Raw genomic sequence first — 113,807 nt, 5'->3', positions numbered from 1 at the left:
TTTCCACAGCGGAGATGAAAAGCTTTGATCTTGATCTGGATAAGTTAGCCGGCAGACGGCGTGGCGATCAGAAACATCAGATCCCGCTGATTCTCCATTCCCTGTTCTTCGAAGAAATCATACATCGTCCAGTTGTAATAAAAGCGTTCCGCCCCATAGACGGTATAGCCATCCTGATTGTGATCTGTCGTGTCGTAAGGATCGGCGACGATCAGAACATCATCCTGCGTCGTTTCCGTTCCCATGTTGTCATAGCCGATCACCACCTGCCAATGTCCGCCCCAGTCGTTCCAGGCGACCATCACCGGCGTGCCTTCCTTCAGCAGGGCTTCAAACCGTTCTAATGGAAAGGCCGCTTCCAGCTGATCAGCCGGATAATCCAGACTGCTTTCCAGATCGAAGCCGCCAACCTGATTAAAGATCGCGATCATGGATTCCATATCGGTCGCTTCCGGGGTCAGGCCGTTGCTTCGCATTTCTGCCAGTGTGCGCTCGGTCTGTTCGCCCAGCTGATCATAATAGTTGAAAACCAACAGCGCGGAAACCACCCCGCAGGACCACTCCGAAGTCTGCTGCATCGTCTGAAAATGCGGCAGAATCGTCAGCGTTTCCGTACTTTCGGCATTGTAAAAGTCAACCGTGGAAAAATAAGGTGAATCCGGATGATCGCCCTGCCGCTCAACTGCATCCGCGCCGGCTTCCGGATCCAGATCATCGCGGTAAGCCAGCTTCATCTGATCCGTAAAGTTGCCGCCTGAGCGAGTTGGGACGGAGTCCGCAGAAGCCAGAGGCGTCGGCGCGGCAGGCGCGGCGGAACAGCCCGCAATGAAAAGCAGTGCGCAAAGCACAGTCAATAATTTTTTCATAAAATGATACTTCCCCTTTCAAAATAGAAAAACAAAAACAGTTCTTTTCGTTTCTTCAATTTTCTTCCGGTGCGCTCCCTGCGCTTCAGGATAGAAAGACAAGACGATGGCTTTTGGCCGCTTGGTGATTGCGTGTCACAGAACTTTTTCAAAGCATTACGCTTTGGCATCAACAAGGGTAACCCTGTTTCAATTTCGGCATTTGACCCGGCTGTCCGAGGCCTGTTCTTCGTGGAACATCAGGTCATGCGGCCGGTCGTTTTCAACCGGCAATGACGTGGTACTCATCATTCAAAATCAACGGGCGTGATCGTCTGTTTTCCCATCCCTCCTTAACTTCAATCACGAAAAAATTATATCAAAAAAATTCGTCAGCGCAAGTATAAATTTAATAAAGTGATATCATCAGTTTAGCCACACTAAACTTTTGAACAATTTCTCTGGCCGAAGCCTGCATGATTGCGCAGCGGTGTTCTTCCTTAGGAGAAACGATTGGTTCCGGCTGCCTTCTGACCAAATGAAAACTGCCGCAAGATCCGGCAGCTTTCCTACTTCTCTATCAACTTCTCCATAAACCACGTCCGCAAAGCCAACTGGGAAATTCCACAATGGATCGTCCCATTCTTCAGCATCAGGCAGTATGCATCTTCGCTCTTTGCACGTCAATTTCATTCCCGATTATCCTTTTGTTTAATACAGCTCGATCTGGACGATCTTGCCCAGCTTCTTGAGATTTTCAGCCATCCGTTCAATCATCCGGATTTTTGCCCGCAGCGAGATCGTCGAATAGGCTAACTGGCGGTGCGCGGGATTATCGGAACGGCCGACCATGAACACGATTTTCGTGCAGTCCTGCAAAAACATTTTCGTCAGCAAGATCGCGCCGTCTTCCTGCTTCGTCAGCAGAAACTGCTCGTAAAACTGCGGCGACTGAGCGCATTCGTGCAGATATTCATTCGCTTTCTGCAGCGTCAGCACCCCTTCTGTCACTAAATCCAGCCCTTCGATATAGGCCATCGGCGGGACGTCGGAGGTTAAGGATAACAGGTTTTCGATCTGGATTTCCTTGCCGGTAATCCGTGAGACAATGTTGGACGTCGTCCCGCCGCAGCAGATTTTCTTCCCCGTGGCGCTCAATAAACGGCCGACCACCTTGCGGTCGTCCTCCGGATGTTCCGGCGGCCCGACCATCACGCGGGCCTCCGTGGCCGGCACGATCTTGGCCGTGGCCACCGTCGAATCGTCGCCTGGCTGGCCCTGATACAGATCGTTGACGCAGGCCAGTAAAATCCGCGTCACCTCGCGTGCCGGATCAGTCGAGCGGCAATATTCCGTCAGATGTTTTTCCACATCGGCATGATCCCAGCCGAAGTTCAAAAACGTACCGACGCCGGCGTGGATAATCCCGTCGGAAAACACGACGATGAAATCGTTCGGCTCTACCTGAAAGCTGCTTTCCCGGATTCGCCGCTGCCCGATCACGCGCGTTGTCCGCGGCAATTCAATACAGGTTCCCCGGCGCATGATCACGGCGGCCGGATTATCAAATTCGATCAGATGCGCCGTCCCGTCGTAGTAAATCTGAACGATGGTGAATGTGGAATACGCTATTCCGCGCTCCTGACATTGCGGCAGCGTCGCAGTGATCGTATCGACCGCTTCCTGCAGCGTCGCACCTTCTGCCATCATCTCGCAGATGATCGTGCTGGTCAGCGTGGACAGAATGTTCGCTTTGACTCCGCTGCCCAGACCGTCAGCCAGCACCAGGATGCAGAACTGATCGCAATAGCGGATCGCCACCTTATCGCCGCACAGTTCCTCATTCTTTTTGATCAGCGAGGAAAACGACGTTTCCACATGGATTTTTTCTTCAATCATCTTCATCCATCGCTTTCATCAGCCGCGTTAAGGCAACCTTGGACTTCGCCGTCGTTTCGCCCAACAGACTGGCGATTTCCTGAACGACGCGCATCTGATCGTCGATGACGGTCTGCGCAACCTCCGCCGTCTTCATCTGCATCTGGCGGATGACTTTCTCCTTGGTTTCCTCCACCGTCAGATCCATTAAAATCAGGATGACATAGCGGTGGTCCTCAATCGAGATCATCGCGTGGTTTAAGATTTTATGATATTGCGGATATTCGCAGCGGTAATACTGGACGCCGACAAAATCCTGAAGCAGCTCATGCAGCCCCTGATCCGGCAGAATCGACTCGACCGGCATGCCGATCGGATCAATTTCCTGCAGGTTCATCATATTCAGCGCCGCCGGATTGATCTCGCGCACGCAGTTATGCTCATCCAGCACGAGAATTCCATTCGGCGTATTCTCGATGATCAGATTGGAAATCGACTGGGCGTGCTCGAGTGCGTAGGGCAGACAGAGCTTCGGATCCGCTTTGCCCTCCAGCACTGCGATCGCTTTGGCGCGGCAGCTTTCGTAACCGCAGGCGCCGCAGTCCAGTTCCTTTTCCCGCGTCGTCTTGCCCATCAAAAACAACATGTCCTTAATTTCTTCTTCGGTATGCGTCGTCCGCTCGATTGGATCGGCCTGCCACTTCGCGCGCAGATTGGCGGGCAGCTGGGCCTGGCGCACCTGATCCTGGGGATCCATGTTGCGTCGGATCGCGCTGCGCGCTCTCCATTCGCTGTGATCGACGTGGCATAACAGCGGACCGCCCAGACAGGACTGTTCGCAAGCCGACAGTTCGAAGAAATAGCCTTCCATGTGTCCCTGAGCGATCGACTTCAGCGCATCCCGGACGCGGTCCATGCCTTCCGCACTGACCCGCTCGTACACTTCGTCCGAACTGCTTAAGGTGCGGATCACCCCGCCGGGGGTCGGATACATTCGTACGGTGCTGGCTTTCAGACTTTCCCATCGGACTTCCGGTTGTTCCTCATCCTCGTTTACAGGTTCGTCTTTCAGCCAGACAGAAAGATCCGGCATCGTTAACACCGCGTCGATGGCCCCCGCAAAGCGCGGATCGGCAGCTTCCTTCTGCTTCGCGATGCATGGCGTCAAAAACACCGTCTTCACACCCGGATAACGCTCTTTCAAATCATAGCCATGCGCAATCATCGGCGACACAACCGGCGCCAGCTGATCGACAAGTTCCGGAAAATTTTTCTCAACATAGGTGACGACGGCCGGACAGCACGTCGACAGAATGTTTTTCATCTGATGTTCCTCGATCAGCTTCATGTAAGCCTGAGAAACCAGCCGGGCGCCGACCGCCGTTTCCTCGATCACCTGAAACCCGATCGCTTCCAGCTGTCGTTTCAGCCGCGGATAGTCCGGCCAGACCGACGCAAAGGACGGTGCGATGCTTAAGGCCAGCGGCTGACCCTGAGCGATCCACTGACGGACCTGATCGACGTCGCTGTGAACCTTTTTGGCGCTGTGCGGACAGATCGCGTAGCATTTGCCGCACAGAATACACTCGTCTTCAAGAATTGTAGGCTGATGATTCTGATACGTCATCGCCTTGGTGGGACAGACGCGCACACAGCGCAGACAGTTGCGGCAGTTCGCCTCGGACAGCTGGATGTAGCTCATGCCAGGGCCGCCGTAATTTCCCGCTCGAGCACTTCTCTGACATTATGCAGACCGACGCCCAGCAGCTGCTTGCCGTTAACGCGCAGTCCCAGGCCCTGTGTGCAGACCTGCATGCAGAAAGCCCCCTTAACATTGACCTGATCTTCCCAGCCTTTTTCTTTGATTAACTCCTGCAGAATTGTGACGACTTCATTGCTGCCCTTGACGTAACAGGCGCTTCCAATACAAACTTCAACAGTGACCATGTCGCTTCTCCTTTTCGCTTATTTTCGATGCATCGGCACGCCGGTAAAATCAAAGCTTTCCAGCGATTCCTCAATCGTTTTCTGTTGGCCGTTATTTTCTTTCGCCATCCGGCCTTTTGCCACCATCGGCGGCTCGATGACCGCCGGCCCGGCGATGCAGCCGCCCGGACAGGCCATGCCTTCCAGAATGTTGCCGGTAAACTTGCCGAACTTCATTAACGTCAGCTGCTTCTTGCATTCCATGCAGCCGTCGGCGTACACGCTCACCGGCGCGGCCATCGCTTTTTCCTTTGCAGCCTGCGCGACCGCTTTGCCAACACCGCCGCCCTGAGCGAAGTTGCGGCCGAAGATCGACGGATAGTCTTCCTCTTTCGCCTCTACTTCCGAAGGATCAATGTGTTTGGCGATCATCATCGCCGCGATTTCCTCAAAGGTCAGCACGTAATCAACGGCGGTGAAGGATTCCATCGCTTCCTGCTTTTTCGCCAGACATGGGCCGATAAAGATCACGCCGTGATCCGGATGGTCTTTTTTCAGCTTGCGGGCCAGCGCCATCATCGGTGAAACGACGGTCGACATATTGTTTTCGTAAATCTGCGGGAAGTGCATCTTTGCGAGGTTGACAAAAGCCGGACAGCAGGAGGTCGTCATCGGCACGCCGGCTTCCATCTTTTCCGCCAGCTCCGCCTGTTCCTCCCACGCGACGGCATCCGCGCCCAGCGCGACCTCGTAGACTTTTTCAAACCCCAGCAGCTCAATGCTTTTCTTGATCTGCGGCAGGGTGGCGTTGTCAAACTGCCCCTGAATCGCCGGAGCGACGATCGCAAACATCGGCGTTCCCATTTTCAACAGGCTGACGACCGGCACGATCCATGACATATCCTCAATCGCGCCAAACGGGCAGGCGGCCTGACAGGCGCCGCAGTTGATGCATTTGGTTTCGTCGATCTGAGCGATCCCATTTTCATCCCAGCGGATTGCGTCGACCGGGCAGTGCTGGGAACACGGCCGCTCGGTGACGACGATCGCGTTGTATGGACAGCTGCGGGCGCAGGCGCCGCACTCCTTGCATTTTGTATAATCAATCTGGGCGCGGTGCAGCCCCATGCTGATGGCATCGAACTTACACGAAGCCAGACAGGCTTTCGCCATGCACTTGCGGCAGTTGTCGGTGATCTGAATCTTGCGGATCGTGCAGCCGTCGCACGCCGCGTCGATCACCTGAACGATCTGACGCGGATTGTATGCCGCAGCTTCATCCGCCATTTTCCCGCACGCCAGGCGCGTGCGCTGCCGCAGGATTTCTCTTTCCTTATACACGCAGCAGCGGAATTCCGCCTTGCGCCCCGGGATCAGTTTGCGGCTGATCGCGGCCGCGCTGTCGTCCGTCAATTTTCCTTCATAAGCCAGCTGTGAAATTTCCTTGAGCACGTCGAACTTGAACTGACGTGCTTCGTGATTGAACATGGACATTGTTTTCTCCTCCATTGCTAACAAATTCACATTACCATAGATAGCGCTGATTTTCAATTCTGAAAACCTACTTTTATTATCGCATATTCCGCAAGTGCTTTCAAAATAATTGTAAGCTTGTTTAACAATCGTTAAACTTACTATTTCCTGGGAAATTCAAGGCTGAAAAACAACCTTTAAACGGCGCTGTTCCTCAAAACTCTCGTTCCGACTTCCTGCTGCCGCCATTCTGCTGAAACAGAGACCTAAGAAGCAAAACCGGCTTATTTCCCGATGCTCGTTATCAAAGGAATTCAAAGCACGAAAAAAGAACCCGCATTTTTTGCAGGTTCTTCATCTATGTTATTGATTCTATTTATACCGATGAACCGCAGCGGCTGTTTTCCAACATTTCCGCAACTCTCTCTATGACATCAATTCGATTCCACTGCTGAAACCAAACCGTTCTCATTTCTTCCTCGCGTTTACCCTTAATCCTCACAAAATGGCTGTTTATCTGTTCGATGGCTGTTTTGTAAATTTTCAGCAAAATGGGAAGTTGTAAGAAGCATCACACGGATCTGCGATTCATCGCGCAACGCCGGCGTTTAGCGGCGGTATCCTCTCTGTCCAGGTTCCATTTACTTTAACCTCCTTAGAATAAACGTTCCGTTTATTCTGAAAGCTTCGCTCCTCTTACTTTATCAGCCTTAATGGATTCATTGAGAAACTAGGTTCTCTCCTTAACGGACTCAACCGTTCTGATCGGCTGTCTGAGGGATCAGCTTCCTCTGTTTGAAGATCTCATTCCTTATCTTCGACTTTATTATAAACAGAGTTTTCAAAAAAGTAAGCCCTTTCATTCAAATTTTTTTCGTGCTATAATAAAAATGTTGAGGGTTGCCGTTTCAGGACAACCCTTTTTTACTGTATTCCGCGTTCTGATCTTCCTCTTTTTCCCATTGCAGCTCCATGCCGCCCTGCGACCACAGGCTTTCATGAACCTTCACGCCATGATGCAGCAGCGTCACATGCGCCCGGCCGCTGAGACTTTCCTGAATCCGGCCCTGCATCCGCCCGTTGTGCGGCGAAGCCAGCGAACAGGCCGGACCGCATTCCAGACGGATCCGGATCTGCCAGCCGCCCTGATGAAACCGCAGTTTGGCCCACCCGGAACCCTCTTTAAACTGACGGCAGCGCAGCGATTCCAGGCGGCAGCCGGTATAGGTCGCAAAGCGATGCAGCTGATCGCGCAGTTTGACGACAAGCAGACAACCATTAAATGTCAGCGGTCCTAACGGAATACTGGCCAGCGACAGGAAGAAGCACGAATCCGGTACGCCGCACTGGTTGGACTGAAACCACAGATAGCGCTGGGGAAACGAAGTGCCGCGGTCCTTTTCCAGATAACCCACGCCGGTTACGGGAAGCGAACGTCCGTTGGCGATGACAACGCCTTCCATGCGGTGATGCAGGCTGATCACGCCATGCACGCATTCCATATTTTTCAAATACGCGAACGGTCCCATGATCGTCGGGGCGTACCGGGAAAACGGCAGCGGCGTCAAGCCGCTTAAACGAAGCCGGACTTTCAGCTTTGGCAGATCGAGCTTCACGCGCGTCAGCGAAAATTCGTTGCTTCCCAGCGTCAGATGAAACGGCGACTGCCGCACTACCGCGTCCTGCCAGCCAAATTCCGCCCATTGTGATTGATTCGTCAACGTATCCGTCGTCTGAATAAAAAACGGCGCGGCTGAATGCTGCGGGCTGAAACCGACGATCACCGCCAGCGAACAACGCGGGTCGCACAGCCGGAAATACCAGCCTTCAAAATAATCTTTCTTTTCGCCAAGGGAATGCAGTCCCATTTCTTCTCTGCGGATCTGTGCTGCACGCATCCAATCACCTGCTTTCCCTTGCAGTATTTCCCACACGCAGCCACCTTAATCCTCAAAAATTCAGAAAATGAAAGACAACGGGATAATCTTGTACAAAAGAAAAGACGGAAAACATTCCGTCTGGGTTTGATCTAGGGCAGAATCGTGCCGATAAGCGGTTCCAGCTGCCTCGCCATCATCGGCCTGGCAAAATAAAAGCCCTGATACAGCGTGATCGGATAAGCTTTTAACAGCTTCAGGATGCGGGCGTTTTCCACCCCTTCAGCCACCAGTCTGATTTCCAGCTTGCAGCACAGCGACACGACGCTTTCGATAATCGCCAGATCCACCTGATTTTGTTCGCTCAAATCCCGGATAAACGATTGATCGATCTTCACGGAATCGGCCGGCAGGTTGCGGATCAGCAGCAGCGTGGAATACGCGATGCCGAAATCGTCGAGCGACAGATTGAAGCCGAACGCCCGCAAGCGGGCAAATTCCTGCGCCAGTCCTTCAAAGTCCTCGACCTGACAGCTTTCCGTCAGCTCAATCGCAATCTGACGCGGGTTGATTTCCAACCGCCAGGCTTCCGCGATCAGAAAATCGGCAAACCCTGGATCCTTAAACTGCAAATAGGAAACGTTAAACCCGGTGATAAAATCCGGACTTTTGCGCTGCCAGGAGCGCGCCTGGGCGAACACCTGACGGACGATCCAGCGGCCGACCGGAAGAATTTCCCCGGTGTTTTCCAACAGCCGGATCATTTCCCCGACGTCGGGATCGGCATTCCACCTTAACAGCGCTTCGCAGCAGACCACGCGGTGATCCTGATCGACTAACGGTTGATAAACCATTGAAAAGCCCTCGCACGCATGATTGACAGAGCGCGCCAGCATTTGCTTCAAACCACTTATCCGGCGGTATTCGGACGAAACCTCGAGGCTGAAAAAGACCAGCTGAGAACGCCGGTGTGCCTTGCCATGGGCCAGAGAATGTTCCAGCTTGCTGATGAGCGCCTCCTGCGTCGTTCCATCCTGCGGCACGCAGACAGCGCCGCCGGTGATTTCCAGACTGACTTGCCGGCTGCCCAGCTCTTTTGCCGCCTGCCTCAGCGCTTCAAACACGCTGCCCGCCTGATTGCGGCTGCCGTCGGGAATCAAAACGGCGAATTCATCGCCTTCAAACCGGTACAGCGTCGCCGCCATCGGGCAGACCTGACGCAGCTTTACAGCGAAATCCGCAAGAATTTCATCGCCTCCGCGATATCCATAATTGTTGATGACTTCGCGGAAACCATCGAAGCCGACGACCATCGCCACGCCTTTGATATCTGTAAAGTCCAGTTCGGCAAACTCCCGCATCGTCGGCAGACCGGTCAGCGGATCGATTTTATTGCGCGCGTCCAGGCGCGTCATCATTCCGGCGAACAACCACGGTTCACCCTGTTCGTTTTTCATCATCGTGCCGCGGCATTCCAGCCACACATAATCGCCGCTCTGGCTGAGTGCCCGGTATTCACAGCTGTGGTGCGTCTTGACGCCGGAAAAAACGTCTGCGATGTCCTTCAGGTATCGGCCGCGATCTTCCGGATGGATTTTTGCCTTCCACAAAGCAGCGGCATTTTCCATATATTCGCCCGGCAGGCCGAAAAAGGTCACGGCATTTTTCGACCAGTGAGACAAATCCCGTTTGACGTCGCAGACATAGATATAAACCTGTTCAGAAGCTTCGGAAAAAGCGGTGAACAGAGCGTTGTCCAAAATCGTAGGCATCCGTTTTCCCCTTTCGTATCCTTTTCTATTTTAGGGAATTCCTGCCAAATTTCAAATTGATTACCTAAACGGATCGTTTTCCGACTTAAATCAGCGTCAAATACAGCCCAGATGCGCCAATGCCCGGGCGATGCCGTCTTGATCGGACGAAGTTGTGACATAATCCGCGAGCGCCTTCACTTCTTCCACGGCGTTGCCCATCGCCACTGCCGTGCCGGCCAGCTTCAACATTTCCACATCGTTGTAATTATCGCCAAACGCCGCGACTTCTTCAGGCGCAATTTTCAACTGATCGATCAGCTCCCGCAAACCGACCGCCTTGTTCATGCCGCGCCTCACGACGTCGTAGCCGTCGGCGGAATAGCGCAGAAACGCCAACTCTGAATCGGCATGGAAGACTTCATCCACCGCCTCAGGCTCGGCATGCACGCTCGCGCTTTGCGGCAAAGCGCTCAGATGCCGGTCTTGCGTAGGACAGTCGATAAACGGTTCCGGTCCGATATCCGATTCTTTCTGCGGCTGCAGCCAGTCGATCTTCTCCGGATGTTGATAAATATAACAATGGTCAAGAAACTTCCAGGCCAGCCCCGCCTGATGAGAACGGCAGAACGCGTTGACGCGCTCCACCTGTCCCCGCGATAAATCATGATGCGCCAGAATCCGTCCCTGACCGTCGGCGACCACCGCGCCGTTGACCGCCAAAATGTAATCGGGGTTCAAGGCGTTAAGCGCCGCGCCCAATCCGTAATGCGTCCGTCCGGTCGCAATCACAAAAATCAGGCCGTTCTGCTTTGCCTGTGCGATCGCTTCCCGGCATGAGCGCGGTATTTCATGGCGGTTTAAATCATACAACGTCCCATCGACGTCAAAGACCAACAGTTTTATCATCGAATCATCACTCCTGGCCTTATTGTACCAGAATTCACTCATCCCGGGCGCGTTTTTCCCTTTCACAGCTCAGAAAAAAACATTTTCCCGCAGGTTTGCGCCTGCTTTGGGAAAATGTTTTGTCAGTGCCAATCCGCCGGCTTCAAGCTTCATCCTTCGCACAACACAGCGCGGCATAGTCCTCCTCCGGCACCGGCCGGGAGAAATAATAGCCCTGGATGTAGCGCGTGTTAATGGATTTCAGGAAATCGACCTGGGCCTGTGTTTCCACACCTTCGACGATCACCGGAATATTCAGGGAATGGGATAAATTGACGATCGACGCGATCACCGCGCCGCTGCGCTGGGCATTGTTTTCATCGGAGCTGATAAAGCCCATATCCAGCTTGATGATATCCACCGGCGCATCCTTGAACATGTTCAGCGAGGAATAGCCGGCCCCGAAATCGTCCATCAGCACGGTAAAGCCGGCCTGCTGAAGCTGCCGGATCACCGCGTAAATTTGTTCGGTATCCTCAGCGCAGGCAGTCTCCGTAATCTCCAGCTGCAAATCTGCGGGCTTCAATTCATATTTTGCGATCAGATCAAGAAACAGAGCGACCAGATTGGTGCGGTAGAAGTTATACTTCGAGACGTTGACCGATATCGGCAGAACCTGCGCATGGAGATGGCGCTGCCGCTGCAGAAACTGGCATGTCTTTTCCCAGATATAATAGTCCAGCTTCATGATCAGGCCGTTTTCTTCCAGGACGCTGACAAACTGCCCCGGCCCTAACAAACCGCGGGTCGGATGCCGCCAGCGGGCCAACGCTTCGCCGCCGATCACGCGGCGGGCGATGATATCGTATTTCGCCTGGATATAAATGATCATCTCCCCGCGCTCCATCGCCCCCTCGATTTCATCCAGAACCTGCTGCTCGCGGATGATCCGCTGGCGCTGCTGATCCGTGTAGAAGCCGACCTCGCTGAACATCGGATCGATCCGGTTTTTAGCCGCCAGGGCAGCGCGGTCCTGCATCAGCTTCATCGGCAGCGAGCGATCAGTGATCGGATACACGCCGTATTCCAGAGACAGATTCAGATCGCTGGGATAGTCGCTGAGAATCTCCTCACGGCCATTGGCCTGATACGCTTCGCAGGACGTCATCAACATGAAATGATCCGCCGTAATCCGGCACGCCAGCGAGCCGGGATAGCGCCGGCAATAATCCTGCAGCCGGCTGCCGATATGACTTAACAGCTGATCGGCCTGTTCCACTCCGAGCAGTTCGTTGACGATCTTGAAGCGCCGGATGTTGATGTAGATCAGGTAGTAGGGCTGCGGATCCTGCATCAGCAGGGCCCGGGCTTTCTCCGTGAACGTATCCTCGTTGTACAAACCGCTGATCCGGTCCATTTCCGCCTTGTGTCTGAACATTTCCGTGCGCCGCCGCTGGATTTGTTCCTCGGTCTGCTTGCGGCTGCGGTAAAGCAGCAGCGTGACGCCCAGAATCAACGCCAGAGCCAGCGAGGCGACAAGATATCGGTTGGCTTTCAGCCAGTCCGTCCATGAGGGTTTATAGTGCAGGCCGAGGGTGGAATCATAAATGATCTGATTGATTTCTTTCTGCGACAAACAGGCGATCGTCTTGTTCAAGATTGTCATCAGCAGTGGATCGAGATCGACGCTGGCGGCGAAACAGGGCTGCAGCGCCGGGAATTCCAGCGGGTAATTGTCCTGCAGATCGCTGATCCCCGGTTTCCAGCTGTAATAATTCAGCGTATAGGAATCGCAGACCGTCGCGTTGGCGTGATGATCGGCGACCGCAAGCAGACACTCATAGAGCGAATCAGCATAGAGGATCTGACCGGATGGCATCTGATTTAAGAATTCGCTGTTGACCGCGGTATTTTCCGTTACGATCAGACTGAACCCTTCCGCACTTTCCCCGCCGAAATCCTTTGCGTTGACCACAACCATAAGATCCAGCTGCAGCAGCGGATCGCTGAGCTGAACAGCGGCGTTGTGCGTCAGCCGCAGATTTCGCCGGGTAATGCCGCAATAAAGTGCCTGACGGGGATTCTGTTCGAGAAACGCGACGTAATCGGCATGCGGCGGCTGCGGAGTAAGCGCAAACCGCAGCCCTGATTTCTTTTCGATCAGCGCCAGCAGCTGCGGCCAGATGCCACTCAGCCTGCCGTTTTCCATACCGGCAAAGGGAATCTGCGAACCGTCCAGACCGACGGGAATTTCCCCCGCATTGCGGATATAGGCGTCTTCCTCGCGGGTGAACAGCGGCTGTACGGAATACTGGCTGTCGCCATAATACTCGTCGTACAGATGAGCTTCAAAATAAGGATCCGCCAGCTGAATTTCCTTTAGCGCTTCGTCGATCTGCGCCATCAGATCTGGCCGGTTCTGGTTGGTAATGATGTAAAACGGCGCCGGTTCCAGCTTGAGCACGGCTTTCGCTTCATTGTGCAGCGCCAGCCCGCCGCTGATGATCAGGTCGACCTGGTTTGACAGCAGCGCTTCCATCAGCTGATTTTCCGTCTTATATTCCGTCTGCGGACAATCCAGCCCCTTTTCCTGCGCATATCTCTGCCAGCTTTCATTTTGATAGCTGCCCTGAAGCAGCCCGACGCGCAAGCCGTTCATCGCCGCACTGTCGTCATAATACACCGCCGCGTCTTCGCGGGCGTACACAACCGCCAGCTCCTCGCCGATCGGCTGGTGTGAAAATAGAAACCGCCCGGAGCGCTCTTCGGTATACTGCGCGGTCATGACCAGGTCGATCGCGCCTTCATTTAACTGATCGAGAATCTGTTGCCAGTCGCCATAAACATATTCATAGCGCCAGCCCGTAATCCGGCTGATCCGCTCGAGCAGTTCGACGCCGTAGCCGGTGTATTTTCCCGTTCCGGTTTCTTCTATAAAGCCGGCGTAGTCAATGTAGCCGACGCGGATGAGAGGCGCTTCCGCTTTCACGGAAGCCGGCGGCAATCGCGGGACGCTGAAACACAATCCCAGGCAGAATCCAAGCATTAAAATCAGACTGCGCTTTTTCATACGGCTTTCTCTTTCCTTCCTGAGGAGCAATCCGGTTCAGGCCGCTGCCCGTTTCCCGGCGGTCATGGTCTTGTATATTTCTGTATTGTTCTATAACAGGATTATATCATTGATTTGTCAGAAATTGGGGAATATTCCGGTTTCTCTCCGCCGGATCGCCATTCTTACCCTAAATCGTTCACTTTTTACGTTTTTGTTTTGGATTGCTTCATGATGCACCGCGTATGCGCCATCTTTTAAGCTGGAATTGACGGCAGGATGTAAATCAGACAGACAAAGAGATCCTGTTTGGCATTCATACTGCGCCTGAATCCGAACGATTGCCCAACATTTCTCAAACGGATCCCGGGTTAAAGCCGTTGAAAAACCAATAAAAAAGCGGAAGAACCGGAGATGTTTGCCCCGTTTCTTCCACTGCGTACCTCTGAGATTGTAATGAATTTCACCGGTTGCCGTTTACGCTGAGCGCTTCGCCGCCGCAGCCCCGGCTTTGCGTCCGAAGTGACAGGTGCCGATGACCGCGGTGCCGCTGCCGGGATAGTACGGGCCAACCCAGCCTCCGGCATTTAAGCCGGCTGCGTACAGGCCTTCGATCACCTTGCCGTTGACGTCGACCACTTCGCAATCCGTCGTAATCTTCAAGCCGCCTAACGCGCCCAAGTTATACGCGGTATTCTTATAGGCGTAGAATGGGCCGCTGATCGGCTCAAGGCCGTCCTTGCGGCCAAACGGATCCTTTCCAGCCGCAACATCTTCGTTCCAGTCCTTCATCGTACGGACCAGGCCTGCCGCGTCGATGCCCAGCTTTTCCGCCAGATCCTCCAACGTATCCGCCGTGATCACCACGCCGTCGGCGACGTCCTTGGCTACTGTATCCGGCGTCCATGGCGCACCGTCCGATTCCAGACTGCTCGCGCCGAAAATCATGTACGTCGGGCCCTGCAGCTGCATTTCCTGCTGATAGATCGCGCGGTAATGATAAGCGTATGTTGCGTCCTCGCAAACAAACCGGCGTCCGGCCTGATTGACGATGAACGACGGGAATACCGGTTTGCGGTTATCCGTCGCCGCGCCGGTCTTGCCGCAGAAGTCGATCGTGCCGCCGCTGACATAGGCCGCGCCCAGCTCCATTCCCATGCGGATACCGTCGCCCATATCGGTAGCGACACACAGACAGATCTGCGTCGTATCATCCCAATACTGCTGCGGATTCAGTTCCTTCGCCATTTCGGCGTTCTGGTCGACGCCGGCGGCTGCCAGGATGACGCCCTTGTTCGCCTTGATCGTGATCGTCTGACCGTTCTGAACCGCTTCCGCGCCGATCACCTTGCCATTGTCTGTGATCAGCCGGGTTACTTCGGTTTCATATTCCACGACCGCGCCCAAGCCCTCGGCAACCTTTAAAACCGCCTGCACGTAGATTCCGCCGCTGCCGGAAGCACCGCCGCCTTCATAGACGTGAATCCGATCAGCCAGAACGTCGTCCTTTAAATAAGGAACGTGGCAATGACCGTAAACGCTCGTCCATTTTAAGCCGCAGGTGCTGGCCAGCCATTCGATGTCCGCCGGCGCGCCCAGCGCCAGATCCTTGACCAGCGCTTCGTCCAGCTGTCCTTCACCTTCCGCCATCCAGCATGCAAAATGCTTTTCCGGCGTATCGTCCTGATACTGCGTAAATTGTTTCTGATAGGTTGTGCCCGCTGCCTGCATGACGCCGCCGGACAGATTGGTTGTCCCTCCGGCTACGCCCGCCTTCTCCAGAACCAGCACCTTGGCCCCGGCTTCCGCCGCAGCCGCCGCTGCACACACCCCGGTGCCGCCGGCGCCGACGATTAACACGTCGGTTTCCTTTGTCCAGCTGATCGTGGACGCCGAGGCCTTCGGCGCATCCTCGCTGCTGCATCCGCCCAACATCCCGACGGCGGCCAGTCCCAATGTGGAAGCGGCGGCGCCTTTCAGGAAATCCCGGCGGCTGATTGATTTCTTTGCCATGTTTCTTTCCTCCTGCTTTGTGATTTTATTATCCAATTCAAAGAAAGAAGATTCAAGAAACAGGTCGGCATTTTTGTTTCTCTTTGTCCGCAGCTTCACGATCAGTCGTTGAAATATGGCTTAAATTGTTCCGGCAGCGTGTCGAAAGACAACTGGATCATCTCGTCGATATCCCGATCCATGCCCTTTTCCACCCATTCGCACATCAGCTCGAGATTGCCGTAAATGTGTACCCGCAGCATCGCCATCGTATGCCAGTCCTGAATGTCCTCGCCGTTGCGTTCCAGCGTTTCCGCATACAAATTCAGACTGATTTGAAAGATATAGTTGCGCAGCGAATTGGGATCGTGTGAGCGCAGCGCGTTCTGGAAGAAAAACAGATTTTCCTGAAATACCTGATACAGCGCCTTCACCGAATCATGCCAGCCGCAGCCGTCCAGAAAAGTATAGAGCGTCTTATCCAGAATTTTCTGATAGCTCTTGTTGACCAGATCATATTTGTCCTGATAACGCCGGTAAAAGCTGGAACGGCTGACATGCGCCTGTTTCAGCAGATCGTTGACGGTCAGTTTGTCTAACGGCATCCGCCGCATCAGCTCGATCAGCGCGTCGAACAGACATTGTTCCAGTTCTTCTTCATTCTGATTGATCGCAATCGTCATTTTCATCCTCCTTCCCGCTGGCGGCGTTTGTCCGCCGCGTTTAACCTTCTCTATGATAGCGAAAGGATCACGGCTTGACAATCGCTTTTCCCTACTTTCCCACCATGCCTGGCTGAAAGTACAAAAAACGCCGGCGAACCAGCGTTTTCTGCGTTTACAGCTTCAGGATATAATCGGCTTTGCGCGGCTTGGGCTGCGGCGCTTCGCCTTCCGGAATTCCCAGCGCCAGCGCACCGACGCCGCGCAGGTTCCCGCTTAATCCCCAGGCCTTTAACAGCGCCTTGCCTTCCTCGCTGTCAAACATCTGGCGTTCGCGGTGAATCCACACGCTGCCCAATCCCAGCGCATGCGCCGCCTGCATCATCGTGCACAGCACGCAGCTGCCGTCTTCAACCCAGGTGCTGACCGTGCTGTCGGCCAGCACCAGAATGATCACCGGCGCGCCATAGTAAGGATCGGTGCCCGGATTGGCATACTCGGCGTTCATGCGCGTCAGCTGCGCGCGCAGCTGGGGATCTTGAACGGCGATGATCACCGGCGATTGTTTTCCCTGACCACTTGGCGCATAGGTTCCTGTTTTCAAGACGATATCCAGCAGTTCGGCAGATGGGGCTTCGGAGTGAAAACGACGGATTGCCCGGCGTGTTTGAAGATCTTTGATCGTAGCTTCTGACATTTCAATGACCCTCCTTTTTGTCTCCATTATACCGCGTCCGTCAAGCGCCGGCTGGCTGACGATCATGAAAATGCGTCAGGAAATCGGCCAGCTGCGCTTCCGTCAGCGGCCGGGAATAATAAAACCCCTGAATCAGATCGACGCCTTCCGCTCGCACAAACTGATCCTGTCGGGATGTTTCCACCCCTTCCGCCAGTACTTCATACCCCAATTCATGAAAGACCCGGATCAAATATCCGAGCATCGTCGCGCTGCGCTTGTTTTCCACCGCCGACACGACCAGACTGCGGTCCAGCTTCACTGTGCTCAGCGGCATGTGCATGACTGAATCAATGTTGGAATAGCCGGTGCCAAAATCATCCATCTCCATCTTCACGCCATGTTCCATCATCGCCCGGGCAAAGCGGATCGTTTCCTCCGGATTTTCCGCCAGAGCTGTTTCGGTGATTTCAATGATGATCTGTTTGGGATCGGTCCGGCATTCCTTCAACGTTTGCAAGACGGTTTCCGCCAGCTCCGGCTGAACCAGCTGGACGGCCGAGAAATTGACGTGAACCGCCGGCAGCGGAATTCCCTGATCCTGCAGCCGGGCGATCATCGCGCAGATCTGCCGCAGAATCTGCCAGGTCATCGGGATGATCAAACCGGTTTCCTCAGCGATCGGTATAAATTCAGCCGGAGACAGCGCTCCCAACGGGCTTTCGGGAATCCGCATCAGTGATTCGACCGCGCTGATGCGTCCGGTCTTCACCGCCACAATCGGCTGATAAACCATAACCAGCGCCGCTTCCTGCAGCTTTTGTTTTAAGATTTCAATGATCTCCGTGCGCCGCCGCATCCCTTCCAGCATCGCCGGATCGCAATAGCATGTCGGCCAGTGATGCAGCTTCGCCTGATTGACCGCGTATTCCAGTCCGTTGATCAAGCATTCAAGATTTTCCGCACTGTCGGGATAAGCTGCCAGCCCGATCACCGCATGCAGCCGGTACTCATATCCGTCGACGTGAAACGGCTTGTTAAACAGGGCCAGAATGTCCTGCTGGAGTTTTTCCATTTCTTCCGGCGTGCGGTTGTGGATCAGCAGCGCGAATTCATCGCCGGAAAACCGGTATACCGGATACGGCGCCGCCATCGTTTTCAACGTCGCCGCGATCTGCTTGAGGAAGTGATCGCCGGTTCGCTGGCCGAAGTGATCGTTGATCTGCTTGAAGTCGCGCAGCGAAATCACCATGACTGAAAACAGCGAACGGCCGCGCTGCATCGACAGGTTGATCAGCTTCTGAAATTCAAGGCGGTTGCCCAACCCGGTCAACGGATCCAGAGAGATCTGCTTGTTCTGCAGATAGAGATAAATCAACAGGATCGCCGTCGTCGCCGCCGAACCACTTAAGACGACGTGGGGAAACAGCTGCTGGACTACGATGACGCTGCAGGCGATCAGCGGGAAAACAAATAGAATGCGATAAATCTGCGGCTGAAGCCAGCGGCGGTACCGCCGCACCAGCAGCACCGAAATCAGGCAGTAGAAATAAAAAATAAGATACGTTGCAATGATCAGCGGGCCGCGCAGATACATCCCCGCGCGAATTGAAAACAACGCGCCGGTGAAGGGGTTCAGCAGCACCAGCGCGGCATAGAAAATGCCGGGCAAAACGCCGAGTATTAACGCCAGCCGTCCCCCCGCGTGTTCCTCGAAAATCGTCGCTGCCGTGTAGCAATAATACGCCAGCCCCATTAACGGCGTCGCTAAAAAATAGATTTCCGTCACGCCCCAGCACAGCCACGATTCAACCCAATGCGGACTGGCCAGCATAAGCGTTGAAAGGACGTTCGATACCATCGCGGCAAAGGTCGCCCCCAGACAGCACTGAAACATCCGGTTTTTCCACGACGGCAGCAGCGTGCCTTTGTGGGCATACACCAGAATGATCGATAAGAAAACAATGGAGATGCACTCCGCCGCGATATTCCAGGACATACGCTCCCTCTTTTCTTTGAATTAGTTCGTTATTCAATCACTTTCATTATAACCATTTCTGAAAGCAATTACAATTCAAGAGTGATCGCCGCGAATGATGGAAAAGTCGTTCTTCCAGCTCTCTCCTTCTTAGATTTTACTTGTTGCCAACTTAAACGTTTCCTTCAGGAAAGCCTTTACAGAAGGCTTAACAGGCTCTCTGTTTGTCAGCTTCTGCTTCAAAAAATCCAGAAGCTCGGGATCACAATGCTTTTTTTCTAACGGGTATCCTTTATTCTTCTGCGGTTGGACAAAAAGAAATTCCGGATCTTCCAGATAACCGTAACATTCGGCATAGTTCAATCGGCTCCAGCTGTTTTCCGTGCTGACTTCAAATGCATCCTCGCCAAAGGAAAAGCGGATTGTATAACCGGTCTTCGATCTGAAATTTTCTTCGATTATTTCATTGATCGCATGCTGAACCATGGATTTGATGATTTTGGGTGTAGCACACGCCCTGACGAAAAAGAAACTTCCGCCAAAGATAAGAAAACAGGCTAATGCGAAGTCCGTCCCCCGCAAGATAAATAAAACTCCCAGTCCCATCAATAAAAGCGCTTCGCCCCAGCAGATGATCAGATAATTCCATTTTAATAAAGCATAATCAAAGCGCGTGGAAAGTTTGTAGAATACGCTGAGAGAGTAGGGACCGGCGTGAGTTTGAACATGATTCTGATCCATCATCAATTTCTCCTGTTCGATTTTATCGCTTTGCGGATCCATTCCGGCGCGCAAGGCTGACTTTTTCTTTAACTTCATTATACCGGCGGATTCGGTGAAAAACAACGGGCATTCGTCTGACGGATCCACTCTGGCGCGCGAAAGAAAAAACATCCGCGATCAAACGGATGTTTCAGGGTTTATTCTTCGTCCAGCTCTGCCGCAGCCTTGTTCAGCTCGCGCATGTGCTGCCGGCGTTCCAGCGCGGTCAGATATTTCTTGCGGATCCGGATATCGGTCGGCGTCAGCTCGACCAGTTCGTCGTCGTTGATGAATTCCAGCGCTTCTTCCAGCGACATGATCTTCGGCGGAACCAGCTTCATCGCTTCATCGTTGCCGGTGGAACGAACGGCCGTCATCTTCTTGTTTTTCAGCGGATTGACGTCCATGTCCATATTCCGGGCCGCCATCCCGATGATCATGCCTTCGTAGACCTCGGTCTGCGGGGATACAAACAGCTGGCCGCGTTCCTGGATATTCCACAGCGCGTAGGTCATCGCCTTGCCGGTTTCCGTAGAGATCAGCGCGCCGTTGGCCCGCTGCGGGATATCGCCCTTGTAGGCTTCATAGCCGGCCAGACGGCGGACCATCGTGCCTTCCCCGCGCGTATCGTTGATGAATTCCGAACGGTAGCCCAATAAGCCGCGCGTCGGAACCGTGTATAAAATTCGCGTATAGCTGCCTTCATCCTGAATATCGACCATGATTCCCTTGCGCAGATTCAGTTTGGAAATGACCGTGCCTGAATATTCGTTAGGGACGCTGCACACGACTTCCTCAACCGGCTCATACAGCGCGCCGTCGACCTTGTGCATGATAACCTCCGGCTTGGAGACCGCCACTTCATAGCCTTCCCGGCGCATGTTTTCCAACAGGACCGACAGATGCAGCTCGCCGCGGCCGGAAACCTTGAAGCAGTCGGTCGTATCGGTTTCTTCGACCTTCAGGCCGACGTTGACTTCCAGTTCCTTTTCCAGCCGTTCGCGGATGTTGCGGGAGGTGACATATTTTCCGGACTGTCCGGCAAATGGCGAGGTGTTGACCATAAAGTTCATCGACAGGGTCGGTTCTTCGATCCGGATCATCGGCAGCGGCCGGATGCTTTCCGGATCGCACAGCGTATCGCCGATCGAGATATCAGCCACGCCGGAGATCATGACGATCTCACCACACTGGGCTTCCGAAACCGCAATCCGGCTCAAGCCCTTATACACGAACACCTGATTGATTTTACGGCGTTCCTGACGGCCTTCGTCATTGCACAGAATCACTGTGCTGCCCTCTTTCAGCGTTCCTTCATAAACCCGGCCGATGCCCAAACGGCCGATGTAATCGTCGTAAGCCAGAGCGGAAACCTGCATCTGCACCGGCTCTTCCGTAAAATCCGGATACGCTTCGCAATGCTTCAGGATCGTTTCGAACAACGGGATGATATCCTCGTTTTCATCATTTGGCTGATAGCGTACAATTCCCTGACGGGCGATGCCGTAAAGAATCGGGAAATCCAGCTGCTCATCGGTCGCGTTCAGATCGAGGAACAAATCGTAAACCTCGTCGATAACCTGATCAGCCCGTTCATCCTTCTTGTCGATCTTGTTGATCAGAAGGATCGGACGCAGACCGCATTCCAGACTTTTCTGAAGCACGAAGCGGGTCTGCGGCATCGGTCCTTCGCTGGAGTCCACCAGCAGGATGACGGTGTCGACCGTCTTGATAATCCGTTCAACCTCGGAGGAAAAATCCGCGTGGCCCGGAGTATCGACAATATTGATTTTGTAATCCTTGTACGTCACGGAACAGTTCTTGGAATAAATCGTAATTCCCCGTTCCCGTTCCAGATCGTTGCTGTCCATAACGCAGTCGACCGTCTCCTCGTTATCCCGGAAAACGTGACTCTGATTTAAAAACGCATCTACCAGCGTCGACTTACCGGCGTCGACGTGGGCAATGACCGCGATGTTAATAATCTTCTGATATGCCATAAAAGTACCATTCCTTTACACAGTGATTTATTATAGACGCATTATCATTAAATTACAACAAAAACCGCATAACAAAGCGATAAATCGAAGATTGACAAATTTTGAAAAACGCGATGGAACGACTTTCTCACGTCTTGCTGAGCACCCGGTTTTCTCCCGTTTCTTCCCGATTGGGACAATCCCGGACGCCTTGCAGCTTGTGAGAATCCATGAATTTCAAGCAAACGAAAACCGGTCAGTCAGCGACCGGTTCGTTTTCCTCCTGCACCGTTGCAGCGGGCTCGGCTTCTGTTTCCGGCTGGGACACTTCCGCTGAAGACGGCAGCGTCAGGCCGCGGACGTTGAGATTGCGGTTAACCTTGGCGTCATAGGAGCCAGCCCGGACGATTTCCTTCAGGTCGATGCCGGTGGTTTCCTTCATCGACTCAAATAATTTCGCCATGACGGCCGGCACGTTATTGGACACCCCGTCCAATCCGCTGCCTTCGCCGCCGATAATCGTGATCTTGTCAATCTGGCTTAACGGTTCGGCAATCTTGCCGGCAACCTCCGGCAAAATCTGGATCAACATTTCCGCCATTGCGGCGTCGTTGTATTTCTGATAGGCCAGCGCTTTCTTTTCCATCGCTTCCGCCTCGGCAATGCCCTTGGCCCGGGCGGCTTCCGCTTCCGCTTCGCCGACCATCTGGATGCCCTGCGCTTCGCGTTCCTTCGTATACCGCTCCGCGTCGGCCTTGGCTTTCTGCGCCTCCGCTTCCTGCTGGATTTCAAATTTACGCGCTTCCGCTTCTTTCTGGCGGGCGTACAGCTGGGCGTCGGAACGCTGCTGCTGCGCGTATTTCTCCGCTTCCGCCTGCTTGCGGATCTGCGCGTCCAGTGCTTTTTCCTTGACCTCCGCTTCTTTTTCCTTCAACAGAACCTCGCGTTCCTGCTTGGCAATATTGGCGTTGGCCGATGTGATTTCAATCGTTTTGCGCTGGGTTTCCTGTTCGATCTGATATGCGGCGTCGGCTTCCGCCTGTTTGAGATCCGCTTCCTTTTTCAGTTCAGCCTTCTGGATTTCCAGCTCGTTGTTTTTAATCGCGATCTCGCGCTCGGCATTGATCCGCGCATCGCTGGCCTGCCGGTCGGCCTCGGCCTTCGCCACGGCGATTTCCTTGTCGGCTTCCGCTTTGGCGATCGCGGCCTTCTTCTTGATCTGCGAGATATTGTCGATGCCCAGATCGTCGATCACGCCGTTGGAGTCGGAGAAGTTCTGGACGTTGAAGCTGATAATGTCCAATCCCATCGCCGCCAGGTCCGGCATCGCGTTTTCCTTGACCAGCTCCGCGAATTTCTGCCGGTCGCTGACCATTTCCTCTAACTTCATGCGACCGACGATCTCGCGCATGTTGCCTTCCAGCACTTCGCGCGCGACGCGGGCGATGTAATCCGTATCCTGATTCAGGAAGTTTTCCGCGGCGACGGACAACCGGCCGCTGTCGCTGCTGATCTTGATATTGACGGCGGCGTCGACCTGGATATTGATGTAATCCGCGGTCGGCACGGCGGTAGACGTCTTGACGTCGATCGGAATCAGCTTCAGACTCAGCCGGTCCATCCGTTCAAAGAAAGGAATTTTAATACTGGCCTTGCCGATGATAATTTTCTTCCGCAGGCCGGAAATGATATACGCCGTATCGGGCGGCGCTTTGATGTAGCCGGTCGTCAAAATTACGATGACGAGCACAGCAATGACGAGCACGATGATCAAACTCTGATAAGCCATTACTGCTTCCAACACAAACATCCCTCCTTCACTTGTGGTGGCGCCTTGCTTGCTTTCTGTTTGCCGATTCCTCACCTCTTTCCGGCAATTTGCTTCGATAATTTATTTCTCTTATTTATCTTATCAAATTGTTGATCTTAGTTTAGCATAGATTTTCCATTTTGTAAATATATTCACAAAATTCTTATTCAGCAGTTATCTCCCTCCGTTATTTCCATATAAAAAGACAGGAATCGAATCTCCTGTCAGTTCATTATTGAATCACAGATGCGGACGGCGCTTGCGTTTCTTCCTGGCCGATTTGTAGCGGCGCTGTTCCCGCCGGTAATCGCGAATCAAGATCAGACACAGAACCAAACCCAGCACGGTTAACCCGAAAAAGACGGTATGCGCTTTTACCCACAGCTGAAATTGATGGAAGCCGTAGAGCAGCGCGCTGCGTTTGTAACTGCGCGGACTGGTCAGCTCAATCCGAGCCAATTCCTGCGGGGTTTCCGTGTCGGTGCGGGTGATTGTCACCGTGCCCAAGCGCTGGCCTTCCTCAATCGGAGCTTGAAGCTCCCCGTCCAGCTGGGTTTCGATCTGCAGCGCAGACCGATCATCGCCGTTGGGAAGGTTCAGCACAACGTCGGTCCCGGCCTTCAATGTCAGCTTGTCGTTGAACAGGACAAACGGAACCTTGGTTTCCAACAACGTCTGATCCGCCGTTAAAACCGTTTGCTTGCTGTAATGGTCATAGAAATAATCATAGAGGTGAGCGGCGTCAAGAATGTGATACGGCGTATTGGATACCGGGGCATGCGCGGTGATCAACAGATACCGCGTGCCGTTTTTCTCCGCGATCGAAGCCAGACACAGACCGGCCGGATTGGTATACCCGGTTTTGCCGCCAAGAATCGAATCATTGGCAATCTTGGCAGGATCGGTCGATGAGATCTTCGCGAACAGCGTGCTTTCCCACACCAGCCCGCCGGGGTGCAGCGACGGGGTGGCGGTGTAGCGGCGGGTCTGGAAAATCTCGTTAAACGTCGGGTTTTCCAAAGCGTAGCGCATCAGCTTTTCCAAATCACGCAGCGTCGTGTAGTGATCCGGATCATGCAGCCCGGACGTATTGACAAAATGCGTTCCCGACATCCCCAACTCCGCGGCTTTTTCATTCATCAAATCGACAAACGCCGCTTCGCTGCCAGCTTCCTCCAGCGCCAGCGCCTGGGCGGCATCCGCGCCCGAAGGCAGAAACAAACCGTAAAGCAGATCCTTGACCGATACGATTTCCCCCGGCTTGAACCCGGCGACCGAAGCGTGCGCCTCTGCCAGTCCGGCGAACACCTCCGGCCCCAGCGTCATCGTGCTGTCCAGCGCCGGGGCGTTTTCAATCGCCACCAACAACGTCATCATCTTGGTCATGGAAGCGGGATAAATCTGATCCTCGCTGCCCTTGTCAATCATCACCTGGCCGGTGTCCATATCAATCATGTAGATAAAATCGCTTTTGACCGACGGGAAATCCACATCCTCTTCCAAATAAGATATCCCATCCTCAAAACGCGGGGCCTGCCGGCGCACGATTTCCCCGTTTTGAGAATCCACCGTGATCAAATCGCGGGCGGGCGCTTCCGCAAAAACCGGCGTCAGCGACAAACACAGCGCCAGTAAGCATAATTGAATCATTCCTTTTTTCACGTAACAAAACTCCTCGCTGAATTCCTTCTTATTATAACAAACCTTTCGGTGATCTTCCTTGCGATTTTCTTTCATTTTTCTCAAACTTCTTACGTTTTATTCCCGATTGAATACGAAACTCTAATCAGCCGCACACAGGCTGCGGACTTTCCTGAAAAGGATGCGTTCTGTTTCAGTCCCCTTTCAGAATAAAAAAGGAAGCTGGCGAATCCAATCTTCCGCCAGCCTTCATCAGGGGGTAATGCCAAACTTATTCCAAACGGCGGGATTGCGCGCGGTCACGGATCACGCTCAGACTGCTTGAGTAAGTGATCAGGAAGTAACCGCCGTAGATCAGGGCCAGGAACCCGCCGACAAGCAATACCTGGCTGCCGATATCAATTTTGACCAGCGCCACCAGCGACTGAATCACCGCGCTGACGCCGACGATGGAATGAACGATGGCCAATGCCAACGGGAACAGGAAATAGATTGCGATCTGAGTGAACAGCGAGCGGCGGATCATCTTCTCTTCGACGCCGATCTTGCGCAGCAAAGCGTAACGCTCCACGTTATCGGCGGATTCCGATAGCTGCTGCAAAGCCAGTATCGCGGCCGACGCGATCAGGAAAACCAGGCCCAGATAGACCGCGATATAGGACAGAATCAGCTTCATGCCCCCGGAGGCCTCAAACATTTCCCCGCGGGTAACCGCGTTGTAGGCCAGGCCGGTCTGCTTTCCATACGTTTTCGCCATTTCATTCAACAACACGTCGCCTTCCTCGGCTGAAACCTTGTAATTTACATTGAAGGACTGACTGGCCGGAATTTTATTGACGAAAAACGAATCCGGCAGCACGATCGTTAAGAAGTTGCCGTAAGCGCTGAAATTCTGCAGCTGCAAAAACATCGCCGGCTGGCTCACCGTCAGCGTCCTGCCATCGACCGTCAGCTCGCGGTGCTCCTTCACCGCCTTGAAGATATCCGATTCCGCGGCGTTCATCGAATAGGTGATCAAATATTCGTTCTCCGCCAGCGTGACCTGCGGTTTTGACTGCATCGTCAGGGCAGCGTTGAGCTGGGACAACGGCAGGAAATCAATCGCCATTTCCCCGACATCATGGGACGTGCTGTTCTGCATCGTCGCGATGACTTCCGGGCTGCTGAAATCCTTGATTTTCACAGCCAGATCGTACAGATCCAGATCGGCGGCTTCACGGGCCAGGCCATCCAGATCCAGACCCCGCTCGCGATAGTCCTGAGATAAGCTGAACCCCAGCGTCTGCGTATCATAGACATACACGGTCGCGTCATAGGGCGAAGTCTTTTCAACGTCGCCCGCCAGGACCTGACCAAAGGACAATCCGGTGCACAACGCGCCGATCGTCAACAAAAGCATGATGCAGATGACGGTCATTGACACGAACGCCGAATTGATCCGGCTGTTCAGCTGACGCAAGATAAACATGTTCAGATTACGGTAATAGAAACTCTTGCGGCTTTGCACAAACTTTAACAGGAAGCCGGACAGCGAGAAGAAAAACAGGAAGGTCCCGATCGAACCAAGCACGATCGAGGCGGTGAACTCCAGCGTGAACATCACAAAGCCATTGTCCAGGATCAGCGCGTAAGCACAGCCCAGAATGATCAGACTGGCGATGAACAGCACGACGGACAAGCCGATCGAGTGCAGCTTCAGCGTTTCGTTATGCCGATCCCCCTGAAGCAGGTCGATCAGTTTATAACGGCTGACGACGACGCTGTTGAAGATCAGCACGATCAGATACAATCCGCCGAAAAACAGCGCCGACAACAGAATCGCTTTCAAGGAAACGATAAACTCAAACGCTTTGAGCTGAACCATGAACAGATTGGCAGTGACGACCGTCAGCGCCTGCGAGACCAGAATCCCCAAGCCCAGACCGACCGCGAAGGCCAACAAGCCGATCATCACGGTTTCGATCATCAGGATCCGGGCCACCGTGCCTTTGTTCATGCCCATCACCAGATACAGGCCAAGTTCTTTTTTACGCCGCCGGATCAGAAAGTTATTGGCGTAAACGATCAGAAAGCCCAGAACGATACAGACAAACACCGAGAAAATCTGCATCAGATTGTTTAACAATACCAGCATTTTCGCCTGCGACTGGCTCAGCGCCAGCATGACGGATTGGGACTGGATGGAATTGAAGACATAGAACAGGCAGACGCCGAAGGTCAGGGTCAGAAAGTAAACGCCATAATCCCGGATACTGCGGCGGACATTGCCAAGCGCGATTTTAAAGTACATTGTTGGTGTCCCCTCCCAACAAACTGACGACCTCGATGATGCGGTTGAAGAACGTCTTGCGGTCGTCGCCGCCGCGGACTAATTCATTGAAAATCCGGCCGTCCTTGATGAACAAAATGCGGTGGGCGAAGCTGGCGGTAAAGGCGTCGTGGGTAACCATCAGGATTGTGGCTTCCAGCGATTTGTTGAGCACCTCAAAGCTGTTCAGCAGCATTCTTGATGCTTTGGAATCCAATGCTCCGGTCGGCTCGTCAGCCAGAATCAGCGACGGATGGCAGATCATCGCGCGGGCACAGGCAACGCGCTGCTGCTGGCCGCCGGACATCTGATACGGATATTTTTTCAAAACTTCCTCAATTCCCAGCTGAACTGACAGTTTCTTAATACGGCTGTCGATCTTCTTCGGATTGACCCGCTGAATCGTCAACGGCAGCGCGATGTTTTCATACGCCGTCAGCGTATCCAGCAGATTGAAATCCTGGAAGATAAAGCCGAGCTGTTCGCGCCGGAACTTGGACAGCTGGCTGCTTTTCATCTTGGTGATGTCGTCCTTTCCGATCAATATGTGGCCGCTGGTCACGGTGTCGATCGTCGAGATGCAGTTGAGCAGCGTCGTTTTGCCGGAACCAGAGGGTCCCATGATCCCGACGAACTCCCCTTTCTTCACCTCGAAGCTGATATCCTCGATCGCCCGGGTGATGCTTCCTTTGTTGCCGTAAATCTTTTCAATTTGTTTTACCTGTAATATCGTTTCCATAAGTTTTCCCTTCCTTTATTAATGAATATCGCCAAGGCCGTCCTGGCCCAACACAATGACCTGAAATAAAACCTGGCATACAATCAGAATCTTATTGAATGTTTTCATTTTATGATTCCTCCTTGATTACGGCTTTATTATAAGCTTGTCCTGTCTATTGTACCTTAGAAGGGACTTACAGCTCGCTAACAGAATTGTAAGATTCATCATTCAGCGATATCGTTTCCTATTTTTCTTCACACGTCGGGTTATTGCGCCGCGAATAAACAAAGAGGGTGTATAATCAAGGCAGAAGGATTCGGGACTAAAAATCCGGGAATCCGCAGGGCCATGCAAGCCTGCTGAAAGGAAAACTATGAAAATTGAAATCGGAATCGAACGACCAGCCTGTTTCCAGCCTGCCTATCCGGAGGAATTTGATCTGTTTTCCCATCTGGAGCTGGCCGCAGCGATCCCGCAGGTCTTATTTGCCGTGACGACGTGGAAGGAAAATGGCAAGCCGAATGTTTGTTTTCACAGCTGGAGCTGCTTCCATGGCGACAGAACGGCGTTCTTCGCCGTGCTCGGCAATCTGTATCAGCACACGCACACCTATGTCAATATCAAACGGACCCGCGGCTTTGCGGTCAATTTTCTGCCGGTGCACTATTATGACGCGCTGATCGAAACCATCCGTCAAAACGAACTGGACGCCGATGAGTTTTCCGCCGGCGGCTTCACGCTGGAAAACGCCCGCACGATTTCCGCGCCGATCATTCAGGAGAGTTTTCTCACGTTGGAATGTTCGCTGAAATCCGTAGAGGATCTCAGCGGGGCTGGAATCACCGCAATGGTTGTGGGCCAGGTGCGGCATTGTTGGATCGACGCCGATCTGTCCCCGGAAAGCCGATGCGGGAAAGCGGGATATATGTTGTTAATGCCTGGCGCACAGAACCTGAGCACCGGCGAGCCGAATCCCTCAATCATCGCTTCGCTCACGATTGAAAAGCGGGATTAGCACAGCCTGCCATGCGACAGGTGCTTCCTACTCTTGCGGGTATGCTTAATTTTTCCAATACAGAAAACTGGCCGTCCAAAGCTTATCCAAACGCTTTGATCGGCCAGTCTTTTTTACCAAGATCGCAAAAACATGCCATAAATCGCGATCTTCCCTGTTTTCTTTCAAAGAGACACAGAGGCACGCTTCCACAATAACGCAGGCAAGGGGAATCCACTTACCGGCGGTAAACGACCTCGCCGTCCACCATGGTCAGCAGCGCTTTGGCTGCAGTGGAGACGACCGGGTTATGATCAAACAGGACAAGATCGGCATCCTTGCCAACTTCCAGCGAACCGATCCGGTCTTCGCAGCCCAGGATCGTCGCCGCGTTGATCGTGATCATCCGCAGCACGCGCTCCGCCGGACAGCCGAAGCGTACCGCTTCCCCCGCCTGAGCCAAAATCATCCATGGATTGCGGGCCGGACCGTCAGTCATGATCGCGCACAAAACGCCGCGCTCATCGAGATCTTTCAAGCAGCCGGTATCGACCAAATGCAGCTCGTTTTGCCCCTTCTGTGCGCCGATCGGACCGTAGATAATCGCCAGCCGGTCTTTTTCCGCTTCGATTTCATCAAGAAAATCACTGGAACCTAAAGCATGGTCGATCGTGATCCGGATGTCGAATTCCTTCGCCAGTTCGATGCACGTCAGGATATCGTGCTGATAGACATGGATTTTTAACGGGATCGTTTTATCGAGCACCAGCTCGCCGTTTTCCAACCCCTGATCGAACTTCGGCATTTTGGCCGGATCGTCCCCGGCTTCCTGCTTCTTCTTGCGGTAGTCCTGAACCTGATGGAAGTATTCGCGGATTGTTTCGGCGATCGCCATGCGCGTCATCGGACTTTGATTGCGTTTGCCGTAGACGCCCTTCGGATTGCCGCCGACCGCAGCCTTCAGCGCAAACGGCTGCTTCACGCAGCGCTCTGCCAGACTGGCCCCGGCAGATTTGATCACGCAGCCCAGACCGCAGATCACATTGGCGCTGCCCGGCACGATCCCGCTGGCGGTGATGCCGGTTTCCAAAGCGGAGGCAAACTGCGGCGATAACGGATCCACGCCGTCATAGGCGTTCAGCTGCGCCGTAACCGGATTGACACTTTCGTTGAGATCTTGCGCGCCGGTCTTGGTGTCGAAGCCGCCGATGTGGCTGTGCGCGTCGACCAGCCCCGGCAAGACGAGCAGCCCGGAAGCGTCGATGATTTCCGCACCTTCCGCCGTGATGTTTTCCGCAATTTCAGCGATCTTCCCGTTCTCAATCAGAATATCGGCCTGCAGCGTTCCCTGCGGCCCCATCGTCATGACGGTTCCATTTTTAATCAGCTTCATTGTTGATAACCTCCCTGAACATAGACGACCTTGCCCTGCATGAAGACCTTTTCAACCCGGCCTTCATAGGTTTCGATCGGATTGGCGCTCCAAATGACGAAGTCCGCGTCCTTGCCCGCTTCAATCGAACCGATCTGATCCGCACAGCCCAGCAGCTTCGCCGCCTGACTTGTCAGCATGCTTAACACGGCTTCGCTGTCCCCGCAGGCGCGCATCATCCGCGCCGCCGTCCAGATCAGGCCTTCCTTTCCATTAGGGTTGTTGCCGATCGTCGCCATCGCGATTGGCAGTCCCTTCTTATATAGCGCATACAATCCTTCCAAATCCGCTTTCTGCGAATAGGCGTTAAAGCCATACGACAGATTGCCCAGAATCACGCCCTGAATCTTATCTAACAGATCGACGTCTTCCGCATGGATATCATAGCCCAGCGCCAGAATTGGTTTCAGATCGTAATCGGCGCAAACCCGCAGCACGCCCCGCAGCTCGGCAGCGTTGTTGGCGGCGATCACCAGCGGCATTTCCTTCGCCAGCACCTTTTTCAGCGCCTTGGCTTTTTCATCCCGCTTAATTTCCGGTTTGTTCTCGTCATACTCCTGCGCCTGCCGCAGCGCATCCCGCAGCAAGCTGAAAATTCCCATCTTCGTCATCGGCGCTACATTGCGGGAACCATAGGCTTCCTTGACCTGATCGGTCACGGAACCTTTCATCCCCACCTCATCCTTCACCAACATTTTAAATGGATTGATGCCGGCCGTTCTGAAAACCGCCATCTGGCCGCCCAGAATATTGGAATTGCTCGGCGAGGCTGCCAACGCGGTTATTCCATAGGTGTACGGCGCCTGTTCGCTGACGCAGTCCCCATCATAAGCATAGAGCGCCTTTAAATGCGGCGTAAGCGGATCGCTCTTTTCGTCGTTATCGCGCACTTCCCCACGCCGGATCGCCATGCCCAGCTCGCTCATCGCGTCGATCAATCCCGGCAGAATGACTTTGCCGGAAGCGTCGATGTACCCTTCGGCTTTTCCTTTTAAATTCTTCCCCACTTCAACGATCTTTCCGTTGTCGATCAGAATATCGGTGTTTTCCAGCACTTCCCCCTTGCCGGTATGGATTGTGCCGCCCGTGATGCAGAACATAAAATCCCTCCTCAAGAATCATGTCTTTATTGTACGCCAGAGGAACAAGGAAAGGCAAGCCGCAGATGCAGGAACTCCTCATTTAAAAAGATGGATCAATATGCGGATCAAAAACAGACGGCCTACCCCTCCGCCTCGGGCAAGCCGTCAAAGATCCTGCTTTCTAAACGTAAAATATCCTGCATTTCAATCCGCGTCCCGTCCATCAAGACGAGCGTCCGCTGAATCGCGTCGATCTTTTTTAACACTCCCTGAAGCGTGTGGTAAACGCCGCCTGTTTTTTTCTCATCAGCGATAAAGTAAGTCACTTCCAGTTCAGGATGTTCATGGATCCGCAGCATGAGTCCCTGCAGCTTTTTATCCAGCACCCGCTTTTCATCCTCCGCTAACAGAATTTTTTCGCTGGTTAATCGGGCCGCTTCCCGGATTTCATCGTCATACCCGGTCAACGCGGCGAACGGGTTAAACTGCGCCGCCCGGTCCATCCGCGCCATCGGCTGGTGGATTTTCGAGGTGGGATGAGGAAGATCAACGATGTCTTCATAGGGAAAATAATCCGCTTTCTTCGTCTGCATCCTCCGCCTCCTTACGCCTTATGTCCGCCGATCTGCCGGTTGCGCTCGATCGTCGTCGCCCCCTCCAGCAGATTGGTTCCTTTTAAAATGGCATTCTTGCCATATTTCCGCTTGATTTTCAAAATCGCCTGCTGCACCTGCTTCTCTTTTTCCAGATCGGCATTTTCCTGTTCCCGCTGGCGCAGAATCGCTTCGGCGTCGCTGAACAGATCGAACTGTTCGACGCTTTGTCCACCCCCCGCCTCGCTTTCCGGCCGCACATGCAGCGCATTCACGCCGACGCGGTGAACCAGCAGCGAGGGATCCACAATCCGGTCGAACAGCGCCAGCATCGCCTCGACGATCAGCTTGCCGGAAGCACAGGGACGGGTCAGACGCGTTGTTCCATGCGCGGATTGGGGAACCTCACGCCCGCTGCGGTCCTTTTTCACCGGCCCCTGATACCGTCGACGCACTTCTGGATCGCGCAGATTCTCGGCGGCATAACTGACATACAGCCCCAGCTGATCGGTAACCAGTCCCTTTTCCACCAAATCCAGCGCTAACAAATCCGTCATTTCCCGGATGATCAGGCGGGCTTTCTTTGCCGGATATGGACAACGCAGCACCTGACCGCTGCCCAGACTGCGGGATTCAGGTTGATAAGCTTTGATATCCGCGATCGTGCAAGGTTCCCAGCCCCACGCATGATCGATCAACAGCTCGGCATTCACGCCGAACAATTTATACAACAGCGTTTCGCTGCGGAAGTGATCGGGATCGGCCAGCGAACAGCGCGCGATATCGCCCATCGTCATCAAGCCGTGGTCTTCCAGCTTTTTAGCATAGCCCCGGCCGATGCGCCAGAAATCAGTCAGCGGCCGGTGTGTCCAGCATTGCCGGCGATAGCTCATCTCATCCAGTTCAGCGATCCGCGTTCCGTCCTGATCCGCTTCGACATGCTTGGCGACGATATCCATCGCCACTTTGGCTAAATACAAATTTGTTCCAATCCCGACGGTCGCGGTAATGCCTGTCGTTTGCAGCACATCCTGAACGATCCGCTTCGCCAGCTCCCTGCCGGAAATCCCCAACGGATTCAAATAGGCGCTGACGTCCATGAACACCTCGTCAATGGAATACACATGGATATCCTGCGGGGAAACGTAGTTCAGATACAGCTGGTATATCTGGCGGCTGACCTCAATATACCGCGCCATCCGCGGCGGGGCGGCAATATAGGCAGCCGCAAGCTGCAAAGAACGTGCCAGCTCCTCCGCGTTCCAGGATGAACCGATCAACTTCCCATGCGGCGCATGCCGGCGGCGCTGGGCATTGACGATCGCCATTTTCTCAACGACTTCAAATAAACGCGGACGCCCCGCCAATCCCAGCTTTTTTAACGAGGGGGAAACCGCCAGACAGATTGTCTTTTCCGTGCGGCTTTCATCCGCAACCGCCAGATGCGTCGTTAATGGATCCAGTCCCCGATCGACGCACTCCACCGAAGCATAAAACGATTTGAGATCGATCGCCAGAATCACACGTTCCTTCTGCATACCCAAGTCCCCTTTCACCCTTCGTCTGATGAATCCAATGCCCGCTCCTTAATCCAGCCGACTTTGAATTTATTATACCCGTAAATTGAATTATTTTCAAGTTTAATTCCGGTCTTTGCGGCGTTTCTCTCCTCTTCGCTTCGTCTTCTCTGCTTAGTCTGCACCGGGACTCCCACTTCATCCAAAACAAGAAAAACGTCCTTGCGGACGCTTCATTGATGGAAAATTAACGCTGTGGAAAGCAGCTTGACCAGCGCGCAGTAGCGCTGAGAGCTGAACGTTTCGTTGAGCGAGCAGAACTTGTCGGCCAGACAGACGATCATGCTTTCCCGATACCGCGGCGGAATCGGCACCAGCGGAAACATGTGACGGGCGATGATGTTGCGTTCCACGGCGTTTAAATTAAAATCCTGCACCGCATTGCGCAGCGCTGTGAAGGGATGCGTAAACCCATGCAGCCCGTATTCCTTATGCGGCTGATGCCAGTCGTAAAGAAAATAATCGTGAAGCAGCGCTCCCCGCACCAGACTGCTTTTATCACAGTTCAGATTCCATTTTCGATCCAGCATCAGGCTGTAATACGCCACGGCAATCGCATGATCCAGCGTCGTCGTATCCCCATGCTGAAGATAGCCGCGCATCGACTGCACCTTTTCCGTATTCAGCGTCGCCTGCGCATAGACTCTCAGAAGCTCTACCAGCTCCGTTTGTTCTTCGTTGTTTTCGATCATAGTTCACCCATTCTTTTCGCCCTTATTATAATCAGAGGCGACCGAAAAGCAAGCGTTTTTCCCTGAACTTTTTGAAAGTTTTCCGTTTGAGCGTACAGCCTTATTCACTCATTGATTCCGGAAGCAAAAAGCCGGACAGCGGAAAGCTCAGCTTGATCATCGTTCCCATGCCGGGCTGGGATTCAGCCTGAATGCCGATATTCATTTTCTCGCACAGCTGTTTAACCAGATACAGCCCCATCCCCGTCGATCGGGCCACCTGCCGGCCGTTGTCTCCGGTAAAGCCTTTATCGAAAATCCGCGGCAGATCACGGGCGCTGATCCCACACCCATTGTCTTCGATGGTCAGCACCACCTGACTGTCCCGCGCTTCGGCAGCAAACCTCAGCTGAGGTTTCTCCGCCGCCCGATATTTGACGGCGTTGGTCACGATCTGGCCGAGGATGAAATCGATCCATTTCACATCGGTATAGACGATCTGATCCAGATTCTCCCGCTGAATTGAAAACTGTCGGGAGATCAGGATTTTCGCATGATTTTTGATCACCTGACTGACGATGTGATCCAACGAACAGCGGCGGATCACGTAGTCTTTTTCCACCACGGAGGAACGGGTGTAGTAGAGTGCCTGTTCGACATATTGATCGATCCGGTCAATCTCCTCCTCCAGCGAGCGCGTCACCGGATCAGGATGATTCTCAATGATCAGCTTGCTCGAGGCGATCGGCGTTTTGACTTCATGCACCCAGGTTTCAATGTAACGGCTGTAATCTTCGTTGCGGCGGCGGTATTCGGCGATCGTATCGTTCATCGACTTACTGACGATCCGGAACAGCTGCGTCAGCTTCTGCCCTTCGACAAAGCCGGGCGACTCGACGATCTCCGAAAGATAATACTTTTCTTCCAGCTGGTCAAGCAAGTTGAACGTCTGATCGAAAAAGGTTTTCTTGCGGTAAAATTCCACGCCCAGCGTGACGCTGGTCAACGTCAGATAGAGAAACGCCAGAAATCCCAGCGCGAAACCGCTGACGCGCAGTAACCGCAGCAGCACCCCGGCAAAAAGCAGAAAAATCGTCTGGCCCAACAGAAACAGCCAGCGGTCCTGAAGGAATTCTTTGAACGTCATATGCGATACCCCAGCCCGCGTTTGGTCGACAGATAGTCCGGGCTCACGCCGATACTTTCCAATTTTCGCCGCAGCCGGTTGATATTGACAGTCAGCGTGTTGTCGTCGACAAATTCCTCCGACTGCCATAAATCAGTCATGATTTCGTCGCGGCTGACGATCGTGCCCTGCTTGCGCATCAACAGCCACAGGATTCGAATTTCGTTTTTCGTCAGCTCCACGCTTTGATTTTCGTGCATCACGCAGCCCTTGCTTAAATCCAGCGTCACGCCTTTGACCTCTAACAGCCGTCCCTGATCCTGCGGATAGGCGCGCTTTAAAACTGCCTGAATATGCGCCAGAAGGATCTGGACATTGTAAGGCTTAGTGATGAAGTCGTCGGCGCCTAAACTCATGCTCATTAACTCATCCAGATCGCTGCTGCGGCTGGTCACCATCAGGATGGGAATCGAAGATTGCTGGCGGAGCGAACGACAGATCATATAGCCGTCCATTTCCGGCAGATTGATATCCAGTAAGACCAGATGCGGCTGAATCCGCAGGATCTGTTGGTCGACCTCATGAAAATCGGAGAGCGTCAGCGCCTCATAGCCATAGCGGTTTAACAGGTTCTGCAGCTCCACCCGGATTTTTTCCTCATCTTCGACAATCAAGATTTTGAACATTCCCAATCCCTCCTCGTATGGTCTTATTATACACTAACAGAAAATCTTCCTGCCATGGCTTTTCCTCTCTCTAACAAAACTGTTAGATTCCATGGTTTGGAAATCACAAAAAAGTCCTGATTACAGGACTTTCAATCCCGGTTTCCCGGGAAATTTGATTTCAAATGGTGCACCGAACGGGATTATATATCTGCATAAAAGCGTCAAAATTACGGCTTAGTTAAGCTCTTATATAATATTGATCAGAAATTTTGAACGATTTTTTGAACGATTTTGGCAAAATAAAAAATCCCCCACCCTCCGGCATTGGAGAGTGGGGTATTTGCTATTTAAGTGGTAGCTGTTTGACTTTTTCCAGCGCTGTTTTAACGGTGCCGTTGCCACCCAGCGCCTTATAAGGCTTGTTGAGCTCCTCCAGCTCATCAAGATCATCTGTGGTTACATGGCCACGCTGGATAATATAGGTACACTTTTGTATGAGCCGATCATGGAGCACTGCCTGAACACCAAACTTCATATTTTGATTATCGGCCAATACTTTTTTAAAGTTTTTTTGGATCGTTTTGTATAGCATCGCAAGGATGCCGACAATACAAGTCCAGCCAAACTCCATGATGTGCGTAGAGATAAACTCAAACATTGATCTTACTCCTTATCAGGCTTGTCCTGCTTAGCAAAATAAAAGGTGACAATCATCGTCACCAATGGAACAAACTGCTCTGCAGATACCATCTTGGCAAAAAATCCGGCAACCATTGCGGCCACCATGATGATGGAGATGATCGACTTTAAATCGACCAGCTTGGAAATACGCTTTTTGATGTCTTCCATGTTCTATTCCTCCTCTAGTCCTTCAAGACTTCAATTTCATAAGCAATAGCACAATCATGTTCAATCCGGCAACCCCGGGCATCCTGCCAGCCTGGCGCAAAATAGGCGCAGTCTGCGTCCGCAAGCATCCAGAGCGACTTTGCCAGGTACTGCAACGGTTTAGCTCCGGGGCCAAAGTCGTCGAAGTAGGTGTCCAGGACCTCATGATCTCCGATAGATGTCTGGATTTCTTCGATAATTCGGTTTCGTTCCATGAGGATTTCGTTTTCTGTTTTTCCTCTCATCGGCTGACTGATAAATACTTTTTTCATGATAATTAGTTCTCCTTTTCATCCATTTGCGAATAGTCTAAATCAATCTGACTGTACCCGATGATCTTGTCAGATTTTCCCACCGGCGTATAGGACACAAATGCCCATTGATATCCATCTTGCTGCCGGCCGGCCAGCATGTCCAGGATGTCGATCTGCTCGCCCTGTGGCACCGTATACAAGATCTTGTCGCCCATGACCGCATTGCGAATCCGCAGCGGCCCCTTGTCGGTGATCAGCACCATACCATCACCGCCAGTATCCGGCTGATGATTTGGCTTTGTGTCTGGCTCTGGATCCGGCGCCGGCGATGCCTTTTTGCGGCGATAAATAATAATGTCGTTTTTAACTGCGCGGGTGGTATTTGTTTTGATCGACCCGCAGTAAGACAGGTACCGACTACCGCCGCCATCCAGGCAGACCGCTGCGGTTAATCCCAGGTGATCCGCCAGTGCTGGCAACTGGCTACCGGTTAACCCAGACTTGCCGCTTACGCCTGGCACAGATACCATCACATACTGGCCGTTGGCAGCCTGACCGACGATTGTGCGTCCGGACTTGTTGGAATAGATGTAATCCCTCTGAGAGTTAAACTCTGATCCCGCAGTCCATCGTTGACCATTGAGCTTAATGCCGAAGGCTGCGGTTACAGCGCCGCGTAGCTGACCAGCTGCAGCTAAAGCCTTGATCTCCACTTGGGTGCCGATAATCATCTCCCCAGAGTGGTAAAACCCGATGGCCGCGCAGCTGTCAAACCGAGTATCCCAAAGCTGTGTGGCATTGCCCATCAGTACCTCGATACCACTGGCCATCCAGTTACCGTCACTCGGCTCTTTATAAAAAATCCCGCCATTAGTGTGACCACAGGACTGCCATCCGGCCGCCTCCAACTCTGGATCGTCAATGCTCTGCGATCGCTGTACAGCATTGGGGCCAAACGGCTTGCCTACGACTGTACCCTTATACTCATAATCAGGATCCAAACCCATGCGAGCGATCTGGATTGTTAGGCCATTGTAAACCTCTGTCTTGTAGCTGTCTTTAATGCCCATTCCCTCATCCTCCTCGTACATTAAAAAAGGACACCTGAGCCAGTGTGTCCATGTCCCGCGGTACATCGCCGCAGTTTTATCTCTAAATTGTGACTTGACGACGCAGCCGCCGACGGATCCCCAGCGTTTAGCCGTCGCCTCAATAACCTGGCCACCGCCGATGTAGATCCCGATATGACCCCGCTGCCAGACCAGCAGTCCCGGAGATTCCGGGATTGTGCTGATCGGGCCCTTGTCGGTCGCCCGGGCGTATATCTGATCAGCGTTGATATCCGGCGCCGTCTTACCGTAGTAGCTGGTATTGCCCGGGCCGTAATCGTGCCACAAAAAACACTTGATCAGGCCGACGCAATCAAACAACCGGCGGCCGGATGAATCGTAGCGGCCGATCCCGCCGAGCTGGTAAAACGTTTGGCGGTTGAGCTGCTGCTCTGCCCATCGGCAGAGGTCAGCAGCAGATGTGTAGTCGTACATAGGCATCACTCCTTTTTACGTTAGACGATCACTGTACCTTTCGTAATCGTAAAGCTTAATTTTGATCCAGACTTATACTTCCACCATGTTCCAGAAGCAATCTTTATTTTTATAAATTCTTCTGATGTAGTAAGTTTTCGAGTTGTAGTACCACTGGAATTCCCCCAACGATCACTGACCGTAAAGGTATCAATCAAGTCCTCTGTACCGTCTTCTTTTATACCGTACAAGTTAGTCGCGAAATTGTAATTACCAGGATCATTTTCATCCTGTGACCAATATACATAAGATATTGATACCTCGCTAGGAACAAAAGGCACAAACGACGGTGTAGATGTAGCACTCATAGTCCAAACAATGCCTGTAGCTGTGTAAGCCGCTGACGTGATTTGAGTTACATCACGTTTTCTTTTTCCGCCAGATTTCCCCGTATCTACAAGCATACTAAGCACCTACCTTTTCCAGCCAATCAATGACACCACCGCCCTGATAATGAGCATCCGGCGCATATCCTACGCCCTGACCATAAAAATGAAGGCGTACACCAACACATTCTTTTAATTGCGTTCTGTTCTGTTGACCTCCGCCGCTGTATCTTGAGTAACTCTTCGGTCCAGTACAAGCTTCTACTGTACCATCTTCGTAGATAAACGCCATTTCCGTAATTCCGGCCCAGTTATTACAATAGGTATAGCATTCCAATACAACTAACGGTTTTGGAAATTTGATATACCAAGGGTATTCCGCTGGATTAGCGATAGAACTTGCATTATTGAAATTGACATTCTGCCCCATGTTAAAATAAGAATCCGGAAGATTGGTCTCCCAGCCTGGCTGATCTTTATATCTGGCAAAAAAGTCTTTCGCATAGTTTCCTCGAAAACGTTGATATTTTTCAATTCCATCAGATATACTTATGCCCTTATTCACGATGTCAAAAAGCATGGTTTTCACCCCGCTTTTGACTGTTTTTAATTTTCTTGAAAAGTGTGAAAATCGGCTTAACAAAAGGGTTTTTAGAGCATTTAAGCGCCCCCCCCCCGATTTTTTCGAGCCACAATGTACATTTAGCTGATAAGCTAAATCCGCTGCCGCCGCCCGACTGTGAGAAGGAACAACTTCCAATATTTTTCATTTGTTCAAAGCTGGCAAAGGTTAGTGTGCAGATATCCGACTCGGTTGAGCCAGCGCACGATCCCGGATCAATATCCTCTAAGTAGAGAATTGTTTTTGTTATGTTATTTAGACTGAATCTTGCATATCTTGCGGTGTAATAATTGCCACGCCCCGAACAGCTAATGTGAATAATTAGAGGAATATACTTATTTTTATCCCAAGAAAATGTTTGGAAACCTCCGCTAAACAATGTACCGCTTTTTAATTCGTACCCCGGAAAAGGATTCTTACCTTTTCCGCCTCCCAAAATATCAGTAAGCACTTATACGCCCCTCCTATCTATTGAAAGTGTAGCGATCGTGATGCTCTCCTCAGGCAGTGCAATCGCATACAGCCGCAAGATCCCGTTAAGGCTCCGACCTTTTGCAATACACCCCTCCTCGTCGGTTGCCGGCGACAGCACCACATGACAAAAATCTGTTTCGAGCAGCCCCGCCACCGCGATATCCACATGGTACGCATATTGCGGATAATCCGTAGAGTCAACAAACTGTGATGCGGGCACCGTGATATTTTCAAGCGGTGTCAGATCATGATTGTTGATCTTACGCAGCCACGGATTGACCGTAGCGGCATTAAACGGTGTACCCGGTACATAGTCATCCCCCGGGCTAAACTCCAGCGTGACGACCTCTGTAGTGCCGTCTGCGTGGGTTATTTTGTATTGATTGAGTTTTGATCCGGTTGTATCTTTGATTTCACTTAACGCCATCATCCAACCTCCTTCCACACGATATTATCGATAATAATGTCGCTTGCCGGCACAGCGTTGGCGTACAGTCTCAGCTTGCCGGCCAAGGTGTTACCCTGCTCAATGACCCCGAGTGCCTTGGATGCTGCCGACAGGTTAACATTAGCCCAACACGTTGCCGTCATACCACTTACCGTGTAGTCTGCACAGTAGGGGTACTGAGTCTTGTTGTCATCTGTATTTGCCACAAACGATGCGACTGCTATCGTTACATTGCGGACGACATTTTCCGGCCTAAGCTTGTCCACTTTTACAACATAGGTAGCCGGCATTAACCCATTGGCGCTTGCTGTTGCTAAACTATAAGTTGTGTCCGTAAACTTAGCGTTTGCTGGAACAGCTGTCTGTACTGTCAATCCATTTACTTTGGCAGCGTTATCGACTATGCCATCACCATTGGTATCATATACGGATTTAAGCATATCGCCATTACCGGCACTCGCTGCTAAGTCATCGACATACTTTTTGGTTGCAGCCATGAGATCAGCTGTTGGAGCGCCTTTTAGAGTGAGGTTGCCAGTCATCGTACCTCCAGCTAAGGGCAGATAACTATGGCTGTGACTCGCTGCTGCCGCTCCAATGCTGGCTGATGTAACGTTTACCTCTTTGGCATCGGATCCATCATAAGTAGCCGCAGCAGTGCCGTTTAACTTTAAAGTCAATGCAGTAGGATTTTTGAGCGATACCGGGAAGTCTGTAATGTCAGCCTTAACGTGCTTGTGTACTGCGGCCGCTTTACTGCTTACCGTGTCCCACGTATCCAGCATAGCCTGTGTGATCTTATCAATCACCGCTTTGTTGCTGTGAGTGTGCTTTGCGTTAACCGCACCATTCCAACTTTCTCGCTCAGCGGCCTTAATGTGGATCACTTGATCCTCAACATGATTATCAAAAGCAGTCTTGTTGGTGCGGATGATCTCCAGCAGATCAGATTGCATCTGATTCCGGGCTGTGTCCTGATCAACAAATTTTTGGTCCGTCTCACGCGCAAAGTCGTCCACCGCCTGGAAGTTGTCATCAAAGTGCCGTGTGTTGACCGATGACTTGCGATGGTTTAAATAAAGGAGCAGCTTAAGCCGCTCCGTAAAATCATATAAGTTTGCCACTTAATCCCTCCTCTCCGCAGGTAGAAATAATGGCTCGTTAGCAAAATACTGGCCAGCCAGCGGCTGACTGATGATTGCGATCAGATCAGCGAGGTACTGATCCATAAACTCAAACGCCCGCTCAAATTGATTAGCGATTGTGTAATCAAAAAAATCCCCGAAGTCAGGGATGGTGTAGGCGTCACGCATGGTGCGGGCCAGCTGCTCGATGTTGCACCGGATCCGATCCATCTGACCGATCGTCGGCAAGCTGGTCAGATCCCAGTCCGTCCGGATATCCAGCTGCAGGTTAACACCGAGCAGCGCAGCGATCCGATCCCGCAGGAGCTGGCAGTTATGCTCAACACGCATCAGATCGTCGACATTATACCGATCTGTCGCCCGGAAGGTTTTAAGCTCCAATCAAACCACCCCCTTAACGGTTGCGGTCAGACCGCTGCCAAGGTCATACTCTATGCTGCTGATCTGCGCTTTAACAATGGTCCCGTAAGTGGTCTCCACCTCTAAATACTCTGAGGCCTCCGTGGTTGCTACCGCCCACCATTTAAAGCTGATGTCCAGCCTCTTTTGCATCTGCTCCAAATACCATCTGGCGGCCGCCCTGGCCTGCTGAGCACTGCCGATCAGCTCATTACAGCTGTCCAGTACCAGCGTCTGTGCCTGCGGGTCAATCTCGATCTGTGGCAACGTTGCGCTGGCCGTAGCGCTTGATACCTTGCGCACCCTACCATTGACTATCAGCTCGTAAATCATCCCAGGATCGCCATGGAAAAGGCTGACGTCAGCGTAGTGCTTAATTGTGCAGCCCTCCGGCAGATCACAGGTCAGATCATAGACCGGTGCATCCGAGTAAGTAATCTTGGCGTTGCCGTCCTCATCGGTGATCACCTCGCCGCTAAACAGCTCCTGCAGTTCGGCGGCTGGATCCGCAGATCCGTAATTAAAGTAATTGACAGACACCTTGGTGTAGCTGCCAATATCTTTGGAGTCGATATCTCCCAGCCGGGTGTTGCGATCTGCCTTAAGTACATACGGCAGCGCAATGATCGTCTGTGGCAGTGGCACCAGGCCGGCCATCAACATGCCTGCATGTGGCCAGCCGGTATAAACTGTGTCCTCCGCGATGATCTGATTGCTGATCAGCTCCTCAGTGGCCTGGTAAAAATAAATCTTACCGTTGCGGCCCTCTTTAACGATGGCGCCGACCGCGATGGCCACCACCTTTAACGCGTCCTTTTTGTTTTGCGTTGGGATGTAGCCGGTCAGCTTAATCCCGCCGACATTGGGATGGACGTAGTGATCATAACCGATCAAGATATCCGCGACGATATCGGCAACCGCGGCATCCTGCCAAAACGGCGAGTAATAATCCTCGTCGTCCAGCAGCATGTTTAAGATCCCAAACGCCTTACAGGTCAGCTTGGCAGACTTGCTGGATGGCGGATCCAGATAATACTTGCCCATGTTGACCCGCTCGAAGATCCCAGTCTTGCGGTTTTTGACACCGGCCTGCACCCGCACCTCCTGCCCTTTTTTGAAATAGCGCAGCAGATCCGACGGGTTAAGTAGATCATATTTGCGCTCATAGTTCTCGAGGTTAAACGACAGCTCGTTGGGATAGAGCGTATTGCTTAACAGTGATACCTGCTCCTTAACCTTTGCTCCCTGCGTCTGCTCTCCCGTCAGCGCATAAGTCAGCCCAAAATCAATTTCATACAGCTTGACATAGGTCTGCGGGTTTTGTGTCTGGATCATCTCGACCTCAATACGATCGTAGCCATCAACGCTCTGGCCATACTCCTGCTTGGCCGGAGCCTCGCCGTAATTCAACGACCCGACAGTCATCGTGTTAAATTGATCCACGGTAATGTTGGCGCTGTTAAACGACTCAACGGTCCATGCCGGATAAAGCAGCTTGTGCTCTGCAAGCAGCTTCTCCCCGCGATACCAGCGGCAGATTGATTCCACTGGCTTGCTATACTCATCGTAATAGCAAGTGATCCCCGCGGAGCTGTGCCGCTTGTCAAACTTCACCGTGATGATCTGCGGTTGGATAAACTCGCAGTTGTCATCGGACAACTCCGACCACCAGCCAACCTTTTCCCGGGCGTAATTGTCTGGAAGAAGCGTCATGGATCCGTCAAGTAAAAACTGATCGTACTCACAGGTCGCAAAGCGTTTAGGAATATCCCGATCCCCGTCGTACACCTCATTGAGATGCGCAAGACGCTGCTGGCTTGCGGTCACGGCGGCGATATCGCCCTTGGCGGTGTTGTCAAATACATCAATGTCAATCTCGGATTCGGTGTCACGAAATTTGTAAACAGAATTTTCATAAAAGGTCTGCGTTGTTTTTGCCATGCTGCCGCCTACCTTTCAGTGAAGGATGTTGATGTATCCTTCCAGATGGATCCACTGATCGGATCATAATGATACATCCCAGATTTAATATCGCCGCGATAGCACTCAATCGTTGGCGTTGTTCCGTCCGGATCCGGATATTTCAAATAACAATAAGGAGGCAATGATTTCAAAAAACGGATCATTGCCTCATTTGCTTTTCTGTTTTGCTTTTTTGGATTCCAGCTCAGAGTTAATTTTACTTTTGACCCAATTCTTTCTCTCATCATTAAGCCAAAATCATTTCGCCCGGATCCCCGATCTAGGTCAGAGAACTGCCAGTCAAATTTACAAGGGATTGGTAATTCTCGTGGTGTTGGATCATCGTCTGTCCAAATATAGATCATTGCCTATCCCTCCTATCTTTCCAAGGCAAATACCGGATTTCCCCGCCTGCGATCATTGTCCTTGTTGATCCTGTTGATTCGATCGGCCAATGATTCCCCATCAATGATAACGGTGTCGTCCTTTTCATAAATCATGAGCAGGATATCGTATAGACGATTCAAAGCGTTCAGCGTTTCCGCGCTGCCGAAGCCCATTAAGTTCTGCAGCTTAGACAGTGGTGCGATAACCTCTGGATCCGACGATGCCCCTGGATTGTCACCGACAATCGCCGTAGTAGGACCGTAGGCCAAACCACCGTTGGCCAGTTTCGGCATCTCAATCCGCGGTAACGACACACGCTCTATACGAGCGATATTAAAGCCAAAAGTGGTCATTCCGGTTAAGGCCGTAACCCACCCAGGCACATCAATGTGGATCTTATTAATTTGATCAATACACCAGTTAATCGCGTCGATGATAAAATTCACAGCTGTTTCTATGATGTCGATAATCGTGTTCCAGATCGTTGCAAACACAGTTTTACAGCCACCCCAGACGGTTTCCCAGCTTTTTGCAAAGGTACCAGTCAAGAAAGTAACCAGCTTATTAAACATTGTCTGCGCGGTTGTCAGAACGGTTTGGATGATTGTACCCAATAGTTGAATAGCAACAATGAGCACATCCGCAATAAAAGCAGCAATCGGCTGCAGTGTGTCAACCCAAATTGTCTGCAAGATTGCCATCATCTCATTGATCGCTGGCAGCATAGCCACCCAGATATCATACAATCCTTGGAAGCAAACCGATAAAACACCCACAATAAATTCAGCGATGGGCTGCAGTATATTGACCCATAAAGCGGATAATACACCACTCAACTCTAAAACGACAGCACAAACGGCTTGAGCGATGATATTGACCAACGGCATGATCACATTGTCGATCAAATCCAAGATAAAATTCCCGATCGGTACCAACACGCCTTGCCACAACTGATTCAACACTGACATCAGGCCCTCCACAACAGCCATCACATTGTTGCGGAATTCGTCTGAGGTGTTCCAGAGGTAAATCACCGCCGCTACCACAGCTCCGATGACCGCCGCTACAATCAGCCCTGTTGTACTGAATCCCAAGAAGGCAGCTTTTAAAGCTCCGATGATCCCTTCGCTTGACGCCAGGCTCATAAACGCCTTTAACCAGTCAAATGCTTTTTTAAGCGGCATCACAATCTTTCCAATCGCTGCTGCAATTGCAGGCCATTTCAAGGCAATTAAAAAGGCGGCAACGCCACCCATAATCGCAAGAATTTTAGCCTTATTCTCATCAAGGAAGTCCAGCACCCCCTTGATGATGTTTCTGATCTTCTCGGCCGCTTTCTCAATTCCGGATGTATCAGGCTCTTCATCCAGCCCGAGATCTCCGAAATCTATTGCGAATCCATCGCCGCCAAGCCCGGACATATCAGCACCCTCAGCTCCAGATTGCGGTTGATTGATGTTATTGATTTCATCGAAGCCGGCCAAAGTTTTCTGATTCTTTTTAGCCTGAGCATCTGATTTTTTTAGCGAGTTAGTGTACCCGTTTTGGGCGGATTCCGCTTTGCTCGCTGATGCAGCCGCGCCTGCTACTGGATCCGCTTTACCACCGCCAAATAAGCCGCGGAAGACAGACTGCAGCACCTGCGCAAACCACAACAACTTGGAAACGATCATATTGATAAACTGAATAACCGGCGTCAGCACCTGAACCAAACCGTTTCCGATGATCCCCAGCATCTGCTTCCAGCGCTCTTGCAAGATGCGGATCTGGTTTGCCCAGCTGCCGCTGGTCTTGGAAAAGTCACCCTGAGCCAGACTAAGCTGCTCAGTGACGTACATATACCGCAGCGTTGTCTGTTCTGCCTGATCCATGTCGGCAATCGTCTTCTGGATCCCTTTGCTATAAGCAAACTGCTGCAGATTCGTTTGCGTCATGACAACGCCGAATTGCTTCAGGCTTTCTGTCTCACCTGTCCAGATGGATTTCAGCGCTGTGTCCGCTACCGACTGGCTGACATTGTAAAACGAAGCGACATCGCCAGTTAATCCCGCAACACTGATCGCCATCTTCGCCGCTTTGTCCCCGGCGATTCCCATGCCCTTTGACATGGCCATGTAGGTGGACGCTGTCCGCTTCGCCGTCAGCTCCGACATGCCGAACTGATCGATCGCTTTCTTTGAGAAATTCTCAACCATATAAGCCATGTCACCAAACGCCGTATCGACGACGTTTTGCACCTCCTGCAGATCACTGGCCATCTCGATTGCGGCTGATCCTACTTTCTTAAGAGAGGTGACAACGGCGGTAATTCCTACCAAACCCATGACCTTTTTCATCATTCCGCCGAAGGAATTTCCGATCTTCCCGGTTTCTTTTTTTACTGCGGCTGAGGTTGATGTGAGCTGCTGCTTTACTTTAGCAAGCTCGTTGCGCAGATCCTGAGTCTGCGCTTCAATGATGACCTGCAGCTTTTCAAGAGTGATTCCGTTCATGCTTGGTCATCACCTCCATATTTGCGATTATGCCTGAGCACGAAATCATTGAATTTCGCTTGATACAAAGCCATTTCGTCTTTTTGACGCTGAATTTCATACGCCTCACGCTCTTTTTCAAAAAGCTTCGGGTAAAAATCCCAAATTTGCCGACGCTGAGGCTTGCTGTTTTTATCGCTCCAAATTGTGACCATGCCTTCAAAAATCTGTTCTGCTTGGACAGACAGCATCGTGATCTGCAGCTTAAGCTCCTCTGTTTGTTTTTCCTGCCGGGCATCGATCATGTCAATGATCTCTTGGACCGTTGACGCCCAGAAACAATCGGGGGTGATTCCAAATTTCAGCGCCTGAACATAAAGCTCATTCAGATAGTCAGTAACAGTTAGATATTCTCGCGAACCTCCGCCATCTGGCTGTCCATGACTTCCGTCTGAGCTTCCGAGAAAAAACCGGACACCTGATAAACCGGCAGTACAATATCTGACAGAAACGCTACCTGAGAACCGCCCTCATCCAAATACTGATCAAACAAACTCTGAACCTCTTTATAGGTAACGCCATGATTGAATTTTTTCATCGCCCCATGGATGATCGTCAGCATGACTGACAAAGCCGGCATACTGCCGCTGCTTTCCAGCAGGGTCAACAAATTGCATTTAAACTTTGTTTCTAGTTCTGCGATCGTGGCTGTGTCCAGTTTAAGCCTGTAGTCGGTTTCTCCAACAGTCCAGACCGCAAAGGGCTTTCTTTTTGTTTCATTCATTATTTTTCATCTCCTATTCCGTCGGATCCACAACTGTGATCTTACTCTGCAGCGCCATCGACGCTGTAAATTCAATCGCGGCATTCACGCCACCGCCTCCAACTTTGACGTTGACCTGCGCATCAAACTGATACTTAGTTCCGTCCGGCATCGTCTGCTGGAAAGGATAAACCTTCTTACTATCTGCAGCAGTCCGCAGTTTTCGATAAGAGGAATTAGCCGTATTCACATACTTGAACTTATACTCCATATCCCCGGCATCACCGATTCCCATTTCGTACTGCTTTACATCAGCAGCTAAATCGGTGTTATCCACTTTTTCAGGGTCTGATCCAAGTTCTGGCACTTCCTTCAATCCAGTCAAATCAGTAAAATCTGCGGCTTCCGCTGTTTCTTTGTAGCCTAACTTAATTCCATTGGCAAGCATTCACTTCGCCCCTTTCTATTTCTGATAAACAATCAGGGTATCGTGATCCACAACACCCTCAAAACGCATCATTTTGTGCTTTAAATAAGACTGCTCCGGTACATCCACGCTGGATGATCGATTCAGTCCTAATCCGGCAAATACCGCATTGACCTGCAGGGCTGCCGCCGTTGTGCTGACTTTATCCCATATATCCACTTTATAGCGAATATACGACATGCGCTCTGTGTCGTCGGTAATCTCCTGCGGGATATTTTCTTCTTCTAAAAACTGAATGCAGGGAAACTTCTTCCAATCATCCGGATATGTATCCGTTATGTTCTCTGAGATCTTCTTTAATTCCTCGAAGATAATCTTTTTGACATCAATCATTCGCTGCCTCCTTGATCGCTTTTTTGAGATCCTTCGCTATGTTTTTATTGATCTGATCCTCGTTGTCTTTAAGTGCAGGATACATAAAAGGACGGGCTGGCATACCCTTGGTATAATAACCAATGACCTTACCGTCCTTTTTAGCAATCCCCAGACCATAATCCTCTGCGTCTTTTTCAGACATAGCGCTGGCCGGGATCATCCAGCCTGTTTGCGAGTAGTGTGGATTCAGCTCTGGTGAGATTCCCTCGTGATTTTCTTCACCCCGAGGACCCGTACCAAACTCGACATAAGCGCCATATTCAGAACTCACAGACACAACTGACCGGACACCAGTTTCTGTCTTGGTTGTACGACTGTGAATCCTCCTGCGCAGATCCCCCGTTTTAAACGGCACCCGTAAACGGGCATCATCCCGAACAAAACCTGCAGCCTTTTTCATGGATTTTAACAGGACGTCCTGGGCGTTTTCAGACACGGCATCCAACTGATCCAACAGCTTTTTCAAACCAACAAGATCACTCATCGCTTTTTGAGCACAAAAAGCTGATGGCTAGCGTATCGCTGCTGTGATATCACCTGGTAGTCAGGATCCTGATCTGCAGCAACAAAAACACAAATTCCATCCGTTTCTTTGATCTCCTGTTCGCCTTGATACAGCATGTTCAACATATACTGCAGCTCCTGACCATAGACCTGCGCCTGCAGCTGTCCGCCAGCAGGCCAGATTTCAGCATCAATTTCAACAGGACTTCCCCAGGTCGAGTAAGTATTGCCTTCCTCGTTTTGAGCCGTGACGTGCCGTTTAAGGCTATACGTCTTGATTCGGCACTGCCTCAAACGCATGACCGCCCACCCTCGCTAATCTATAGGTTTCAATCGCTGTCTGGATTGCCTTCGGCATTTCCTCAAAACTAACGCTGATGCCGCCCTCGCTGCGGCTGGATTCGCCTTCCGTTCCCAGTCGGTTGATCATCACAACCGCCAGATCCCGACGTGCAGCTTCTAACGGAGGGATCAGCTTCGTGCGGTTGGTCAGGCTCAAGATCGTCTGTTCTGCAGCTTCCAAGACAATCGCAATCAGATCAGCATTTTTACAGCCGGTTAGAGCAGTGATTACTTCTGCAGGGGTTTTCATGCGCCTTGCTTTTCTCTGATCAGCGCGAGGATCTCAGCCTTGGTCAGGGATTCCGGGATTTCCAGCTGCAGCTCAGCTGCCCAGGCTTTCAGCTCTTCAAGATTCATCTGCGAAGGTGACTTCTTCTTTTCCTGCTTGGCAGGTTCTGTACTTTCCAGTGCATTGTTCAGCATCAGCACCTGCGTCAGCTTTTCCTTATCCTCGGAAACTAGGTATTCATCCGGTCTGTTTTTACAATATTTTGCTACATCGGCATTGGTACACTCATGCAGCAGCTTGGTTTTTAAGTTGTAGATAAAAGCCATAGTAACTCTCCTCTCTCTGCTTACGCTTTATTGCAAGTTAAGACGGCGATGCACTTGCTCTGCAGCACCTTCGCGCCATAAGTATGCAGACCCTTAACGGCATCCGAAAAGCGCTTCTCTGGGCGGTAGGCTTCCGTGTTCAAGATCTGTTCCGCATAAGAGCCCGCTTCTGTGGTACCCGCAATAACCTTGTACTTCGTTCCTTCGGTGTGCGGCACGTTGTTCGATACATAAACCGTGAAACCAGCAGCCTTACCAACCTCGCCGCCTTCCAGGATTGCCTGGTTGTAGTCCGTGCCATTGCCGACAAAGCGGTCATCCTTCAGCAGCAGGCCGTGGTAAAAGGCTGGAATGACAACCCAGCGCCCCATTTTGGCGACGTTGGCTTCTGTCAGCTTCGTGTTCAGATCGACCAGGTAATCATAAGCATCGGCTTTGGTCGGTACGATCGGCGCTTCGTTGGTTCCGATCGCGTTGTCAGCATGAACATTGATCGCCAGCAGGTTCGCCGCAAAAGCGTCAACAACATCGTTCATCGCATAGGCTGCACGCTGCATCGCTTTATCCATCAACTTCGGATTGGTTTGTGCATTATCGACATCATCCACCGCAAAGTTAAAATACTTCGCCTGGTCGATCTTCAGCTCCTGCTGTTCACCGGTGATATCTTCCGGCGCATCAATATCTGTACCTTTGGTGTAGTCCTTAATCGACACGTCACCGACCTGGTTAATCTTAACGGTGTCGCCGAAGTTTTTGATTTCACCTTCATAATCGCGATTGAGCAGGTTTAAATAAACATGGCTTTTGTCCAGATGGTTCAGCAAACGAGCGCTCCAAATGGTAGGGATAAAATTCTGAATAGACATAATTGTTCACTCCTCCTATTTTTTCATGGACGCAACAACAGCGTCCCAATTGGCATTGATCTGTTCCGGTGTCATATTCCGTAACTGATCATCAGTATAAGTTGTTGTGTTGGATGGGGCTTTCTTCGGTGGCACTCCACCTTTCAGCTTCTCGTTAACTGCAGCTTCTACCGCAGCGTTGTAGGATTTTTCAAAGGCTTCCAGGTTCTTTTTTGTTTCATCCGCGTCTTTGCCAACGACAAAGCTCGCAAGTGCGGCATCAATTCCTTTTCCTGTCAGTTCTTTTGCGGCTTCAACAATCAGCTTTTCATGTTCAAACTTAGATCGTTCAGCTGCAAACTTTTCCTGATCTTTTTTGAATTGATACCGTTCCCGTTCTTCTTTGGTCATCTTGGCCAGCTTCTCAGCTTCACTCAGATTTTCATTCTGTTCCGCTTCCCAGCGTGCTCTGGCATTCGCCAGGGCGGTACTGGTCGCTGATCCGATCCGGCTGTCCAGAACCGACTTAAATGAAGGATGGTTCAAGACTTCCTCCGGCTTAAACGCCTTCAAAACATCGTCAAGGCTTCCTGTAGTTCCCCCAGCGCCTTGACTTCCTTCTGTGCCAGCTGATCCTTCAGTACCTCCGGCATTACCGCCGTCCCCCTCCGCAAACAGCTGGATGTTGAGTGGTAGTCGCTTCAAAAATAAATTCATATGCATCGTCCTTTCCGTCCCGCCGAGTCTATGCCAAGGCAGTCCTATTTATTGCATTACCCCGCCCAGTTCGTGCCCGGGCAGTGTGCAGCCATAATAAAAAGACAGTTTTATGCCATGTCCAGGGCATGAAAAAAGCAGGCTTGCATTTAACCCGCTTTAATCTTTCATTTGCATTTTTAATTTGTGGTATATAGGCTTGATCTTTTTCAAAAACTCCTCGTCATTCAATATCTCTTCATCATCATAATTTGAATCTTTGTAGGGTGAATAGAACGCACACAATTCAGGCATATCGTCGAGTGTTTTCTGTATTGAATCATCCTTGAGATCAAGCATCAAATTAGGAAAGTCATAAGAAAAAGCCAAGCAAGAGATTCTTCCTGCAAACAATTCTTCAAATAGATTAAGTAGAGCTTTAACTGTTTTCATAACTTTTTCCATCCTTCCTTTACTGTAGATCGAGTGACTATGCTGACAACTTCTTTCTTTCAGTGTTATGTATCGCGCAAATATTCATCACCTAAAATATCCCAAGCGGGAATCTTATATTTAATTGCCAGCTCAATCAGTTCAACATACAGATCATAATCTAAAAAATTAGGATCAAATTGAAAATTTCCATCAGGAAACATACCAAACAAATCACAATGCTCATGTGATATTTTATCAAGATATTTTGTTTTTTTTCCATTCCATTCACCCATTAAGTAATCAATCCCTTCAAAGTTTCAAGCGCTTCCTTTGCAAATTGGGGAAAAATATCTTTTAACATTTGGATAACTTCTTCATCATTCTCATATCCAATTCTTCCGAATTGAGCCCAGGCTTCCATGCTTAAACGATCTTCACTTAATTTCCAGTAATCTTTGCTGTGACCGTAGCCAAATTTTACATTTCCTTTTGTTAAGCCCGACAGAATATCTGATATTCCTCTATATCTTTCACCCATTGTTTTGCTGTTTTCAAACGCATCCGGATACTTAGCATAAAGATATTCTTTCAAACCCATTTTACTCTGATCCGCACACCGTTTCAATACATCAAAGTCTTTTCTAAGTGCTGAATTAAAATTGAATATCTGTGTTACCGCTCTATCACGATCGATAACATGAAATAATTCATGCGCAATCGATCCTGGAACAACATTTTTTGCTAAGTCAACAACGTTGAGTACACTGATATTTCTACTTTTTTCAGTTCCAACACGATAGTCTACTTGTGAATAATAGTTTGTTAAAATTTTTCTCACATAGGGATCTGCCCTTTTCAGCTGAGCTTCAAAAGGTTTACGAATGTTTTCAGGAACTTCAGAATATGAAATGACTTCTTTTCCCGATATGACCTGTGAAATACTACTCTTGACTTTTCTTTTAAACTTTGTAAGAACATCATCATCTTCGCTTAATTGTGAATAGTTCTCTTTCCAATCAGTGTATGTCATATCTGCCGGAACAGTAATTCGTTCTCCAGTGACTGGATCCTTTGCTGCTCGAATCCGATGCTCATAGCCTTCAATTTCTTCTTCCATCCACGACCGACAGTGTGGATGAAGCGGTGGTACGTTCTTTCCAGGTACTGATTTTTCAATCGGCACCCGATCTCCATCATGTTCTTGACAAATCTTAGACGTCTTCAAATCTAAGGTTGCTCTGAAAATTCTGACTTTCGTTCCGCGGTCAATCGCTGCCGCTTTGTCCGATTCTTCGATTAAATAGGCCGTTTCCGTCCTGATCAGACGCTCTGCAGCATACTGACCATAGCTAGTCAGTTCTGTCAGCTCCGCTGCCATGCGTTTGTAGCTTTTGCCTGACATCAAGCCTGCGGTCAGTGTTTGCTGCAGCTTCTCCGCAAGAACATCGGTATTGTCCCAGACGCTTTTTGAGTAATGCTTCCCGCTCCAGTTGTTTTTCAGGATTTCCTCAACGTGTTCCGGTGACATTGACGCAAATTCATAGGCGTATCCTGTCCCCTGCTGGAAGTCGAAGACATTGTGCAAATAATTGTCTTCAACTGTTTTTCTATACAGCTCGGTAGACTTCTGCAGCTCTACATCAGCGACTTGCTTAGTCTTGATGTAGATGTCTTGTTTCAACGCTTCCAGCCGGTCAATTCTCGCACCATAAGCGGAAGCCTCCAGCTTCGCCCGCAGCTGCTTTTTTATGGCTGGATCCTTGATTGAACTGATCTGCAGCTTAATCTTATTCCATTCATTCTCACTGATTCTCTGGTTTAAGATATCTTTCGCCTCCGCGGAGGACAGATCGTTCTTGCCTGCATAGCGGTAAAAGATTTTTTCAATATCGCTGTTAATATCATCAATTGCCTGTTGATAGGCTGCTGTGATCTCTTTGATCGTCTTGTCGCTGTTCTTGTGAGCTCTGTGGATGCGTTTCTCGGCACGTTCTTGCCAGTAGTCAGGATTACTCATTCAGCTCTTTTTCGTACTTCTGTGGCTCTGTCTGATCGTCAGGATCGCCTTCTGCATAGTTTCCAAAAGCCTGCTGTTGCTGTTTCAGCTTTTCCTGACTTTCCTTCTTTACTGCTTCCACTTCTGCGTCCGGATCCTCAACAAAGTCCAGCTGACTGATCAAAGTTTTCTGGCTCACCGCACCAGACAGATTCGCAATCATCTGTGACAGCTCCAGCATATTTTTTGGTAGCCCGCGCTTAAACTCGGGTATGATCGCCGCCGGATTCAGTGCGATATTTTTCAAGCCGAGATAATTACAGATCAAGCGCATCCGCTGCTTTAGCCCTTTGGTGTAATATCGCTCTTTGGTCTTGGTAATCATCTCCAGACCAAGCAGCTTATACTCCATGGCCACGCCAGAACTGTTGCCGACAAAGTTCTCATCAGTCAGGCATGGCACATGAGAAAAAGTGTAAATGTCATCCTTGATCGCCTTTTTTAGCACCTCGACCGAGGATTCATCAAAGGTTCGTGTGATGTATTCCGCGCTGGCGCCTGAGGGCAGCTCCAGTATACCCAGATCTTTGATCTGCTTTGCAGCCTCGCCTGTTTCCTTTTCATCATCGCCCAGCAGCGCTCCGATAAGGACTAGGATTGCTTCTAAAAATTGTTCCTTGTCATTGACGCGATCTGACATCAGCGTGTTGTACGCGTCGATCAGGCTGATCTGCTGCTCATAATCACCGATTCCATCTTTGTTGTTCCGATACTCAACGATCGGTACGTCATTAAACCGATGCGGTTCTGGATTGCCCTGAGCAGTTTGAGCGGCAGCAGAATCATTGATAATGTCGATCGTGTGGATAAAACGCTTTGTAGCCACGACCGCTTTGTAAATTTCCTGCTTTGTCGCTGCGTCCACGATCCAATAGTAGTAAACGCCAAACAGTACATTTTCTTCAATCGTATCGTCATAGACCAAAAATGTGTGCTGCGGCTCAAGATTTTTGATTAAAGGACGCGCCTCATCCTGTGCAGCATAGATGTATTCATACGCTACACCTGTCCGGGACATATCAAGGGCATTGTCGTGATCGGTTTCATCCACGTCCGCCATATCGAAGTAGTCGGTAAGCCGGTCAATATCCATTGCCTTATCACTGGTGCTGTAAGTGATCGGTGCCGCTAAAAAGTAACTGGTGGCCGTATCGGCGATATCCTTTGCGTGGTTGCATACTAATCGATTGTTGCTTGCGGCTTCATTTTTCTTTTTTCGCCGAAGGATGGCGTGACTTCCGTCGTAATAATCCAGATTCCGATGGATCCGCACGCCTTCCGTACTTCGATGCGCATTGATCAGCTGCAGGATTCTGGACTTATCCAAATTCTGCTCATCGAATGCACCGATATATTTCATTTTCCTCATGCTCTCACCTCACACAATGCCATACCGGGATTTCCGGCGGGCTTTCGCTTTGCTCATTGTCATCTGATCCTCCAGGCTGTACCTGGTGGCGTCAATGCTGTGGTTGTTTTTATCGGGATATGATCCCTTGAAGTTGCCGTTTTTGTCTCGCTCCAGCTCATAGCTGCTGAACTCCCGGGCTGTATTGGGGCAATAACGCGGATCGATAATGATCTCGTTGAGATCCTGCAGCCACTTAATCCCGTGGTCAACGGATCCGGGACCTTTTTTAGCGCCGATGATCCGCAGACCGAGCTCCCTAAACTCGTTGATTGTCCGTGGATCCTCACTGTCCGCGACAACTAACTGATTGAGCGGATTGAGCAGCTTGATCTGCTGGACTGCCTTGGCATTGGACAGCCCAACCTGATACAACTCGCCGAAAATAAAAAGACGTCGGCGCGTCTTATCGAAGTGGTTTTTAACGTAAGCCAGCGGATCTGCCGCAAAGCCAAAGTCTAAGCCGTGATGGATCTTGTCAAAGACCGCCAGCTCATCCGCGGCGATCTCCCGGATCGTGACATTGTCAAATACCTGTCCGCCTGTACCGGTAGCCTCGCCGAGGTACTCATGCCGGTAAGCCATCGGCTTGTTGCGCTTAAGCTCCTCGGCCTCAATGTAAAACTGTGGACCCAGCCACTCGCGCGGTACCGATCGGTAGTCACTGTGATGCACGATCGTATCCGCTCGCGGCAGCAGCACGTCTTGGTTGACCCAGTTATTGATGCTCTTTGGCGGGTTCCAGCTGTAGAAGATCCAGTACCGATCGCCGCCGCGCATCAGGGACTGGTTGATCGTGCGTTCCTCCTCGTCACCATCAAACTCATCCCGTTCTTCGTACCAGGTGTACGCGAAGTAGCCATGCTGCAGCTTGACGGACTTAATCTTTTTCGGCTCATCCGCGCCACGAAAAACAATGCGCTGGCCGGTTGGCAGATACGTCAAACCAAGCGGCGAATATTTAGGCCGCCAGAGATGATCGACACCGAGTTTATCAATCGCCCACAGCAGCTGCTCGAAAACGGACTCCTCAAGATATCGGCCGACCTTACGCAGCACCATCGCATTAGCGTCTGGGTTGGACATCATGCCCAGCACGATCATGATGCTGATAAACGACGACTTGGTGGATCCACGGCCGCCGGCCAGCTTGTAGTGAGTGTGCCGGTGATCTGTAATATCCCAGTACAGATCATAAAAAGACGGGGCGATCAGCTCCGTCAGTTTAATCCGGGTCGGTATGCTTTGGGATGTCATTGATGATCTCCACTTTGGATGCCCCCTCAATGCTGATGTCCTGCTTGTTGCGCCAACGATCCGGCCGGCGGTTATTGAGCCAGTAGATCTGCGCGGTGACGTCAGGTGCTACCCGCTTGATCATTGTTTTGGTTTTTACGCCATCGGGGCCATCCTCTTTACTGGTTTCCGTGTACTCGAACCCGATCGCCCTCTTATACAGCGCGCTCTCGACTCGGGCATCCGCGACCTCTTTGTTGACTGTAAGGGTCTGCATCAACTCTTCATGCTCTTTTTTATACCCACTGAACGTGCTCTCGGACACGCCGAGCTTTTTAGCAATGTCTCGCTCAATCGCGCCATCACGCGCCCACTGGGCAATCAGATCCAGCTTAGGTTTAACATGTGTCTCGTATTTTCCGCGCATCCTATCACCTCCAGATTCATGTCAATGCGTTAAATGTAAATTAAAACCCCGCAAGGCGATACGCGGGGCCGTGAGTTTGCAGGCTAAAAGTATAAAGTGTAAAAGGGAGGTCAGAAAGTAGAAAGGAGAAAAGATGGGGTGCCTGCCTCATCCAGCCGGGGAAGGAAGGCTGGAAACCAAAGAAAAAGCACCCATCGCTGAGTGCTTCCGCAGATGGGTTCACTTAGAATTCATCCACCGCTAGTCTTAATTTAATCCTGTGACTTACTCCCATTCGGGAGCCCAGCGTTACTCCGTGCCCGGCGCAAAGGCATCTCATCACAGGCTCTGGCGCTGGCAGCATATAGGATGCGTCCATCCGTGTGCACTGGCCATAATTACCGATCTCGCGCCGATCCCGTATCGTGGGGATGCTACTATCGGCTCAGATACCTTCTGGCATCTTACGCGCGTATAGTACCACAAAAGTCAACCGTACGCGTACGGACTTTTACAAATTTGATCGATACGATACTGTAAACCTGTTTTTGACATATTGACCATAGGCGCAGCTGCCTGATAGCTGTATCCCTCCTCATATACCAACCGGATGATCTGCCGATCCTCAACGCTTAAGCTGTCAAGCCAGTCATCCAAGCCTAAAGCAGATCTTGCGGTTAACGTCTGCTGCAGCTGTGCCTCGATGGCTGCCTTTTGCACGCAGAGTTGCTGGCCTGGTGGATGCTTGTTATCTAAGCCTCTGATGTGCATCTCTCTGGCTGCCTGCTCTGGCCAGTCCTCATGCAGCCAAAGATAGGTGCTAAGATCAAGTAGCCATACTCGTAACTTGCTAATCTCACGGGAGTATGACCCGTACACTCGCAGCTTATCCTTTGTCCGTTTGATCCGCTCATCCGTCACCGCTATCCCTCCTATTGGCTACTCTGTTTGTCGATTGCTCTCATCCGCTGGCTGCATCATAAACGCCAGCAGCTTATCCTCATCACAACAAAGTCCATTCAATTCACAAGATTCGCATTCGCGGTCAAAGTAACAAGAGTTGCTCCTCGCCACCGTGATACAAAGTTCTGCGACATACTTATCCAGATTACGTCGGCTCCCATTGCCAACACCAGCAAACACCAGATTGCGATCATCGATGTATTCGTCGGCAAAAATTTTACGCGGATTATTTTTATAAAGCTCCTGCATGCAAAGGACATTATCGTTGACAGCGTCAAACTCAATACCTTGTGCCAGACACCAATCAACAGCCTCTTGTAACCGATCGCCCTCACGCATCGTGTTGAGGATGATCTGATCACCTGCGGCCTTGCATTGCTTGGCATACTCAACGATCGGATAGATTGGCCGGATAATCTCCGGCCACTTGGTCACCGCCAGGGTGCCATCAAAGTCAAATGATACTATCTTGCTCATCAGCGATCACCCCCGATCCGATCGATCAACAGAACGACCGCCACAAAGGCGGTAGCAAGTATCACGGGGATCATTTTGACCCCCTAAGCGCCGCCATACGTTTAACGGCTTGATGGTATCCTTTTGCTCCCATAGCTTGCAAAGCAGCAAATGGATTAATAATCACATTATCGTCACGGTTGATCCACTCCTCAACAAACTCAGCGGTATATAAAGGGTCAGCAATATCGTTAATAATCTTTTTCTCGATTTCTGTTAATTTAATCATCTTTACCTTCCTTTCCTCTGGCCCTTTTTAGGACTCCGGATGTTCGTCGTTTTGCTGATGAGATTCAGTTTCTTTTTCATCTCGTCCTCCAATACCCAAGACTGGCTGCCATTTCTTCAAATTCGTCAATGTTTATCAATTCCGGATCGATTCCATTGTTCTCTGCAATTCTTTTCATTGCCGTCGATGGCTGGATCGCTTTCTTTTCCCATCCGCAAAAGACTGTTCGATCTTTTGCTGCAATTTTTTCTGATTTCTTAAATTTGATCATTTTTCATTTCCCTCACAAATTCAAGCATACAGGCACATCCGACAACATCTTTTCTTTAGCTGCTCTGTAAAACTCTTTCTTGATCTCAAACCCATAGCAATTCCGATTCAGCTCGGCGCAAGCTCTTAATGTGCTTCCGCTACCGGCCACCGGATCAATCACAACATCGCCTGGATCCGTGTAGATTTCAATCAGTCGTTTTAGCACTGGAACTGGCTTTTGTGTTGGGTGAATCTTCGGGTATTTTCCTGACTTATCCCACTCAAACCAATCCAGAATCATATTCCCACCGTTATTAAATTTAGGCAGTTTGTCACGATACAGGACAAGCGCTGTTTCTGTTGCGCCACAGATACGCATATTTGCTTTTAATACCTGCGACGATGATTTTTTTATGAAGAACAGCGGCTGTGTATGATTAAATCCAAATTGTTTGGCATAGTCTGTGATCTCGTTCAGTTGTTGCCAACTGCAGAAGATGATCATACACGGCGCTTTTCCTCTTTCCTTCGGCTCCGGCCTGAGAAGCCGCGTGCCGAACTGGAAAAAGTTATAAATTTTGAAATCCTTGTCCGTGTCAAAGAATTCCTTTCCCGCCTTATCACTTTCGCCATTTTTGTTGTCGCCGCCAATATACCAATCAGAACGGCTTCCGTAAGCGTTGATCCCGATATTGTACGGTATATCCGCAATGATCAACTGCGCCCGTGGGATCTGGTATCGTTTGGCGTTTTCAAAGTGATCATTGTATAATTCAATTTTCATTATTTGACTACCTCCAAGGTAAATCCCTTCCCTTCACTTTCGTTTCTAAATTGGCAATTAAGCCCGTATGCTTTCATCACATCTATTGTTTTTTTCTTGCCTCCTAACTGTTTCACTCTCATCGGATTCATATACACATTCCCAAATTTCACGATATGGGGAATAACATAATCCGTCAAAAATATTTCATTTTTGCTCAGTTTTGGCGGCAGGCAATCGCATATCTTTTGATCATATTCGATTTTTAAGTTTGTTGCGGCTTTTATCTTTCTCCATGTAAAAATTGTTCCGCTGAACCGTCCAGAAGCAATTTGCGCAAATGTGTTATAGTTAATTCCGCAGATTCTGGCAAATTCCGTATGATTCATATTTCTTTCGCTTTCATACTCGTAAACAAGTTTGATATTTTTTTCATATTGTTCTTGCTTTATCGTATATGCGGATGACGCCATCAGTATTTCATCCTCTCTATTGCACGACGCTGTTCAAGTAACGTACTCTGCGCGACCGTAAGTTGTAAGCTCAATCAACCGGATCAGTTCATCAGGCCAATCTCTCAGCACTTTGAAATAGTTGTAGACCTCTTCGTTAAGGTCGTTGATAGTCTCTACTCGACATGGAACTTTGTTAAAAAACACCGCGCCAGATCCGAAAAATGGCTCCAGATATACCTTGTGATCGGGGATATATGAGCAGATCCAGGGCGCCAGCCTAGTTTTAGCTCCAGGATATTTTAAAACCTGTTTCATTTTTCTTTAAGTGGGCACCACTTTGGTGCCGTTTTGACCGTGATCTCCCTTGATCCCCGCTCAGTTCTGCAGATCATCCTTGCCCCTGCACAAACGAGCTGAGCTGCTATGGGATGTGTGCAGTAATACCGGTTAGGGCTTCCGTTGGACTCCATAAATTTGCAGTGTTTACATTCGCTACATTTCATCTTTTTTCTCCCTTGCCTTTAGCTCATCCAAAGCGGCTTTAACCGCTAGCTCCATCTTGTATCCTGTGTCCATGTCGTTAATGCAGACTGGCCGCATGTTGGCCCCCATCCAGCTGAGCGCCTTGTAGGCGTCGTCTAATGTTTTACTCATGATAACTCCTCCACTTTGATATAAATCCCCGGAACCGTTGCCCAGAACTTCTCGGCGATCTCACTGGCCACCTGGGCATCATCACGCCAGTACCCACAAGCCGTCATGCAGTCCTTGAGCAGCTTCTGCAGATTGTCAGTGTCCGGCCGAGTATCCTTGTACTGGCCATCCAAATGCCTGCTCGCTGGGAAGCACCACTTGACCACAAGCCTCAGAGGCCCGCTGAGCGGCGTATCCGGTCGGTGATAGGCAAGCGCCCCAGTCAGCTTACTACGCGCTGCAGATAGCTTCGGTGGATCGTAAAATCGTGGCTTACCGTTGGCCACTGTAACCTTGTGCTCCTGGGCGGTCACCGTCGGCGGGACCATCGGCAGAAAAAACTCAAGCATTGCCACTCCGCAGCGCACACTCCGTACATGCTGCTTTAAGCTCGGGCTCTTTTGACATGGCTTCTACGTGCCCGGGTGTGATCCAACATTCGCGTCCACAAATTGGGCAGGTCGTCTTTTTCCATCCTTCTCGCCCAGTCGGGATATTTTTAAGCATCGGCAAGCAGAGGATGCCGCCTTGCCCTGGTCGATGTTGTGTAATATTCACTTTCATTCATTCTCCTCTTTTCTGAAATCGACGCCATGCCATTTACCGGTCTGTGGGTCAAACACGATATATCCAGATTGTTTTATCTGATCCCACAAATAATTCAAAATATCTGGTCGACGAATTAGCCACTGTATACATTCGCTTTTTCTTATGTCAAATCGTTCTCCAGGAATTGTGTGATACAAAGGTGGCATATTCATAGTTACCAAAACTTTTTTGTTTTTTACTTTTCTCATTGTTTCGTCTCACTGAAATTCTATTGAGTTATGTGCTGAGGAAAACTTTTTATTGTCAAAGGACAGGGGAAGGAAGGTAAGGGCGGGCAGTGCTTAAGCCCGCCTTACTTTCCCCCTTTGACCGTCAGGGAAACGGAAATTTATATATTTATATATATAGATTTTCCCTTCCCGGGAAAGGAAAGAAAATAACATGTTTTTTTCCTTCCCTAGGGAAAGGAAATTTTCGTTTTTTTCCCTACTTTCCCTTAGGGAAAGGAAGGAAATTGTCATGTTTTTTTCCTTCCCTAAGATTTTCAGGGAAAGGGAAATTGAGGGAAATTTTCCCTATTTTCCCTGTGATTTTCTGCCCACTTTGCCTTCGTCAACCCAAAAATCACCGTGTTCTTTTATTCGATTTCTGACTGTTTTTTCAGTCACTCCCATATATTCAGCCATCGCCTCCACAGTCACATCACCGTCGATTGTGCATGCACTGTATGCTGTTTCAATGGCTTCTTTTCGTTCTTTTCTTTTATCTCCAGGTGGCTTCCTCTTTTCTGCAGCCTTTTTCCACAGCGGAACATCGCCATCCGGTTCTACGTCCGCTAACACACCGATATTGTCGACATGATGCACGGGATAATCAAACCAGAGGTTGACTGGAGCGAACTTGGGGAACTCCCGGAGCGTGCCCTCGATCCGCCACGCCGTGCGCCCTTGCATTGCCGTCCTGGCTGCGAGAATGTCATCACACAACCGTTGATACTCCCGATCGTCAAACGTCTCTCTGCAAGTCTGCGTCATCCGTGACGCGCTGCACTGATCGTCCTGGGATATTTTGTACAGCTGCCCGGCACGCTGCAGGTAGTCTTTGCATACCTGGCAGACCATCTGATCGTCCTGCTGCTTCTGCAGGCTCTCCGGCAGGTCTAGCTCGATCAGATCCAGAAGAGCATCAGGATCCCGGGCAAAGACTCCGGATCCGGACGCACGGTCCATGCTGCGCTTGTTACCTTGGCTGCCCTTGCTATGGTGATGGCAGTAGATTACCGCGACTCCCAGCTCCGTACACACCTTGTCAAACTGATTGCAGAAGTTGGCCATCTGGTCGGCACTATTTTCGTCGCCTGTAATGACTTTGTAAATTGGATCAATCACAATGGCGATATAGTCCTTTTTAGCTGCCCTTCGGATCAACTTAGGAGCCAGCTTGTCCATCGGCACTGAGCGGCCTCGCAGATTCCAGATATCAATGTTCTGGAGGTGCTCCGGCTTAATCCCTAGCGCTTGGTAAACGTCTTTGAAACGGTGTAAGCAGCTGGCTCGATCGAGCTCCAGATTGACATATAAAACACGCCCACGAGTGCATGGCCACCCGAACCAGGAAGAGCCCTCAGCGATCGCGATACACAGCTCAATGAGCGAAAAACTCTTACCGGCTTTTGAAGGTCCGGCAAGCAACATCTTATGCCCCTGACGCAGGACGCCGTCAATCAACGGTGCAGCCAGCGCAGGCAAGTTATCCCAAACTGCTTCCAGCGGTTCCGGATCCGGCAAATCATCGTTGACTGCCTCGATCCATTCCCGCCATTCGTCCCAGCTACCCTTGCCGACATTGGTTTCCATGAGGAACTGCTTGCGCCCGGCGCGGATCACGCCCGGCATCCGGGACAGCCGGGATGGATTTTTATTCTGCTGGTCTATCTCCAGACCATTTTTTTTGCAGACCGCATAAAGATAATCAACACGCTTGCGGTACTCATCGTAGTTAGCAGCGTCCACCCTGACGATGGCATGGACGCTCTTTTTGCCTGAAAACACCAGGCAAGCAACCGGCAGCTCCAACTCATGGATAATCGCGTTTTGCTTTTCGAGGTCCGTGCTATCGGACTCTACAAGCGCAAACCGGTAATCTGTAACATTATCGTTTTTAATACCTTTGCCATCCAGCGGATTGAATCGAATCCAAGCTCCTACCTCTGGGTTGTAATCACCAAGCACGGCTCCAATATCGCCTTTACATTTGAGCAGCGCATCAATGAGCTGTCCTGCACTACGATCCCAGCAGCCTTTGGTTGGTAAATACTTTCCATCTCGCTCAAAACTTCGCGTAACGTATCCGACATTTTCATCGGATTCAAACAATGTTTCCAGATATGTAATGAGTTCCTTGACTGGATCCCAGCTGACAGGCTCTTTAATCTCACGAGCCTCTACCCATCCTTTGTCCACAATAACAACATCGTCCTGTTGGATCACGCTATCCCAATCCAAGCTATAGCCCGGATCAGAGGATAAAGCAGGAGACCAGCCGCGATCCTTTGCCATCTGCACAATCGTCCCGCCAGTTACAGGCGTGCCAGTGCCCTCAAATGTCGCCCATTTTTTAAAGCATTCGCCTGCATGATACCGGCCACCATCTCGGGCAGACCAGGCGTCCCAATCTGCCGCGGTGTAGCCCTCATGCTTAAGTGCCATGCCGACATTGACCCACTCCTGATAATTGCAGTCGGATGGATCAATATATTCCAAAATTGCCTTCAAATCGATCATGACTGCTTACCTCCGGTGTATAATTCTTAGGATCTACTCCTTGCGGGATATGCCATCCGCAAGCGGCGATCCGGTTAATCATATTGCTTGCTGCTTCAAACTGCCAGGTTCCAACATTTTTGAATCCTCTACCTTCCAGAAATCGGATCTGTTTCGGCGTTGTCAATCCTTCCGTTTGCCGCTTATGTAGCCGATCAAGCAGCATTGTTGCTTTGCCGGCATTATCAATCTCATCCGGCATAATTCCGAGTTTTTCAAGTGCTTCTTTTTGCTTATTTGTTGCTGGCGCACACTCCCAACCAAACGCCGGGACATAGCTTGATAAGTCCTCGGCTTGGATGCTCATTTCAAATTGCAGCGGATCCACAAGTTTTCTCTTTCTTGCTCTCATCTGCTTCAACTGTTCCGCTAACGCCTGTTCTCGCTCAGCTACAACATCAGACGATGCTTGTTCTTCTGCTTCTTCCAAGTCAACCGGGCATCCAGCAGCCTTTTCAAGATTCTCCGTCATTTTCTTTGCGACTTCGTCATTCTCACAGATCAGTGATGCCGGGTGGCAAAGTTCGTGCCGTTCCGTGTGCCAAAGAAAGTCCAGCAATAACAAGTCAGCCTTATCTTGTGCGAGGCGCGTGCCTCTGCCCACCATCTGACTGTATAGACTTCTCACCTTGGTCGGACGCAACACGATGATACAATCCACCGTAGGGCAATCCCATCCCTCTGTCAGTAACATACTGTTGCATAAAACGTTATATCGGCCTGCATCATAATCAGCGAGGATCTGCGCGCGATCAGAACTCTCGCCGTTAACTTCAGCGGCCCGAAAACCTTTTTGATTGAGAATCTCGCAGAATTTTTGACTGGTTTTTACAAGCGGTAAAAATGCGACAGTCTTACGATCTTTGCAGTATTTGAGCATCTCATCGGCAATCTGATAAAGATATGGATCCAGCGCAGTGCCAAGATCGGACACTTTAAAGTCCCCGGATTGTATACCGACGCCACTCAGATCCAACTGCAGCGGAATCGTCATCGCCTTGATCGGCACCAAGTAACCGCTTTTGATTGCCTGCGGCAGCGTGTACTCATAAGCCAACGACTCGAAGTATTGACCCAGATTACGCATATCACCACGATCCGGCGTTGCTGTAACCCCAAGCACCTCCGCGTCTGAAAAGTGCTCTAGGACTCGCTGATAGCTATCTGAGAGGCAGTGATGAGCCTCGTCGATAATGATGGTATCAAAATAGTCCGGTTTAAATTTTGCCAGGCGTTGCGGCCGGGTTAAGCTTTGCACAGACCCAACAACGATCCGATACCAGCTGCCAAGGCAGGATTCCTCCGCCTTTTCTACGGCGCTTCCCAGGCCGGTTGCTTGCATGATTTTATCCGCAGCCTGATCCAGCAGCTCGCCGCGGTGAGCCATGATAAGCACCCGCTTGCCCTGTCTGACACACTCTTCCGTGACTTTGGCAAAGACGATCGTCTTACCGCAGCCTGTAGGTAAGACCAGGAGTGTTTTCTTTATCCCCTGGTTCCACTGTTCAAATATGGCTGTTTTGGCAGCTTCCTGATATGGACGTAACTCCATAATCAGTTACCCTTTAAAATGTGTTCGGCGTATATTGAGTGCCGCTTGGCATCTGATTTAAATCAGGTGCTGGATAAAACTGTTTTACTTCGTTGTAATCGTTACCGTCATTCCCTTTTCGGATTCCCACCTTGCACTTACCAACACAGCCTGGGATTAAATCCCAGCGCATCTGCAATGGCTGCCCTTTTTTCTTTAGCCCAATGCAAGTAAAGAAAGCTGAAAGCATACCTTCACATTTACTGTGCAAAGTTAAATAATGCTTAATATAGGATCTTCCATTCGGTGTATCAATGCGCAAAGTGACAATTGCCATATTGCATGGAGGAAGCGATCCTGTTCCTTTCGTTCTACTTCTTTCATAGCTTTCTACGACAAATTCATAATCTCCGGCCGGCAACAGAATAAATTCCGGACCATCAGAGACGATTGTGTCATCCCAACCATATTCGCGATCCTGTGTCTGAGACTGTTGACCATATTGTGACTGTTGATTGTACTGCGGCTGCTGTGCGTAAGAATTATACTGTGTCATCTCTTATCCTCCTCAAAATGGTAAATCTAAATGGCTGATAACATTTAATACCTGATCCCATGCACCTACTAATTTAGCTTCAATGAACATAGGGTCATAGTTGCTAATTGGTGTATCTACTGGATAATAATTCCGTTCAGCTACTGCTCGCTGGATCTGCATCGGCATAATGTTGTCCTTTTTCATCAAGTCTAAAAGCGATTGCGGGATCCCTGTGTAATCAACTTCAAACTGCGGATCAGGCTGCACTAGCTGCCCCTCTTGGATACCCTCTCCTGCGGCGATATCCATCTGTAGTGGCTGTGTTGGCTGAGTGACTGGCTGTGTTACCTGGACGACTGGCGGCTGTACCGGTTGTTGGATCGGTGCCTGGATTGGTTGCTGGATCGGCGGTTGCACTGCGGCTTGATCCGCAAACAAATGAGCAATAGCGCCAAAATCAAACGGTAGCTCATCCGGCAGGCCGTGACGGTTTTTCGCATCCCAACAGCTGTGGTGCGTTGTGTACATGACCCGCTGGCCAGCGCCCTGGGCTTTGTTTTTACCCTTGATTGCGCCCTGTCCATCGACATTGACGACAATCGTTTTATAGTTGGCAAACAGCACCATATCTGCCCACTCCTTGACCATCGCCGCTGTCTTTTTTTGGAGTTTTAATTCCCAACGATCATAAGACCCCAGTTCGTCCGGCTGCTCGAATTTACGCATTTGCGCATGAGCCGTCACAACGACGTTGATCCCCGATCTGACGACATCCTCTAACAAATTAAGCAGCTTACCAAACTCCTCTGCTAAGTAGGTGTAGCCTTTACCCCAGCCGGCGTCCTCAATGCCGCCCCAGTTTTTTTGAGCACAGATCTGTTGGTTACACAGCTGCTCTGCCCAATCCGCGGTGTCAATGACCAATGTTTTGCAAAGCCCTGGCGTTGATTTAACAAACTGGACTTCCTGCATAAGTAAAGTCCAACTGGATGGTGCATCTAAACGATCGACATTCATGTGCTTTGTGGATCCTTCGGTGTCAATAAATAATGGATCCGGAAACCGAGAGGCAAAGGTAGATTTACCAATGCCTTCCGGGCCGTATATGACACATTTCAGTGCAGATGGAATTTTGCCTTTAGTAATCGTAAACATCAGAACTCACCTGCTTTCCAGCGTGGTTGCGGAGCTTGGGCCACTTCCGGCTGCGAAACTACAGTGCCATCCTCGATGATGATCGAGCACTCATCGCCGGTGCTGACTCGTGTCGCAATGGCCTGTAGTCCCTGGAACTCTAACCAGGAGCCGAACTCCTGCATTGTCTGCAGATCCATCTGCTCGAGCTTGTCCAATAACACAAACCCGCACTGCGGATTGAGTTTGCGGACGATGGCCGTGGCTACCTTGAGCTGATCGGATCCGGACATGTTGTCCCACTTATATCCTTGATAAATCAGCTCTCCATCCTGCACTGACAGGCCAGGCAGTGGCAGATCGGCGCCCTTAAGCAGATCCATCTTTGCCTGTCGGATATCGTTGATCTGTACGGTCAAGGCATCATATTGGTTTTTATAGATCCTGGCGTCTTCTTCCGCTTTTTCCTTGTCAAGATTAGCTCTTACCTTTCGATTGAGCTCGTCAATCTCTTGAATGTTCCTTTCCAGCTCCTCCGTAGATTCGTCATGTAGATCTAATGCAGAGGTCTTTGCGATCTGCAGGTCAGCCTGAGCTTGCTGCAGCTCTGCCTGCTTGATCTGCAGCTGTTGCTGCAGCCGGATGACTTCCTCTGTTTTAGTGCTGACCAGATACTCATATTGAGATACTCGTTCACGCTTCCGCTGGTTTTCACCGTTTCTGGCTAAAATATCTTGCTGTTGGCGGATCAGCTCCGATGCAGAGACGGGTTCCTTCGGCACACCCTCAAAACTCTCCATTTCCTTGGCATATTTTTCTTTTTGATCTGCCGTGCGGCCAATGTACAGCCGCTCCTGGTACAGCTTTTGCTCGTCCATCTCAAGCTGTGCGAGCTGATCGCCTACGCCGATGATTTGCAGCAGCGTCTGCGCTTTATCCTTACCCGATGCACTCATAAACTTAGGCAAGTCCAATGCCAGCTGCTCCACAAACTGATTAAGCAGCTGCTGACCGCCTTTGCGGCCGCTTGGGTCGATAACCTTGAGATCACTATTTTTACCTTTGCGCTCCACGATTAGACCATTTGACAGCTCGACGTGCAGCTGTGGAGGCAAGACGGATCCATCTCGTTGTGCCTGTGATGGCTTGTAACGATCACCACCCAGCGCCCAGGCAATGCTGTCGAGCACAGAGGTCTTACCTTGGCTGTTGCGGCCGCCAATGACAGTCAGACCGTTGGCTGTTGGCTCAATCTTGACCGCTTTGACTCGTTTGACGTTTTCGATTTCAAGCTGATTTATTTTTACTGTTTCCATGTTCTCTCCTTTACTCTTGTTTTGTTCTTTCTTGTTATAATGAAATCAAGAAAGGAGGCTATGTTAAGTGGATAAAACTCAAATCATTCATGATCTTTCCGTCGCTTTTGCTCAAGTATGCCTTGCTGATTTTCGCAAGGAGCATCCGGAAAGCATTGGATGTGAAGAAGAAACTGAATTTTTCATAAAGTCATATCTTCGCCGCAAAAACGATATATATGACGTCTATGATGATGTAGAAATCGATTTTTAAAGCTTCTTCCCATCTGAGGTGCTCTTCACATAAAGAAGAGCATCTTTTAATATTGCGTTTGCTTCTCCTACAGTGACCTCATTTTCGATAAAAATATCAATAATTTCAATCGTAAGAGCTTTTAATTCAAGACCTGATCGATCTGATTTTACTAACGATATATTGGCAATTGGAACTTTTCTATCGGTCACCTTTATCTCCCTTCCGCCAGCTGGATCATCAGCTGGACATTTACATATATTTTCTGTGGCTATGTTTAACATTTTCCTGTGATACCTGGGCATAGATCATCGTTGTGTTGATCTCATTGTGGCCAAGCATCTGTTGCACTTCTTCGATCGGCATTCCTTTCGTGAGTGCCATAGTCGCGCAGGTACGTCTGAATTTATGCGGATGACACTTGATCCCGAGTTGATCGCCTAAATGCCGGAAATAGCTTTCGATTCCACCTGCGCCGAGTATCGTTCCGGTATTGTATGAATTTTGATACCCGGTGAACAGATACTCGCTGTCTACTGACATTTCTGATCTCACTTCAAGCCATTGTTTTAACCGGATGATTGATATCTCGTTCAGATAACAGATCCGTTCTTTGGCGCCTTTACCAAACACGAGAATTTCGTTGCTTGTCAGGTTTAAATCCTTAAGCTTAGCTCCAGAAGCTTCGCTTACACGGCAACCGGTGCTGAGCATAAATTCAAAAAGTGCTTGCATTCTTATTGCGACAAACCGATCCCGTGTATTTCTTGCCTTTTCAACCCGGTTCTTCAATTCGTCTCGCATGAGTTCGATTTCTTCCTGGCTGAATGGTTTCTTGATCCGCTTGTCTTCTTTCATCTTCTTAATCGCCCGCATTGGATTCCTTGGAATATATCCATTATCCGCGAGCCAAGTAAAGAAGCTGGACAGATATCGACGCTCGCCGTTCAGTGTGGCTTTTGACAAATTCGGACTGTCGATCATCCGCTTTGCGAAGTGCATCCGCAGATCGTCCGTTGTAATGTCGGTGATCTTTTTTTGAATGTATAGGTGTAGATGTGAATTTAACTCCTGCCTATACACTTTAATGGATCGATCACTCAATCCATCAATCTTTTTGCTTACCAAGAACAGCTGAATCAGCTTTTCGTCTTCGTAGCCATACGGTACGACTTCATTCTTTTTAGGTACCAGATCATAATCTTCGAGGCAAGTGATCAGTGTATTCTTTACAAGCTCAATTTCGCGGCTTTCAATTTTATCATTTAGCTTCAAAATGATTAAATTGATTACATCATTTTTCACGGTGACACACCTCTCAAGCAATACATTGGCGTGACTAAGGTAAAATTGATTTCATTTTGCAGGGTATTGCCTTGCACACATATCGCACTAATACCCGCAAAGCTAAACTGTAGATAAGACATCCACACACATTTGTAGTCGAGATCCTGGGCGACAACGTCAAGCAAACTTTGATAATCGTAACCTAAACGCTGGATCTCCTTGGCTGCTGCCAGAATATTGGCCCCGCCGCCGACACTTGGTTCATTGGCTGTGATTTTTCCCCCGCTATATCCAGTAAGCTCCACCCTGGCCATCAACACACACACATGAAATGGTGTGAAAAATTGACCTGTCCTCGAATTCCCAGCATTTAACATCATGTAGATGCTGCCGAGGTAATCATTGATATCATCCTCAAACAGCTCTACAAGCCTTGCGGTCCATCGGCACATTTCTTTTAACTGCTCAGTGGTGTATTTTTTCGCAAGTGTCAGATACTGATCTTCCAGGCGTTGGTCGTAAAACAACTGGTTTGATATAGAGATCCCAGCCATCTGCACCCAGTCCTGGAAGATGTCTTGAGCGTGATAACTGCCCGCCATCCTATTGATACCGTTGATGATTGTCTCCATAAGCTACTCCGCCAGCTGGATCATCAACTGGACAATTAAATCTGTATCCTCGACCTCCGACCACAGCGAACGCTGCTGTACTACAGTGGTCAACCCGTTGCCGTAGTAGTCAGCCATGATCTCCATCATGCGCCGCAGGCCCTCCGTCGCCGTGCTGTACTGGCAGTACCGGTCACCGCACCGGATGCCGGCCGGATTGTGCTTGGCCAGCCAGGCCGATGAGCTACCCCAGCCAGTCTCAAGGACAAACACCGCCGCGGCGTAGACTGGGCTGATGTTGTACTCCTCAGCCAGCTCCAGCAGTGCTACCGGCACCACGCCGGCGGCCTTGCCGATCGGCTGCCAGTCGTGCCAACTGACGTCCATCTCTGCGGTGTAAGCCGGCGTATCAGGCTGATAGAGATCGATCACGGTCACCGTCTGCCGTACTGGTGTCTCGGCCTCAGCTGCAGGCAGGTTAAGCGTCACGCCGGCGGTAATCGCAGCCGTGAGAGCCACGAGCACTGGGCGTCTAAGCCGGCGCACTACCGATCCTCCTGGCCGATCAATTTGCGCATTTTGGCAAGGATCTCTGCCTCTGTATAAACGTCCATTAGATACATCATTTCATCGACAAGGAGCATGATATCATCTACCTTGATGCCGATGTTCTGTGCGGCGATTGCTGCATAAGCGCGAGCTGCTTCGTTTGTTATTGTCATTTATTTCTCCCTTCCTTCACAAGCTTGATTGCTTGTGATAAAATAGAGATGATCTCAATCCAATAAGATCATCTTGTTGAACTCTCGGTTGCCGCCAAGCTCGCCGAGGGTTCCTTTTTTTGTTCTTCCAGCTGGCACTGCCGAACTAGGAAGTTGTAGTCGATTTTCAGGCACCTCAGCACTTTTTTCAGTGCTACCTTGTTGTCATGCGCTCGAAACTCTCCCAGTTCCTGATTCTCCATTTCACTAACCATCTCGTAGATCTTCTTGGCCTTCTTATGGGACATCTGCAGAAGCTTCTGGATGTCTGTTTGCGTTACATAATACTGAGAGAGTATTTCCAAACGGGTCACTTTCTCACCTCGCTTCCTAGCGGTGTTGGTAAACTTTCCTGATATAATATTTTCAAGAAAGGAGGTGGTTATCTGTGAAATTGAATCATGATATCGTTAGAGAAGTCCTTTTATACTTAGAGGATCGTTTAGAGCTCAATGATGAGCTTGATAGCACTAAGATAACGATCCCAGAAGTTACGGCGGACGAAGTCGCTTATACTTTGTTAAGGCTAAGTGAAGCTGACTTCATTACGATAATCACGGATGAAGATCTTTCTGGGAACCTTGATATTTTCGTGAAATCATTGACTTGGAAAGGCCATGAGTTTCTTGACAATATCCGAAACAACAACACTTGGGATAAAGTAAAGAAAGTTGCCGCGGAAGTTGGCGCAGATTCACTAAGCACTTTGCAAAAGATCGCTATCAATGTCATCAGTGCTTCGATCACAGCTTACTTTAACAAGTGAACTCTTGCAGGCTTCAATAGACTGGATTGAAGCCTTTTTTAATGCTTCAGAATCGCGGAGAATTCGTTCTTTGCTCTCTCTCTGACATGCGCTCAACAAGAGAATTCGTGTGATCAAATTAGGTAACTCCACTTTAAATAAATACCGTTGCTCCTCTGCAGGGCTTTTAAACTCCATCTACTCACCTCACTCCCCGTGCATCATCTACGATTAAATCGTAGTACAACTTCAAAAAAAATTTCACTTCTTAGGACTGCAAAGCATTTCTTTCGGAATCCCATAGAAATCAGCCATTTTATTATGCCGATCCCAGGTTGGCACTGTTTTACCATTTTCGTAGTTAATCAGTGTGAAAACGCTTATTTTCAAGCCTTTCGCAGCTTCTTCTTGCGTTATTCCTTTGTTTACTCTTGCAGCTGCATAACTGATTCTTACATCGCAAGACACGTATGACCACCTCCTTGGCATTATAATACTACGATTTAATCGTTGAGTCAACGCTTAAAATGTAGTTTTTTAAATATGTTCTTGAACTTTTTACAGTTTAACTGTAATATAGAACTATAATCAATAGAGGTGCAAAGAAATGAGTAATAGAGCAAGAGACATATTTGTTGAAAATTTTCACACATGGATGCTGAATAAAAAAATGACGCAAAGTAGGCTCGCATCAATTCTAGGGCTCCCGCTATCTACTATCTCTAGTTGGTACAATGGACAAAGCTATCCGCGGGTTGATAGCATGCAGCGTCTAGCAGATGCTCTAGGTATAAGCATGCGTGATTTAACAGATGAACGAGAAGATGAAAAAGAAACAAACTTTTCTTCTGCGGAAGACGCCGTTAAGTTTATCCTTGAACAGCCTATGGTGGCACAGTTTGGCGGCTATGACCTCGACAAAATGACTGACGAAGAAATTATCGAATTTGCGAACGACGTAGCTGGCATGATCGAATTGTTAGGTAAAAAGTATAAGAAGTAGGAGTGATTGAAGTGAATACGGCTCAGATCCGGGAAGTTGTTGACGGAGTCCCCGATGTTTGTATCTACGAGCTGCTCTATAATGAAAACATAGAAATTATAGAGGATCAGCGCCTATTAAAAAGAAAATGCGACTCAGCCATACTGGCCTCTGAGGGAACTATTGGAATTTTCATCAAACCAGATCTACCGGAGGAATATAGGCAATTTCTTCTGTGGCACGAGTACGGACACTTCAAGCTTCACTACGATGAGAATATGCACTTTAACTTTTACTTATCAAGATTTGCGTGGAAAACCGAACGGGAAGCAAATACGTTTGCAGCGTTAAATCTGCTTAAAGGTGAAGACATTTATGATCAGAACATTATTGCGCTGCTGATCAGCAAGGGTGTACCTGAGCAGATCGCTGTTAAAGTGTACGATAGCTTAATTTAGAAAAGAGGTAATTAACTATGCGAATAGATTCAAATAAATTAAGTGAATATTTAAAAAAGATCACATTAGGTAAATGTCCTTTATGTGATCATGAACAATGGGAAGTTTCTGATTATGTATTCGCCTTAATAGAGTACCCGGAAGAAACAAAATGCACTCCTGTTATTTCAATAACATGCGAAAATTGTGGTTACATTCACTTTGTTAATGTATTAAACGCTAAATTAGCAACTGTAGAAATGTTGGAAAATCCCGATTGGAATAAGGCAGACGATTGACAATGGTGAAAAAAGAAAACTACAAAATTACTAAACCTTCAGTCATTAGTTTGACTTCGCACGATGAAGTTAAGCTAATGAAAATAGAGTATGATTTTATATGTACTAAAATAAATAAAATCAAGTTTAACGCAGGAATTGGCATCAAAAGCGTACTTGGGGGAATTATTATTGACGAAGGGATCAACTACTTAATAGATTGTGATACTAACCGACTTTGGGGAATATTCTTGTGCATTCTGATATGGGCGGGGCTGCCTTTACTGAAAAAAACATGGTTATCAAAGTATATTGCGGAAAGTTATGATGAAGCAAATCAAATTCACTTAGAGGATATTAAAACAAGATTAACAGAAATCAATCAAAGGCAGTAATGTCAATCTTGAGATAAAGTTTTTATTTCTTCTTTCGCATCTTCAAGATAAATTTTCAGCTTAGCAATTTCCTTGTCTTGCTCCTCAAACCTTTTAAGAAAGACAATAAAAATAACGATTATGCAAATAGCAACTGAACTATCAGTGAACATATTTATCACCTCTATTTGTAATATACCACAAATCTTCAAAAGTATGTCATAAAAAATCCCGGAGCTGGTAACTCCGAGAAATGGTGAGCTGGTGCTGGTAACACCGCTCACAGCATAGAAAAAATGTCGTGCGGACAATGCTTTTTCTATGCGCTCATTATATCAAAATAGGAGGACAAAAACAATGAGCGTTCACAAAGATAAAGATCGAGGAACCTGGTTTGCGCAGGTGCAGCTGCGCGATCCGCTCACCGGCAAGCTAGTCACCAAGAAAAAACGTGGCTTTGAGCTAAAAAGAGAAGCACAGGCATGGGAAGCAGAAATCCGTGCAAATAATCAAGAAGTGCAGTCCTCCGCCACCTTTGGCATTATGATGGAGGAATATTTGAAAAGTAGAACATCCGCCAACGAAGAAACCAAGCGAAGCAAGTACCATCTTGCAAAAACATACGCAACTGTTTTTATGGATATGCCATTGAACCAGATTAAACCGAAAGATGTTTTAAAATGGAGAAACGAATTAGCGGAAAAAAAGTTAGCGACTCGCACAAAAAACAATGTAATTTCCTTTGTCCGGTCTGTGTCTGCGTTCGGGTATAAATACTACAACACACCAGATTTCGCCAAAATCATTGAGCCTTTCCGTGCAACGGCTGCAGATAAAAAAGAGATGCAAACCTGGACAATCGAAGAATTCAATCTCTTTGCGTCTTACATCAAGAATTATACAATTCGGGCTTACTTCACCTTTCTATTCTACACCGGCTGCCGTCGATCGGAAGGAAAAGCGGTCTTGAAATCAGATATCAAAGATGGATGGGTAATGATCGACAAAACTATTAAGCATAATAAGCAAGGCGTGAGAGCCCCTAAGACAGCGTCTAGCGTGCGAAAAATAAAATTGGATAAATATACCCTTGAGATATTAAAACCGCTCCTGGCTAAAGATGGGCCCTATTTATTCGGAGATTTTGAACCATTAGGAATTACCACTATTCAAAGAGCTTTTGACAAAGCCATCGCTGCTGCCAACGCTGACGGACATCCACTTAAAAAAATCCGCATCCATGACTTACGACACAGCCATGCAACAATACTGATCAACAACGGCGTTAACATCGTCGCTGTATCCAAAAGGCTTGGCCACAGTGACATCAATATGACGCTAAAAGTATACACGCACTTATTAGAAAAAAATGCGGATGAATTAGTGGATAAATTAGAAGAATTAAAAGAATCCGTGGCATGATCCGTGGCATGATTTTCTAAAATCTATATTTGCGACATGTATCGAAAAGCCTTTAAACAAAGGGTTTTCCAATGATTCAAAACTCAAAAAGTGCGATCAAACGTTTCCGCTCATCTGCTCCATGGTCATCAAAGCTCCGGATTGCGGAGCTTTTTTATTTTTTCCATTTTGCTGATCCCCGCCGCTCAGCTTGCGTTATCCCCTGTGTGCTAAAGGAACGCTTAACTTCGTGCCGGTTCTTTATCATCCCGGCCGTTTCAATCCCTGCCCGCCTTGCATTTTATTCCATGAAAATAATTTTCTTCAATTTTCATAAAATAACAAAATTTTCATTTTAATTTCTGGAAATCGTTTTTAATCGCTTGACTTTTCACGAATAACGGATAGACTTATAACATACAACAAAAACATGTAGAGGTAGCGGTGCAGATGAGTACGAAAGGGGAGCCGGCGGGCGATGATCTTTTCAGAAAGGCAACCACCGCCGAATAACAGGCTTCGGCAGAAGTTGGTTATGGGGCTGCAGGAAATACCCGCAGCACTCCTTCATTCAATGAAGAGGCGCTATTGCATAGAAAACGGTAATTCACCGCGTATGTAATAGTACGCGGTTTTTGTTTATCAGAGTCAATTCTGAGGAGGAAGAAAAGATGAAGAAAGTATTTACCCTTCTATGCTCCATCATGCTGCTGTTCACCGCGGCCTGTTCGTCGCAAAACGCCGCTCAGGGAAACCGGGCTTCAGATGAGGGACTGGTCGTCGCGATCGGAGGTCAGATCACAACCTTAGATCCAGGCTTAACCCAGGAAACAGTCAATGATTACGTACTGCGTCATTTGACCGCCGGTCTGTTTCGAGCTGACGACAGCAATCAGATCATCAACGATCTGTGCCAGGATTATACTCTTTCTGACGATGGGCTGACCTACACGTTCACTCTGCGCGACGGCGTTGTGTGGAGCGACGGTCAGCCGCTGACATCCGCCGATTTCAAATATGGAATCCTGCGGAATCTCACCTACGGCGCCGACAATTCCTGGTCGATTTACTACCCAATGACCTATCTGGCCGGCGCTGAAGAAATCGCCGGCAACATGGACCTGGATCCGACGCAGATTGAAATTGAAGGCGTCAGCACGCCTGATGATCAGACATTGGTTCTCAAACTGATCAAGCCCTGCGCCTGGTTCCCACAAATGCTGACCAACTATGTCTGGCGGCCGCTGCGCGCTGACATCGCCGACGCCCACGAATCGCTATGGGCCTTCAAGCCCGGTTATCCGACTGCCGGTCCGTACACGCTGGAAGAATGCAATGAAAATGAAAAAGCCGTCGTTGTGAAGAACGACAACTACTATGACGCCGATAGCATCACGATGCCGCGGATCACATTCCTGGTCATGGCCGATTCCGACGCGCAGTCCCTGGCGTTTAAAAACAACGAAATTGATATGGCGCTCAACATAACCGCGACGATTGCCGAAGGGTATCCAAATCCGGAAGAAATCTGGAAAATCCCACAAATCTCCAGTTATTTCATCGCTTTAAATTCCGGCTCTACCGGTCCTGACTATTTAAAAAATGTCGACGTCCGCCGGGCCTTAGCCCTTTCTATCGACAAGGAAGCCTTGGTCAGCGCTGTCGGCAGCGAGGAATACTACCGCGTTCTGCATGGTTATGTTCCGGAAGGCTTAGCCGGGGCTGAGGGCGATTTCCGCAAGGAACAGGACGCCAGAGAAAAATATCTGGAATACAACCTGGATGAAGCCAAAGCTTTATTAGCCAGAGCGGGTTATGATGAAAGCCATCCGTTAAAAATTGTTTACAAGTATTCGCAAAGCCAGCTGCACGCTGACGTGGCGCAGATTCTGCAGCAGATGTGGGAAAAAGCCGGGATTCAATGTGAGCTGCAGGTCGTGGAATCCGGCGTCTTCTACAATCAGGTTGACAATGGCGATTTTGAAACCTCCCGTTATGGATACAGCGCCGGGGATGATCCTTCCCAGTTCCTCAATTTGTGGACGACTGGTCAGCAGATCGTAGCCTCCGTGGACGATCCGATTTATGATAAAATGGTTGATGAAGCGGGATATCTGGTCGATCATACGGAATACATGAACGCTTTGCATGACGCTGAACGTTATCTGATCGAAGAGAACGTCTACCTGATTCCCTTATTCAATTACAACACGCCGGGCTTAAAGAGCACTGCAGTCCAGGGTGTTGAGATGTGGGGCCTGACGCCGTTCTATGGGCATTGCACCCTTCAATCCGACGCTGCGTAAAAACAATCGCTGTCCACTAAAGCTGGAAGATGTGCCTGAGCGCATTTCTTCCAGTTTTTTTATGGCTGTTCGCTCTAAAAAACTTTGTTTGCCGCAACCATGCTGAGACCATTGTTCTTTATTTGTCCTCTGTTTGTTCGCAATCAACCCTTTTCCTTTTTTAGTGCTATACTATCATTAATGAAAACAGGAGGCTTCAATGATGAAATTACTGGCGATTGATTTAGATCAGACACTGCTTCACACCGACAAGACCGTATCCGCAATGACCCGGGAAATTTTCCACAGACTGAAAACAGAAACCGATCATCAGGTGATTGTGGCGACCGGCCGAGCCGTCATGCGCGCTAAAGAATACATGGAGGCGATCGAAGCTGACGGGATCATTTCATTAAACGGCGCAAAGACAATTTATCATGATCAGACACTCAGCAAATACGGGGTTGAAGCTGACAAGGCGGAAGCACTGATCCGCGAGCTGCTGACCCTTCCTGACACCCATGTCAACGTCACTTATCCCGATGTGATTCTGACCAATAACCGCAGTCTGGTCACCGGCGATCATGTCCACGAATATACCGATTATACGACGATCGACACCGTTGAGATCGCCAAGATTTCCATTGTTACTCAACTTCCGGAAATGATCAGGCAGCTGGATCTTGAAGCCTATCATTGCAAGTTGGTCGATAACGCCAAGGATCCCAATTATTTTGCGATTCTCAACAGTAAGGTATCCAAGCTCACCGGCTTAATGGATTTATGCGCTCATCTCAACATTGAGCTCTGCGACGTTATCGCCTTTGGCGACGATTACAATGACCTGGACATTCTGAAAGCTGCCGGCCATGCCGTCGTGATGGGCAATGCCGCTGATGAATTAAAATCCTGCGCCGACGATCTTGCGTTATCCAACGATGAAGACGGCGTCGCAGATTGGGTTGAAAGGCATCTTCTGAGTTCAAAATAAAAAGAAGTCGCAGGCAAGCTTCTTCAAGATTTTCCTATCCGCTGAATCCTCGGCCCCTTGTTTTAATAAGGCAAAAATGGATTAACAAAAAAGGAATGACGAATGAACCTTTTTCCCACATTGAGATTTATGGGGAAGAGGTTTTTTATTGAACAAAGAGATTGTTTTTCAGGGGTGGAAGGAAACTTGTTACTCTACTTTGATAAAAGGAATGCGAAAAAACGTACTGAGAGTATTGGATTATTAAAGGATGCGTTGATCATTGTTGACCCATCCTCATTTTGAACGCTGCACAATCCCGATCCCCTAAAAGAAAAGCTGCCGCATTCACGACAGCTTCGCTTCCTTCTTCTGATTTATCTTTTCAGCGTTGTCCTTTACCTCTCAATTTATCCGCTTTTTTGATAAAGTATTCCTGGCAGGACAGAATCTTGCCTTTCCGCTTTATCCCAGCGCTTTTCCGATCAAGACTTAACCAATGTCAGAGTGAAACCATCATATCCTTTAATGCCTACTGTTTGCAACGCCGTGGAATCCAGACGGTCTGACATTCCCAAATCTTCAATATACTGTCTGACACCCTTCACCTTCGGATCTTCGCTTGTCTTTTCGCACAGTTTGCCATCACGGATAACATTATCTCCGAAAATAACGGTTCCCGGATGACTCAGCTGCAGGCAAAGCTGCAAATACAGCGGATTATTCGGTTTGTCCGCATCAATAAAAATGAAGTCAAATGGTTCTGTCCCTTCGTCGATCAAATTCTGCAGCGATTGAGCAGCCGGCCCGCAAAGCAGCTCTACTTTATTCTGAAGCCCGGCGTGCGCAATATTCCGGGAAGCTAATTCAAATTTCTCCCGATCACATTCCAGACTGACCACTTTTCCATCATCAGGAACGGCCTTTGCCATCCAAATGGCGCTGTATCCCGCAAGCGTCCCCAATTCCAAAACCCGTTTCGATTGGCTTATCCTGATGAGCAGGGATAAGAACATACCCTGCGTCTTGGAGACTTCATGTTCCGGGAACTGATTCTCATGGCTTTGTGAAACGGCATAATCTAAATCTACGTCGTCAGGAATCAGATGTTGGAAAAGAAACAGATCGTTTTCAGTCCATTTTGATTGCATGGCAAGACCTCCCGTTTTTTAAGAAGCGGCAGCGAGAACAGATCGGGAAATTTTCTGCCGAACAAAAATACAACTCCTGCCGCGATCCCCGCCGATGGATTTCCTCTACTATTTCAGTCCAGTCCAATGCAGGCTTTCATCCCTGTTCAATATTCCATCATTTCCAATGATCTTATCCTGCGCTCTTCTGCGTCTTCTGATTTAAGAATAAACCGGTTTTCCTGAACCGTCAACACCGGCAGTTGCCTGGGAAGCGAATCAATCACTCGCCGTGAAAAAGAAAAGGACAACAAAAAAGATATCCTTACGCTTCGGTCTTCCCCAATCGTCCGGATATCTCTGTTTTTTTCATGGTGGAGCTGATCGGGCTCGAACCGACTACCTCTACACTGCCAGTGTAGCGCTCTCCCAGGTGAGCTACAACCCCATTGCTTATAAATATTAACAAATTGACAAAAAGATTTCAAGCCCTAATCTTAAAAAGGTTGCATTCAGCGCTTGATTTATTTCTTTTTCCGCCTGCTTTCCAACGATTTTATAAACTCTCGTGCCCCACCTTCATCCCTCAAAATGATGTTCCTTCTTAAACAGCTCCGCCCGCAGAACAGGCGCCTGTTCTGCACGCCTCTCTTGCCGCGCTGAACTCACAGCGCCAGCCAAGAGACAGTACAGATCAGAAACGTCCGATTTTCTTCTGCTCGCCTGCTGTTTTCCGGCAATCTTCGCAATTTCGCGGCTGCGGATTGCCCGGTGCATTTCTCGTTCACCAGCCGCGCGGCCTCAAGAAATGCTTTTCCATATATTCCGCAAACCCGTCCTCATCGTTTGTTTTTTCCGTTATCTCATCCGCAATCGCCTTGGTATCCGCGCCGCCGTTAGCCATACATACGCCCCAGCCGCTGCATTCCAGCATTTCGTTATCATTGCTCATATCTCCAAATGCGATCACTTTGCTTAACGGTAACTGATTCATTTCGCAATAATGTTCCAGCGCTACCGCTTTGGAAACCCGCTGATCAGTAAATTCCAGCATTGTCGTCTGCGTCTTAAACGCCTTGAAGTGCGATGAAGGATGCTTACCGACATAGTCGACGACCTCCGCCATCAGTTCCTCCGGCATTCGAAACATGATCTTCGCATTTTCTTCCGCATAAAACTCGGAAATATCGTCCACAACGATCAGATCCGTACGGTTTTTCTTCGACGATCGCTCCGTCGCTTCATCGACCCGCAGACACATCATTTTATCTTTGACATACATAAATGGGTTTAAATCAAACGGGGCCATCAATTCCAGAATCTCCTTGATCCATTCCCTTTTCAATTTGTAATAATCATGCCGTTTCTGGTGGACTCCATCCCACAATTCAGAGCCATTCATTCCGATCAACACTTCAAAATCGAAATCAAATCCCCAGTCCCGCGCCTGCTTATGCAGCTGCTGATCAATGGATCGTCCCGATGCAATGCCAAAATAAACGCCATGGGCATGCAGCCGATTGATGACGTCCTTTGCATGTTCTGTTAAAATTCGATCAGAAGTAATTAACGTGCTGTCGATATCGCAAATTACCAGACGAAAGTCTTCTATCATTGTAGTACTCCCCCTGCTCCCTGATTTCCTATTTTCTAAAAACAGCTTCTTTAACATTCTAGCAGAATTTCAGAAAAAGTGTGAAGGAAAGACCGGATTCAAAACGAATTCCAATCAACCTTTCTGAAAAACATTATTTTTGTTTCAAAACAGGATGATTTTCAAGCAATCCGCTTATCCAGCCTGCTTTGCTTCACGCGATAGCCCTAATCTTTACTCATTCTGATTCAGTCCGCACAAGCTCATGATTTAACTTATGAACCTTTCGCTGGCTTGCCGGTCATTTTCATGTTGAGTTCCTTGCGAATTAACGCCTCCGCCAGAACCATCACGTCAATCTGCTTTTGCAGCCGGCGAAAAGTTGCGGAAGCTTCTTCGTGCTTCACCTGCGCCGCACGGCATTTATGAAGGATGGAACCGATTGGAGCCAATGCTTTTTCAAGCTCTTCCCAACTCAATACCACAGATGGACAGGTTATGGCAGTTAATTCTGAGGAGATCTGCCTCGGCTGATCCGCTTGTTCCTTCTGTTGTTCCTGTTGAAGCAGCAGCTTGGCAATCCGCAGCGCCGCTATTCGATTTTCCAATAAACTTTAATGCGCGCTGCCCCTGGCAAATTGGGGCTGGATTTTCTCACACCGCCGCAGGATCGAATTGATCTCATTCAGCGCACTTTCCAGTGTTTTTTCTCCCATCTTATTTTAACCTCTTTTCCCCTTCCAGTGCGATCAGATCCGCGGGATCATAACGATGACTGCCGGCTTTGCTTTTCTTCCATTTCCAGCAGCAAATGGCTTCATTCAAGCTGCAGCCCGGATTCTCGGCGAAGAAGGTGCGGATATAGGTATTGTATTCGAACTGCGGATCAATCGGAGTTTGCTTTGTTTTTTTCTCAACAAGAATCTGGGCATAAGCTTGAATCGCGTCGCCATACGTTTTGCCCGCATTACTTTTCAGCCATTTCTGAAACGCGACGTTAAACGAAAACGACGGCCCGATCTTCGCTTTGAAAAAAGCCCGGTGTTTTTCGGAACAGACAAACGGAGATTCGATTGACATTTCTTCCCTCAGTGTGCCGGCGGTCTTCGGCTTGATTTTCCTCACCTTCATGATCTCAACAGGTTTGCCTTCTAAAAAACAGGCAATTCTCTCCGTCAGTTCTGATTTTCCGCCCGCCGCTGGCAATCCCGATGCCCGGCAAAAACGGACTAATTCTTCTTTCAGATAATAATGATTCCTAAACGTCGCCGCGTCCAGCGATCGATTTAAAACAGGTCTTTCCATGCTTGTTCCCTCCTTTCCTGAAATGCGGATATCGTATATTCAAACAGGCATCCGGAATGCTGTTCATCAACGTTATCCGAATGCCTGTTTGCGGCGTCAGCCTGATTTCTTTTTTAATAAGCGGTAAATCATGATTAATAAAACAATTTCTACAATATCGAAAATGTATTTCAAAAAAAATTGAACAACGATATTGACCGTCACCATAAACTCTGCCATCTGGATTATGCCCCAACTTTCTTTAGCGTCATGCTTTATCCTCATTATAGCGAACAAAAACAACGCCGGCAAGGGATTTCACGCTGACCCTGCCTGCATGGAAAAAACGATTATTCCAATTTCTCACGATGGGCTGTGATCATGGTGTAACTGTGCGCATTGATTGTAATTCGGCAATCTCCCGTCAACACATACCAGTTTTTCCCCCTGCGCTGAATCACAGCCTGCGGCGACGCGATCAACTTGCGGCACCAGACGACGACATCTTCCTCATTGATTTGCAAGTTTCTGCGGATCCGCTCGACGCCCATCACCGTCGTATGCAGCTGATCCAGATTTTGCAGAAGTAAGTTTTCCTGCTCCATAACTGCGGTTTGCTCCATTACGATATTCCCCACGCTCTGCTTCATTGAGCCTTTCTTTCCACGCCTGCCCGCTTAAGCCTGAACGATCTGAAAAATATAAAATTTAAGATAAGAGGTCTCCTCCATCGTCCAGAGAATCGGGTGATCATGATTCTGCTGGGTAACAGAAACCTGCTTCAGCGTCACGCCGGCTTCCTGCGCCGCTTCCCGCAGCATCTTTTCAAAATTGTCGATTTCCATGAACCGCGAACAGCTGCAGGTGATCAGATAGCCGCCGTTTTGAAGCAGCTTCATCGCCTGATAATTGATCCGTTTATATCCGGCATACGCCTGATGGATCGTTTTCCGGGACTTGGTGAACGCCGGCGGATCCAGCACGATGATATCGTATTGCCCAATTTTACATTGATCCAGATATTCAAAAACGTCGGCTTTCACAAATTGAATCCGGTCTTCCAGATGATTCAGTTTAGCATTCGCCCGGCCCTGATCCAACGCCGTCTGGGAGACGTCGACCGCGACGACGCTTTGAGCCTTGCCATAGGCCGCGTTTAAGGCAAATCCGCCGGTATGGCTGAAACAGTCCAGCACCCGCTGATCATGCGCCATCTGCCGCAGCAGCATCCGATTTGACTTTTGATCCAGGAAGTAGCCGGTCTTCTGTCCGTTTTCAATATCCACATTTAATTTCAGGCCGTTTTCCTGGATCACCGTCGTCGTCGGCAGTGACACGCCGCCCCAGAAACCCTTTTCCATCGGTAAGCCTTCCTTGCTTCGAACCTGTATATCATTGCGTTCATAGATTCCCTGAATCGTCTGGCCCTCCTGACGCAGCGTCTCCAACAACAAGTCGTAGATCATCGGTTTAATCTTTTCCATACCGTAAGCGCTGATCTGTGTGACGAGTATGTCGTTATACCGATCCACCGTCAAACCCGGCAGCTGATCTGCCTCGCCGAAAATCAGGCGGCAGTTGGTAAGATTCGCCGCTTCCACCGTTTTTCGGAAAGCATAAGCAAACTGGATCCGCTGTCTGAAAAAATCCCGGTCGATCACTGCCTGCGGATTTTTCGTCAGAATCCGCACGACGATATGACTGGTTTCCGAGTAAAAACCAGTTCCCAGATAGCGGCCGCCTTCCGTTGCAATATCCACCGGCGCTCCGTTTTCCGGATGTCCCTCAATTCTGATCAGGTTATTGCGGTACATCCACATCTGTCCTTTATCCAGCCATTTTTCGCCCTCTTGCGAAATGATTACTTTTGCGTAATTTCGATCCATCATTCAACCTCGTCTTCTTCTCTTTCTGCCTTAGTATAGCATAAATTCAGCCGCTCTTTGGGATAAGTTGATGTTTCTTCGCCATTGGGAACTGATTAATGCGCTATTCCACGCTCTTTGGCCATGGTTCAATTTTCATCAGTTCCGATTGATTCGCGGCTGCCTTTTGATCGCTGGAAAAACGTTTCAAATGCCAGGAAAAGCGCAAAATAAAAAATTGGAGAACCAGCCTCTTTCATTTCGGTTTCCCGCATGAATCAAGGTCAGCTCTCCAACTTGATTTTCGAATGGTGCGCCCAACAGGACTCGAACCTGCAACCTTTTGAATCGGAATCAAATGCGCTATCCAATTGCGCCATGGGCACGTAACGTTATTATTTTACAATGGGAAGCGCATTTCGTCAAGCGTTTAATCGGACGCTGAGACTGATTTCCCGCAGTTTTCCGATTTTCCAGCTTCCCCTTGCCTCTTTCATTCGCAGCGCTTGTCCCCACCGCCTTCTTCTTAAAAGCAATCCCCGTTCAGAAACGGCAGGCATTTCAACAAAGGCTGCCTTCGTTTCTTTCCTTACGCTTATCCCCTTCAGCAGTTTTGCTTGTCAGCGCTCTCGCTTCGTTTTATGATAGACTTAAAGAAAACAAAAACCCGTCGCCGATCAGTCAGGAGGGACATGTTTATGAACGAATCGCCGATCAAAGAACAATATACGAGCTCAAAGTCACTCATTAACGATCTGATCCGGCTTACCCGCAGCGATCAGTATATCTTCCGCGGCGTCAGCCGGCGGATTGAATTAAATCCTTCGATCTGCCGCAAATACGACCGGGAAACACAGACCCTTGTCAATCTAAAAGATCAGGAATTCGCACTGCTTCATGCTTTCCGTCAGCAGGCCTCCAACCTGTTATCCGGCACGATGGAAACGCTCGATTATGTTGCCTGTGCCCAGCATTACGGCATCCCGACCCGGCTGATCGACTGGACCTGTAATCCCTTTACCGCGCTATACTTTGCGCTGGCGGAAAATAAGCAGCCCGACAACGGGGAGTATGAATTATTCGTGCTGCCGCTCAGGGAACAAATTATCATTCACCGCTGTTATTCGCCAATGAAGGAAGCAGATCCGGAGTTTATTGAGGAATATGCCGCATTCCTGAAGCTGCTTCGCGATAAAGCCCGGTTTCTTTCTTTAGTTCAGAAACGAAACGCCGCGTTAAACGCACTGAAGATCGCCGCTGACGATCCTCATCCCCAAGGCTTGATCATCTACAACGGCAGCTTTAGCAATGCCCGGCTGATCGCCCAGGCCGGGTTGTTCTCCATCCCCTCTTCCATTGAAGGTGATGAAGCCGCAGAAGAAATTCGCCGCCGCGCCCGCTGCATTTCGATCCAGCTGTCGGATAAAGAACGCCGGGAAACGCTTGGTTTCCTGGACAACATGGGTTATAACAAACAGCGGCTGTTCCCCGATCTTCAGAATCTCTGTGATTCCATCGTTACTCAGGCCTTGCAAAAGCAGGCTGGAATTGAGTGAAACTTTCCGTTTCCATAAAAAATACCAGGGCCTCCTTCCTGGATAAGGAAGAAGATCCTGGTATTTTTCTATTTGTGGATAATTTCAGGCTGTGGATTCCCTCACCCTTTCCGGCTCAAAGCAATGATCCCGATCATTGTTAACAAGATGCCGGAATCCTGACTCATTTTTTCCTATAATTCATCCTCGCCGGTTTCCGTATAAGCCTCCATCGCTTCCGGATCAAACAAGCCGACCTGCTGCCGGCCGATCTCGATCAGGCCTTCGCTCAGTTTGGCATCGCCTTGAAACATCCGGCGCGAAATCAGTTCCATCAACATTCCCAGATTTAAGCCATAATACAATTTCAGACCTGGCTTCTCAGCCACGGCTTCCATCGCCACGTTAAACGGCGTGCCGCTGAACAGATCGGTCAGAATGATGATTTGATCCTGCTTTTCCAGTCTTTCCAACGCTGCACTCAGCCGCTTTTTCAAATCTTCCTTATCCGATTCTGCCGGAAAATCAAGCGCTTCATAGGCCGGCTGAGAACCCATGATCAATTCCAGCGCCGAGGTGATGCCGGTGGCGAAATGACCATGTCCCATCACAATAATTCCTGTGCTCATTTTTTTCTCCCGGTTTATTCTTCAGGCAGATGCGCCAGCTCTTCTTTAAACGGATTTACATTCGTATCAATGTTGGTATCCTTCGCCCCCTTGGCGGCGACAAACTGGAAAGGAACTGTCAGCATGATCGGCGCCAGATATTTGTTTGCTTTGACGCTGAATACCAGATCCCGCTTATCCGACGGGGCCTCCTTGACCGTGATCAGATGCACGCGGTCGGTGTATTTGCGAAACGCTTCCCGGAACTGTAAACAACGGTTCCACTCTGCTTCATCCGACCCCAGCATCAGGATGGTCTGTTTCGGTGTGATCGCCATCGTCGGTCCATGCGAATATTCCTCAATTTCATAGCCGATCGTCGGCAGCCGCAGCATTTCGCCGATCTTCAGCATGCCCTCTAAAGCTGAACCATAGTCGATGCCATAGCCCAGCACGTAGATTCGGTCGCTGTTGACAATCGTCGTCGCGTTGCGGTCATACCAGGCTTCACTCTCTGTTATCACCTGATCAAACTGATTGACAAACGTTTCGGTTTCCGCCAGCGCCTGACTGATTTTCTGAGCGGTCAGCGTGCCGCGAACCTCGGCGGCGGCCAGTGCCCACAGATACAGCTGCAGCAGTGTAACCGTATATCCGCGGGTTTCCGGCGGCGTTTCTTCCTTGCCGCATAACAGATGGATGACATGATCGACATGCCGGGTGATCTCGCTGTCAAGGTTCTCCGTCAACGCCACGGTCGGATAGCCTTCGCGGCGGGCCTTGTCCATGACCTCAATCGTTGAAATCGAAGTCCCGGACTGGCTGATGCCGACAAACAGAATTTCTTCTTTTTTCAGCATGCCGGTCCAATCGGCTTGTTCATAATGGGCAAACACCGTCGGATAATGACCCTGCGCCTCCAGTTTGCACAGATGCTTAAATTCATAGGCGGCAATCTGCGAAGCGTTATAGGAGGTCCCGGAACCGAAAAACAGCACTTTTTTGATCGGCAGCTGCACAAACAACTGACGGAAGGGCTCCACAAACTCCGCGCGGCGTGCAAAGGCAGCTCTTAACGCCCGCGGCTGATCTTTCATATAACCTAATACCGTTGGTTTTTCCATAGTTTCTTCCCAGTTCCTTTCTACAGTTTTCGAACGATTTCCGCCAGATCCTCCGGCACATCATCCGGCACCATCTGAACCAGCAGCTTAACGCCGTGATCCGCCAGCCGTTTGAAGTTGTCAATATCGGCGTCGGAGAGATACAATGTCTTTTTCACATGTTGATAACCCGGCTTGCCGGACAAATTGCCAACGGTGATCTGTTTGATCGCATAACCGTCCTCCACCATCTTTAACAACGGTTCCGGCCCCGCCGCCAGCAGCATTACGCGGCTGCCTTTGTCAAGATTGCGCTTCAGCTTGTCGGAAGCCGTCAGCGCGTCCAGAATCGACAGCTTCACTTTCGCCGGACAGCCGAATTTCAGCGCTGTCTTGCGCATTTCGTCCTTTGCGATTTTATCGTCGATCACGACGATTTTTTCCACGCTGTGATGCGGTACCCAGTAGCCGCAGACCTGCCCATGGATCAGCCGGTCGTCAATTCTTACTTCAACAATCGCCATGCAGTTTCCTCCTTATGCCAAAATGCCGAACACGCCGCAGATAAACGCCACGACGACGATGATCAGGATCAGCTTCATGATGCTGATTTTCTTTTTCAGCAGCCGGTAGATCAACAGCGTTGCGCCTAACGAAAGCAGCTGCGGACAGATTTCGTCGAGATATTGCTGAACGACAACTTCGCTGCCGGAGATCGTGAAGGCGATCGGGCATTCCAGACCAATCCAGGCGGCGATCATACAGCCGATCGCAGCGACGCCGACAATTCCGGCGCAATAGGTGAACAGCTGCATCTTGCCGGATTGCTGCAGGTTCTCAAGCAGCTTGCTGCCGTTGTTGTAGCCGATCTTCAGGCAGTAATACCGGGTCAGAAAGTTCGGAATGTTGAAGGCCAGAAGCAGAATGATCGGGCCGAGAATACTGCCCTGACTGGCGAAGCTGACGCCTAATGAACAGGCGATGACTTTGAAAATTCCCCAGAAGAACGTATCGCCGATCCCGGACAACGGTCCCATCAGGGAAACCTTGACGGCGTTGATCGATTCGACATCGAAGTTCTCGTTATCATGCGCCAGCTCTTCCATTGCGACCGCGATGCCCATGACAAACGGCGAAGGGGCAACCGTCATATTGAAAGCAGCGATATGACGATGAAGCGCGGCCTTGTAGCCTTCCGGATCATCCTTCCAGATCCGCTTCAAGCTCGGCATCATCGCGTACAGGAAGCCCAAGCCTTCCATACGTTCGTAGTTGAAGGAGCCTAACAGCGTAAAGGAACGCCAGTAGATTTGATTGAATTCTTTTTTGGACAGCTTGCGCGGATTGTCCTGCATCGACGTTGTCATTTACAATTCCTCCTCTTCCGGTTCAGATGCTGAATTGAGCTGATCCCGTTTCAGCAGGTAGATAATCCAGGCCAGCGCGACGGAAACCGCGGCCACGCCGATCATCGACATGCCTAACCAGGCGGTCAGCGCGAAGCCGATAATCAGATAAGGAATCAGGTCCTGTTCCAATAACAGGTTCATCAACAAGGCGAAGCCCAGCGCCGGCAGAACTTTGGCAACCGCATTCAGACCATTGGTCATCCAGGCCGGCAGATTGTTGACGATCACGTTGATCGCTTCATTGCCGAAGTATAAGGCCACGAATGTCAGACTAAGATAGATCAGGAAGGTCAGGATTCCGCATAACCAGTGAATCCAGATGATCTGCTTATCCTTGCCGCCCTCGTCGATCAGTTTATCGACGGTGTGCATCGGTCCGGAATACGCCGTATCCACCAACGTTTGTAAAAATTGCATCAGAATGGAAACTGGAACGCCGAAGGCCATCGCGACTTCGATGCCCGAGCCGGTTGACAGCGCAACTGCGGTGCCGATCGTCCCGCCGGTGCCGATGCTCAAACCGGCCGTCGGACCGATTGAAGCCGTCCCCATCCAGATCAGTTCCAGCTGAGCGCCGATGATCAGCCCTTCCTTCACATTCCCTAAAATCAAACCGACCAGAAAACCGGTGACCACCGGTTCGCGGAGTTTGCATTCTCCCAGCCATCCGCCTTCCAAAACGGACAAGGCTGCGACAACGCCGATCAAAGCAGCTTGCAATGCAGACATAATGATTTTTCCTCCTCCTTACAAGACTGTTGTAACTATACCAGTTTATTCATCTGGTATAGTTACTATACCACTTAATTATTTTATACACCTTCTATCCCCGGATTGCAATAAAAAAAGTGTGAAATTCACACTATTTCTTTGTTACATATTTAAACGACGTATATTCCGGCATATAATAGGCTTTCGTAAACTCAACTAAACGATGCTGTTCGTCAAATCCGAAATATTGGTAAGCGAAGACCTGCTTTTTCGGATCCGCCTCCATCACCTGCCGATAGGCGGCCGGGATTTCCTGGACTTCCATATCCGAGATGATGGTCTTGGGCATATGCCCCTGCAGCTCCATATAGGTATATAAGGAACCTTCTCCGAAGTTAAACCGCTCCGGCTGCTTAAACAGCGAGACGGGAAAGTAACAGATCTGCAGGGCATAGGGCTGATTGTCGATCCGGGAAAGCCGGATCAATTCATACAGCTGCGGACTGTCGGGAAAGTAATCACGGGTTGCTCCCTGGTTTTCAATTTGCTTAAACGACAGCACCGTCCGGGTGGACTGGAAACCGCTCTGCACCAGATTGCGGCTTAAGCTGACGTTTTCATTATCACCGAACGTTACTTTTTTTTCATTTTTTGGCAGCCGGCTGACAAAGGTGCCTTTGCCCTGGATCGAGACCAGCGTTCCTTCTTCCACCAGTTTTTTGATCGCGCTGCGCACCGTCAGGCGGTTGATTCCGTATTGCTGCGCCATCTGCCGTTCCGACATGATTTTCTCGCCCACGCGGTATTCGCCGGTGCGGATTTTCTCCAGAATGTTTTCCATCAGCTGCACATAGACTGCTTTTTCCATACTCATACCGTCGTCACGCTCCTGAACTTGAAAAAGCTGGGGATTGCAACGATCTGAAAATATTCCAGCGGTTTCATCGAATCCAGATAAGTCAGACCGGTGCTCATCAGAATCTCGGCGTCGTCTTCCACCTGCAGCAGCTGCGCTTCTTCCTCGCTGGCATGCACGATCCGGATTTCCTCTTCATTCCGGCAAATATCATAGCCGAATTGTTCGCGCAGGACACGGTACAGCGACCGGTTTTCCAGCGGCAGCGTTTCGATTCCGCGGACTTTTTCATATTCGATATAGACCTGTTCGACTGACCGCGGTTTGCCTTCCACGATCCGCAGTTTTCGATAGCTGAAGATCCGGGTGGCGATCGGGATCTGAAGCTGTTCGCTGATCAGCTTATTTGCTTCGATCACCGACTGATCCAGAATCGGATAGACGTAATGAAAACCTCGGGCTTCCAAAGCCTGAGTAATTGATTCAAATTGATCCAGCTGGCGTGTGACATAGACTTCATCATTCATAATTTCACCGTTTTCCTAGTGGTTTAGTATAGTATACCACTTCTGAAAAATAAGCTCAAGCCGGCACCCTTCCCTCTTTGGGAACTGTGTTTCGCCATAAAACCACCGGTTTTAGAATTGTAGGGATAAAAATAAAAAACCGGGCGCATGCGCTCGGCTGTTCGACTTTTGGTGGAGCTGCGGGGAGTCGAACCCCGGTCCAGGAATAGTCCCCATTCAGACATCTACAGTTTATTCCGTTTGCTTATAAAACAGATATGTTAACGGACAAAACGATCTGAGTTTGTCTGTTGATTGTCGGGAAATCCGTCCAGACGCCGAATCTCCTTATCCTTCATTTCTGATACTGTCCGGCAACCTGAAGAAAGAATCACCGGCAGCAGCTGCAATCTCTATGCCGAGATATTAAGCAGCGAAAGCAACCTGACGGTTTCCACCGAACAGATTAGCTAAAAAAGATTTTCCAGTTATTTTTTGTTGGCTGTTAGGCAGCCGCCCCACTGCAGTCTGAATCCAACTTAGACCTGTCGAAACCATGACAACCCCAGTTGTTATGCTATAACAGTATATAGCATAAACCGCATTCCGTCAAATTATTCGCCATTGTTGGAAATTCGGTAGCCGCTCTGACGGTCAACCCGGTATTTCAGCGGCTGTCTGTCCAGATACCGCTGCAAATTTTCCAGCGCCATCGCGATCACCGTGTCGTAGGTGCTCTGTTGGTTGTAGTTGCCTGAGACATGCGGCGTCAGAATCACGCGGTCATAACCCCATAACGGATTATTCATTGGCAGCGGCTCCGGATCCACGACGTCCAGAACCAGCCCGCCGAAGTGTCCCTGATCCAGCAGCGCGCACAACGCCGGCGTATCCACCGTAACGCCTCGGCCAACGTTGACGAGAACACAATCCCGACGCGTCAGCGCCAGCCGCCGCTGATCGAAGAAGTGCCGGGTTTCCGGCGTGCTTGGCAGACACAGCGCGACGATATCTGCTTGCGGCAGTTCTTCCTCGATCTGATCCATCAGCACCAGCCGGTCAACATAATCCGGACAACCGCCCGGGGTTCGCTTCACGCCCGTTACAGTACACCCTAACGCCTTCATCCGCCAGCCAAATTCCCGGCCGATGTCGCCCAAACCGACGATCAGCACTGACGATCCTTTCAACGAACGAACCTTTCCTTCATTTTTCCACACCCGCAGCTTCTGATTTTCCCGGTAGAGATTTAATTTTTTATAGATCGACAGCACTCCTGCCAGCATGTGCTCCGCAATCGCCGGTCCGTAAGCACCGGTCGAATTGGTCAGCAGGACATCCTGGGCCAATCCTTCTTCCTTTACATATTGCTCAGCGCCAGCGCTTTCCAGATGCAGCCAGCGCAGCGCCTTCGACTGAGGCAGCCAGCGGTTGGGAAGATTTCCGATCACAACTTCAGCTTCCGCAAGCCGCGCTTCATCCAGCTCGTTGCGTTCGCAGAAATCAATCTCCGCCTGCGGACAAGCCGCCTGAATTGTCTCTTGCAGGGAAGCCTCGGTCGGAATGATCCAGCAAACTTTTACTTTTTCCATTGCCCAAACCTTCTTTCTGGCTTCATTGTACCTGAGCGGTTGGCGCACGTCAATCATCCAGCTCGCCGATGTAGTGCTTTTCCGCATTCAGTCCCAAGACAAGCGCCGCCCTGCCGCAAACCCGCAAACGATCCGGACAGCTTCTTCTTTAATGTTTCTCTGCCGCTTCCATGCCGGTTGATTCAATCGCGCAGCGGGCGATATTGCACGTATGATCCGCCATTCGCTCCAGGTTGCCCAGAATATCGCAGAACACGGAACCCGCGACAGCCGAACTGCACTCCTGGCGGCTCATCCGGTCGAAGTGATTCTGCCGGGCCTTGTATTCCAGCAAGTCCATGTAATTCTCATCTTCCAGCAGCGCGGAATACAGTGTGTAATCCTGCGATTCATAAACTCTTACGGACTGGGCGAGCATGTGATCAAACAAGTCGAACATCTGCAGCACCTCGTCCTTCGCACCGGCGGAGAACGAAGACTGATCTTCGCTGACCATTTCGAAGAACTCGACGAGATTCACGGTCAGATCGCCGATCCGTTCCAGATTTTTGATCACCTGCAGATTGAGATTCAGGTCCGCCATTTCCTTATCCGACAGATTTTCCTTGGAGATCTGCATCAGATACTGCGTGATCTTCGCATCGAAACTGTTGATCAGTGCCTCCGACTGCAGGATCATCTCGCGGTCCTCCTCGTCGGTGCCCTTGACGAAATAACTTTTTGCTTCCTGCACCGTCTTGCTTACGACGTCGACCATTTTAAAGATCGACTTGTGGACAAGCTCCAGCGCCGAGGCCGGCAGCTCGTGAATAATCTTCTCGTCCAGATCGTCGATTTTGATATCCAGCCGCTCCGGTTCCTGCCCCGGAATCAGTTTCTTGACCAGCTGACACATCTGCTTTAAGAATGGGAAAAACAGGATCGTCGCCCCGACGTTAAACAGGATATGCGCAACAGCGATCTGCATCATCGGCGCGATGTTCAGCATCGCCGACAGCTTTTGGATCAGCAGGATGTACGGCTGAAGCAGAAGCATGCCGATCAGGGTGCCGATCACATTGAACAACGTATGTAAGCCTGCCGTCCGTTTGGCCGCCAGACTGCCGCCGATCGCCGCGAAGACGCCGGTGATGGTCGTGCCGATATTGGAGCCGAACACAAACGGCAGCGCTGCCGACATCGACATCGCCCCCGCTTCCACTAACTTCTGCACCACGCCGATGGTCGCCGCCGAGCCCTGAATCAGCGCGGTCAGCACGGTGCCTGCCAACAATGCCAGAAGCGGCTGCCGGCCCATCATTTCCGCAAAGGCGATGAATTCCGGCATGTCCTTAAGCATCGACAAAGAATCGCCCATAATCCGCAACCCATAAAACAACAAGCCGAAGCCCATCACAATCTCGCCAACCGTGCGGCTCTTTTTCCGCTTGGCAAACGAAATCACCACGCCGCCCGCAAACACGAAGAACAAGGCGAACTGTTCCACCTTCAGGCCGATCAGAAACGCCGTCACCGTCGTACCGATGTTGGCGCCCATGACGATCCCCGCCGCCTGTTCCAGCCGCATTAACCCGGCCCGCACCAACCCGATTGTAATCGCCGTCGTCGCTGAGCTGGACTGGATCATAATCGTGACCAGGGCCCCGATCACAATCGCCATCAGCGGTTTCGACGTATATTTATCAATGTAATCCCGCAGCTTATCCCCGGCTAAGCTCTTTAAACCGTCCCCCATAAATTTGATGCCGAATAAGAACAGCCCGAAGCCGCCTAAAATCATATCCCACTGAATATCCTGTAACGTCATCCTTCCACTCCTCTCAAAGGTAAAGATACCAAGAAAAAAAGAAAATGACTGTTAAGTTTCTGTTAATTTTCCGTTAATCTGCCTTCATTCGCTGCTTTTTTACGATTTCCGTCAGAATGACTGCCTTTTTCAGGAATCGGCTTCCTGATCCGGTCTGTAAAATCCGACCGGCTGAACCGCGCCGCGCTTAGTTTTCCTCGCGCCGCCGGCTTCATTCACAGAAATCATCAATCTCTCCCACTTCTTTCAGAATTCTTAAAACGCGGGCAGGGATAGAATGTTGCGGCGCAAGCTATGCTATAATAAGACCAAGTCCTCATAGGACGGCAGAGGAGGAATATACGCATGATGTGGATTATTTTACTGGTCGTGCTCGCGGTGCTGGTCATCTGGTTTATCGCGGCCTACAACGGGTTTGTATCGTTAAAAAATAAAGTTGAGGAAGCGTTCTCCACGATGGATGTGTATCTGGTTAAGCGTTACGACCTGATCCCGAACTTAGTCGAAACGGTCAAGGGTTATGCAGCGCATGAAAAGGAAACACTGGAAAAAGTCGTATCCGCCCGCAGTCTGGCCATGAACGCGCATTCGATGGATGAAAAAATCGCCCAGGAACAGAATCTGTCCGGCTTGTTAGGCCGTTTGATGGCGATCTCGGAGAGCTATCCGGATCTGAAGGCCAACACTAACTTCATTGATCTGCAGCGGCAGCTGAAAGACATGGAAGGGGAAATCGCCAACGCCCGCAAGTATTACAACGGTGTGGTTAAAGCCTTCAATACCCGCACGGAAACGATTCCGAGCAATCTGATCGCGATGATCTGCGGTTTTAAGAAAATGCCGTTGTTTGTCGTTAAGGATGAAGCTCAGCGCGAAAACGTCAAAGTTTCTTTCTAAATATCGCTTTCCGCGATATTTTTTAAACCTTGGCGCGATGCCGGAACCCAGTTGGGAATGCCGGCATTCGGACAGTAAGGAGTGGAATTTATGAAAAAACGAATTTTATTCAGCGTTCTGACGCTGTTTCTGCTTTTCCTCGGGCTGCAGCCGATTCACGCTCAGGAAGGCTTCACGATCGACCATTACGACATTCAGATTGAGGTCAGCGAAGATGGGGTGTATACCGTTACGGAAACGCTCGACGTTCAGTTTCAGCAGCGCCTGCACGGCTTAAATCTGACGCTGCCCAAACGTTACCGCAATGTATCATGGCAGATTGGCGATACCGTGATAAACCGCAGCTACGTCTTTCCGATCGACCACATCGAAGTGCTCTCAGGTCATGAAGCCAAGCTCAGCGATGAGGATGATTACTACAACCTCCGCCTGGGCAGCGCCGATACCTACGCCCAATCTGAAGAAACCTATCAGATCCGCTATCAGGTGCATACCCGCGATTTGAGGTTGGGCAATATCCAGAGTTTTTACTGGAATCTGATTTCTGTTCACTGGGATACAACGATTGAGAAGGTCACCTTCCGGGTCACGATGCCAAAAAGCTTCGATGCCAGCCAGCTGTACTTCTATTCTGATCTGCCGCAGGATCAATTCCGCTTTGAGCAGGAAGGGACGACCTTCAGCGGCGAAACCTTATCCGCGCTGGCTCCGTTTGAGGGGATCACGGTTAAGCTGGACTTGCCTGATCAGTATTTCATCTATCCGAAACAAGCTGATTATTCCCTGCCCCTCGCCATTCTCGGCGGTTTTATCACGCTGCTCAGCATTTTCTGTCTGATGCGGTGGGGTCGTGATGAAACGTTGATCATTCCGGTCGAATTTACAGCGCCGGAGGGGATCTCCAGCACCGAGGTCGGTATGATTCTAAACGGTTCCGTGCAGAACCAGGAAGTCTTGTCGCTGATTCTGGACTGGGCGAATCGCGGCTACCTGACGATTGAGGATCAAAAGAAGACCTTGAAGCTGAATAAGCTGCAAGCTTTGCCGGAGGATACGCCGGTCGCGGAGCTGCGGTTGTTCAACGCGCTGTTTAACAATCGCGACAGCGTGACGACAAAACAGCTGGAGGAGAAGTTTTACACCCATCTCAATCAGGCGATCCAGGATTATTCCGCTTATTACCGGCTGCCGGAAAAGCGGTTGTTCACCAAGCTCTCTTCAACCTTACAGGTAATTTTAACCTTGTTAGCGCCGCTGCCGATTGCGATTCTGGCGGCCTTGCAGTTCTATGCCGTTGAATTCAGCTTCGCGGCAATCGTATTCCTGATCATTCCGTATTTCGTGATGATCATCGTCATCATCATGGGCAGCAGTCTGCAGCAGCGCTGGCACAGTGCCGGCGGCGGCTTTCGATTCGGTATGCTTCTCGGTATGGTCCTGCTTACGGGTCTGTGGGCGCTGTTATTGGCGATTGCCTTTCTGACAGCACGCCAGAGCTGGCTCTGCCCGGTTTTCTTAAGCATCTGCACGCTGATCAGCGCTCTCTGCGCGGTTTTCATGAAGAAGCGGACCGAGCGGGGACAGCGGTTAACCGGGAAAGTCTTAGGTCTGCGAAACTTCATTCTGTACGCGGAAAAGGACCGTCTGGCCATGTTGGTAAAAGATGATCCAACTTACTTCTACTCGATTCTGCCCTATGCCTACGCGCTGGGCTTATCGGATATCTGGGCGGAACATTTCCGGGGTCTGACCTTGGAACCGCCAACCTGGTACTACGGCCCGGATGGCTGGACAACGTGGTATATGATCAGCCGGCTGGACCGCAATATGAATTCGTTCCAGCGAGCCATGACCTCCGCGCCGGTTTCCTCAAGCTCGGGTCCGCATGGCGGCAGCTTCGGCGGAGGCGGGGGCGGCGGTTTTACCGGCGGCGGCTTCGGCGGCACCTCTGGCAGCGGCTGGTAAGCAGCTCAATCCGCATTCTGATCTCAATATCCGCCAATCGCAATGAACACAAAAGCTGCAGATTATTAGAACTTGCGGCTTTTCTTCTGCCGATCATTCAGACAAGCAGCGCCTATTTCTTTAAGAGCCGAGCTTCGTTCCGCCAGCATTGCCGTTTTATCGTGCGCAGTACTTTCATCTTGTTCTTTGTTTCAGGCTGATGCTCTGTCATTCGCTCAAAAATAAAGGCTTTTCTACTTCCATTGCAGAACAAAAAAACACGGCTTACCACCGTGCTTTCATCGCTTTCTCCATCTCCCGCTTCGCGTCCTTCAGCTTCGCGTCCTCACGCTTGTCGTACAACGCTTTCCCCTTAGCCAGCGCGATCTCCATCTTGGCCCGGCCGTTTTTTAAATACAGCTTCACCGGGACGACAGTATAGCCCTTCAGCTTGACCTTCTGCTGGAGCTTGACGATCTCCAGCTTGTGCAGCAGCAGCTTCCGTTGGCGGGTTTCGTCATGATTGAACTGGTTGCCATGATCATAGGCCGCGATGTGCATCTCCTTGATCCAGGCTTCACCGCTGATGAAGCTGACGTAGGCATCCTTAAACTGCGCCTTGCCCTGACGGATCGATTTAATTTCAGTTCCAGTCAGGACCAGTCCGGCTTCAAAGCGTTCCTCCAACGAATAGTCATGGGACGCCTTGCGGTTGACGGCAATGATTTTTTCACCGCTCATCGTGATTCCTCCTTATGCTTGGGTGGGTTTCGGTTTCCGCCGGCGGGTGCGCCGACGTTTGCTTTTGACCGGAGCCGGTTCCGCAGGCCGGCTCGGTTCCTTGCGGGGACCGGCTTTTTTCTTCGCTGCGGGAATAGGCTCGCGTTTTTCCTTGCGCGGCCGGACGAGATCGAAGTCGATCTCCTGATGGAGCTTACTGGCGCCGGTCACTTTAATCTTGACACGCTGCCCCAGCCGGTATATCTTCTTTGTCCGCTCGCCCTTCAGGCTCAGCGTATCCGGATCGTAATGATAGTAATCGTCCGTCAGCTTCTGCACGTGGACCAGACCTTCGACGGTGTTTTCCAGTTCGACAAAGAAACCGAACTTCGTAACGCCGCTGATAACGCCTTCGGCAATCTTGCCGATCTGATCCTCCATGTATTCGGCTTTCTTCATGTCTTCGACTTCGCGTTCCGCCTCGATCGCGGCCCGTTCCCGCTCAGAGGTCAGCTTGCCGTATTCCTCCATTTTGAGTTCGTCCTGCTTCATCATCTCCTGATCCAATGCAGTTCCGAAACCGTATTTGTGAAGCATCCGGTGAACGATCAAATCCGGATACCGACGGATCGGCGAGGTGAAGTGGGTGTATTCTTCCAGCGCCAGTCCGAAATGGCCCAGACAGCGCGGGTCATATTTCGCCTTCTGCATGCTTCGCAGCATCATCGTCGAGATGACCGGATAGGCCGGATCGTCTTTGAACGAATCCAAAAGCTGCTGCAGCTGCAGCGGACGGATTTGTTCAACGCTGCCTTTAAAGCGCTTGCCCATCAACAGGACAATCTTCGCAAAATCCCGCAGCTTCTTCGGCTCCGGCGCTTCATGCACCCGGTACAAGGCCGGAATCTCAAGCCATTTCATGTGCCGGGCCACGCATTCGTTAGCCGTGACCATGAAATCCTCAATGATCATTTCCGCTTCCTTGCGCTCGCGCACCTGAATTTCCTGAATTTTATTTTGTTCGTTTAAAATGATTTTCGCTTCCGGCGTTTCAAAGTCGATCGCTCCGGCCTCATGACGGCGCTTGCGGATCGCCCGGGAACAATCCCGCATCAAACCGATCATCTCCGTCAGCTTTTTGTATTTCCGGCAGGCTTCTTCCTCGCCTTCCAGAATTGCGTTCACCGCGGTATAGGTCATCCGCTCCGTTGTCTTAATATAGGATGGAAAGATCTCATAATTGAGGATTTCCCCAGCTTCGCTGATCTCCATTTCACACGACAGCGTTAACCGCAGCACTTTCGGATTCAAGGAACAGATGCCGTTGGATAACAGGTGCGGAAGCATCGGTACCACACGGTCGACGACATAGGTGGACGTGCCGCGTTTGAGCGCTTCCTGATCAAGCGGACTGTTCTCTGGAACATAGTGGGAAACGTCCGCAATATGAACGCCCAGCCGGTATCCGCCGGCGATCTTCTCAACGCAGACCGCGTCGTCCAGATCCTTGGAATCCTCGCCGTCAATCGTGATAATCATTTTCCCAGTGCAGTCGCGGCGGCCTTCTTTTTCTTTCGGCGATACGCGCGATGGCGTCCGCTGCGCCTGTTCCATGACTTCCTGTGGGAACTGCGGGTCGATATCGTATTCCAGCAGCACCGACAAAATATCCACGCCCGGATCGTCGATATGGCCTAACAGCTGGACAATTTCCAGCTCCATCGGATCACCGTAGCGCAAGACCTTCAATAACACCTTCGTGCCGCTGACCATTTTAAAGGCCTGCCAGTTTTTGACGATCAGCCGGGCTTTAATCCGCTCGTCGTCCAGCCGCAGCTGCAGACCCTTGCCTGGCGAAGAGAAAAACGTCCCGACCAGCGTGTTTGTTTTGTGCTGCAGAACGCGGATGACCTCGCCCTCGTCGCTGCCGTAGAAAGACGGCAGTTTCTTGACGATTGCCACATCGCCGTTCATCGCCCCATGCAGATTGGCTTCCGTGATGTGGATGCTGTTCTCTCCTTCCAAATCCAGAAAGCCGAAACCTTTGCGGTTTACGGATAACGCTCCCTGATAGTAACCGCCCATTCTGGCCGGCATCAGATTGCCTTTCTGACTGAACACGATCACATATTGTTCAGCCAGTTCGTTGACCGCTTTATTCATCGCCACGAATTCTTCTGTTGTTGCTAAGCCTAACGTTTCCTGCAGCTGAGCCAGACTCAACGGTCGGTAATGCTCGTCGGCAATCATCGTTTCAATTTGTTGTTTTATGTCTATTTGTTCCATAACCTCACCTCGAATTTCCTTTAATAATATGAAAAAAGGCCGCTGTTGACGGCCGTTAGTTCAGTACCCTAATCACAATGACCAGCACGAAGAACAAAATTCCGACAACCAAGGTGGCATTGGAAATAATCTTCTCCGGTCCTCTCTCTTTTACATTGGCAAACAGATTTAATCCGCCGCTCCCAGTAAAAGCACCGCTGATCCCGTCTGATTTTCCACTTTGTAACAGAGAAAGAAGTATTAAAATCACGGACACCACCATCAATAAGATATCAAGCATCTTAATCCTCCTTTCAGATTTATCGCTTTTCTATTATAACAAAGGCGTAGTCAAATTGCAAACAGTTCCGCTGAATTTCAGGAGGAAAGCGGGAATTCCCTGCGCTTCTTCCTTATTGTTCACCAGGAACAAGAGATTTAATCCGCTGGCTTAACTTCTTTTCTCTGTTGACATTCCTTTTTTGTGAAAAAAGACAGCCTGTGAAAGACTGTCTTTTCAAATGAAGATGTATTCTGCTTATTTCTTAACGTTGTAGAAGCAGTTCATGCCCTGGTATTCAGCGATTGGGCCCAGTTCGTCTTCGATCCGGATCAGCTGATTGTACTTCGCGATACGGTCAGTACGGCTCATCGAACCGGTCTTGATCTGGCCTGCATTCAGACCGACGGCGATATCCGCGATGGTCGTATCTTCTGTTTCACCGGAACGGTGGGAAACGACGCAGGTATAGCCCGCCTTCTTCGCCATTTCGATAGCGTCGAAGGTTTCTGTCAGCGAACCGATCTGGTTGACCTTGATCAGGATCGAGTTGGCGATGCCCTTTTCAATGCCTTCCTTCAGGATTGCCGGGTTCGTAACGAACAGATCGTCGCCGACCAGCTGAATCTTGCTTCCCAGCTTGTCTGTCAGTTTCTTCCAGCCGTCCCAGTCTCTTTCGCCTAAGCCGTCTTCGATCGAAACAATCGGGTACTTTTCAACCCATTCTTCATACATGGCGATCATTTCATCCGTGGTCTTTGTGCCCTGTCCGGATTTTTCCAGATCGTAGTTGCCGGTTTCTTCATTGTAGAATTCAGAAGCCGCAACGTCCATGGCGATGCAGATATCCTTGCCCGGAACATAGCCCGCAGCCTTGATCGCTTCAACGATCAGCTTCAGCGGTTCTTCATTGCCTTCAACGCAGGAAGGAGCGAAGCCGCCTTCATCACCGACGTTGGTGTTGTAGCCTTTGCCCTTTAAGACTTTGCGCAGGTTGTGGAATGTTTCAGCGCCCATTCTGACAGCTTCCTTCAGGGAAGTTGCGCCGACCGGCATGATCATGAATTCCTGGAAATCAACCGTGGAATCCGCATGGCTGCCGCCGTTTAAGACGTTCATCATCGGAACTGGCAGCGTCTTGCCGTTGAATCCGCCGAAATACTTGTACAGCGGCATATCATAGTAATCTGCAGCGGCCCGTGCGCAAGCCATGGAAACGCCCAGGATCGCGTTCGCGCCCAGTTTGGACTTATCGTTGGTGCCGTCCAGTTCGATCATGACTTTGTCGATCGCGTTCTGATCGGTAACGTCCATGCCTAAGACAGCGTCGGCAATGATATCGTTAACGTTGGCAACCGCCTTCGTTACGCCCTTGCCCATGAAACGGCTCTTATCGCCATCACGCAGTTCCAGTGCTTCTCTTTCGCCTGTGGATGCGCCGGATGGAACGATCGCGCGTCCGAAAGCGCCGGATTCTGTCGTCACTTCGACTTCAACAGTTGGGTTGCCGCGGGAGTCCAGGACTTCGCGTGCGTAAACATCAATAATACTAGGCATCTTCAATTTCCTCCTTGTGATTACCTGTTCTATTTTCCTTTTCCCTTTTCATTTGGGGAAAAGTCAAATGCTAACGGTGTGTTTTCTTTGTTTTTCTGCCGTCGTTCTGCAGCGCCAGCCCCAGAACGATCAGCAATACCGGCCAGTAGCTGACCAGCATCGTTTCCATACCGGCCATCAGCTGTTGGACGTCCAGAGTCGGATTCAGCAACAAGATGGCGCCGGAAACAATCAGAATCCCGCCGATCCTCTTTTTCATAACGACGCCTCCTTTTGGCTTCATTATAGACAGAGGATCGATGGGAATTTTGTCATTTTACCTTATTTTGTCGCGTTGATAATTTCTTCAAAGGAATCCGTTTTCAACGAAGCTCCGCCGATCAGAGCGCCGTCGATATCTTCCATGGCCATGTATTCCTTAATATTGTTTGGCTTGACCGATCCGCCGTACTGGATGCGGACGCCTTCCGCCGCTTCATCGCCAAACATCACGCGAACCTGGTCACGGACGATGTGGCAGCAGTTCTGCGCGATTTCCTTGGTTGCGCTCTTGCCGGTGCCGATCGCCCAGATCGGTTCATATGCAAGAACCATCTTGGCGACGCACTTCGGGCACAGCCCTTCCAGGCCGCCCTTCAGCTGCGCGCGGATGACTTCTTCGGTCTGGCCGGCGTCAAACTGAGCTTCAGTTTCACCGATGCACAGGATCGGCGTGATCCCCGCTTCGATTAAACGCTTGGCCTTTTTGTTGACCGTTTCGTCTGTTTCATTGAACATCTGACGGCGTTCGGAATGGCCGATGATGCACCATTTCACACCGATTTCTTCCAGCATTGGTACGCTGACTTCACCGGTGAATGCGCCGTTGTCTTCAAAGTGGCAGTTTTCTGCCGCAACGATCAGACCCTTCGCCGTATTGACGCAGTCCTTCAGCGCTGTGAACGGAGCCGCGATGCCGTAATCTGCGCCGTCGTGCAGCTTCGGTTCAATTTCATTGATGAAGCTGACCGCTTCCGCGCAGGTCTTATTCATTTTCCAGTTTCCGACAATAATTGGTTTTCTCATTGATTTATTTCTCCTGAATGATTGCGATGCCCGGCAGTTCCTTGCCTTCCATGTATTCCAGGGAAGCGCCGCCGCCAGTGGAAATGTGCGTGAACTTATCTTTGAAGCCCAGCTGGATCGCCGCTGCCGCGGAATCGCCGCCGCCGATCACCGTCATCGCGTCAGGCAGCTCGGAGATTGCCTTGCAGACTTCGATCGTGCCGTTGGCATAAGCCGGGTTCTCGAAGACGCCCATCGGTCCGTTCCAGACAACCGTCTTGGCGCCCTGCAGTTCTTTCTTGAACAGCTCGACAGACTTCGGTCCGATATCCAGGCCCATAAAGCCCGCTGGAATTTCGTCATTGCTGACCGTCTTGACTTCCGTTGCGTTTTCAAACGCGTTGGCAACGACAGAGTCGACCGGCAGGATCAGCTTGTCGCCGCCCTTAGCCAGAAATTCCTTCGCCATTTCGATCCGGTCTTCTTCTAACAGGGATGTACCGATTTCTTTCCCCTGAGCTTTTAAGAAGGTGTACGCCATGCCGCCGCCGACAATGACCTTGTCCGCGATGTTCAGCAGGTTTTCAATAACAGCGATCTTATCGGAAACTTTCGCACCGCCTAAGATAGCGACTAACGGACGCTTCGGATTGTCGATCGCCGCGCTCAGGTTCTCGATTTCTTTCTGAACCAGGAAGCCGCAGGCGCTTGGCAGATGCGTCGCAATGCCGACGGTGGAAGCATGCGCTCTGTGAACCGAGCCGAACGCATCGGAAACGAACAGATCGCCTAAGCCTGCCCAATACGCAGCCAGATCCGGATCATTCTTGGATTCGCCCTTTTCATAACGGGTGTTCTGCATCAGGACGATATCGCCTTCGTTCATCGCCGCGATCGCATTTTCCAGTTCTTCGCCGCGGGTTACCGGAACGAAGGTCACTTTGCCGGAAACCAGCTCCTGCAGCCGTGCGGCAACCGGAGCCATGTTGTTCTTTTTCTTGCCTGCTTCGCACTTTTCAGGATCTTTATGATCGATCTTGCCCAGATGCGACATCAGGATAACCTTTGCGCCATGCTCCGTCAGATAGTTAATCGTCGGCAGAGCGGAAACGATCCGGTTATCATTGGTAATTTTTCCATCTTTGATAGGTACGTTAAAGTCGACGCGAACCAGGACGCGTTTTCCTTTAACATCAAGGTCACGAACAGTTTGTTTTGCCATGTTAAGAATTCCTCCTTTTACATTTCAAATTATAACACCCGAAAGAAGTGAAGTAAACTAGGAAAAAGCCGCTTGTGATCATCTTATCAAGGTGATAGCGCTTTCTTTTGACAACCCTGCAGGATTGTTGTTTTTTGCCTTCGCCAAGCCGTTTTCTCCAGCGTTTCCCCCACCTCCCTGACGACGCGGACAGCTCAAAAGGAAAGGAGCGTTTCCGCTCCTTATTCCATCTCGTTGTAAAGCTTGGTATATTGATCCGCCGACAGATTCCAGCTCACGTCGGTGCCCATTGCCTGCTGGACCAGCTGATCCCAATCCGCCCGGTTGAGGTAGTAAGCATCAGCCGCGCAGCGCAGCGTGTAAAGCATGTCATGGCTGTTAAATGCCGTAAAGCTGAACCCGTTGCCTTCCTTGGTGTACTGGTTGTACGGATGAACCGTATCGCGCAGACCGCCGGTTTCCCGAACTAACGGCAACGAACCGTAGTGCATCGCGATCAGTTGTCCGATTCCGCATGGTTCAAATAACGACGGCATTAAGAACAGGTCGCAGCCGGCATAAATCCGATGCGCCAGTTCGTCGTTGTAACCGCAGTAATACACGGCACGGCGGCGATACTTGTCTTCCATCATCTTAAACTGGTTTTCGATGTGCGTTTCACCGGTGCCCAAAACGACAAACTGAACGTCCAGGCCCATGATATCCGCCATTTTTTCAATGATCAGATAGACGCCCTTCTGCCAGGTCAGTCGCGAAACGATACCGATCATCATCACATCGTCCGCCACCCGCAGCCCCAGCTCTTTCTGAACAGCGGCTTTGTTCGCCCGCTTGCCTTCCAATACGGTTTCCGCATTGTAATGCGCCGGCAGCGCCGGGTCGGTCATCGGATCCCACATCTTGGTGTCGATGCCGTTGACGATGCCGTACAGATCGCTCTGTCTGAAACGCAGCACTTCGTCCATCTGTTCGCCATACTGCGCCGTCAGAATTTCCTGAGAATAGGATGGCGACACCGTCGTGATCTTATCCGAGAAAATAATGCCGGTCTTCATGAAGCTGATGCCGTTGTGGAAACGCATCGAGCCGTCGTCGAAATACCGCCGGTCGATTCCCAGACAGTCCGTCAGCACATCGGCTGGGAAATTGCCCTGGAACGCCAGGTTATGAATCGTATACATATGCTTGATCTGCTGATAACGCTGATCATCCGGATACTGAATGTGGCACATCGCCGCGATCATGCCGGTATGCCAGTCGTGGCAGTGCATGATATCCGGGAAGAAATCAATCGCCCACAGCATTTCCAGCACTGCTTTCTGATAGAAGGCGAAACGTTCGCCATCGTCCGGATACCCATATAATCCGTCTCTTTCAAAATAGCCGGCATGCTCGATGAAATAATAGGTAACGCTTTCCCACTGCGACTGGTAAATCGTCGCAACCGTGTCGATGACGCCGATATGAATCGGAATCGTTTTCAGCTTCGTGAACTCGCCGCGGTATTTTTCAGCAATTCGTTTATACAGCGGCAGTACGACGCGGGCATCCATGCCCTTTTCGTTTAAGATCTTCGGCAGCGAGCCAATCACGTCCGCCAGTCCGCCGGTCTTGATATACGGCAAACCTTCCGCCGCGACAAACAATACTGATTTCATAAGACCCCTCCTTTAAATCCGATCTCTGCGTTTAACATAGATCGGGGAATCATCGGTCCCCACTAACTTTTTAATATGGTTGACGATCGCCGCCTTATCGACGATGACATGATCCAGCTTCGCGCCCTCGCCAATATAGGCTCCCGGCAGGATGACGCTGTTTTTAACGACCGCGCCGCTCTTGATAATGACGTTTCGCCCGATGACGCAGTTTTCAACATTTCCTTCGATATGGCAGCCGTTGGCAATCGAACAGCCGCGGATCTTCGCCTCCGGCATGTATTGCGACGGCGCAGAATCGTTAGTGCGGGTGTGAATCGGCCAGTCTTCTTTAAACAACTCACGCGCTTTAGCGTGCGTGCGCAGTTCGATATTCGCCTTGAAGTAGCTGCGCAGGCTGTTGATGCAGTAAACGGTGCCCTTAAACGCATAGCCGTTGATCCGCAGATCCTCGCAGCTGTCAGCCAGGATATCCTTGAACCAATACAGCGAGCTGGTATTGGCTGCTTTGCGGACCAATTCCAAAAACAGCTTCTTGGTCATAACATACGCTTCCAGCGATACGTTGCGGGTCTTGTATTTGCCGCGGTTCTTCTCAAACGTCACGATCCGCTTGTCCTTGTCCATCGACAACGTATCGCAGCCGATGAATTCTTCCTTCGCGTTATCCGTCGATTTGTAGATGACGGTAACGTCGGAATTCTTCTCCGCATGATATTTGAGAACTTCGTTGAAATCGATCTGATAAATCATATAGCTCGGCGCGATGATGACATACGGTTTATTCACTTCTTCAATATACTGAATATTGTCCATAAAGTTGGCGATGTCGTGGTTATAAACATCCGACATAATCCGGTTTTCACCATACAGGATGCTCAGACGCCCGCGCTTGGAGTTGATGTTGTATTGCCGACCGTTGCCCAGATGCTCGATCAGGGAACGCGGTTTGTCCTTGATGAACACTTCGATTTGGGAAATTCCAGAATTGGTCATGTTGGAAAGCATGAAGTCGATCAAACGGTAACGACCCAGAAAGGAGATCGCAGAGGCCGGGCGGTAATCCATCAGACCTGTGATATCGACACAGGCGTCTTCAAAGTTAATAATTCCTAATGCGTCACACATACTTCCGTCCCCCTTATTTCACTCTCTTTTTTGCGATCAGTTCGATATGCTCGCTGTCCTTGTGTCCCACGACAGCACCCGGACTGATTTCCACATTGTCCGCGACGATGCAGCGGGTTACCTTCGCGCCCTCGCCGATCACGGCGTTCGGCATGATGACAGAGTCGATAACCTGCGCGCCGCTGCCGATTTCGACGTTGGTGAACAGGACGGAGTTTTTCACGCTGCCGTTGACGATGCAGCCCTGATTGATATAGCAGTTTTCAACAACCGCTTCCTCGCCGATAAACTGCGGCGGCGTCGGTACGTCCTCGGTATAAATTTTCCATTGGGAATCGCCCAGATCCAGTTCGTTGTCCGGATTCAGCAGGTCCATGTTGGCTTCCCACAAGCTGTCGATCGTTCCGACGTCTTTCCAATAGCCCTTGAAGCGGTAAGCGGTCAGAATCTTGTTGTCGCGCAAGAAGGCCGGGATGATATCCTTGCCGAAGTCATGGCTGGAATTCGGATCCTTTTCATCGGCGGTCAGATACTTGCGCAGCGTCTTGTAGTTGAAAATATAGATGCCCATCGAAGCCAGATTGCTCTTCGGCTTCGCCGGTTTTTCCTCAAATTCAATAATCCGGTCGGTTTCATCCGTATTCATGATGCCGAAACGGCTCGCTTCCTTTAACGGAACGGCCAGCACGGCGATCGTCGCGTCGGCGTTGTTGGCTTTGTGGTGCGCCAGCATCTTGGCATAGTCCATCTTGTAGATGTGGTCGCCGGACAGAATCAGCACGTATTCCGCTTCCATCTGATCCAGAAAGTCGATGTTCTGCGTGATCGCATCTGCCGTGCCGCGATATAAGCCCAAGCCGGTCTTATCCTTTTCCCGCGGCGGCAGAACGAAGACGCCGCTGTCGCGCGCGTCCAGTCCCCAATGGTGATCCCGTGCGACGTAAGAGTTCAGCAATACGGATTCATACTGCGTTAAAACGCCGACAACGGAAATTCCCGAGTTGGCACAGTTGCTTAAAGGAAAGTCGATAATACGATACTTTCCGCCGAAGTAGACTGCCGGTTTAGCGACTTTTTTTGTAAGATCAAGAAGACGGCTTCCGCGTCCTCCCGCTAAAATCATGGCAACCATATTATTTTGTTTCATACCTTTAGCCCCCATAGTTTCTTTATGATTTTATTATAGCGTGTTCCTGTCTGTTTTTCAAAGATTAAAAATCATAATTTCCATGTTCTTCAAAATTGAAAAACGTACATTTTCAGTTGATAATCAAAATTATTTGCGAAACGGCAGGGAAAATCCGGTTTAGAAGCAATTTCACCGTTTTTTTAAACCATTTTCGCGGAAAATTTTGCTAAAAAACGACATCAGCTCAAATTTATTAAAAAAGTAACCGGTTTCAATTCGACTTTTCCGCATTTCTAATTTTTTCACATTCCATCACGGAAAATCAATTTACTCCCAATCAATTCAATTTTTGACTAAAATGATTACCTGTGCCGTAACCGCTTCCAATTTAAGACTGATAAAAAATAAAATAACGGTCAAAATCCCGTTATTTCTGCATCATTTCCTGATTTAAGATCATTTCTGCGGAGGCTTTGATCAGCGCTGCGCAGCGTGTCCCGTCAGCGTCTTTTGATAAATCCCACTTTCCTGTCATCGCCGCGGCATGGACCGGGTGTTTTTCACGCACGGCAAGGATCAAACGGTCGTTTTGTTTGCGAACTAACAGCTCATCCAAGCCAAACCCGCAGTCCTGCAGCGTCTGCTTGCCGGACTCCCTCAGAACCTGACCTTCCTTTGGCTCTAACACTTCCGCAAAGGAAGGCAGAGACTGCCCGCAGGGATACCAGCAGCCGCCGCGCAGATGCCGCCAGCCATCCCCGCTGTTTCCGCAGCGCTTCAGCTGAATCCACAATCCGTTTTTGATCACCGGCTGTTTCTCGCTTTCCCGCCGCAGCGTAAAGCGTCCGATTTGAAAGGGGATGCCCTGCGCTTCACCCTGAACCGCCCAATCCCACTCGCAGCGATAGCGGGCAGGATTCAGCCCCAGCTGTCTGTCCCAGCCGATATCCAGTGCGGAAGGCTCCGCCGCGCTCACATTCGCAAACTGCCGGGTCAGCTCTGCCTGAAAGCCAGCCTGATGGCATACATTCACAAACCGCTGCCGGGTCGGTTTGATCGCAAACCACCACGCAAACGCAAACAAGAAACCACCGGCGAGGGTGCCGCGGTGACTGCGGATGCCCAGCCTGTTCTCGATTACAAAATCCGCCACCAGAACGCCTGCGAATAAAATCACTTCCAGCCAGTACAGAAGCTGCCAGCGCCGCGCGGTTCTCACAAACCGGCGTTCATCAGCCACGCGCGAACCTCGGAAATAAAATACAACGAACCGGTGATCACTACCGTGCCCTCAGCCCCGGCCTTGTCGTGGGCTGTGCGGACCGCGGTTTTCCAGTCTTCGATCAATTCACTGCCTTCGATCATCAGCTGCGCACCCGTCTGGGCGCGGAAATAGTCGAATTGCGTGATGATCAGAGTGTCGCTGATCTGTTTCAGCTGTTTGGCCATGACCTCAGTTTCCTTATCCTTCAGCGCGGTAAACACGATGACGCGCGGATGGGGCAGAGCTTGTGCGGACGCACACAGCGCTTCGATTCCCGGTGCATTGTGCGCCCCGTCGATGATCGTCAGCGGATGCTCCTGAAGAACTTCAAACCGGCCGGGCCACTCTGCTTTCCGCAGTCCTTCGCGCAGCGCTTCCTCACTGAGGGTCAGCTCTCCCTGCTGCTTCAAGGTCCGCAGACACGTCAGGGCCACCGCCGCATTGCGGGCTTGATATTGAGCACGGGTATGCAGCGTATAGGTCTGATCTTCCATCGTAAAGTGAATCTCGGATCCCGGCTGAACCGTAACGGCGGGAACCGAAATCAGCCGCGCCTGCTTTTTTGCGCAGACTGTTTTGATCACCGCCTGGCATTCCGGCTGCGTCACGCCGCTGACGACCAGCCCATTATGTTTGATGATCCCTGCTTTCTGCAAGGCGATCGCTTCCTCCGTGCTGCCTAGGCGTTCCATGTGATCCAGGCCGATTGACACAATCACGCTGCACAGAGGATGACGCAGCGTATTCGTCGAATCCAGAAGACCGCCCAGCCCCACCTCGATCACCGCGAAATCAACCTTTTGTTCGATAAACCACAGACAGGCGAAAAAGAAATCGATCTCAAACATCGCCAGATCCCATTGTTCCAGTAAATCCCGGTAGGTATCGACATAGCGGACAAACGTGGCGTCGTCGATCCAGCGCTCCTGAATCCGGATCCGGTCCTGATGGGCGACCAGATGCGGCGAGGTGAACGTGCCGACGGTATAGCCGGCTTCGCGCAGGACGCTGGCGAGATAGCTGACGGTGCTGCCCTTGCCGTTGGTGCCGGCGACATGTATCGTACGCAACTGGTCCTGCGGATCGCCCTGGCTGGCCATAAACCGCTGGAAGTGATCGAAGCCATGGTGAAAATTATGCCGGGCTGTAATCCAATCGACGGCCTCCTGAATTGTCGTCATCTTAATCCTCAATCTGCCAGTCGATCGGCGCGCGGCCCTGATCGATCAGAAATTGATTGGCCTTGGAGAACGGATGCGTGCCGAAAAAGCCGTAGTTGGCCGATAACGGCGAAGGATGCGGCGATTTCAGGATCAAATGCTTCGGATTGGTGATCCAGCGGCCCTTGTCCTGCGCGTTGCGGCCCCACAGGATAAAGACCAGCGGATCAGGATGGTCGTTCAGCTTGCGCATGACCTCGTCGGTGAATTCTTCCCACCCCCTGCCGCGGTGGGACAGTGGTTTGGAATCTTCGACCGTCAGCACGGTGTTCATCAGAAACACGCCCTGCTGAGCCCATTTCATCAGATAGCCGTGATGGGGAATCGTACAGCCCAGATCGTCATGCAGTTCCTTATAAATATTAACGAGACTTGGCGGTACCTTGACGCCCTTACGCACTGAGAAACACATTCCATGCGCCTGATTGGGCTGATGATAAGGATCCTGCCCCAGGATGACGACCTTCACGTCGGAATAGTTGGTAAATTCAAACGCCGAGAACACCTGCAGACGAGGCGGATACACCTTCGTCGTCGCATACTGCTGGCGCAGAAAAGCGGATAACTGCTGGAAATAAAGCTTTTGAAATTCCTCTTTCAAAAACGGGGTCCATTCATTCTGAAACATTGTGCTCCTCCTTAGGGTCTTCTTGACAAAAATAAAAACCGGATTTTTTCCGGTTTCATTATAGCACTGTTCGTCCTATTTCACCAATCCCTGCGCTTTGAGCTGATCGCGCCGGTGATGATAGATCGTCGCGTAAACAGCCATCGCGATCGGAAAGAGGGAACAGAAGATCACGGCGACGGGCAAATAGAGTGTTTCCGGGAAAATCCAGGAGCACAGCACAATCGCCGCCATGCCCAGACAGCGGCCGATCGACTGGTAGGTTTCCCGCACGATCACCCGGCCGACGATATTTTCCTGCGCGGCGTAATCGGCGATCGCGTTCATCACGATGATCTGATACGGATTGGCGTACATCGGCGTCGACAGCGCGTTGACCACGCCGTAATAGACGGCCCCGCCCAGTGTCGGCCAGAGCACCAGCACGACGGCGCTGGAAGCGATCAGTACGGCGCCGATCCGGTAGAACCTCATGCGGTTGCGGCGGTGCATGGCGCGCGAAACCAATGCGAACGCGATAATCGAGATCAGGGCGAAGAACGCCAGCAGTTTGCCATACGTACTGCCGCTGCCCTGGGTTGCGTTATACACCAGCAATCCGGCCAATGTCAGCGACAGTGAGTTGTGCATGCCGTAGAAGAACGTCGTGATCATGCAGTAGCGCCATTGCGGATCGTCCAGCTTCATCCGTTTCAGCACGGAGAACGGCTGCGGCGCGCTGCGGGCCTTGACGCGCAGCGAGATCAACGCGATCCCGGCGTATATCACTAAGACGATCTTGAAGATTTCCACATAGCCTGCGGTATCCGAAGCCGCCATGTCGATGATCATCGTCGAGATCAGCGGCGCGGCAATCGCGGCGATGTTGTTGCAGATGCCGACGCTGGAAAGAAAGCGGGAGCGGGACTGGGGCGAAGACACGATCTGATTCAAACTGTTCAGGCTTAGCCAGAACAAGCCTTCCCCGATTCCTGTCAGCGCCGCCACGCCGTAGACCAGCTGCGGATGCACGGCAAACTGATCCTGCGCCCCCAGCACGAACAACAGGCTGAGCATGATGAAGACCAGCCCCGTGGTCAACGGTCCGGCAAAGCTGTGTTTCTGCGCCCACTTGCCGCCGAGGGTGAAGAAAAAGGGAAACAAGCCGATCCGCACGATCGTGTAGATCGACATGACAACCAGCGAGCCGGTATAGGCGTACAAATAGACGTTCATGAACACCGCCGACATCGCGTTGGCCAGATTGAACAGACAGGCGATGAGGATCGTCGTCGTTTCATCACGCGTGAATTTCTGCT

At 50.3% G+C, this 113,807-nt stretch carries 121 protein-coding genes, 2 tRNA genes, 1 other RNA gene and 1 riboswitch (1 of these 125 running past the window's edge); of the genes, 13 read left to right on the top strand and 111 right to left on the bottom strand.

Going from position 1 to position 113,807, the window contains the following annotated elements; all coding sequences use genetic code 11:
* Window positions 1-44: 44 nt before the first annotated feature.
* From BQ7364_RS16640 to BQ7364_RS16545, 19 genes are all read right to left on the bottom strand, one after another.
* Window positions 45-866 (bottom strand): papain-like cysteine protease family protein, encoded by an 822-nt coding sequence (locus tag BQ7364_RS16640; RefSeq protein ID WP_072685826.1) that lies wholly within the window; start codon window positions 864-866, stop codon window positions 45-47.
* Window positions 867-1,556: 690 nt separating this feature from the next.
* Window positions 1,557-2,744, bottom strand: a complete 1,188-nt coding sequence (locus BQ7364_RS16630; protein WP_072686144.1) for a SpoIIE family protein phosphatase — start codon at window positions 2,742-2,744, stop codon at window positions 1,557-1,559.
* A complete protein-coding gene (locus tag BQ7364_RS16625) occupies window positions 2,737-4,425 on the bottom strand; it encodes a [Fe-Fe] hydrogenase large subunit C-terminal domain-containing protein (protein WP_072685822.1) in 1,689 nt (562 codons plus the stop codon). Before BQ7364_RS16625 ends, BQ7364_RS16630 begins: the two co-directional genes overlap by 8 nt.
* Window positions 4,422-4,670: a (2Fe-2S) ferredoxin domain-containing protein gene (locus BQ7364_RS16620; RefSeq protein ID WP_072685820.1), complete on the bottom strand. Its 249-nt coding sequence runs from the start codon at window positions 4,668-4,670 to the stop codon at window positions 4,422-4,424. The genes BQ7364_RS16625 and BQ7364_RS16620 overlap by 4 nt, the downstream gene beginning before the upstream one ends.
* Before the next feature lie 18 nt (window positions 4,671-4,688).
* Window positions 4,689-6,143, bottom strand: coding sequence for a 4Fe-4S dicluster domain-containing protein (locus BQ7364_RS16615; RefSeq protein WP_072685818.1), 1,455 nt, complete (start codon window positions 6,141-6,143; stop codon window positions 4,689-4,691).
* 887 nt (window positions 6,144-7,030) lie between these two features.
* The gene (locus BQ7364_RS16610) at window positions 7,031-8,020 is read right to left on the bottom strand and encodes a hypothetical protein (RefSeq protein ID WP_072685816.1); all 990 of its coding nucleotides are present in this window, start codon (window positions 8,018-8,020) and stop codon (window positions 7,031-7,033) included.
* A 131-nt stretch (window positions 8,021-8,151) separates the two neighbouring features.
* Window positions 8,152-9,771, bottom strand: a complete 1,620-nt coding sequence (locus BQ7364_RS16605; protein WP_072685814.1) for a GGDEF and EAL domain-containing protein — start codon at window positions 9,769-9,771, stop codon at window positions 8,152-8,154.
* Window positions 9,772-9,867: 96 nt separating this feature from the next.
* Window positions 9,868-10,659 carry an HAD family hydrolase gene (locus BQ7364_RS16600; protein WP_072685812.1) on the bottom strand — a complete coding sequence of 264 codons (792 nt, stop codon included), beginning with the start codon at window positions 10,657-10,659 and terminating at the stop codon, window positions 9,868-9,870.
* Between the two features lie 142 nt (window positions 10,660-10,801).
* Window positions 10,802-13,708, bottom strand: coding sequence for an EAL domain-containing protein (locus tag BQ7364_RS16595; RefSeq protein WP_072685810.1), 2,907 nt, complete (start codon window positions 13,706-13,708; stop codon window positions 10,802-10,804).
* A gap of 456 nt (window positions 13,709-14,164) precedes the next feature.
* Window positions 14,165-15,700 carry an FAD-dependent oxidoreductase gene (locus tag BQ7364_RS16590; RefSeq protein WP_072685808.1) on the bottom strand — a complete coding sequence of 512 codons (1,536 nt, stop codon included), beginning with the start codon at window positions 15,698-15,700 and terminating at the stop codon, window positions 14,165-14,167.
* Between the two features lie 101 nt (window positions 15,701-15,801).
* Window positions 15,802-16,362: a TetR/AcrR family transcriptional regulator gene (locus tag BQ7364_RS16585; protein ID WP_072685806.1), complete on the bottom strand. Its 561-nt coding sequence runs from the start codon at window positions 16,360-16,362 to the stop codon at window positions 15,802-15,804.
* 154 nt (window positions 16,363-16,516) lie between these two features.
* The gene (locus BQ7364_RS16580) at window positions 16,517-17,038 is read right to left on the bottom strand and encodes a nitroreductase family protein (RefSeq protein WP_072685804.1); all 522 of its coding nucleotides are present in this window, start codon (window positions 17,036-17,038) and stop codon (window positions 16,517-16,519) included.
* Between the two features lie 40 nt (window positions 17,039-17,078).
* Entirely contained in the window at window positions 17,079-19,016 is a 1,938-nt protein-coding gene (locus BQ7364_RS16575) for a putative bifunctional diguanylate cyclase/phosphodiesterase (RefSeq protein WP_072685802.1), read from the bottom strand.
* 129 nt (window positions 19,017-19,145) lie between these two features.
* Window positions 19,146-19,814 (bottom strand): YcxB family protein, encoded by a 669-nt coding sequence (locus tag BQ7364_RS16570; protein ID WP_139248672.1) that lies wholly within the window; start codon window positions 19,812-19,814, stop codon window positions 19,146-19,148.
* Between the two features lie 101 nt (window positions 19,815-19,915).
* Window positions 19,916-21,757: a translational GTPase TypA gene (typA, locus tag BQ7364_RS16565; RefSeq protein WP_072685798.1), complete on the bottom strand. Its 1,842-nt coding sequence runs from the start codon at window positions 21,755-21,757 to the stop codon at window positions 19,916-19,918.
* A 235-nt stretch (window positions 21,758-21,992) separates the two neighbouring features.
* Window positions 21,993-23,525, bottom strand: coding sequence for a flotillin family protein (locus BQ7364_RS16560; RefSeq protein ID WP_072686142.1), 1,533 nt, complete (start codon window positions 23,523-23,525; stop codon window positions 21,993-21,995).
* Between the two features lie 261 nt (window positions 23,526-23,786).
* Window positions 23,787-25,208: a D-alanyl-D-alanine carboxypeptidase family protein gene (locus tag BQ7364_RS16555; protein WP_159432836.1), complete on the bottom strand. Its 1,422-nt coding sequence runs from the start codon at window positions 25,206-25,208 to the stop codon at window positions 23,787-23,789.
* A gap of 250 nt (window positions 25,209-25,458) precedes the next feature.
* The gene (locus BQ7364_RS16550) at window positions 25,459-27,477 is read right to left on the bottom strand and encodes an ABC transporter permease (protein WP_072685794.1); all 2,019 of its coding nucleotides are present in this window, start codon (window positions 27,475-27,477) and stop codon (window positions 25,459-25,461) included.
* The gene (locus BQ7364_RS16545; protein ID WP_072685792.1) at window positions 27,467-28,234 is read right to left on the bottom strand and encodes an ABC transporter ATP-binding protein; all 768 of its coding nucleotides are present in this window, start codon (window positions 28,232-28,234) and stop codon (window positions 27,467-27,469) included. Before BQ7364_RS16545 ends, BQ7364_RS16550 begins: the two co-directional genes overlap by 11 nt.
* A 355-nt stretch (window positions 28,235-28,589) precedes the next feature.
* On the opposite strand from BQ7364_RS16545, the gene BQ7364_RS16540 reads away from it, so the two are divergent.
* A complete protein-coding gene (locus BQ7364_RS16540; protein WP_072685789.1) occupies window positions 28,590-29,231 on the top strand; it encodes a flavin reductase family protein in 642 nt (213 codons plus the stop codon).
* Window positions 29,232-29,448: 217 nt separating this feature from the next.
* Here the strand turns inward: BQ7364_RS16540 and BQ7364_RS16535 are convergent, their stop codons facing one another.
* The 51 genes from BQ7364_RS16535 to BQ7364_RS16280 all read right to left on the bottom strand — a co-directional run bounded on the left by BQ7364_RS16535 (window position 29,449) and on the right by BQ7364_RS16280 (window position 69,190).
* Complete coding sequence (locus BQ7364_RS16535) at window positions 29,449-30,603, bottom strand: amidohydrolase family protein (protein ID WP_072685787.1); 1,155 nt, start codon at window positions 30,601-30,603, stop codon at window positions 29,449-29,451.
* The gene (locus BQ7364_RS16530) at window positions 30,600-31,742 is read right to left on the bottom strand and encodes an amidohydrolase family protein (protein WP_072685785.1); all 1,143 of its coding nucleotides are present in this window, start codon (window positions 31,740-31,742) and stop codon (window positions 30,600-30,602) included. The genes BQ7364_RS16535 and BQ7364_RS16530 overlap by 4 nt, the downstream gene beginning before the upstream one ends.
* 122 nt (window positions 31,743-31,864) lie before the next feature.
* Complete coding sequence (locus tag BQ7364_RS16525; protein ID WP_072685783.1) at window positions 31,865-32,317, bottom strand: hypothetical protein; 453 nt, start codon at window positions 32,315-32,317, stop codon at window positions 31,865-31,867.
* Window positions 32,318-32,328: 11 nt separating this feature from the next.
* Window positions 32,329-33,855, bottom strand: coding sequence for a Y-family DNA polymerase (locus BQ7364_RS16520; protein WP_072685781.1), 1,527 nt, complete (start codon window positions 33,853-33,855; stop codon window positions 32,329-32,331).
* Between the two features lie 212 nt (window positions 33,856-34,067).
* The gene (locus BQ7364_RS16515; RefSeq protein ID WP_072685779.1) at window positions 34,068-34,586 is read right to left on the bottom strand and encodes an HD domain-containing protein; all 519 of its coding nucleotides are present in this window, start codon (window positions 34,584-34,586) and stop codon (window positions 34,068-34,070) included.
* Window positions 34,587-34,686: 100 nt separating this feature from the next.
* Entirely contained in the window at window positions 34,687-35,712 is a 1,026-nt protein-coding gene (locus BQ7364_RS16510; RefSeq protein WP_072685777.1) for a sensor histidine kinase, read from the bottom strand.
* Window positions 35,709-36,377: a response regulator transcription factor gene (locus tag BQ7364_RS16505; protein WP_072685775.1), complete on the bottom strand. Its 669-nt coding sequence runs from the start codon at window positions 36,375-36,377 to the stop codon at window positions 35,709-35,711. Before BQ7364_RS16505 ends, BQ7364_RS16510 begins: the two co-directional genes overlap by 4 nt.
* A 325-nt stretch (window positions 36,378-36,702) precedes the next feature.
* Window positions 36,703-37,017 carry a hypothetical protein gene (locus tag BQ7364_RS16500; protein ID WP_072685774.1) on the bottom strand — a complete coding sequence of 105 codons (315 nt, stop codon included), beginning with the start codon at window positions 37,015-37,017 and terminating at the stop codon, window positions 36,703-36,705.
* Between the two features lie 5 nt (window positions 37,018-37,022).
* Entirely contained in the window at window positions 37,023-37,208 is a 186-nt protein-coding gene (locus BQ7364_RS16495; protein ID WP_072685772.1) for a hypothetical protein, read from the bottom strand.
* A gap of 14 nt (window positions 37,209-37,222) precedes the next feature.
* Window positions 37,223-37,519: a DUF4406 domain-containing protein gene (locus BQ7364_RS16490; RefSeq protein ID WP_072685771.1), complete on the bottom strand. Its 297-nt coding sequence runs from the start codon at window positions 37,517-37,519 to the stop codon at window positions 37,223-37,225.
* A gap of 5 nt (window positions 37,520-37,524) precedes the next feature.
* On the bottom strand, window positions 37,525-39,045 hold the full coding sequence (locus BQ7364_RS16485; RefSeq protein ID WP_072685769.1) for a phosphodiester glycosidase family protein: 1,521 nt from the start codon (window positions 39,043-39,045) through the stop codon (window positions 37,525-37,527).
* A gap of 20 nt (window positions 39,046-39,065) precedes the next feature.
* Window positions 39,066-39,488 (bottom strand): hypothetical protein, encoded by a 423-nt coding sequence (locus BQ7364_RS16480; protein ID WP_072685768.1) that lies wholly within the window; start codon window positions 39,486-39,488, stop codon window positions 39,066-39,068.
* Window position 39,489: 1 nt separating this feature from the next.
* Complete coding sequence (locus BQ7364_RS16475; protein WP_072685766.1) at window positions 39,490-39,990, bottom strand: hypothetical protein; 501 nt, start codon at window positions 39,988-39,990, stop codon at window positions 39,490-39,492.
* Window positions 39,980-40,483, bottom strand: coding sequence for a hypothetical protein (locus BQ7364_RS16470; RefSeq protein ID WP_072685765.1), 504 nt, complete (start codon window positions 40,481-40,483; stop codon window positions 39,980-39,982). The genes BQ7364_RS16475 and BQ7364_RS16470 overlap by 11 nt, the downstream gene beginning before the upstream one ends.
* Window positions 40,484-40,933 (bottom strand): hypothetical protein, encoded by a 450-nt coding sequence (locus BQ7364_RS16465; RefSeq protein WP_072685763.1) that lies wholly within the window; start codon window positions 40,931-40,933, stop codon window positions 40,484-40,486. It abuts the gene before it with no gap.
* Window positions 40,933-42,078: a hypothetical protein gene (locus BQ7364_RS18230; RefSeq protein WP_072685762.1), complete on the bottom strand. Its 1,146-nt coding sequence runs from the start codon at window positions 42,076-42,078 to the stop codon at window positions 40,933-40,935. The genes BQ7364_RS16465 and BQ7364_RS18230 overlap by 1 nt, the downstream gene beginning before the upstream one ends.
* Window positions 42,079-42,480, bottom strand: coding sequence for a hypothetical protein (locus BQ7364_RS16455; protein ID WP_072685760.1), 402 nt, complete (start codon window positions 42,478-42,480; stop codon window positions 42,079-42,081). It lies immediately after the preceding gene.
* Window positions 42,481-44,439, bottom strand: coding sequence for a hypothetical protein (locus BQ7364_RS16450; RefSeq protein WP_072685758.1), 1,959 nt, complete (start codon window positions 44,437-44,439; stop codon window positions 42,481-42,483).
* Window positions 44,440-44,447: 8 nt separating this feature from the next.
* Entirely contained in the window at window positions 44,448-44,825 is a 378-nt protein-coding gene (locus tag BQ7364_RS16445) for a hypothetical protein (RefSeq protein ID WP_072685756.1), read from the bottom strand.
* A gap of 12 nt (window positions 44,826-44,837) precedes the next feature.
* A complete protein-coding gene (locus BQ7364_RS16440) occupies window positions 44,838-47,339 on the bottom strand; it encodes a phage tail protein (RefSeq protein ID WP_072685755.1) in 2,502 nt (833 codons plus the stop codon).
* Window positions 47,336-47,623 (bottom strand): hypothetical protein, encoded by a 288-nt coding sequence (locus BQ7364_RS16435; protein WP_072685753.1) that lies wholly within the window; start codon window positions 47,621-47,623, stop codon window positions 47,336-47,338. The genes BQ7364_RS16440 and BQ7364_RS16435 overlap by 4 nt, the downstream gene beginning before the upstream one ends.
* 98 nt (window positions 47,624-47,721) lie before the next feature.
* Window positions 47,722-48,102: a DUF6096 family protein gene (locus tag BQ7364_RS16430; RefSeq protein ID WP_072685752.1), complete on the bottom strand. Its 381-nt coding sequence runs from the start codon at window positions 48,100-48,102 to the stop codon at window positions 47,722-47,724.
* Between the two features lie 13 nt (window positions 48,103-48,115).
* Complete coding sequence (locus BQ7364_RS16425) at window positions 48,116-48,529, bottom strand: phage tail tube protein (protein WP_072685750.1); 414 nt, start codon at window positions 48,527-48,529, stop codon at window positions 48,116-48,118.
* Window positions 48,530-48,544: 15 nt separating this feature from the next.
* Complete coding sequence (locus BQ7364_RS16420) at window positions 48,545-48,901, bottom strand: RNA-binding protein (protein WP_072685749.1); 357 nt, start codon at window positions 48,899-48,901, stop codon at window positions 48,545-48,547.
* The gene (locus tag BQ7364_RS16415; RefSeq protein ID WP_072685747.1) at window positions 48,894-49,427 is read right to left on the bottom strand and encodes an HK97-gp10 family putative phage morphogenesis protein; all 534 of its coding nucleotides are present in this window, start codon (window positions 49,425-49,427) and stop codon (window positions 48,894-48,896) included. The genes BQ7364_RS16420 and BQ7364_RS16415 overlap by 8 nt, the downstream gene beginning before the upstream one ends.
* Window positions 49,424-49,747, bottom strand: coding sequence for a hypothetical protein (locus BQ7364_RS16410; protein ID WP_072685746.1), 324 nt, complete (start codon window positions 49,745-49,747; stop codon window positions 49,424-49,426). The genes BQ7364_RS16415 and BQ7364_RS16410 overlap by 4 nt, the downstream gene beginning before the upstream one ends.
* Complete coding sequence (locus tag BQ7364_RS16405; protein ID WP_072685745.1) at window positions 49,713-50,039, bottom strand: phage head-tail connector protein; 327 nt, start codon at window positions 50,037-50,039, stop codon at window positions 49,713-49,715. The genes BQ7364_RS16410 and BQ7364_RS16405 overlap by 35 nt, the downstream gene beginning before the upstream one ends.
* Window positions 50,036-50,344: a hypothetical protein gene (locus BQ7364_RS16400; RefSeq protein ID WP_072685744.1), complete on the bottom strand. Its 309-nt coding sequence runs from the start codon at window positions 50,342-50,344 to the stop codon at window positions 50,036-50,038. The genes BQ7364_RS16405 and BQ7364_RS16400 overlap by 4 nt, the downstream gene beginning before the upstream one ends.
* 20 nt (window positions 50,345-50,364) lie before the next feature.
* Window positions 50,365-51,213: a phage major capsid protein gene (locus tag BQ7364_RS16395; RefSeq protein ID WP_072685743.1), complete on the bottom strand. Its 849-nt coding sequence runs from the start codon at window positions 51,211-51,213 to the stop codon at window positions 50,365-50,367.
* Between the two features lie 15 nt (window positions 51,214-51,228).
* A complete protein-coding gene (locus BQ7364_RS16390) occupies window positions 51,229-51,909 on the bottom strand; it encodes a DUF4355 domain-containing protein (RefSeq protein WP_159432835.1) in 681 nt (226 codons plus the stop codon).
* 159 nt (window positions 51,910-52,068) lie between these two features.
* A complete protein-coding gene (locus BQ7364_RS16385) occupies window positions 52,069-52,341 on the bottom strand; it encodes a hypothetical protein (RefSeq protein WP_139248668.1) in 273 nt (90 codons plus the stop codon).
* Between the two features lie 65 nt (window positions 52,342-52,406).
* Window positions 52,407-52,616 (bottom strand): hypothetical protein, encoded by a 210-nt coding sequence (locus BQ7364_RS16380; RefSeq protein ID WP_072685740.1) that lies wholly within the window; start codon window positions 52,614-52,616, stop codon window positions 52,407-52,409.
* Entirely contained in the window at window positions 52,616-54,340 is a 1,725-nt protein-coding gene (locus tag BQ7364_RS16375) for a minor capsid protein (protein ID WP_072685739.1), read from the bottom strand. Before BQ7364_RS16375 ends, BQ7364_RS16380 begins: the two co-directional genes overlap by 1 nt.
* Complete coding sequence (locus tag BQ7364_RS16370) at window positions 54,333-55,748, bottom strand: phage portal protein (protein ID WP_072685738.1); 1,416 nt, start codon at window positions 55,746-55,748, stop codon at window positions 54,333-54,335. The genes BQ7364_RS16375 and BQ7364_RS16370 overlap by 8 nt, the downstream gene beginning before the upstream one ends.
* 9 nt (window positions 55,749-55,757) lie before the next feature.
* The gene (locus BQ7364_RS16365) at window positions 55,758-57,044 is read right to left on the bottom strand and encodes a PBSX family phage terminase large subunit (protein ID WP_072685737.1); all 1,287 of its coding nucleotides are present in this window, start codon (window positions 57,042-57,044) and stop codon (window positions 55,758-55,760) included.
* Window positions 57,013-57,450, bottom strand: coding sequence for a hypothetical protein (locus tag BQ7364_RS16360; protein ID WP_072685736.1), 438 nt, complete (start codon window positions 57,448-57,450; stop codon window positions 57,013-57,015). Before BQ7364_RS16360 ends, BQ7364_RS16365 begins: the two co-directional genes overlap by 32 nt.
* Before the next feature lie 468 nt (window positions 57,451-57,918).
* Window positions 57,919-58,350 (bottom strand): RNA polymerase sigma factor, encoded by a 432-nt coding sequence (locus tag BQ7364_RS16355; protein ID WP_072685735.1) that lies wholly within the window; start codon window positions 58,348-58,350, stop codon window positions 57,919-57,921.
* Window positions 58,351-58,368: 18 nt separating this feature from the next.
* Window positions 58,369-58,869: an HAD family hydrolase gene (locus BQ7364_RS16350; protein WP_072685734.1), complete on the bottom strand. Its 501-nt coding sequence runs from the start codon at window positions 58,867-58,869 to the stop codon at window positions 58,369-58,371.
* A gap of 70 nt (window positions 58,870-58,939) precedes the next feature.
* A complete protein-coding gene (locus BQ7364_RS16345; RefSeq protein WP_072685733.1) occupies window positions 58,940-59,137 on the bottom strand; it encodes a hypothetical protein in 198 nt (65 codons plus the stop codon).
* A gap of 76 nt (window positions 59,138-59,213) precedes the next feature.
* A complete protein-coding gene (locus tag BQ7364_RS16340) occupies window positions 59,214-59,408 on the bottom strand; it encodes a hypothetical protein (protein WP_072685732.1) in 195 nt (64 codons plus the stop codon).
* Between the two features lie 12 nt (window positions 59,409-59,420).
* On the bottom strand, window positions 59,421-60,173 hold the full coding sequence (locus BQ7364_RS16335) for a DNA-methyltransferase (protein ID WP_072685731.1): 753 nt from the start codon (window positions 60,171-60,173) through the stop codon (window positions 59,421-59,423).
* A complete protein-coding gene (locus BQ7364_RS16330) occupies window positions 60,173-60,625 on the bottom strand; it encodes a hypothetical protein (RefSeq protein WP_072685730.1) in 453 nt (150 codons plus the stop codon). Before BQ7364_RS16330 ends, BQ7364_RS16335 begins: the two co-directional genes overlap by 1 nt.
* Window positions 60,626-60,658: 33 nt before the next feature.
* The gene (locus BQ7364_RS18635; RefSeq protein ID WP_083538672.1) at window positions 60,659-60,922 is read right to left on the bottom strand and encodes a DNA adenine methylase; all 264 of its coding nucleotides are present in this window, start codon (window positions 60,920-60,922) and stop codon (window positions 60,659-60,661) included.
* 177 nt (window positions 60,923-61,099) lie between these two features.
* The gene (locus tag BQ7364_RS18095; RefSeq protein ID WP_159432834.1) at window positions 61,100-61,261 is read right to left on the bottom strand and encodes a hypothetical protein; all 162 of its coding nucleotides are present in this window, start codon (window positions 61,259-61,261) and stop codon (window positions 61,100-61,102) included.
* Complete coding sequence (locus BQ7364_RS16320; protein WP_072685729.1) at window positions 61,258-61,650, bottom strand: RusA family crossover junction endodeoxyribonuclease; 393 nt, start codon at window positions 61,648-61,650, stop codon at window positions 61,258-61,260. Before BQ7364_RS16320 ends, BQ7364_RS18095 begins: the two co-directional genes overlap by 4 nt.
* 210 nt (window positions 61,651-61,860) lie before the next feature.
* Window positions 61,861-62,097 (bottom strand): hypothetical protein, encoded by a 237-nt coding sequence (locus BQ7364_RS16310; RefSeq protein ID WP_072685727.1) that lies wholly within the window; start codon window positions 62,095-62,097, stop codon window positions 61,861-61,863.
* 327 nt (window positions 62,098-62,424) lie between these two features.
* Window positions 62,425-64,632, bottom strand: a complete 2,208-nt coding sequence (locus BQ7364_RS16300) for an AAA family ATPase (protein WP_072685725.1) — start codon at window positions 64,630-64,632, stop codon at window positions 62,425-62,427.
* The gene (locus tag BQ7364_RS16295) at window positions 64,598-66,223 is read right to left on the bottom strand and encodes a DEAD/DEAH box helicase (RefSeq protein ID WP_072685724.1); all 1,626 of its coding nucleotides are present in this window, start codon (window positions 66,221-66,223) and stop codon (window positions 64,598-64,600) included. The genes BQ7364_RS16300 and BQ7364_RS16295 overlap by 35 nt, the downstream gene beginning before the upstream one ends.
* 13 nt (window positions 66,224-66,236) lie before the next feature.
* Window positions 66,237-66,758 carry a DUF669 domain-containing protein gene (locus BQ7364_RS16290; RefSeq protein WP_234973201.1) on the bottom strand — a complete coding sequence of 174 codons (522 nt, stop codon included), beginning with the start codon at window positions 66,756-66,758 and terminating at the stop codon, window positions 66,237-66,239.
* A gap of 12 nt (window positions 66,759-66,770) precedes the next feature.
* On the bottom strand, window positions 66,771-67,895 hold the full coding sequence (locus BQ7364_RS16285) for an ATP-binding protein (RefSeq protein ID WP_072685723.1): 1,125 nt from the start codon (window positions 67,893-67,895) through the stop codon (window positions 66,771-66,773).
* A complete protein-coding gene (locus BQ7364_RS16280; RefSeq protein WP_072685722.1) occupies window positions 67,895-69,190 on the bottom strand; it encodes an AAA family ATPase in 1,296 nt (431 codons plus the stop codon). Before BQ7364_RS16280 ends, BQ7364_RS16285 begins: the two co-directional genes overlap by 1 nt.
* Before the next feature lie 67 nt (window positions 69,191-69,257).
* Between BQ7364_RS16280 and BQ7364_RS16275 the strand changes: the two genes are divergently transcribed.
* On the top strand, window positions 69,258-69,443 hold the full coding sequence (locus tag BQ7364_RS16275; protein ID WP_072685721.1) for a hypothetical protein: 186 nt from the start codon (window positions 69,258-69,260) through the stop codon (window positions 69,441-69,443).
* Here BQ7364_RS16275 and BQ7364_RS16270 read toward each other — a convergent pair.
* From BQ7364_RS16270 to BQ7364_RS16250, 6 genes are all read right to left on the bottom strand, one after another.
* Window positions 69,440-69,706, bottom strand: coding sequence for a hypothetical protein (locus BQ7364_RS16270; protein ID WP_139248667.1), 267 nt, complete (start codon window positions 69,704-69,706; stop codon window positions 69,440-69,442). The two genes, BQ7364_RS16275 and BQ7364_RS16270, sit on opposite strands and share 4 nt — an antisense overlap.
* Window positions 69,675-70,727, bottom strand: coding sequence for a tyrosine-type recombinase/integrase (locus tag BQ7364_RS16265; RefSeq protein ID WP_072682834.1), 1,053 nt, complete (start codon window positions 70,725-70,727; stop codon window positions 69,675-69,677). The genes BQ7364_RS16270 and BQ7364_RS16265 overlap by 32 nt, the downstream gene beginning before the upstream one ends.
* A complete protein-coding gene (locus BQ7364_RS16260; RefSeq protein WP_072685719.1) occupies window positions 70,724-71,341 on the bottom strand; it encodes a DNA methyltransferase family protein in 618 nt (205 codons plus the stop codon). Before BQ7364_RS16260 ends, BQ7364_RS16265 begins: the two co-directional genes overlap by 4 nt.
* A 3-nt stretch (window positions 71,342-71,344) precedes the next feature.
* The gene (locus tag BQ7364_RS16255) at window positions 71,345-71,866 is read right to left on the bottom strand and encodes a glucosaminidase domain-containing protein (protein ID WP_139248666.1); all 522 of its coding nucleotides are present in this window, start codon (window positions 71,864-71,866) and stop codon (window positions 71,345-71,347) included.
* Window positions 71,866-72,042, bottom strand: a complete 177-nt coding sequence (locus tag BQ7364_RS18090) for a hypothetical protein (protein WP_159432833.1) — start codon at window positions 72,040-72,042, stop codon at window positions 71,866-71,868. Before BQ7364_RS18090 ends, BQ7364_RS16255 begins: the two co-directional genes overlap by 1 nt.
* A 68-nt stretch (window positions 72,043-72,110) precedes the next feature.
* Entirely contained in the window at window positions 72,111-72,395 is a 285-nt protein-coding gene (locus BQ7364_RS16250) for a hypothetical protein (RefSeq protein WP_072685717.1), read from the bottom strand.
* Between the two features lie 74 nt (window positions 72,396-72,469).
* On the opposite strand from BQ7364_RS16250, the gene BQ7364_RS16245 reads away from it, so the two are divergent.
* Window positions 72,470-72,847 (top strand): DUF2513 domain-containing protein, encoded by a 378-nt coding sequence (locus tag BQ7364_RS16245; RefSeq protein ID WP_072685716.1) that lies wholly within the window; start codon window positions 72,470-72,472, stop codon window positions 72,845-72,847.
* A gap of 240 nt (window positions 72,848-73,087) precedes the next feature.
* Here BQ7364_RS16245 and BQ7364_RS16240 read toward each other — a convergent pair whose 3' ends face one another.
* A complete protein-coding gene (locus BQ7364_RS16240) occupies window positions 73,088-73,294 on the bottom strand; it encodes a helix-turn-helix transcriptional regulator (protein WP_200798820.1) in 207 nt (68 codons plus the stop codon).
* Between the two features lie 139 nt (window positions 73,295-73,433).
* On the opposite strand from BQ7364_RS16240, the gene BQ7364_RS16235 reads away from it, so the two are divergent.
* The 4 genes from BQ7364_RS16235 to BQ7364_RS16220 are packed head-to-tail and all read left to right on the top strand — an operon-like array spanning window position 73,434 to window position 74,918.
* A complete protein-coding gene (locus BQ7364_RS16235) occupies window positions 73,434-73,829 on the top strand; it encodes a helix-turn-helix domain-containing protein (RefSeq protein WP_072685714.1) in 396 nt (131 codons plus the stop codon).
* Window positions 73,830-73,840: 11 nt separating this feature from the next.
* Window positions 73,841-74,266, top strand: coding sequence for an ImmA/IrrE family metallo-endopeptidase (locus BQ7364_RS16230; protein WP_159432832.1), 426 nt, complete (start codon window positions 73,841-73,843; stop codon window positions 74,264-74,266).
* A gap of 17 nt (window positions 74,267-74,283) precedes the next feature.
* A complete protein-coding gene (locus BQ7364_RS16225; protein WP_072685712.1) occupies window positions 74,284-74,544 on the top strand; it encodes a hypothetical protein in 261 nt (86 codons plus the stop codon).
* 2 nt (window positions 74,545-74,546) lie between these two features.
* Window positions 74,547-74,918: a hypothetical protein gene (locus tag BQ7364_RS16220; RefSeq protein WP_072685711.1), complete on the top strand. Its 372-nt coding sequence runs from the start codon at window positions 74,547-74,549 to the stop codon at window positions 74,916-74,918.
* 2 nt (window positions 74,919-74,920) lie between these two features.
* On the opposite strand, the gene BQ7364_RS18460 is transcribed toward BQ7364_RS16220, so the two are convergent.
* Entirely contained in the window at window positions 74,921-75,181 is a 261-nt protein-coding gene (locus tag BQ7364_RS18460) for a hypothetical protein (RefSeq protein ID WP_139248665.1), read from the bottom strand.
* Between the two features lie 73 nt (window positions 75,182-75,254).
* Here BQ7364_RS18460 and BQ7364_RS16215 point away from each other — a divergent pair, with 73 nt between their 5' ends.
* From BQ7364_RS16215 to BQ7364_RS16205, 3 genes are all read left to right on the top strand, one after another.
* Window positions 75,255-76,319, top strand: a complete 1,065-nt coding sequence (locus BQ7364_RS16215; protein ID WP_072685710.1) for a site-specific integrase — start codon at window positions 75,255-75,257, stop codon at window positions 76,317-76,319.
* Between the two features lie 404 nt (window positions 76,320-76,723).
* Window positions 76,724-76,894, top strand: a riboswitch (Lysine riboswitch).
* 75 nt (window positions 76,895-76,969) lie between these two features.
* Window positions 76,970-78,604 carry a peptide ABC transporter substrate-binding protein gene (locus BQ7364_RS16210; protein ID WP_072685709.1) on the top strand — a complete coding sequence of 545 codons (1,635 nt, stop codon included), beginning with the start codon at window positions 76,970-76,972 and terminating at the stop codon, window positions 78,602-78,604.
* Between the two features lie 199 nt (window positions 78,605-78,803).
* Window positions 78,804-79,574, top strand: coding sequence for a Cof-type HAD-IIB family hydrolase (locus tag BQ7364_RS16205; RefSeq protein ID WP_083538669.1), 771 nt, complete (start codon window positions 78,804-78,806; stop codon window positions 79,572-79,574).
* Between the two features lie 464 nt (window positions 79,575-80,038).
* On the opposite strand, the gene BQ7364_RS16195 is transcribed toward BQ7364_RS16205, so the two are convergent.
* The 9 genes from BQ7364_RS16195 to BQ7364_RS16155 all read right to left on the bottom strand — a co-directional run bounded on the left by BQ7364_RS16195 (window position 80,039) and on the right by BQ7364_RS16155 (window position 85,812).
* On the bottom strand, window positions 80,039-80,704 hold the full coding sequence (locus BQ7364_RS16195; protein WP_072685706.1) for an O-methyltransferase: 666 nt from the start codon (window positions 80,702-80,704) through the stop codon (window positions 80,039-80,041).
* Between the two features lie 351 nt (window positions 80,705-81,055).
* A tRNA-Ala gene (locus BQ7364_RS16190) sits at window positions 81,056-81,131 on the bottom strand.
* Window positions 81,132-81,467: 336 nt separating this feature from the next.
* Window positions 81,468-82,298 carry an HAD family hydrolase gene (locus tag BQ7364_RS16180; RefSeq protein ID WP_072685704.1) on the bottom strand — a complete coding sequence of 277 codons (831 nt, stop codon included), beginning with the start codon at window positions 82,296-82,298 and terminating at the stop codon, window positions 81,468-81,470.
* A 254-nt stretch (window positions 82,299-82,552) separates the two neighbouring features.
* Window positions 82,553-82,885, bottom strand: coding sequence for a hypothetical protein (locus tag BQ7364_RS16175; protein WP_072685703.1), 333 nt, complete (start codon window positions 82,883-82,885; stop codon window positions 82,553-82,555).
* Window positions 82,886-82,994: 109 nt separating this feature from the next.
* Window positions 82,995-83,582, bottom strand: coding sequence for a DUF6434 domain-containing protein (locus BQ7364_RS16170; protein WP_072685702.1), 588 nt, complete (start codon window positions 83,580-83,582; stop codon window positions 82,995-82,997).
* 329 nt (window positions 83,583-83,911) lie between these two features.
* Window positions 83,912-84,184 (bottom strand): DUF3781 domain-containing protein, encoded by a 273-nt coding sequence (locus BQ7364_RS16165; protein WP_229100655.1) that lies wholly within the window; start codon window positions 84,182-84,184, stop codon window positions 83,912-83,914.
* A 54-nt stretch (window positions 84,185-84,238) separates the two neighbouring features.
* The gene (locus BQ7364_RS16160) at window positions 84,239-85,447 is read right to left on the bottom strand and encodes a class I SAM-dependent rRNA methyltransferase (RefSeq protein WP_072685701.1); all 1,209 of its coding nucleotides are present in this window, start codon (window positions 85,445-85,447) and stop codon (window positions 84,239-84,241) included.
* Window positions 85,448-85,575: 128 nt separating this feature from the next.
* A complete protein-coding gene (locus BQ7364_RS18555; protein ID WP_255370404.1) occupies window positions 85,576-85,701 on the bottom strand; it encodes a hypothetical protein in 126 nt (41 codons plus the stop codon).
* A gap of 34 nt (window positions 85,702-85,735) precedes the next feature.
* Window positions 85,736-85,812, bottom strand: a tRNA-Arg gene (locus tag BQ7364_RS16155).
* A gap of 312 nt (window positions 85,813-86,124) precedes the next feature.
* Here BQ7364_RS16155 and BQ7364_RS16150 point away from each other — a divergent pair.
* Entirely contained in the window at window positions 86,125-86,982 is an 858-nt protein-coding gene (locus BQ7364_RS16150) for an FRG domain-containing protein (protein WP_072685700.1), read from the top strand.
* 173 nt (window positions 86,983-87,155) lie between these two features.
* On the opposite strand, the gene BQ7364_RS16145 is transcribed toward BQ7364_RS16150, so the two are convergent.
* From BQ7364_RS16145 to BQ7364_RS16100, 10 genes are all read right to left on the bottom strand, one after another.
* Window positions 87,156-87,590, bottom strand: a complete 435-nt coding sequence (locus BQ7364_RS16145; RefSeq protein WP_072685699.1) for a PTS sugar transporter subunit IIA — start codon at window positions 87,588-87,590, stop codon at window positions 87,156-87,158.
* A 14-nt stretch (window positions 87,591-87,604) separates the two neighbouring features.
* Window positions 87,605-88,693, bottom strand: a complete 1,089-nt coding sequence (locus tag BQ7364_RS16140) for an SIS domain-containing protein (RefSeq protein ID WP_072685698.1) — start codon at window positions 88,691-88,693, stop codon at window positions 87,605-87,607.
* A gap of 20 nt (window positions 88,694-88,713) precedes the next feature.
* Window positions 88,714-89,196 carry a PTS sugar transporter subunit IIB gene (locus BQ7364_RS16135; protein ID WP_072685697.1) on the bottom strand — a complete coding sequence of 161 codons (483 nt, stop codon included), beginning with the start codon at window positions 89,194-89,196 and terminating at the stop codon, window positions 88,714-88,716.
* 12 nt (window positions 89,197-89,208) lie between these two features.
* Window positions 89,209-90,039 (bottom strand): PTS system mannose/fructose/sorbose family transporter subunit IID, encoded by an 831-nt coding sequence (locus tag BQ7364_RS16130; protein WP_072685696.1) that lies wholly within the window; start codon window positions 90,037-90,039, stop codon window positions 89,209-89,211.
* Window positions 90,040-90,810, bottom strand: a complete 771-nt coding sequence (locus tag BQ7364_RS16125; protein ID WP_083538667.1) for a PTS mannose/fructose/sorbose/N-acetylgalactosamine transporter subunit IIC — start codon at window positions 90,808-90,810, stop codon at window positions 90,040-90,042.
* A 133-nt stretch (window positions 90,811-90,943) separates the two neighbouring features.
* Window positions 90,944-91,666: a GntR family transcriptional regulator gene (locus tag BQ7364_RS16120; RefSeq protein ID WP_072685694.1), complete on the bottom strand. Its 723-nt coding sequence runs from the start codon at window positions 91,664-91,666 to the stop codon at window positions 90,944-90,946.
* The gene (locus BQ7364_RS16115) at window positions 91,663-92,175 is read right to left on the bottom strand and encodes a GntR family transcriptional regulator (RefSeq protein ID WP_072685693.1); all 513 of its coding nucleotides are present in this window, start codon (window positions 92,173-92,175) and stop codon (window positions 91,663-91,665) included. The genes BQ7364_RS16120 and BQ7364_RS16115 overlap by 4 nt, the downstream gene beginning before the upstream one ends.
* A gap of 169 nt (window positions 92,176-92,344) precedes the next feature.
* Window positions 92,345-92,721, bottom strand: a transfer-messenger RNA (tmRNA) gene (gene ssrA, locus BQ7364_RS16110).
* 47 nt (window positions 92,722-92,768) lie between these two features.
* Window positions 92,769-93,746, bottom strand: a complete 978-nt coding sequence (locus tag BQ7364_RS16105; protein WP_072685692.1) for a D-2-hydroxyacid dehydrogenase — start codon at window positions 93,744-93,746, stop codon at window positions 92,769-92,771.
* Between the two features lie 148 nt (window positions 93,747-93,894).
* Entirely contained in the window at window positions 93,895-95,553 is a 1,659-nt protein-coding gene (locus BQ7364_RS16100; RefSeq protein ID WP_072685691.1) for a Na/Pi cotransporter family protein, read from the bottom strand.
* A gap of 345 nt (window positions 95,554-95,898) precedes the next feature.
* Between BQ7364_RS16100 and BQ7364_RS16095 the strand changes: the two genes are divergently transcribed.
* On the top strand, window positions 95,899-96,450 hold the full coding sequence (locus BQ7364_RS16095) for a LemA family protein (protein ID WP_072685690.1): 552 nt from the start codon (window positions 95,899-95,901) through the stop codon (window positions 96,448-96,450).
* Window positions 96,451-96,540: 90 nt separating this feature from the next.
* Window positions 96,541-98,415 (top strand): DUF2207 domain-containing protein, encoded by a 1,875-nt coding sequence (locus BQ7364_RS16090; RefSeq protein WP_072685689.1) that lies wholly within the window; start codon window positions 96,541-96,543, stop codon window positions 98,413-98,415.
* A 264-nt stretch (window positions 98,416-98,679) separates the two neighbouring features.
* On the opposite strand, the gene smpB is transcribed toward BQ7364_RS16090, so the two are convergent.
* The 14 genes from smpB to BQ7364_RS16020 all read right to left on the bottom strand — a co-directional run.
* Complete coding sequence (gene smpB / locus BQ7364_RS16085) at window positions 98,680-99,135, bottom strand: SsrA-binding protein SmpB (protein WP_072685688.1); 456 nt, start codon at window positions 99,133-99,135, stop codon at window positions 98,680-98,682.
* 12 nt (window positions 99,136-99,147) lie between these two features.
* Window positions 99,148-101,400 carry a ribonuclease R gene (gene rnr, locus BQ7364_RS16080; RefSeq protein ID WP_072685687.1) on the bottom strand — a complete coding sequence of 751 codons (2,253 nt, stop codon included), beginning with the start codon at window positions 101,398-101,400 and terminating at the stop codon, window positions 99,148-99,150.
* A 55-nt stretch (window positions 101,401-101,455) separates the two neighbouring features.
* Window positions 101,456-101,680: a preprotein translocase subunit SecG gene (gene secG, locus BQ7364_RS16075; RefSeq protein ID WP_006057619.1), complete on the bottom strand. Its 225-nt coding sequence runs from the start codon at window positions 101,678-101,680 to the stop codon at window positions 101,456-101,458.
* 237 nt (window positions 101,681-101,917) lie between these two features.
* Complete coding sequence (gene eno, locus BQ7364_RS16070) at window positions 101,918-103,216, bottom strand: phosphopyruvate hydratase (protein WP_072685686.1); 1,299 nt, start codon at window positions 103,214-103,216, stop codon at window positions 101,918-101,920.
* Window positions 103,217-103,286: 70 nt separating this feature from the next.
* Entirely contained in the window at window positions 103,287-103,475 is a 189-nt protein-coding gene (locus BQ7364_RS16065) for a LiaF transmembrane domain-containing protein (protein ID WP_039863675.1), read from the bottom strand.
* Between the two features lie 62 nt (window positions 103,476-103,537).
* Window positions 103,538-104,281: a triose-phosphate isomerase gene (tpiA, locus tag BQ7364_RS16060; protein WP_072685685.1), complete on the bottom strand. Its 744-nt coding sequence runs from the start codon at window positions 104,279-104,281 to the stop codon at window positions 103,538-103,540.
* Window positions 104,282-104,285: 4 nt separating this feature from the next.
* The gene (gene pgk / locus BQ7364_RS16055; protein ID WP_072685684.1) at window positions 104,286-105,482 is read right to left on the bottom strand and encodes a phosphoglycerate kinase; all 1,197 of its coding nucleotides are present in this window, start codon (window positions 105,480-105,482) and stop codon (window positions 104,286-104,288) included.
* 221 nt (window positions 105,483-105,703) lie between these two features.
* Complete coding sequence (glgA, locus tag BQ7364_RS16050) at window positions 105,704-107,140, bottom strand: glycogen synthase GlgA (protein WP_072685683.1); 1,437 nt, start codon at window positions 107,138-107,140, stop codon at window positions 105,704-105,706.
* Between the two features lie 12 nt (window positions 107,141-107,152).
* Window positions 107,153-108,268: a glucose-1-phosphate adenylyltransferase subunit GlgD gene (gene glgD, locus BQ7364_RS16045; protein WP_072685682.1), complete on the bottom strand. Its 1,116-nt coding sequence runs from the start codon at window positions 108,266-108,268 to the stop codon at window positions 107,153-107,155.
* A gap of 13 nt (window positions 108,269-108,281) precedes the next feature.
* The gene (locus BQ7364_RS16040) at window positions 108,282-109,415 is read right to left on the bottom strand and encodes a glucose-1-phosphate adenylyltransferase (RefSeq protein WP_072685681.1); all 1,134 of its coding nucleotides are present in this window, start codon (window positions 109,413-109,415) and stop codon (window positions 108,282-108,284) included.
* A gap of 409 nt (window positions 109,416-109,824) precedes the next feature.
* Window positions 109,825-110,637, bottom strand: coding sequence for a hypothetical protein (locus BQ7364_RS16035; RefSeq protein ID WP_072685680.1), 813 nt, complete (start codon window positions 110,635-110,637; stop codon window positions 109,825-109,827).
* A complete protein-coding gene (locus tag BQ7364_RS16030) occupies window positions 110,613-111,842 on the bottom strand; it encodes a bifunctional folylpolyglutamate synthase/dihydrofolate synthase (protein WP_072685679.1) in 1,230 nt (409 codons plus the stop codon). The genes BQ7364_RS16035 and BQ7364_RS16030 overlap by 25 nt, the downstream gene beginning before the upstream one ends.
* Before the next feature lies 1 nt (window position 111,843).
* Entirely contained in the window at window positions 111,844-112,509 is a 666-nt protein-coding gene (locus tag BQ7364_RS16025; RefSeq protein ID WP_072685678.1) for a uracil-DNA glycosylase, read from the bottom strand.
* A gap of 75 nt (window positions 112,510-112,584) precedes the next feature.
* Window positions 112,585-113,807 carry the 3' portion of an MFS transporter gene (locus BQ7364_RS16020; protein WP_072685677.1) on the bottom strand. Its footprint extends 7 nt past the window's final position, so 1,223 of the gene's 1,230 nt are visible here — the last part of the coding sequence; its start codon lies beyond the right edge, outside the window; the stop codon is at window positions 112,585-112,587.

Source organism: Holdemania sp. Marseille-P2844, assembly GCF_900120005.1.
Taxonomy (GTDB): domain Bacteria; phylum Bacillota_I; class Bacilli_A; order Erysipelotrichales; family Erysipelotrichaceae; genus Holdemania.
The sequence above is the reverse complement of the archived record's forward strand: the minus strand, read 5'-3'. Positions and strand labels throughout refer to the sequence as shown.

What these genes read in the sequence shown, in the direction of transcription:
- BQ7364_RS16640 (WP_072685826.1), bottom strand. Translation starts at nt 866, where the DNA reads ATGAAAAAATTATTGACTGTGCTTTGCGCACTGCTTTTCATTGCGGGC.
- BQ7364_RS16630 (WP_072686144.1), bottom strand. Translation starts at nt 2,744, where the DNA reads ATGATTGAAGAAAAAATCCATGTGGAAACGTCGTTTTCCTCGCTGATC.
- BQ7364_RS16625 (WP_072685822.1), bottom strand. Translation starts at nt 4,425, where the DNA reads ATGAGCTACATCCAGCTGTCCGAGGCGAACTGCCGCAACTGTCTGCGC.
- BQ7364_RS16620 (WP_072685820.1), bottom strand. Translation starts at nt 4,670, where the DNA reads ATGGTCACTGTTGAAGTTTGTATTGGAAGCGCCTGTTACGTCAAGGGC.
- BQ7364_RS16615 (WP_072685818.1), bottom strand. Translation starts at nt 6,143, where the DNA reads ATGTCCATGTTCAATCACGAAGCACGTCAGTTCAAGTTCGACGTGCTC.
- BQ7364_RS16610 (WP_072685816.1), bottom strand. Translation starts at nt 8,020, where the DNA reads ATGCGTGCAGCACAGATCCGCAGAGAAGAAATGGGACTGCATTCCCTT.
- BQ7364_RS16605 (WP_072685814.1), bottom strand. Translation starts at nt 9,771, where the DNA reads ATGCCTACGATTTTGGACAACGCTCTGTTCACCGCTTTTTCCGAAGCT.
- BQ7364_RS16600 (WP_072685812.1), bottom strand. Translation starts at nt 10,659, where the DNA reads ATGATAAAACTGTTGGTCTTTGACGTCGATGGGACGTTGTATGATTTA.
- BQ7364_RS16595 (WP_072685810.1), bottom strand. Translation starts at nt 13,708, where the DNA reads ATGAAAAAGCGCAGTCTGATTTTAATGCTTGGATTCTGCCTGGGATTG.
- BQ7364_RS16590 (WP_072685808.1), bottom strand. Translation starts at nt 15,700, where the DNA reads ATGGCAAAGAAATCAATCAGCCGCCGGGATTTCCTGAAAGGCGCCGCC.
- BQ7364_RS16585 (WP_072685806.1), bottom strand. Translation starts at nt 16,362, where the DNA reads ATGACGATTGCGATCAATCAGAATGAAGAAGAACTGGAACAATGTCTG.
- BQ7364_RS16580 (WP_072685804.1), bottom strand. Translation starts at nt 17,038, where the DNA reads ATGTCAGAAGCTACGATCAAAGATCTTCAAACACGCCGGGCAATCCGT.
- BQ7364_RS16575 (WP_072685802.1), bottom strand. Translation starts at nt 19,016, where the DNA reads ATGTCCTGGAATATCGCGGCGGAGTGCATCTCCATTGTTTTCTTATCG.
- BQ7364_RS16570 (WP_139248672.1), bottom strand. Translation starts at nt 19,814, where the DNA reads ATGAAGTTAAAGAAAAAGTCAGCCTTGCGCGCCGGAATGGATCCGCAA.
- typA (WP_072685798.1), bottom strand. Translation starts at nt 21,757, where the DNA reads ATGGCATATCAGAAGATTATTAACATCGCGGTCATTGCCCACGTCGAC.
- BQ7364_RS16560 (WP_072686142.1), bottom strand. Translation starts at nt 23,525, where the DNA reads ATGGCTTATCAGAGTTTGATCATCGTGCTCGTCATTGCTGTGCTCGTC.
- BQ7364_RS16550 (WP_072685794.1), bottom strand. Translation starts at nt 27,477, where the DNA reads ATGTACTTTAAAATCGCGCTTGGCAATGTCCGCCGCAGTATCCGGGAT.
- BQ7364_RS16545 (WP_072685792.1), bottom strand. Translation starts at nt 28,234, where the DNA reads ATGGAAACGATATTACAGGTAAAACAAATTGAAAAGATTTACGGCAAC.
- BQ7364_RS16540 (WP_072685789.1), top strand. Translation starts at nt 28,590, where the DNA reads ATGAAAATTGAAATCGGAATCGAACGACCAGCCTGTTTCCAGCCTGCC.
- BQ7364_RS16535 (WP_072685787.1), bottom strand. Translation starts at nt 30,603, where the DNA reads ATGAAGCTGATTAAAAATGGAACCGTCATGACGATGGGGCCGCAGGGA.
- BQ7364_RS16530 (WP_072685785.1), bottom strand. Translation starts at nt 31,742, where the DNA reads ATGTTCTGCATCACGGGCGGCACAATCCATACCGGCAAGGGGGAAGTG.
- BQ7364_RS16525 (WP_072685783.1), bottom strand. Translation starts at nt 32,317, where the DNA reads ATGCAGACGAAGAAAGCGGATTATTTTCCCTATGAAGACATCGTTGAT.
- BQ7364_RS16520 (WP_072685781.1), bottom strand. Translation starts at nt 33,855, where the DNA reads ATGCAGAAGGAACGTGTGATTCTGGCGATCGATCTCAAATCGTTTTAT.
- BQ7364_RS16515 (WP_072685779.1), bottom strand. Translation starts at nt 34,586, where the DNA reads ATGATCGAAAACAACGAAGAACAAACGGAGCTGGTAGAGCTTCTGAGA.
- BQ7364_RS16510 (WP_072685777.1), bottom strand. Translation starts at nt 35,712, where the DNA reads ATGACGTTCAAAGAATTCCTTCAGGACCGCTGGCTGTTTCTGTTGGGC.
- BQ7364_RS16505 (WP_072685775.1), bottom strand. Translation starts at nt 36,377, where the DNA reads ATGTTCAAAATCTTGATTGTCGAAGATGAGGAAAAAATCCGGGTGGAG.
- BQ7364_RS16500 (WP_072685774.1), bottom strand. Translation starts at nt 37,017, where the DNA reads ATGTTTGAGTTTATCTCTACGCACATCATGGAGTTTGGCTGGACTTGT.
- BQ7364_RS16495 (WP_072685772.1), bottom strand. Translation starts at nt 37,208, where the DNA reads ATGGAAGACATCAAAAAGCGTATTTCCAAGCTGGTCGATTTAAAGTCG.
- BQ7364_RS16490 (WP_072685771.1), bottom strand. Translation starts at nt 37,519, where the DNA reads ATGAAAAAAGTATTTATCAGTCAGCCGATGAGAGGAAAAACAGAAAAC.
- BQ7364_RS16485 (WP_072685769.1), bottom strand. Translation starts at nt 39,045, where the DNA reads ATGTACGACTACACATCTGCTGCTGACCTCTGCCGATGGGCAGAGCAG.
- BQ7364_RS16480 (WP_072685768.1), bottom strand. Translation starts at nt 39,488, where the DNA reads ATGCTTGTAGATACGGGGAAATCTGGCGGAAAAAGAAAACGTGATGTA.
- BQ7364_RS16475 (WP_072685766.1), bottom strand. Translation starts at nt 39,990, where the DNA reads ATGCTTTTTGACATCGTGAATAAGGGCATAAGTATATCTGATGGAATT.
- BQ7364_RS16465 (WP_072685763.1), bottom strand. Translation starts at nt 40,933, where the DNA reads ATGGCGTTAAGTGAAATCAAAGATACAACCGGATCAAAACTCAATCAA.
- BQ7364_RS16450 (WP_072685758.1), bottom strand. Translation starts at nt 44,439, where the DNA reads ATGGCAAAAACAACGCAGACCTTTTATGAAAATTCTGTTTACAAATTT.
- BQ7364_RS16445 (WP_072685756.1), bottom strand. Translation starts at nt 44,825, where the DNA reads ATGATCTATATTTGGACAGACGATGATCCAACACCACGAGAATTACCA.
- BQ7364_RS16440 (WP_072685755.1), bottom strand. Translation starts at nt 47,339, where the DNA reads ATGAACGGAATCACTCTTGAAAAGCTGCAGGTCATCATTGAAGCGCAG.
- BQ7364_RS16435 (WP_072685753.1), bottom strand. Translation starts at nt 47,623, where the DNA reads ATGATCGATGCCCGGCAGGAAAAACAAACAGAGGAGCTTAAGCTGCAG.
- BQ7364_RS16430 (WP_072685752.1), bottom strand. Translation starts at nt 48,102, where the DNA reads ATGAATGAAACAAAAAGAAAGCCCTTTGCGGTCTGGACTGTTGGAGAA.
- BQ7364_RS16425 (WP_072685750.1), bottom strand. Translation starts at nt 48,529, where the DNA reads ATGCTTGCCAATGGAATTAAGTTAGGCTACAAAGAAACAGCGGAAGCC.
- BQ7364_RS16420 (WP_072685749.1), bottom strand. Translation starts at nt 48,901, where the DNA reads ATGATTGATGTCAAAAAGATTATCTTCGAGGAATTAAAGAAGATCTCA.
- BQ7364_RS16415 (WP_072685747.1), bottom strand. Translation starts at nt 49,427, where the DNA reads ATGAGTGATCTTGTTGGTTTGAAAAAGCTGTTGGATCAGTTGGATGCC.
- BQ7364_RS16410 (WP_072685746.1), bottom strand. Translation starts at nt 49,747, where the DNA reads ATGCGTTTGAGGCAGTGCCGAATCAAGACGTATAGCCTTAAACGGCAC.
- BQ7364_RS16405 (WP_072685745.1), bottom strand. Translation starts at nt 50,039, where the DNA reads ATGAAAACCCCTGCAGAAGTAATCACTGCTCTAACCGGCTGTAAAAAT.
- BQ7364_RS16400 (WP_072685744.1), bottom strand. Translation starts at nt 50,344, where the DNA reads ATGGCTTTTATCTACAACTTAAAAACCAAGCTGCTGCATGAGTGTACC.
- BQ7364_RS16395 (WP_072685743.1), bottom strand. Translation starts at nt 51,213, where the DNA reads ATGTCTATTCAGAATTTTATCCCTACCATTTGGAGCGCTCGTTTGCTG.
- BQ7364_RS16390 (WP_159432835.1), bottom strand. Translation starts at nt 51,909, where the DNA reads ATGAATTTATTTTTGAAGCGACTACCACTCAACATCCAGCTGTTTGCG.
- BQ7364_RS16385 (WP_139248668.1), bottom strand. Translation starts at nt 52,341, where the DNA reads ATGAAAACAGTTAAAGCTCTACTTAATCTATTTGAAGAATTGTTTGCA.
- BQ7364_RS16380 (WP_072685740.1), bottom strand. Translation starts at nt 52,616, where the DNA reads ATGGGTGAATGGAATGGAAAAAAAACAAAATATCTTGATAAAATATCA.
- BQ7364_RS16375 (WP_072685739.1), bottom strand. Translation starts at nt 54,340, where the DNA reads ATGAGTAATCCTGACTACTGGCAAGAACGTGCCGAGAAACGCATCCAC.
- BQ7364_RS16370 (WP_072685738.1), bottom strand. Translation starts at nt 55,748, where the DNA reads ATGAGGAAAATGAAATATATCGGTGCATTCGATGAGCAGAATTTGGAT.
- BQ7364_RS16365 (WP_072685737.1), bottom strand. Translation starts at nt 57,044, where the DNA reads ATGACATCCCAAAGCATACCGACCCGGATTAAACTGACGGAGCTGATC.
- BQ7364_RS16360 (WP_072685736.1), bottom strand. Translation starts at nt 57,450, where the DNA reads ATGCGCGGAAAATACGAGACACATGTTAAACCTAAGCTGGATCTGATT.
- BQ7364_RS16350 (WP_072685734.1), bottom strand. Translation starts at nt 58,869, where the DNA reads ATGAGCAAGATAGTATCATTTGACTTTGATGGCACCCTGGCGGTGACC.
- BQ7364_RS16345 (WP_072685733.1), bottom strand. Translation starts at nt 59,137, where the DNA reads ATGATTAAATTAACAGAAATCGAGAAAAAGATTATTAACGATATTGCT.
- BQ7364_RS16340 (WP_072685732.1), bottom strand. Translation starts at nt 59,408, where the DNA reads ATGATCAAATTTAAGAAATCAGAAAAAATTGCAGCAAAAGATCGAACA.
- BQ7364_RS16335 (WP_072685731.1), bottom strand. Translation starts at nt 60,173, where the DNA reads ATGAAAATTGAATTATACAATGATCACTTTGAAAACGCCAAACGATAC.
- BQ7364_RS16330 (WP_072685730.1), bottom strand. Translation starts at nt 60,625, where the DNA reads ATGGCGTCATCCGCATATACGATAAAGCAAGAACAATATGAAAAAAAT.
- BQ7364_RS18635 (WP_083538672.1), bottom strand. Translation starts at nt 60,922, where the DNA reads ATGAAACAGGTTTTAAAATATCCTGGAGCTAAAACTAGGCTGGCGCCC.
- BQ7364_RS18095 (WP_159432834.1), bottom strand. Translation starts at nt 61,261, where the DNA reads ATGAGTAAAACATTAGACGACGCCTACAAGGCGCTCAGCTGGATGGGG.
- BQ7364_RS16320 (WP_072685729.1), bottom strand. Translation starts at nt 61,650, where the DNA reads ATGCTTGAGTTTTTTCTGCCGATGGTCCCGCCGACGGTGACCGCCCAG.
- BQ7364_RS16310 (WP_072685727.1), bottom strand. Translation starts at nt 62,097, where the DNA reads ATGAGAAAAGTAAAAAACAAAAAAGTTTTGGTAACTATGAATATGCCA.
- BQ7364_RS16300 (WP_072685725.1), bottom strand. Translation starts at nt 64,632, where the DNA reads ATGATCGATTTGAAGGCAATTTTGGAATATATTGATCCATCCGACTGC.
- BQ7364_RS16295 (WP_072685724.1), bottom strand. Translation starts at nt 66,223, where the DNA reads ATGGAGTTACGTCCATATCAGGAAGCTGCCAAAACAGCCATATTTGAA.
- BQ7364_RS16290 (WP_234973201.1), bottom strand. Translation starts at nt 66,758, where the DNA reads ATGACACAGTATAATTCTTACGCACAGCAGCCGCAGTACAATCAACAG.
- BQ7364_RS16285 (WP_072685723.1), bottom strand. Translation starts at nt 67,895, where the DNA reads ATGTTTACGATTACTAAAGGCAAAATTCCATCTGCACTGAAATGTGTC.
- BQ7364_RS16280 (WP_072685722.1), bottom strand. Translation starts at nt 69,190, where the DNA reads ATGGAAACAGTAAAAATAAATCAGCTTGAAATCGAAAACGTCAAACGA.
- BQ7364_RS16270 (WP_139248667.1), bottom strand. Translation starts at nt 69,706, where the DNA reads ATGTTAAACATAGCCACAGAAAATATATGTAAATGTCCAGCTGATGAT.
- BQ7364_RS16260 (WP_072685719.1), bottom strand. Translation starts at nt 71,341, where the DNA reads ATGGAGACAATCATCAACGGTATCAATAGGATGGCGGGCAGTTATCAC.
- BQ7364_RS18090 (WP_159432833.1), bottom strand. Translation starts at nt 72,042, where the DNA reads ATGACAATAACAAACGAAGCAGCTCGCGCTTATGCAGCAATCGCCGCA.
- BQ7364_RS16235 (WP_072685714.1), top strand. Translation starts at nt 73,434, where the DNA reads ATGAGTAATAGAGCAAGAGACATATTTGTTGAAAATTTTCACACATGG.
- BQ7364_RS16225 (WP_072685712.1), top strand. Translation starts at nt 74,284, where the DNA reads ATGCGAATAGATTCAAATAAATTAAGTGAATATTTAAAAAAGATCACA.
- BQ7364_RS16220 (WP_072685711.1), top strand. Translation starts at nt 74,547, where the DNA reads ATGGTGAAAAAAGAAAACTACAAAATTACTAAACCTTCAGTCATTAGT.
- BQ7364_RS16215 (WP_072685710.1), top strand. Translation starts at nt 75,255, where the DNA reads ATGAGCGTTCACAAAGATAAAGATCGAGGAACCTGGTTTGCGCAGGTG.
- BQ7364_RS16210 (WP_072685709.1), top strand. Translation starts at nt 76,970, where the DNA reads ATGAAGAAAGTATTTACCCTTCTATGCTCCATCATGCTGCTGTTCACC.
- BQ7364_RS16205 (WP_083538669.1), top strand. Translation starts at nt 78,804, where the DNA reads ATGATGAAATTACTGGCGATTGATTTAGATCAGACACTGCTTCACACC.
- BQ7364_RS16195 (WP_072685706.1), bottom strand. Translation starts at nt 80,704, where the DNA reads ATGCAATCAAAATGGACTGAAAACGATCTGTTTCTTTTCCAACATCTG.
- BQ7364_RS16180 (WP_072685704.1), bottom strand. Translation starts at nt 82,298, where the DNA reads ATGATAGAAGACTTTCGTCTGGTAATTTGCGATATCGACAGCACGTTA.
- BQ7364_RS16170 (WP_072685702.1), bottom strand. Translation starts at nt 83,582, where the DNA reads ATGGAAAGACCTGTTTTAAATCGATCGCTGGACGCGGCGACGTTTAGG.
- BQ7364_RS16165 (WP_229100655.1), bottom strand. Translation starts at nt 84,184, where the DNA reads ATGGAGCAAACCGCAGTTATGGAGCAGGAAAACTTACTTCTGCAAAAT.
- BQ7364_RS16160 (WP_072685701.1), bottom strand. Translation starts at nt 85,447, where the DNA reads ATGGATCGAAATTACGCAAAAGTAATCATTTCGCAAGAGGGCGAAAAA.
- BQ7364_RS18555 (WP_255370404.1), bottom strand. Translation starts at nt 85,701, where the DNA reads ATGCGGGAAACCGAAATGAAAGAGGCTGGTTCTCCAATTTTTTATTTT.
- BQ7364_RS16150 (WP_072685700.1), top strand. Translation starts at nt 86,125, where the DNA reads ATGAACGAATCGCCGATCAAAGAACAATATACGAGCTCAAAGTCACTC.
- BQ7364_RS16145 (WP_072685699.1), bottom strand. Translation starts at nt 87,590, where the DNA reads ATGAGCACAGGAATTATTGTGATGGGACATGGTCATTTCGCCACCGGC.
- BQ7364_RS16140 (WP_072685698.1), bottom strand. Translation starts at nt 88,693, where the DNA reads ATGGAAAAACCAACGGTATTAGGTTATATGAAAGATCAGCCGCGGGCG.
- BQ7364_RS16135 (WP_072685697.1), bottom strand. Translation starts at nt 89,196, where the DNA reads ATGGCGATTGTTGAAGTAAGAATTGACGACCGGCTGATCCATGGGCAG.
- BQ7364_RS16130 (WP_072685696.1), bottom strand. Translation starts at nt 90,039, where the DNA reads ATGACAACGTCGATGCAGGACAATCCGCGCAAGCTGTCCAAAAAAGAA.
- BQ7364_RS16125 (WP_083538667.1), bottom strand. Translation starts at nt 90,810, where the DNA reads ATGTCTGCATTGCAAGCTGCTTTGATCGGCGTTGTCGCAGCCTTGTCC.
- BQ7364_RS16120 (WP_072685694.1), bottom strand. Translation starts at nt 91,666, where the DNA reads ATGAGTATGGAAAAAGCAGTCTATGTGCAGCTGATGGAAAACATTCTG.
- BQ7364_RS16115 (WP_072685693.1), bottom strand. Translation starts at nt 92,175, where the DNA reads ATGAATGATGAAGTCTATGTCACACGCCAGCTGGATCAATTTGAATCA.
- BQ7364_RS16105 (WP_072685692.1), bottom strand. Translation starts at nt 93,746, where the DNA reads ATGGAAAAAGTAAAAGTTTGCTGGATCATTCCGACCGAGGCTTCCCTG.
- BQ7364_RS16100 (WP_072685691.1), bottom strand. Translation starts at nt 95,553, where the DNA reads ATGACGTTACAGGATATTCAGTGGGATATGATTTTAGGCGGCTTCGGG.
- BQ7364_RS16095 (WP_072685690.1), top strand. Translation starts at nt 95,899, where the DNA reads ATGATGTGGATTATTTTACTGGTCGTGCTCGCGGTGCTGGTCATCTGG.
- BQ7364_RS16090 (WP_072685689.1), top strand. Translation starts at nt 96,541, where the DNA reads ATGAAAAAACGAATTTTATTCAGCGTTCTGACGCTGTTTCTGCTTTTC.
- smpB (WP_072685688.1), bottom strand. Translation starts at nt 99,135, where the DNA reads ATGAGCGGTGAAAAAATCATTGCCGTCAACCGCAAGGCGTCCCATGAC.
- rnr (WP_072685687.1), bottom strand. Translation starts at nt 101,400, where the DNA reads ATGGAACAAATAGACATAAAACAACAAATTGAAACGATGATTGCCGAC.
- secG (WP_006057619.1), bottom strand. Translation starts at nt 101,680, where the DNA reads ATGCTTGATATCTTATTGATGGTGGTGTCCGTGATTTTAATACTTCTT.
- eno (WP_072685686.1), bottom strand. Translation starts at nt 103,216, where the DNA reads ATGCCTAGTATTATTGATGTTTACGCACGCGAAGTCCTGGACTCCCGC.
- BQ7364_RS16065 (WP_039863675.1), bottom strand. Translation starts at nt 103,475, where the DNA reads ATGAAAAAGAGGATCGGCGGGATTCTGATTGTTTCCGGCGCCATCTTG.
- tpiA (WP_072685685.1), bottom strand. Translation starts at nt 104,281, where the DNA reads ATGAGAAAACCAATTATTGTCGGAAACTGGAAAATGAATAAGACCTGC.
- pgk (WP_072685684.1), bottom strand. Translation starts at nt 105,482, where the DNA reads ATGGCAAAACAAACTGTTCGTGACCTTGATGTTAAAGGAAAACGCGTC.
- glgA (WP_072685683.1), bottom strand. Translation starts at nt 107,140, where the DNA reads ATGAAATCAGTATTGTTTGTCGCGGCGGAAGGTTTGCCGTATATCAAG.
- glgD (WP_072685682.1), bottom strand. Translation starts at nt 108,268, where the DNA reads ATGTGTGACGCATTAGGAATTATTAACTTTGAAGACGCCTGTGTCGAT.
- BQ7364_RS16040 (WP_072685681.1), bottom strand. Translation starts at nt 109,415, where the DNA reads ATGAAACAAAATAATATGGTTGCCATGATTTTAGCGGGAGGACGCGGA.
- BQ7364_RS16030 (WP_072685679.1), bottom strand. Translation starts at nt 111,842, where the DNA reads ATGACGACAATTCAGGAGGCCGTCGATTGGATTACAGCCCGGCATAAT.
- BQ7364_RS16025 (WP_072685678.1), bottom strand. Translation starts at nt 112,509, where the DNA reads ATGTTTCAGAATGAATGGACCCCGTTTTTGAAAGAGGAATTTCAAAAG.